101 protein-coding genes and 1 tRNA gene (2 of these 102 running past the window's edge) are annotated in these 115,343 nt (G+C 41.9%); 80 read left to right on the top strand and 22 right to left on the bottom strand.

Going from position 1 to position 115,343, the window contains the following annotated elements:
• From L1070_RS05225 to lpxC, 12 genes are all read left to right on the top strand, one after another.
• Positions 1 to 1,260: the 3' portion of a UDP-N-acetylmuramoyl-L-alanyl-D-glutamate--2,6-diaminopimelate ligase gene (locus L1070_RS05225; protein WP_237124732.1), read on the top strand. 213 nt of this gene lie to the left of the window's left edge; the window shows 1,260 of its 1,473 coding nt (coding positions 214–1,473); the start codon falls outside the window, past its left edge; the stop codon is at positions 1,258 to 1,260.
• Entirely contained in the window at positions 1,257 to 2,648 is a 1,392-nt protein-coding gene (gene murF / locus L1070_RS05230) for a UDP-N-acetylmuramoyl-tripeptide--D-alanyl-D-alanine ligase (RefSeq protein WP_237124733.1), read from the top strand. The genes L1070_RS05225 and murF overlap by 4 nt, the downstream gene beginning before the upstream one ends.
• Complete coding sequence (gene mraY, locus L1070_RS05235) at positions 2,642 to 3,724, top strand: phospho-N-acetylmuramoyl-pentapeptide-transferase (protein WP_237124734.1); 1,083 nt, start codon at positions 2,642 to 2,644, stop codon at positions 3,722 to 3,724. Before murF ends, mraY begins: the two co-directional genes overlap by 7 nt.
• Positions 3,724 to 5,052, top strand: coding sequence for a UDP-N-acetylmuramoyl-L-alanine--D-glutamate ligase (murD, locus tag L1070_RS05240; protein WP_237124735.1), 1,329 nt, complete (start codon positions 3,724 to 3,726; stop codon positions 5,050 to 5,052). Before mraY ends, murD begins: the two co-directional genes overlap by 1 nt.
• Entirely contained in the window at positions 5,046 to 6,233 is a 1,188-nt protein-coding gene (ftsW, locus tag L1070_RS05245; protein ID WP_070983212.1) for a cell division protein FtsW, read from the top strand. The genes murD and ftsW overlap by 7 nt, the downstream gene beginning before the upstream one ends.
• The gene (gene murG / locus L1070_RS05250; RefSeq protein WP_237124736.1) at positions 6,230 to 7,294 is read left to right on the top strand and encodes an undecaprenyldiphospho-muramoylpentapeptide beta-N-acetylglucosaminyltransferase; all 1,065 of its coding nucleotides are present in this window, start codon (positions 6,230 to 6,232) and stop codon (positions 7,292 to 7,294) included. Before ftsW ends, murG begins: the two co-directional genes overlap by 4 nt.
• 52 nt (positions 7,295 to 7,346) lie before the next feature.
• The gene (gene murC, locus L1070_RS05255; RefSeq protein ID WP_237124834.1) at positions 7,347 to 8,756 is read left to right on the top strand and encodes a UDP-N-acetylmuramate--L-alanine ligase; all 1,410 of its coding nucleotides are present in this window, start codon (positions 7,347 to 7,349) and stop codon (positions 8,754 to 8,756) included.
• Positions 8,753 to 9,661, top strand: a complete 909-nt coding sequence (locus L1070_RS05260) for a D-alanine--D-alanine ligase (RefSeq protein WP_237124737.1) — start codon at positions 8,753 to 8,755, stop codon at positions 9,659 to 9,661. The genes murC and L1070_RS05260 overlap by 4 nt, the downstream gene beginning before the upstream one ends.
• A 1-nt stretch (position 9,662) precedes the next feature.
• Positions 9,663 to 10,442 carry a cell division protein FtsQ/DivIB gene (locus L1070_RS05265; protein ID WP_070983215.1) on the top strand — a complete coding sequence of 260 codons (780 nt, stop codon included), beginning with the start codon at positions 9,663 to 9,665 and terminating at the stop codon, positions 10,440 to 10,442.
• Positions 10,439 to 11,671, top strand: coding sequence for a cell division protein FtsA (ftsA, locus tag L1070_RS05270; protein ID WP_237124738.1), 1,233 nt, complete (start codon positions 10,439 to 10,441; stop codon positions 11,669 to 11,671). Before L1070_RS05265 ends, ftsA begins: the two co-directional genes overlap by 4 nt.
• 20 nt (positions 11,672 to 11,691) lie before the next feature.
• Positions 11,692 to 12,936 carry a cell division protein FtsZ gene (gene ftsZ / locus L1070_RS05275; RefSeq protein ID WP_237124739.1) on the top strand — a complete coding sequence of 415 codons (1,245 nt, stop codon included), beginning with the start codon at positions 11,692 to 11,694 and terminating at the stop codon, positions 12,934 to 12,936.
• An 85-nt stretch (positions 12,937 to 13,021) separates the two neighbouring features.
• A complete protein-coding gene (gene lpxC / locus L1070_RS05280) occupies positions 13,022 to 13,933 on the top strand; it encodes a UDP-3-O-acyl-N-acetylglucosamine deacetylase (protein ID WP_070983218.1) in 912 nt (303 codons plus the stop codon).
• A 26-nt stretch (positions 13,934 to 13,959) separates the two neighbouring features.
• Here the strand turns inward: lpxC and L1070_RS05285 are convergent, their stop codons facing one another.
• Positions 13,960 to 14,460 carry a DciA family protein gene (locus L1070_RS05285; protein ID WP_070983219.1) on the bottom strand — a complete coding sequence of 167 codons (501 nt, stop codon included), beginning with the start codon at positions 14,458 to 14,460 and terminating at the stop codon, positions 13,960 to 13,962.
• Between the two features lie 389 nt (positions 14,461 to 14,849).
• Here L1070_RS05285 and secA point away from each other — a divergent pair, with 389 nt between their 5' ends.
• The 5 genes from secA (at position 14,850) to L1070_RS05310 (ending at position 24,509) form a co-directional block, all read left to right on the top strand.
• Entirely contained in the window at positions 14,850 to 17,561 is a 2,712-nt protein-coding gene (gene secA / locus L1070_RS05290; protein WP_237124740.1) for a preprotein translocase subunit SecA, read from the top strand.
• Between the two features lie 56 nt (positions 17,562 to 17,617).
• Complete coding sequence (gene mutT / locus L1070_RS05295; RefSeq protein ID WP_070983221.1) at positions 17,618 to 18,013, top strand: 8-oxo-dGTP diphosphatase MutT; 396 nt, start codon at positions 17,618 to 17,620, stop codon at positions 18,011 to 18,013.
• A gap of 115 nt (positions 18,014 to 18,128) precedes the next feature.
• Complete coding sequence (locus L1070_RS05300) at positions 18,129 to 20,195, top strand: M13 family metallopeptidase (RefSeq protein WP_237124741.1); 2,067 nt, start codon at positions 18,129 to 18,131, stop codon at positions 20,193 to 20,195.
• A 211-nt stretch (positions 20,196 to 20,406) separates the two neighbouring features.
• Positions 20,407 to 22,986: a family 20 glycosylhydrolase gene (locus L1070_RS05305; protein ID WP_237124742.1), complete on the top strand. Its 2,580-nt coding sequence runs from the start codon at positions 20,407 to 20,409 to the stop codon at positions 22,984 to 22,986.
• A 221-nt stretch (positions 22,987 to 23,207) separates the two neighbouring features.
• Positions 23,208 to 24,509 (top strand): MFS transporter, encoded by a 1,302-nt coding sequence (locus L1070_RS05310; protein WP_237124743.1) that lies wholly within the window; start codon positions 23,208 to 23,210, stop codon positions 24,507 to 24,509.
• 188 nt (positions 24,510 to 24,697) lie between these two features.
• Here L1070_RS05310 and L1070_RS05315 read toward each other — a convergent pair.
• Positions 24,698 to 24,773: transfer RNA gene (locus L1070_RS05315), tRNA-His, on the bottom strand.
• 183 nt (positions 24,774 to 24,956) lie between these two features.
• Here L1070_RS05315 and L1070_RS05320 point away from each other — a divergent pair.
• The 16 genes from L1070_RS05320 (at position 24,957) to L1070_RS05395 (ending at position 42,036) form a co-directional block, all read left to right on the top strand.
• Positions 24,957 to 25,772, top strand: coding sequence for a mechanosensitive ion channel domain-containing protein (locus tag L1070_RS05320; RefSeq protein WP_070983225.1), 816 nt, complete (start codon positions 24,957 to 24,959; stop codon positions 25,770 to 25,772).
• Between the two features lie 21 nt (positions 25,773 to 25,793).
• Complete coding sequence (locus L1070_RS05325; protein WP_237124744.1) at positions 25,794 to 26,579, top strand: DUF481 domain-containing protein; 786 nt, start codon at positions 25,794 to 25,796, stop codon at positions 26,577 to 26,579.
• A gap of 212 nt (positions 26,580 to 26,791) precedes the next feature.
• Positions 26,792 to 29,389, top strand: a complete 2,598-nt coding sequence (locus L1070_RS05330; RefSeq protein ID WP_237124745.1) for an SLBB domain-containing protein — start codon at positions 26,792 to 26,794, stop codon at positions 29,387 to 29,389.
• Positions 29,390 to 29,659: 270 nt separating this feature from the next.
• Positions 29,660 to 31,429 (top strand): hypothetical protein, encoded by a 1,770-nt coding sequence (locus L1070_RS05335; RefSeq protein WP_237124746.1) that lies wholly within the window; start codon positions 29,660 to 29,662, stop codon positions 31,427 to 31,429.
• An 82-nt stretch (positions 31,430 to 31,511) separates the two neighbouring features.
• Entirely contained in the window at positions 31,512 to 32,219 is a 708-nt protein-coding gene (locus tag L1070_RS05340; RefSeq protein WP_237124747.1) for a thioredoxin domain-containing protein, read from the top strand.
• A 208-nt stretch (positions 32,220 to 32,427) separates the two neighbouring features.
• Complete coding sequence (gene gspG, locus L1070_RS05345; protein WP_070983230.1) at positions 32,428 to 32,832, top strand: type II secretion system major pseudopilin GspG; 405 nt, start codon at positions 32,428 to 32,430, stop codon at positions 32,830 to 32,832.
• A complete protein-coding gene (locus L1070_RS05350) occupies positions 32,813 to 34,480 on the top strand; it encodes a GspE/PulE family protein (protein ID WP_237124748.1) in 1,668 nt (555 codons plus the stop codon). The genes gspG and L1070_RS05350 overlap by 20 nt, the downstream gene beginning before the upstream one ends.
• Positions 34,477 to 35,667, top strand: coding sequence for a type II secretion system F family protein (locus L1070_RS05355; protein ID WP_237124749.1), 1,191 nt, complete (start codon positions 34,477 to 34,479; stop codon positions 35,665 to 35,667). Before L1070_RS05350 ends, L1070_RS05355 begins: the two co-directional genes overlap by 4 nt.
• Positions 35,651 to 36,154 carry a type II secretion system protein gene (locus tag L1070_RS05360; protein ID WP_237124750.1) on the top strand — a complete coding sequence of 168 codons (504 nt, stop codon included), beginning with the start codon at positions 35,651 to 35,653 and terminating at the stop codon, positions 36,152 to 36,154. The genes L1070_RS05355 and L1070_RS05360 overlap by 17 nt, the downstream gene beginning before the upstream one ends.
• Positions 36,135 to 36,560: a prepilin-type N-terminal cleavage/methylation domain-containing protein gene (locus L1070_RS05365; protein ID WP_070983234.1), complete on the top strand. Its 426-nt coding sequence runs from the start codon at positions 36,135 to 36,137 to the stop codon at positions 36,558 to 36,560. The genes L1070_RS05360 and L1070_RS05365 overlap by 20 nt, the downstream gene beginning before the upstream one ends.
• Positions 36,550 to 37,230 (top strand): prepilin-type N-terminal cleavage/methylation domain-containing protein, encoded by a 681-nt coding sequence (locus tag L1070_RS05370; RefSeq protein ID WP_237124751.1) that lies wholly within the window; start codon positions 36,550 to 36,552, stop codon positions 37,228 to 37,230. The genes L1070_RS05365 and L1070_RS05370 overlap by 11 nt, the downstream gene beginning before the upstream one ends.
• Positions 37,223 to 38,062 (top strand): type II secretion system protein GspK, encoded by an 840-nt coding sequence (locus L1070_RS20405; protein ID WP_237124752.1) that lies wholly within the window; start codon positions 37,223 to 37,225, stop codon positions 38,060 to 38,062. Before L1070_RS05370 ends, L1070_RS20405 begins: the two co-directional genes overlap by 8 nt.
• Positions 38,063 to 38,068: 6 nt before the next feature.
• Entirely contained in the window at positions 38,069 to 39,022 is a 954-nt protein-coding gene (locus L1070_RS05380; RefSeq protein WP_237124753.1) for a hypothetical protein, read from the top strand.
• Complete coding sequence (locus L1070_RS05385) at positions 39,019 to 39,561, top strand: hypothetical protein (protein WP_237124754.1); 543 nt, start codon at positions 39,019 to 39,021, stop codon at positions 39,559 to 39,561. Before L1070_RS05380 ends, L1070_RS05385 begins: the two co-directional genes overlap by 4 nt.
• A complete protein-coding gene (locus tag L1070_RS05390; protein ID WP_070983239.1) occupies positions 39,558 to 40,037 on the top strand; it encodes a hypothetical protein in 480 nt (159 codons plus the stop codon). Before L1070_RS05385 ends, L1070_RS05390 begins: the two co-directional genes overlap by 4 nt.
• 40 nt (positions 40,038 to 40,077) lie before the next feature.
• A complete protein-coding gene (locus tag L1070_RS05395) occupies positions 40,078 to 42,036 on the top strand; it encodes a secretin N-terminal domain-containing protein (protein WP_170829095.1) in 1,959 nt (652 codons plus the stop codon).
• A gap of 293 nt (positions 42,037 to 42,329) precedes the next feature.
• On the opposite strand, the gene L1070_RS05400 is transcribed toward L1070_RS05395, so the two are convergent.
• The 3 genes from L1070_RS05400 to L1070_RS05410 form a co-directional block, all read right to left on the bottom strand.
• Positions 42,330 to 43,619, bottom strand: coding sequence for a hypothetical protein (locus L1070_RS05400; RefSeq protein WP_237124755.1), 1,290 nt, complete (start codon positions 43,617 to 43,619; stop codon positions 42,330 to 42,332).
• A gap of 4 nt (positions 43,620 to 43,623) precedes the next feature.
• A complete protein-coding gene (locus tag L1070_RS05405; protein ID WP_237124756.1) occupies positions 43,624 to 44,337 on the bottom strand; it encodes a WecB/TagA/CpsF family glycosyltransferase in 714 nt (237 codons plus the stop codon).
• Positions 44,338 to 44,649: 312 nt separating this feature from the next.
• Positions 44,650 to 45,558: a Wzz/FepE/Etk N-terminal domain-containing protein gene (locus L1070_RS05410; RefSeq protein WP_237124757.1), complete on the bottom strand. Its 909-nt coding sequence runs from the start codon at positions 45,556 to 45,558 to the stop codon at positions 44,650 to 44,652.
• Positions 45,559 to 46,034: 476 nt separating this feature from the next.
• On the opposite strand from L1070_RS05410, the gene wecA reads away from it, so the two are divergent.
• The 32 genes from wecA to L1070_RS05570 all read left to right on the top strand — a co-directional run bounded on the left by wecA (position 46,035) and on the right by L1070_RS05570 (position 83,706).
• Positions 46,035 to 47,081 carry a UDP-N-acetylglucosamine--undecaprenyl-phosphate N-acetylglucosaminephosphotransferase gene (wecA, locus tag L1070_RS05415; RefSeq protein WP_070983244.1) on the top strand — a complete coding sequence of 349 codons (1,047 nt, stop codon included), beginning with the start codon at positions 46,035 to 46,037 and terminating at the stop codon, positions 47,079 to 47,081.
• A 14-nt stretch (positions 47,082 to 47,095) separates the two neighbouring features.
• On the top strand, positions 47,096 to 48,280 hold the full coding sequence (locus tag L1070_RS05420) for a nucleotide sugar dehydrogenase (RefSeq protein WP_237124758.1): 1,185 nt from the start codon (positions 47,096 to 47,098) through the stop codon (positions 48,278 to 48,280).
• A 206-nt stretch (positions 48,281 to 48,486) separates the two neighbouring features.
• Positions 48,487 to 48,963: a transcription/translation regulatory transformer protein RfaH gene (gene rfaH, locus L1070_RS05425; RefSeq protein ID WP_237124759.1), complete on the top strand. Its 477-nt coding sequence runs from the start codon at positions 48,487 to 48,489 to the stop codon at positions 48,961 to 48,963.
• A 565-nt stretch (positions 48,964 to 49,528) separates the two neighbouring features.
• Entirely contained in the window at positions 49,529 to 50,644 is a 1,116-nt protein-coding gene (locus L1070_RS05430) for a polysaccharide export protein (protein WP_237124760.1), read from the top strand.
• 12 nt (positions 50,645 to 50,656) lie between these two features.
• Positions 50,657 to 51,091, top strand: a complete 435-nt coding sequence (locus L1070_RS05435; protein ID WP_237124761.1) for a low molecular weight protein-tyrosine-phosphatase — start codon at positions 50,657 to 50,659, stop codon at positions 51,089 to 51,091.
• Positions 51,092 to 51,105: 14 nt separating this feature from the next.
• Positions 51,106 to 53,340, top strand: a complete 2,235-nt coding sequence (locus tag L1070_RS05440; RefSeq protein WP_237124762.1) for a polysaccharide biosynthesis tyrosine autokinase — start codon at positions 51,106 to 51,108, stop codon at positions 53,338 to 53,340.
• Positions 53,341 to 53,706: 366 nt separating this feature from the next.
• Positions 53,707 to 54,822 (top strand): UDP-N-acetylglucosamine 2-epimerase (non-hydrolyzing), encoded by a 1,116-nt coding sequence (wecB, locus tag L1070_RS05445; protein ID WP_343221735.1) that lies wholly within the window; start codon positions 53,707 to 53,709, stop codon positions 54,820 to 54,822.
• 45 nt (positions 54,823 to 54,867) lie between these two features.
• A complete protein-coding gene (wecC, locus tag L1070_RS05450) occupies positions 54,868 to 56,130 on the top strand; it encodes a UDP-N-acetyl-D-mannosamine dehydrogenase (protein ID WP_237124763.1) in 1,263 nt (420 codons plus the stop codon).
• Positions 56,131 to 57,321: a UDP-N-acetylglucosamine 4,6-dehydratase gene (locus L1070_RS05455; protein ID WP_237124764.1), complete on the top strand. Its 1,191-nt coding sequence runs from the start codon at positions 56,131 to 56,133 to the stop codon at positions 57,319 to 57,321.
• Positions 57,322 to 57,330: 9 nt separating this feature from the next.
• The gene (locus tag L1070_RS05460; protein ID WP_237124765.1) at positions 57,331 to 58,482 is read left to right on the top strand and encodes a LegC family aminotransferase; all 1,152 of its coding nucleotides are present in this window, start codon (positions 57,331 to 57,333) and stop codon (positions 58,480 to 58,482) included.
• Entirely contained in the window at positions 58,479 to 59,636 is a 1,158-nt protein-coding gene (gene neuC / locus L1070_RS05465) for a UDP-N-acetylglucosamine 2-epimerase (RefSeq protein ID WP_237124766.1), read from the top strand. The genes L1070_RS05460 and neuC (L1070_RS05465) overlap by 4 nt, the downstream gene beginning before the upstream one ends.
• A gap of 50 nt (positions 59,637 to 59,686) precedes the next feature.
• On the top strand, positions 59,687 to 60,535 hold the full coding sequence (locus tag L1070_RS05470; protein WP_237124767.1) for a formyltransferase family protein: 849 nt from the start codon (positions 59,687 to 59,689) through the stop codon (positions 60,533 to 60,535).
• Positions 60,532 to 61,200 (top strand): PIG-L family deacetylase, encoded by a 669-nt coding sequence (locus tag L1070_RS05475; protein ID WP_237124768.1) that lies wholly within the window; start codon positions 60,532 to 60,534, stop codon positions 61,198 to 61,200. Before L1070_RS05470 ends, L1070_RS05475 begins: the two co-directional genes overlap by 4 nt.
• Positions 61,200 to 62,270: an N-acetylneuraminate synthase gene (gene neuB / locus L1070_RS05480; RefSeq protein WP_237124769.1), complete on the top strand. Its 1,071-nt coding sequence runs from the start codon at positions 61,200 to 61,202 to the stop codon at positions 62,268 to 62,270. The genes L1070_RS05475 and neuB overlap by 1 nt, the downstream gene beginning before the upstream one ends.
• Complete coding sequence (locus L1070_RS05485; protein ID WP_237124770.1) at positions 62,263 to 62,916, top strand: acetyltransferase; 654 nt, start codon at positions 62,263 to 62,265, stop codon at positions 62,914 to 62,916. The genes neuB and L1070_RS05485 overlap by 8 nt, the downstream gene beginning before the upstream one ends.
• Positions 62,873 to 63,967 (top strand): nucleotidyltransferase family protein, encoded by a 1,095-nt coding sequence (locus tag L1070_RS05490; protein WP_237124771.1) that lies wholly within the window; start codon positions 62,873 to 62,875, stop codon positions 63,965 to 63,967. The genes L1070_RS05485 and L1070_RS05490 overlap by 44 nt, the downstream gene beginning before the upstream one ends.
• Positions 63,967 to 64,962: a Gfo/Idh/MocA family oxidoreductase gene (locus L1070_RS05495; protein WP_237124772.1), complete on the top strand. Its 996-nt coding sequence runs from the start codon at positions 63,967 to 63,969 to the stop codon at positions 64,960 to 64,962. Before L1070_RS05490 ends, L1070_RS05495 begins: the two co-directional genes overlap by 1 nt.
• Positions 64,963 to 64,974: 12 nt before the next feature.
• The gene (locus tag L1070_RS05500) at positions 64,975 to 65,673 is read left to right on the top strand and encodes an acylneuraminate cytidylyltransferase family protein (protein WP_237124773.1); all 699 of its coding nucleotides are present in this window, start codon (positions 64,975 to 64,977) and stop codon (positions 65,671 to 65,673) included.
• Positions 65,663 to 66,433, top strand: a complete 771-nt coding sequence (locus L1070_RS05505) for an oxidoreductase (protein ID WP_237124774.1) — start codon at positions 65,663 to 65,665, stop codon at positions 66,431 to 66,433. The genes L1070_RS05500 and L1070_RS05505 overlap by 11 nt, the downstream gene beginning before the upstream one ends.
• 153 nt (positions 66,434 to 66,586) lie before the next feature.
• Positions 66,587 to 67,927: a polysialyltransferase family glycosyltransferase gene (locus L1070_RS05510; RefSeq protein ID WP_237124775.1), complete on the top strand. Its 1,341-nt coding sequence runs from the start codon at positions 66,587 to 66,589 to the stop codon at positions 67,925 to 67,927.
• A gap of 97 nt (positions 67,928 to 68,024) precedes the next feature.
• The gene (locus tag L1070_RS05515) at positions 68,025 to 69,452 is read left to right on the top strand and encodes an oligosaccharide flippase family protein (protein WP_237124776.1); all 1,428 of its coding nucleotides are present in this window, start codon (positions 68,025 to 68,027) and stop codon (positions 69,450 to 69,452) included.
• Positions 69,449 to 70,453, top strand: coding sequence for an N-acetylneuraminate synthase family protein (locus L1070_RS05520; protein ID WP_237124777.1), 1,005 nt, complete (start codon positions 69,449 to 69,451; stop codon positions 70,451 to 70,453). Before L1070_RS05515 ends, L1070_RS05520 begins: the two co-directional genes overlap by 4 nt.
• On the top strand, positions 70,450 to 71,604 hold the full coding sequence (gene neuC, locus L1070_RS05525; RefSeq protein ID WP_237124778.1) for a UDP-N-acetylglucosamine 2-epimerase: 1,155 nt from the start codon (positions 70,450 to 70,452) through the stop codon (positions 71,602 to 71,604). Before L1070_RS05520 ends, neuC (L1070_RS05525) begins: the two co-directional genes overlap by 4 nt.
• Positions 71,605 to 71,606: 2 nt before the next feature.
• Complete coding sequence (locus L1070_RS05530; protein WP_237124779.1) at positions 71,607 to 72,293, top strand: acylneuraminate cytidylyltransferase family protein; 687 nt, start codon at positions 71,607 to 71,609, stop codon at positions 72,291 to 72,293.
• Positions 72,290 to 73,504 carry a hypothetical protein gene (locus L1070_RS05535; protein WP_237124780.1) on the top strand — a complete coding sequence of 405 codons (1,215 nt, stop codon included), beginning with the start codon at positions 72,290 to 72,292 and terminating at the stop codon, positions 73,502 to 73,504. The genes L1070_RS05530 and L1070_RS05535 overlap by 4 nt, the downstream gene beginning before the upstream one ends.
• A gap of 3 nt (positions 73,505 to 73,507) precedes the next feature.
• Positions 73,508 to 74,713 (top strand): O-antigen ligase family protein, encoded by a 1,206-nt coding sequence (locus tag L1070_RS05540; protein WP_237124781.1) that lies wholly within the window; start codon positions 73,508 to 73,510, stop codon positions 74,711 to 74,713.
• Positions 74,714 to 74,891: 178 nt separating this feature from the next.
• Positions 74,892 to 75,710, top strand: coding sequence for a glycosyltransferase (locus L1070_RS05545; RefSeq protein ID WP_237124782.1), 819 nt, complete (start codon positions 74,892 to 74,894; stop codon positions 75,708 to 75,710).
• A 3-nt stretch (positions 75,711 to 75,713) separates the two neighbouring features.
• Positions 75,714 to 76,532: an NAD-dependent epimerase/dehydratase family protein gene (locus L1070_RS05550; RefSeq protein WP_237124783.1), complete on the top strand. Its 819-nt coding sequence runs from the start codon at positions 75,714 to 75,716 to the stop codon at positions 76,530 to 76,532.
• A 28-nt stretch (positions 76,533 to 76,560) separates the two neighbouring features.
• On the top strand, positions 76,561 to 77,115 hold the full coding sequence (locus tag L1070_RS05555) for a sugar transferase (protein ID WP_237124784.1): 555 nt from the start codon (positions 76,561 to 76,563) through the stop codon (positions 77,113 to 77,115).
• Between the two features lie 134 nt (positions 77,116 to 77,249).
• A complete protein-coding gene (locus L1070_RS05560; protein WP_237124785.1) occupies positions 77,250 to 79,211 on the top strand; it encodes a nucleoside-diphosphate sugar epimerase/dehydratase in 1,962 nt (653 codons plus the stop codon).
• A 283-nt stretch (positions 79,212 to 79,494) separates the two neighbouring features.
• Positions 79,495 to 81,609: a YjbH domain-containing protein gene (locus L1070_RS05565; protein ID WP_237124786.1), complete on the top strand. Its 2,115-nt coding sequence runs from the start codon at positions 79,495 to 79,497 to the stop codon at positions 81,607 to 81,609.
• Positions 81,610 to 82,095: 486 nt separating this feature from the next.
• Positions 82,096 to 83,706, top strand: coding sequence for a hypothetical protein (locus L1070_RS05570; RefSeq protein WP_237124787.1), 1,611 nt, complete (start codon positions 82,096 to 82,098; stop codon positions 83,704 to 83,706).
• A gap of 261 nt (positions 83,707 to 83,967) precedes the next feature.
• On the opposite strand, the gene L1070_RS05575 is transcribed toward L1070_RS05570, so the two are convergent.
• Positions 83,968 to 84,645, bottom strand: coding sequence for a hypothetical protein (locus L1070_RS05575; protein WP_237124788.1), 678 nt, complete (start codon positions 84,643 to 84,645; stop codon positions 83,968 to 83,970).
• A gap of 390 nt (positions 84,646 to 85,035) precedes the next feature.
• Between L1070_RS05575 and dusA the strand changes: the two genes are divergently transcribed.
• The 8 genes from dusA to L1070_RS05615 all read left to right on the top strand — a co-directional run bounded on the left by dusA (position 85,036) and on the right by L1070_RS05615 (position 90,509).
• Positions 85,036 to 86,049 carry a tRNA dihydrouridine(20/20a) synthase DusA gene (gene dusA, locus L1070_RS05580; RefSeq protein ID WP_237124789.1) on the top strand — a complete coding sequence of 338 codons (1,014 nt, stop codon included), beginning with the start codon at positions 85,036 to 85,038 and terminating at the stop codon, positions 86,047 to 86,049.
• A 324-nt stretch (positions 86,050 to 86,373) separates the two neighbouring features.
• Complete coding sequence (locus L1070_RS05585; protein ID WP_237124790.1) at positions 86,374 to 86,523, top strand: hypothetical protein; 150 nt, start codon at positions 86,374 to 86,376, stop codon at positions 86,521 to 86,523.
• 417 nt (positions 86,524 to 86,940) lie between these two features.
• Positions 86,941 to 87,618 carry a PspA/IM30 family protein gene (locus L1070_RS05590; protein WP_237124791.1) on the top strand — a complete coding sequence of 226 codons (678 nt, stop codon included), beginning with the start codon at positions 86,941 to 86,943 and terminating at the stop codon, positions 87,616 to 87,618.
• A 10-nt stretch (positions 87,619 to 87,628) separates the two neighbouring features.
• Complete coding sequence (locus L1070_RS05595; protein WP_237124792.1) at positions 87,629 to 87,832, top strand: PspC domain-containing protein; 204 nt, start codon at positions 87,629 to 87,631, stop codon at positions 87,830 to 87,832.
• Between the two features lie 11 nt (positions 87,833 to 87,843).
• Complete coding sequence (locus L1070_RS05600; RefSeq protein WP_070983279.1) at positions 87,844 to 88,167, top strand: hypothetical protein; 324 nt, start codon at positions 87,844 to 87,846, stop codon at positions 88,165 to 88,167.
• Positions 88,168 to 88,251: 84 nt separating this feature from the next.
• A complete protein-coding gene (locus tag L1070_RS05605) occupies positions 88,252 to 88,749 on the top strand; it encodes a copper chaperone PCu(A)C (RefSeq protein WP_237124793.1) in 498 nt (165 codons plus the stop codon).
• Positions 88,750 to 88,757: 8 nt separating this feature from the next.
• Positions 88,758 to 89,744 carry a DUF2333 family protein gene (locus L1070_RS05610; protein ID WP_237124794.1) on the top strand — a complete coding sequence of 329 codons (987 nt, stop codon included), beginning with the start codon at positions 88,758 to 88,760 and terminating at the stop codon, positions 89,742 to 89,744.
• Between the two features lie 3 nt (positions 89,745 to 89,747).
• Positions 89,748 to 90,509 (top strand): TIGR04219 family outer membrane beta-barrel protein, encoded by a 762-nt coding sequence (locus tag L1070_RS05615; RefSeq protein ID WP_237124795.1) that lies wholly within the window; start codon positions 89,748 to 89,750, stop codon positions 90,507 to 90,509.
• Between the two features lie 114 nt (positions 90,510 to 90,623).
• Here the strand turns inward: L1070_RS05615 and L1070_RS05620 are convergent, their stop codons facing one another.
• Positions 90,624 to 91,502 carry a TIGR03899 family protein gene (locus L1070_RS05620; protein WP_237124796.1) on the bottom strand — a complete coding sequence of 293 codons (879 nt, stop codon included), beginning with the start codon at positions 91,500 to 91,502 and terminating at the stop codon, positions 90,624 to 90,626.
• Positions 91,499 to 92,083 carry a hypothetical protein gene (locus L1070_RS05625; RefSeq protein ID WP_237124797.1) on the bottom strand — a complete coding sequence of 195 codons (585 nt, stop codon included), beginning with the start codon at positions 92,081 to 92,083 and terminating at the stop codon, positions 91,499 to 91,501. The genes L1070_RS05620 and L1070_RS05625 overlap by 4 nt, the downstream gene beginning before the upstream one ends.
• 136 nt (positions 92,084 to 92,219) lie before the next feature.
• Here L1070_RS05625 and L1070_RS05630 point away from each other — a divergent pair, with 136 nt between their 5' ends.
• A complete protein-coding gene (locus tag L1070_RS05630) occupies positions 92,220 to 94,427 on the top strand; it encodes an EAL domain-containing protein (protein WP_237124798.1) in 2,208 nt (735 codons plus the stop codon).
• Positions 94,428 to 94,544: 117 nt separating this feature from the next.
• Complete coding sequence (locus L1070_RS05635) at positions 94,545 to 96,719, top strand: YgiQ family radical SAM protein (RefSeq protein ID WP_070983286.1); 2,175 nt, start codon at positions 94,545 to 94,547, stop codon at positions 96,717 to 96,719.
• Between the two features lie 13 nt (positions 96,720 to 96,732).
• Here L1070_RS05635 and dctP read toward each other — a convergent pair whose 3' ends face one another.
• Positions 96,733 to 97,860: a TRAP transporter substrate-binding protein DctP gene (dctP, locus tag L1070_RS05640; protein WP_237124799.1), complete on the bottom strand. Its 1,128-nt coding sequence runs from the start codon at positions 97,858 to 97,860 to the stop codon at positions 96,733 to 96,735.
• Between the two features lie 115 nt (positions 97,861 to 97,975).
• On the opposite strand from dctP, the gene L1070_RS20410 reads away from it, so the two are divergent.
• Positions 97,976 to 99,475 carry an ATP-binding protein gene (locus L1070_RS20410; RefSeq protein WP_237124800.1) on the top strand — a complete coding sequence of 500 codons (1,500 nt, stop codon included), beginning with the start codon at positions 97,976 to 97,978 and terminating at the stop codon, positions 99,473 to 99,475.
• A 49-nt stretch (positions 99,476 to 99,524) separates the two neighbouring features.
• On the opposite strand, the gene L1070_RS05650 is transcribed toward L1070_RS20410, so the two are convergent.
• The 7 genes from L1070_RS05650 to L1070_RS05680 all read right to left on the bottom strand — a co-directional run bounded on the left by L1070_RS05650 (position 99,525) and on the right by L1070_RS05680 (position 105,692).
• A complete protein-coding gene (locus L1070_RS05650; RefSeq protein WP_237124801.1) occupies positions 99,525 to 101,354 on the bottom strand; it encodes a DUF885 domain-containing protein in 1,830 nt (609 codons plus the stop codon).
• A gap of 80 nt (positions 101,355 to 101,434) precedes the next feature.
• A complete protein-coding gene (gene hemW / locus L1070_RS05655) occupies positions 101,435 to 102,571 on the bottom strand; it encodes a radical SAM family heme chaperone HemW (protein WP_237124802.1) in 1,137 nt (378 codons plus the stop codon).
• Positions 102,568 to 103,161 carry an XTP/dITP diphosphatase gene (locus tag L1070_RS05660; RefSeq protein WP_237124803.1) on the bottom strand — a complete coding sequence of 198 codons (594 nt, stop codon included), beginning with the start codon at positions 103,159 to 103,161 and terminating at the stop codon, positions 102,568 to 102,570. The genes hemW and L1070_RS05660 overlap by 4 nt, the downstream gene beginning before the upstream one ends.
• A gap of 6 nt (positions 103,162 to 103,167) precedes the next feature.
• Complete coding sequence (locus L1070_RS05665) at positions 103,168 to 103,605, bottom strand: DUF4426 domain-containing protein (RefSeq protein ID WP_070983292.1); 438 nt, start codon at positions 103,603 to 103,605, stop codon at positions 103,168 to 103,170.
• Positions 103,606 to 103,617: 12 nt separating this feature from the next.
• Positions 103,618 to 104,151, bottom strand: a complete 534-nt coding sequence (locus tag L1070_RS05670; RefSeq protein WP_070983293.1) for a YggT family protein — start codon at positions 104,149 to 104,151, stop codon at positions 103,618 to 103,620.
• A gap of 9 nt (positions 104,152 to 104,160) precedes the next feature.
• Complete coding sequence (proC, locus tag L1070_RS05675) at positions 104,161 to 104,982, bottom strand: pyrroline-5-carboxylate reductase (RefSeq protein WP_237124804.1); 822 nt, start codon at positions 104,980 to 104,982, stop codon at positions 104,161 to 104,163.
• 14 nt (positions 104,983 to 104,996) lie between these two features.
• Positions 104,997 to 105,692, bottom strand: a complete 696-nt coding sequence (locus tag L1070_RS05680) for a YggS family pyridoxal phosphate-dependent enzyme (protein ID WP_237124805.1) — start codon at positions 105,690 to 105,692, stop codon at positions 104,997 to 104,999.
• Between the two features lie 30 nt (positions 105,693 to 105,722).
• Here L1070_RS05680 and L1070_RS05685 point away from each other — a divergent pair, with 30 nt between their 5' ends.
• Genes L1070_RS05685 through L1070_RS05695 form a run of 3 tightly spaced genes read left to right on the top strand, consistent with a single transcriptional unit; the run spans position 105,723 to position 108,752 of the window.
• On the top strand, positions 105,723 to 106,766 hold the full coding sequence (locus L1070_RS05685) for a type IV pilus twitching motility protein PilT (RefSeq protein ID WP_070983296.1): 1,044 nt from the start codon (positions 105,723 to 105,725) through the stop codon (positions 106,764 to 106,766).
• A 5-nt stretch (positions 106,767 to 106,771) separates the two neighbouring features.
• Entirely contained in the window at positions 106,772 to 107,896 is a 1,125-nt protein-coding gene (locus L1070_RS05690; protein ID WP_070983297.1) for a PilT/PilU family type 4a pilus ATPase, read from the top strand.
• Positions 107,877 to 108,752, top strand: coding sequence for a hypothetical protein (locus L1070_RS05695; protein ID WP_070983298.1), 876 nt, complete (start codon positions 107,877 to 107,879; stop codon positions 108,750 to 108,752). The genes L1070_RS05690 and L1070_RS05695 overlap by 20 nt, the downstream gene beginning before the upstream one ends.
• A 12-nt stretch (positions 108,753 to 108,764) precedes the next feature.
• Here L1070_RS05695 and ruvX read toward each other — a convergent pair whose 3' ends face one another.
• The 6 genes from ruvX to L1070_RS05725 form a co-directional block, all read right to left on the bottom strand.
• The gene (gene ruvX / locus L1070_RS05700) at positions 108,765 to 109,211 is read right to left on the bottom strand and encodes a Holliday junction resolvase RuvX (protein WP_070983299.1); all 447 of its coding nucleotides are present in this window, start codon (positions 109,209 to 109,211) and stop codon (positions 108,765 to 108,767) included.
• Positions 109,212 to 109,219: 8 nt separating this feature from the next.
• Positions 109,220 to 109,777, bottom strand: coding sequence for a YqgE/AlgH family protein (locus L1070_RS05705; RefSeq protein WP_070983300.1), 558 nt, complete (start codon positions 109,775 to 109,777; stop codon positions 109,220 to 109,222).
• Between the two features lie 23 nt (positions 109,778 to 109,800).
• Positions 109,801 to 110,757 (bottom strand): glutathione synthase, encoded by a 957-nt coding sequence (gshB, locus tag L1070_RS05710; RefSeq protein WP_237124806.1) that lies wholly within the window; start codon positions 110,755 to 110,757, stop codon positions 109,801 to 109,803.
• 49 nt (positions 110,758 to 110,806) lie between these two features.
• The gene (gene rsmE, locus L1070_RS05715; RefSeq protein WP_237124807.1) at positions 110,807 to 111,541 is read right to left on the bottom strand and encodes a 16S rRNA (uracil(1498)-N(3))-methyltransferase; all 735 of its coding nucleotides are present in this window, start codon (positions 111,539 to 111,541) and stop codon (positions 110,807 to 110,809) included.
• A 99-nt stretch (positions 111,542 to 111,640) separates the two neighbouring features.
• Complete coding sequence (locus L1070_RS05720; RefSeq protein ID WP_237124808.1) at positions 111,641 to 112,117, bottom strand: hypothetical protein; 477 nt, start codon at positions 112,115 to 112,117, stop codon at positions 111,641 to 111,643.
• A 30-nt stretch (positions 112,118 to 112,147) separates the two neighbouring features.
• The gene (locus L1070_RS05725) at positions 112,148 to 113,041 is read right to left on the bottom strand and encodes a hypothetical protein (RefSeq protein ID WP_237124809.1); all 894 of its coding nucleotides are present in this window, start codon (positions 113,039 to 113,041) and stop codon (positions 112,148 to 112,150) included.
• 80 nt (positions 113,042 to 113,121) lie between these two features.
• On the opposite strand from L1070_RS05725, the gene glnE reads away from it, so the two are divergent.
• On the top strand, positions 113,122 to 115,343 hold the 5' portion of the coding sequence (gene glnE / locus L1070_RS05730; protein ID WP_237124810.1) for a bifunctional [glutamate--ammonia ligase]-adenylyl-L-tyrosine phosphorylase/[glutamate--ammonia-ligase] adenylyltransferase. Its footprint extends 592 nt past the window's final position; only the first 2,222 of its 2,814 coding nucleotides appear in the window; it begins with the start codon at positions 113,122 to 113,124; its stop codon lies off the right edge, out of view.

The raw sequence follows: 115,343 nt of genomic DNA on the forward strand, positions 1-115,343 counted from the left end.
GTGGATGTGGATGAAACATTACTAGTTCGCGTACCGAACTTGAACGCTCACATTGCCAAGATAGCCGCACAGTTTTATCAGTATCCCAGCACGCGAATGTGCACAGTTGGCGTAACGGGCACTAATGGTAAATCCACAACCACCACTATGATTGCCAATTTGGCGAAACAATGTGAACACCCATCCGCAATTATCGGGACTCTGGGTTATGGCCAACCTGAAAGCTTGACGCCGCTTGCAAATACCACCCCCTCCAACATAGACTTGCAACGCATCCTAGCCCAACTCGCACAGGACAATAAGTTAGTGGCAATGGAGGTATCTTCTCATGGTTTAGTACAAGGTCGATTAAACGAAACGACCTTTGATGTTGCGGTATTTACTAATCTTTCTCGTGATCATCTGGACTATCACACAGATATGGCAAGTTACGCCGAGGCCAAATTATCTTTATTCCAGCATCATCAACCAAAGTTCAGTGTACTCAATGCTGATGACGAATATGCACAGCAGTGGCTAAATAAGTATTCATTCAACAACCTAGTGGTATACGGCAAAAAGCCGCAGAGCCACGCTTTTAAAAACTTTGTATGGTTCGATGATGTGAAGTGTGATGCGCTGGGTTTTGAGGCCACAATCAGCAGCAGCTGGGGTAAAGGTAAGCTACGTGCGCCACTGTATGGTTTATTCAATATTTATAATTTAACTGCGGCTGTTGCAACGTTACTGACACAAGGCTTTGCATTAGATAAGTTACTTGCCGCTGCAGAAACGCTGCAACCTGTTGCAGGTCGTATGCAAGCGTTTCGCGTTGCTAATAAGCCAACTTGCATTGTAGATTATGCGCATACACCCGAAGCATTAGAGTTAGCGTTACAAGCTTTACAGCAGCATGTGCCGGGCAACGTGATGTGCGTGTTTGGCTGCGGCGGTGACCGAGATAAAGGCAAACGACCACTAATGGCTCAGGCGGTGGAGCGCAACGCCGACCAACTGGTGATAACCAGTGACAATCCTCGCAGCGAAGACCCTAAGCAAATTATCGATGATGTTAAGGCTGGACTCAGCAATCCACAGTATGCTGTGTGCAAAATTGATAGGGCAGAGGCCATCCGCTATGCCATTGAACACACACCAAAAGATGGTGTGGTGTTGGTTGCGGGTAAAGGGCACGAAGATTATCAAATAATTGGAGACCAACGTCTGCCATTTTGTGACAGACGTTATGTGGAAGCAGTTTTACGGGAGAAAAGTGCATGATCAAAGTAGATTTGGCTTGGCTTGCAGCGGTACTTGATACTCCCTTAAATGGGAAAAATTTGGCAATTGCCAATATCAACACAGATACCCGAACCATCAATAATAATGAAGTTTTTCTTGCGCTTAGAGGGCCGAATTTTGATGGCCACCAGTTTGTTGAGGAAGCGAAAAAAAGCGGTGCAATAGCCGCGATAGTTGATACACCAGTTGCTTGTGATATCACACAATTAGTTGTACCAGACACTCGCTTGGCACTTGGAAAGATTGGCAAAGCGGTCATTGATAAAGTAGCCCCAAAAACCATAGCGATAACGGGTAGTGTTGGCAAAACAACCGTCAAAGAGATGTGTGCGGCCATTTTAGCGCGCAAAGGTAAGGTACTGGCAACAAAAGGCAACTTCAACAATGATATTGGCGTACCACTGACGTTACTGCGTTTGTGTGAAGACGATGAGTTTGCAGTCATTGAGCTGGGCGCGAATCACATTGGCGAAATTGCTTATACAACGTCACTGACCAGTCCGGATGTTGCTGTTGTGTGCAATGTCGCACCTGCGCATATTGAAGGATTTGGCTCTATTGAGGGGGTCGGAAAGGCCAAAGGTGAGATTTTTTCTGGATTAAAAAGTGGCGGTGTTGCTGTTTTAAATTGCGACTGTGAATTTGTTGATATGTGGCAAGAGGGTTTACATGACGTAACCACTAAGCGCTTCTCCCGCAGCCAAAACTTAGATATTTGGGCCGAAGAGGTTCGCTTGAACGACACCGCTCATGCTAGCTTTCTACTATATACACATTCTGAAAAAGTCCCTGTACAGCTTGCCTTGCCGGGTGAGCATAATGTCACTAATGCCATCATTGCCGCTGCTCTAACGACCGAGCTGGGGGCGACATTAGATGATGTTGCAGCTGCGCTTGAGGGGATGTCCCCAGTTAAAGGGCGGGTGAATCTAATTAAAGCGTCTACCAAGCTTAACGTGATAGATGATACCTATAACGCTAACGTGCGTTCGGTAAAAGCAGCCATCGATCTACTCATGCAGATGCCTGGATACCGTATTTTAGCACTCGGTGATATGGGAGAGCTTGGTGAGCAGGCGCGTGAATATCATCAAGAAGTTGGTGAGTATGCTCAACAGCAAGGTATAGATGCGTTGTATTCACTGGGCGTACTAAGTCGCCACAGCAGTGACGTGTTTGACCAACCAGAAAGACACTTTTCAACGAGAGAGCATTTATTAGAGGCACTACAGCAAAAATTAAACACACAGGATGGGATATGCACTGTGTTAGTCAAAGGCTCACGAAGCTCACGTATGGAATTATTAGTCAAAGAATTAGTAGGCAGTGACCATAACTCAGGCACTGATGGGGCCTCAGCATGTTAGTTTGGTTAGCGGAATATTTAACTCAGTATTACAGTGGCTTTAATGTCTTTTCATATTTGACCCTAAGGGCGATTCTGGGAATTTTGACGGCGCTGTTCATTTCTTTATATTTTGGCCCCAAATTGATTGTGGCTTTGCAGAAAATGCAAATTGGTCAGACTGTACGCGATGATGGTCCACAATCACACTTATCGAAATCAGGCACTCCTACGATGGGAGGGCTACTGATATTGGCTGCGATTTTTACCAGCACGCTATTGTGGGGCGATCTAGATAATAAGTACGTTTGGGTAACGCTGTTTGTGGTTGGAAGTTTGGGGATTGTGGGTTTTGTCGATGATTACCGCAAAGTGATCCGAAAAGACAGCAAAGGCCTAATAGCCAGATGGAAATACTTCTGGCAGTCGGTGATTGCGATTTCAGTGGCAAGTTATATGTATTTTTCTTCCAATTCAGCGGCAGAAACGACCCTAGTCGTTCCGTTTCTCAAGGAGGTTATGCCGCAACTCGGGCTGTTTTACTTAGTGATGTGTTACTTCGTGATTGTTGGCACTTCAAACGCAGTAAATCTGACGGATGGTTTAGATGGGTTGGCAATCGTACCCACTATTTTGGTTGCGTCAGCGTTGGCGATCATCGCTTATTTAACAGGTAATGTGAATTTCTCAAATTATCTACACATTCCTCATATACCCTTAGCCAGTGAATTAGTCGTGGTCTGTACCGCTATTGTGGGTGCTGGGTTAGGTTTTTTATGGTTTAACACCTATCCGGCACAAGTGTTTATGGGCGACGTAGGCTCACTGGCGCTAGGTGGCGCATTGGGCATTATTGCTATTTTGGTTCGCCAAGAGCTAGTACTGATGATTATGGGTGGTGTGTTTGTGATGGAAGCCTTGTCGGTGATCCTACAAGTGGGTTCATACAAACTACGTGGACAACGAATATTCCGCATGGCACCGATACACCATCACTATGAATTAAAAGGATGGCCAGAGCCCCGTGTTATCGTGCGCTTCTGGATTATTTCTATCGTTCTGGTACTTGCCGGACTTGCAACATTGAAGATTAGGTAATGCAGTATTTAAACGCCATCAGAAATAAAAACATTACTGTGCTTGGGCTGGGGGTAACTGGCTTAGGTATAGTGCGTTTTCTGCTGTCACATAATATTGTGCCACGCATTGTGGATAGCCGTCCTGTGCCGCCTGGCGCACAGTGGCTTGCTGACAATGAGCCTGATTGTGAAGCGGTATTTGGTCCTCTGGCTGAAGCGGGTTTATCGAGCGCAGACATGATTATTATCAGTCCGGGGATCGCGCTGTATGAGGCCGCTGTTGCACAAGCCATTGCCGATGGCGTTGAAGTGATTGGTGATATTGAGTTGTTTGCACGCCTAAATGACAAGCCGGTGGTTGCGGTGACAGGCTCAAATGGCAAATCTACCGTTGTGACGCTGGCGTCTCAAGTATTGAATAAAGCAGGGATAAAAGTTGGACTCGGTGGCAACATTGGCACCGCTGCGTTGGATCTTTTAGACCAAGATGTTGATGTATTTGTACTAGAGTTGTCTAGTTTTCAACTTGAGACCACTCACAGCTTAAAATGCGCCAGTGCAATGATTTTGAACATTACCGAAGATCATATGGATCGCTATCCAAACTTTTCGGCATATTGTGAAGCTAAACAACGTATTTATCAGCATACAGAGCATTTGGTGTTCAACGCTAACGATGAGAACACATTTAGTAACTGTCAGCTAGGTGTCAGCGTGGCATTGGATAATGCCGATTACCAGCTTGTGACACATGATGGTGAGCGTTATTTTGCTGCTCATGGTAAAGCGCTGCTACCTGTTTCGTGCATGAAGTTGCAAGGCAACCACAACCAGTTTAATGCGTTGGCTGTCATGGCCTTACTTGCGCCATTTTCGTTGCCACTCGCTGCATTTGAACAGGCCTTTAGTGAATTTAAGGGGCTTGACCACCGCTGCCAGCTTGTGGCGGATTACAAGGGGATCAAATATTTCAATGATTCTAAAGCGACAAATGTAGGAGCAACGGTTGCTGCGTTGGAGAGCTTAGCGACCAAAGAGGGTAAGATCATCTTGATTGTCGGTGGCGACGCAAAAGACGCCGATCTTACGCCACTAGCTGGCCCTATGGGCAAATATTGCAAAGCGATATATGGTTTTGGCAAAGATGGCTCGTTGTTTTTATCTATGCATCGCAACAGCCACTTGGTCGCGACATTAGAAGATGCGGTTAAACAAGCGCAAGCCATCGCCAGCAATGGTGACTGTATTTTACTCGCACCCGCGTGTGCCAGTATCGACATGTACCCAAATTACATGGCACGAGGCGAAGAGTTTTGCCGCTTAGTCGATGAGGTGACCAGATGCTAGCACTGTCACAACTGAACCTAAACTTTCAATTTAAGCAGTCCAATGCGCTATACGACATCCCACTGTTATATGCCATGTTGTGTTTATTGGGCGTTGGATTTGTGATGGTGACGAGTGCTTCAATGCCGGTGGCTGAAAGGTTATTTAATAATCCTTACCATATCACCATCCGCCATGCGGCGTTTTTGTGTATGGGGTTTGTGTTGTTCTGGATTAGCACCAGCGCGCCTATGACGTGGTGGAAACGGTGCAATCCCTATTTGCTGCTTTTTGGTCTGGGGTTACTGGTGCTGGTGCTGTTGATAGGCCGCGAGGTAAATGGGTCGAAGCGTTGGATCCCGGTCGGGCCTGTGGGAATTCAAGCCGCTGAGTTAGCTAAATTGTTTTTCTTCAGTTATATCGCGGGCTATCTAGTGCGTAAACGAGAAGAAGTTCAGGAGAACTTGAAAGGCTTTGCTAAGCCTATTGCCGTATTTTCGGTGTATGCATTTTTGATTTTGATGCAACCAGATTTAGGTACTGTGGTGGTCATGTTTGTGACGACCGTAGGGTTATTATTTTTGGCAGGGGCAAAGTTGTGGCAGTTCTTTGCCTTGATCCTCACTGGTGTTTTATTGGTAGTGTTACTGATCATCTTTGAGCCTTATCGAATGGCCCGAGTCGTAGGTTTTTTAGAGCCTTGGGATGACCCTTTCGGTAAGGGATATCAGTTAGTTCAATCACTTATGGCGTATGGGCAAGGCGGATGGTTTGGTCAAGGTTTGGGTAATAGTGTTCAAAAATTACAATATCTGCCAGAGGCACATAATGACTTTATTTTTGCAGTCATTGCAGAAGAGCTGGGCTTTGTTGGTGTGGTGAGTATTATCCTGCTGCTGGGCACTTTAGTGTTTAGGGCTTTGTTGATAGGTCAAAAGGCACTCAAAGCAAACAAGGAATATGAAGGCTACTTTGCACTGGCGATTGGCATTTGGTTTGCCTTTCAAACCATGGTGAATATTGGTGCTAGTGCAGGGATTTTACCGACAAAAGGCTTAACCTTGCCCTTTGTTTCTTATGGCGGTTCTAGTTTATTGGTGATGATAGTGGCTGCAGGAGTATTACAGCGCGTGGATTTTGAGACCAAAATGGCTAGCAAGCAAGCAACGTCGAGAAGTGGTGCTCGTGGAGGTAAACGATGAGTAAGCGTTTGCTGGTTGCTGCAGGCGGAACTGGGGGGCATATATTCCCAGGTATCGCGGTTGCGAATGAATTAAAAGCCCAAGGCTGGGAAATTTCTTGGATTGGTACTGAAGATCGTATGGAAGCCCGAGTGGTACCCAACAATGGCTTTGAGATTGACTTTATTAAGATAAAAGGGGTACGCGGAAGTGGTATTAAACGCCTTCTAACAGCCCCTTTTATGGTGATCAAAGCTATTTTCTCGGCTAGGCAAGTAATTAAACAGCGCCGCCCAGATGTGATACTCGCAATGGGCGGATATGTGACGGGTCCCGTAGGGGTTGCTGCAAAGCTGACGGGCACACCTTTGCTGATCCATGAACAAAATGCTGTAGCAGGGCTGAGCAATAAATTGCTGTCGAAAATTGCAAACAAAGTTCTGGCGGCCTTTCCGAGTGCCTTTGGGCAGGCTCAGGTCGTGGGCAATCCAGTTCGTCATTCGGTGGCAAACTTAAGCCCTAAGACTGTATCGAAGCAAGTAAATTGTTTAGTCGTTGGCGGGTCGCTGGGTGCAAAAGCGCTCAATGACACATTGCCAAAAGCATTTGCACAACTAATGAATGATGCCTCGTTACCATTGGCTATTAGACACCAAAGTGGTAAAGGCCATAAAGCGCAATTAAACAAACACTATGCGCAGTTGAAAATTAACGCAGAAGTAGCTGAATTTATTGATGATATGGATACAGCCTATGATTGGGCAGACATCGTCATTTGTCGTGCTGGCGCATTGACTGTCAGTGAAATTGCTGCAGCAGGAAAAATGGCGTTGTTTGTGCCTTATCCTCATGCGGTTGATGACCATCAAACGGCCAATGCGGCATATTTGGTTGATCAGCAAGCAGCACTACTGTTGCCACAAAGCGAGCTAAGTGTAGAGTCGGTTTGTGCATTGTTGTTGCCGTATGTACAACAGCCAGAGCGCATTGAACAGTTGGCAATACGCGCCAAGCAATTAGCAAAACTTGATGCCACATCAGCAGTGGCAAAAGTATGTGAGCAATTAAGCTCGCGAATTTGAATTTATTAATATTGAAGAGTAACGCGTGAAAGAAACCAGTAATCGTCGAGCTATGAGAAGAATTAACACCATACACTTTATTGGTATTGGTGGAGCCGGTATGGGCGGCATAGCGGAAGTACTAGCATATGAAGGATATCGCATCACTGGATCTGATATTGCAAAGAATGCGATGACAGAGCGGTTATTGAAAGCTGGCGCAGAAGTATTTATTGGTCATCACGAAAATAACATTAAAGACGCTAATGTGGTTGTGGTTTCAAGCGCTATCGATGAACGCAATCCAGAGATAATTGCGGCAAAGGCCGCGCGTATTCCCATTGTAAGACGTGCAGAAATGCTCGCAGAGTTGATGCGTTTTCGTCATGGTATCGCCATCGCGGGTACCCATGGTAAAACAACAACAACCAGCCTCATTGCCAGTATATTCGCACAGGCAAAACTTGACCCAACATTTGTGATCGGAGGATTGCTAAACAGCGCGGGCACCAATGCAAAGTTAGGCACTGGTGATGTATTGATAGCTGAGGCAGATGAAAGTGATGCTTCGTTTTTGCATTTACAGCCAATGGTTTCTGTAATCACTAATATTGAAGCAGATCATATGGATACATACGAAGGTGACTTTGAAAAAATGAAAGACACCTATGTGGACTTTATCCATAATTTGCCGTTTTATGGCTTAGCTGTGGTGTGTATAGACTCAGAAGTTGCAGCAGATTTGATCCCACGTTTCGCGCGTCCAACTATTACTTACGGTGAGTCAGAACTTGCGGACTATCGCATGGAAAACTTTAAGCAAACGGTAAGTAGTAGCGAATTCACTGTGGTAACCAAAAAAGGTGAAGCGATTGAAGTTAAATTGAATATGCCGGGCAGACACAATGCACTCAATGCGACCGCTGCCATTGCCGTTGCAAAAGATCATGACATAGATAATGCAGCAATTTTAGCAGCACTTGAGAAATTTGAAGGTATTGGCCGACGCTTTCAGCATTACGGTGAATTTGACAATGAGCGAGGTAAAGTCATGTTGGTTGATGATTATGGTCATCATCCGTCAGAGGTGGCAGTGACGATTCAGGCTGCGCGTGCCGGATGGGCCGATAAGCGCTTAGTGATGATCTATCAACCGCACCGTTACACTCGAACCCGCGATCTGTATGAAGATTTTGTCAAAGTGCTTTCAGAAGTCGATCAGTTGATCCTACTGGATGTATATAGCGCGGGAGAAGCGCCAATTGTGGGGGCAGATAGCAAGAGTTTATGCCGTAGCTTACGTCAGCGTGGTGTTGAGCCAATCCATGTGTCAGATCACGCCGAGTTATCAACAATATTGGCTGAAACATTACAGGATAATGATCTGGTTATCACGCAAGGTGCAGGCAACATTGGTCAAATCGTAAAACAATTAGCAGCTACCAAAATGTCGGTGGCAGCACTACAGCAAGGTGATGCATGAGCACGTTTGGAAAAGTAGCAGTATTGCTGGGCGGAAGTTCAGCTGAGCGTGAGGTGTCTTTAAAATCAGGCGAAGCTGTACTCAATGCATTATTGAGTGCAGGAGTTGATGCAATTGCATTTGACCCGGCAGAACGAAACCTGTGGGAGTTAAAGAGTCTGGCAGTCGAGCGTGTGTTTATCGCGCTGCATGGCCGAGGTGGTGAAGACGGCACCATCCAAGGTGCTTTGGAATATATGGGTATTCCCTACACAGGAAGTGGTGTATTAGGCAGTGCGTTAGCGATGGATAAAGTACGTTGCAAGCATTTATTTAAGTCAGCCAAACTCAGCACCGCGCCATATGCGGTGGTTGATGCTAACGCCGGGTTTAATGCTGATGCCATCATAAAGGAATTTGGCAAAGTGATGGTTAAACCTTCTCATGAAGGATCTAGCATAGGTATGGCGCAAGCGACTAATGCGCAGGAACTAACAACGGCATTGACGAATGCCTTTGAGTTTGATGAGCAAGTGTTAGTAGAGCAATGGATTACTGGCAGAGAGTTTACCGTTGCGATGCTAGGTGATGATGCTTTACCTGTGATTGAAATGAAGACGCCACGTGGTTTTTATGACTATGAGGCAAAGTATCAGGTAAATAGTACACAATATTTTTGCCCTGCTGATATTTCACACGCGCATACTGCTCAGCTGCAGGTAATGGCGAAACATGCTTTTGAATTGGTTGGTGCAAGTGGTTGGGGCCGAGTTGATGCAATGCAAGATGAAAATGGTCACTTTTATTTACTTGAAGTGAATACTGTACCAGGCATGACGCAAAAGTCGTTGGTGCCGATGGCGGCAAAAGCACAAGGCATAACTTTTGAGCAATTAGTTGTTCGCATTTTGGAGCAAACGCTTTAAGATGCGTGCATTTTTTGAAAAAGCTAAACAAATGAATCAACGCCTTAATTGGTCGTTGTTGCTCGGAATAGGCTTTTTCATTTTAGTAATAGTGAGTGTAGTGCGAGGGACCTACTGGGTTAGTGACTGGTTGGTGGAGCATAAAGACGCGCAAATCAAGCAGTTAACTGTACTGGGCGAGCCGCACTACACAAAAGAAGCTGATATTATTGCCGCGATCAAACAGGTTGATTTAAGCAGTTATTTTGAGCTCGATGTTCAGTCTGTACATAGCAAGGTTAAAGCACTGCCTTGGATTGCACATGTTTCTGTGCGAAAGCAATGGCCTGATCAGCTGCAAGTTTATGTTGTAGAGCATACCCCTGTAGCGGTTTGGAACAGTGACTTGTTATTGAACCAAGATGGTGAAGTGTTTCAGGCACAAAGCGATTTGGTGAGTGAACAGTTGCCTCAGTTATATGGACCTGAAGGCAGTGAGCAAGAAGCATGGCAAACATTTTTGCAGTTTAAAGACATGCTGGGTGTGAATGACTTTAAATTGGTTAGTTTAGCGCTGTCAGAGCGCTTTGCTTGGCAATTGTGGCTAGACAGCGGGATCCGATTAAATTTGGGTCGTGAGAAAATAGCGAAGCGGGTACAAAGATTTATTGATGTCTATCCGAAAATGCGAGCACCTGAGGGCGCTGCGTTAGACGTGGTAGACCTGCGTTACGATATCGGGCTTGCGGTAAGTTGGAAGTATCCGCAAGAACAAGAACAACAAAGTAAGAGTGAAGCATGACTAAGTCAGCAGAAAGAAACCTAGTGATAGGGTTAGATGTAGGTACTTCAAAGGTGGTTGCGACTGTTGGCGAGATCACCGCAGACAATCAGCTTAGTATTGTGGGAGTGGGTAACCAAGTCTCCCATGGTATGGATAAAGGTGGTGTGAACGATCTAAACCTTGTTTCTGAGTCGATTCGTCGTGCAATTGATGAAGCGGAGCTAATGGCTGATTGTCGAATTAGTTCGGTTTATTTAGGGATCTCGGGTAAGCATATTCAGTGTCAAAACGAAAGCGGTGTCGTGGCAATTAATAACGCCGAAGTAAGTGATGATGATATTGCCAATGTGATCCATATAGCGCGTTCTGTGCCAATTTCCGCTGAACGCAAAATGTTACATTCATTGCCACAAGAATATAGCATTGATATGCAGGAAGGTATCAAAAACCCACTCGGCATGAGTGGGGTAAGAATGGAAGCTAAAGCACATATCATTACCTGCTCGAATGATATGGCAAAAAACTTAGAAAAGTGTGTAGAACGTTGTGGTTTGCAGGTAGATCAGTTGACGTTTAGCGCATTGGCGTCCTGTTATTCGGTGCTCACAGAAGATGAGAAAGAATTGGGCGTTGCCGTTGTGGATATTGGTGGCGGTACGATGGACATTGCCATTTATTTAAATGGCGCACTTCGTCACTCAGCGGTTATTCCAGTTGCAGGCAATCAGGTAACGGGAGATATTGCGAAAATCTTTCGTACCCCTATTTCTCATGCGGAGTCACTAAAAGTACAATATGCCTGTGCGAGTAGCCAAATGGCTAGCAACGAAGAAACGATCGAGGTTCCTAGTGTGGGGGGGCGTCCAGCTCGTTTAATGTCTAGGCACACACTATCTGAGGTGGTTGAACCTAGGTTTCGTGAGTTATTAGAGTTGGCGCTGGAAGAAATTCGCCGCTCAGGTTTTGAAGATCAAATTGCTGCTGGCCTGGTGATTACTGGAGGCAGTGGAAAAATGGCCGGTGCCCTTGAGGTTGCCGAAGATATTTGCCAAATGCCAGTGAGAATTGGTAAACCCATTGGTATCACTGGGTTAACAGATTATGTTAACGATCCTGCATACGCAACTGCGGTAGGTTTGTTACAATACGGCCGAACGCTGCAATCGATGAATGCACAAAAGTCGAAAGCAGAATCGGAAGGAAGTTGGTGGAGCCGCATTACTAAATGGTTCCAAGGTGAGTTTTAAGCTCAAGTCGGAGAGTGAAAATGTTTGATATTATGGAACAGCACAGCGAAGAAGCTGTAATTAAAGTCATTGGTGTCGGTGGCGGTGGTGGTAACGCCGTTGAGCACATGGTGAAACAAGAAATTGAAGGTGTTCGCTTTATTGCAGCGAACACTGATGCGCAAGCGTTACGCAAATCTTCAGCAGATGTAACAGTACAACTAGGTACGCAGATCACATCCGGTTTAGGTGCAGGTGCCAACCCAGAGGTAGGCCGTAAATCCGCAGAAGAAGACATAGAAACGATTAAATCAGCGCTTGAGGGTGCTGATATGGTCTTTATTGCCGCTGGTATGGGTGGAGGCACAGGCACAGGTGCTGCGCCAGTGGTGGCTCGCGTAGCAAAAGAGCTAGGTATTTTGACCGTAGCGGTGGTGACACGCCCATTTGATCTTGAAGGTAAGAAGCGTATGGCCGCGGCAGATCAAGGGATCAGCGAGTTGTCAGAAATTGTAGATTCACTTATTACAATTCCAAACAACAAATTACTGAAAGTGCTTGGTAAAGGCACTACATTATTAGACGCGTTTGCAAAAGCGAATGACGTTCTATATGGCGCTGTGCAAGGTATAGCTGAGTTGATCACGCGTTCTGGTTTGATCAATGTGGACTTTGCGGATGTGAGAACGGTCATGTCAGCAATGGGAACTGCAATGATGGGAACGGCATCTGCTTCAGGCCCTGATAGAGCACAAGAAGCGGCAGAAGCTGCGATCTCAAGCCCGTTGTTAGAAGATGTAGACTTAACAGGTGCAAAAGGCATCCTAGTGAATATTACCGCGGGTATGGATATCACTATTGAAGAGTTTGAAATTGTTGGTAATCATGTTAAAGCGTTAGCTTCTGAGAATGCAACGGTAGTTGTGGGTGCGGTTATTGACCCAGAAATGAGCGAAGAGCTTCGAGTGACGGTTGTTGCAACAGGCCTCGGCGGTGAACGTCGTCCTCAGTTTGGCATTGTAGATAGTGGTTTTAAAAAGGTTGTTGGTTCTGATACAGGTGGCGCGACCCAAGAGAGTGGTCAGTCGGCTGGTATGTTTGTACCAAGCTTTACGCAGCCACAAACAGAAACCGTACAAGAAAGTGTGCCAAGCAACAGTAGCTCAACAGCGGGTAGCAGTCAGCCTAGCACTACGGAATCAAGTAAACCGAGCAGCAAAGACGCGGATAAAGAGAAAGACAACTACTTCGATATCCCAGCGTTTTTGCGTAAGCAGTCAGATTAACATTTGGCTATAGATTAAACGATTGGCAGGTGGTCGTATCTGTGATACAATCCGCCGTCTATGTGTAATAAAAGTGGGCGAAGCTATGATTAGACAACGTACAATTGCCGAAGTTGTTAAAGCAACGGGTGTAGGGCTTCACAAAGGTGAAAAGGTCACGATCACTCTCCGACCTGCGAGTGAAAACACCGGAGTGGTGTTTCGTCGTGTGGATCTTGACCCAGTAGTTGACTTTGAAACTACGCCTGAGGCTGTGGGTGATACCCAGCTATGTACGTGTTTGACAAACAAAGATGGCATCCGTCTATCGACCACTGAGCACTTAATCGCCGCTGTTGCTGCGATGGGTATTGATAACCTGATTGTGGAGCTGGATAGCTCTGAAGTGCCAATTATGGATGGGAGTGCATTACCATTCATTTATTTATTGCAAAAGGGCGGTATTAAAGAACAAAACGTGGCTAAGCGTTTTATTCGTATCAAAGAAAAAGTGCGTGTAGAAGAGGGCGATAAGTGGGCTGAAATTACCCCTTATGATGGCTTCCACATAGACTTTGAAATTGCTTTTGACCATCCAGCTATCAATGATAGCCGTCAGCGTATTGCGCTTGATATTACAGCGCAGAGCTTCACAGAAGAAATAAGTCGAGCCAGAACCTTTGGTTTCATGAAAGATATCGAGTACATGCATGCTAATAACCTTGCGTTAGGTGGCAGCATGGATAATGCGGTAGTGCTTGATGATTATAAGGTGCTAAACCCAAATGGCTTGCGCTATGACGATGAATTTGTGAAACATAAAATATTAGACTGTGTTGGTGATATGTTCATGGCAGGTCATAATATTTTAGGTAAAATCACCTGTTATAAGTCAGGCCACGGTTTGAACAATAAGTTGCTACGTACGATTATGGCGACGGAGTCGGCATGGGAATGGGCAACATTTGATGAGCCTGTCGCAATGCCTGCACCTGGATTGGAAGTTGCCACGGCTTGAAATAAGAAAGCAAAAAAATGACGCTCTCAAGCGTCATTTTTTTTACCTTTTTTTTGGGCATGAGTGGCTAGCTTCAAAAGTTTTTCTTGGAGGCTAGGGGGAGCATTTTGTGCCAGTTCAACTAATTGCGCTGCTGTTTGCTCGCTCATTACCCTTCCTGTGTTCGGTTCTTTTGATTGGCCCTGTTTGTTGTCTCTAGGGGTTAAGCGCTGTTGAGCTTCAGGGTTAGTGACTACCTTAACTTGTGTACACTCGATCATGCCTGCTTGTCTAAACTTCGATAAAACTTCCATCTTCAGATAATTGAGTCTTGTGGCCAAAGTTGCTGAGGCAGCTTCAATAACGAGTGTGCCATCACGGTAGTTAGCAACACGGGCTTTTTTACTCAAAATAGGCCCTATTGCAGCCTCTAAAGTATGTTGAAGATGCGCCATTGTTTGTGATTTGTGGGTATAGTCACTTAGCTTATCTGACCACTTGCCCATCAATTCATTGAGTTGTTTTGGATCATAGCGGTTTTTTGCCATACCGAAAGTAGCCTATTTGCTGATACTCAGCTCAGTATAACGCTGCATCAGGCGCAACAGAAGTATTTGCGCTCTTGAATTGCATTAAATCGTACCCATATATTGGTAGGACCTCGGATACCTTCTTGAGCATTACAAGCAGCTGACTTACAACGTAGCAACTTAAGTATACGTTCCAACCGTTAATTGACAGGAAAACGCGGTTGATTTCATTTCAGTGGTTTGCACACTCGCTGAGTCTGGTATGATAGGGCATAATTTTAACTTCAGGCATTATAGCGAGGTTTAATTAACTTGCTGCCAAAGCGAACAGTGCGGCCTCATATGCCAATAAATAACAATATGGATATGGCGAAGGTCAGCCATCACAAGAGTGAAACGGTTTTAACATGATAGCTAATTTATTTACCAAGATTTTTGGTAGTCGCAACGACCGCACTATTAAAAACTTAAGAAAAACGGTCGCCCTAATCAATGCGTTAGAAGAACAGTACAGCTCCCTTTCGGATGAAGAACTAAAGGCTAAAACAGCAGAATTCAGACAGCGTTATGAGCAAGGTACAAGCTTAGACGATCTCTTGCCAGAAGCGTTTGCAACGGTTAGAGAAGCCTCTAAGCGAGTATTCAATATGCGCCACTTTGATGTACAGATGATAGGTGGTATCGTTTTGCATCAAGGCCGTATATCTGAAATGCGTACGGGTGAAGGTAAAACACTTACCGCGACCTTACCTGCATACTTAAATGGTTTAACTGGTAAGGGCGTGCATGTTATTACGGTCAATGACTACTTGGCCAAACGTGATGCCGAAACGAATCGCCCATTGTTCGAGTTTTTGGGCTTAACCGTTGGTTGTAATGTGCCTGGCATGATGCCTCAGCAGAAAAAAGAAGCGTATGCTGCAGACATTACTTATGGTACTAACAATGAGTTTGGCTTTGATTACCTACGCGACAATATGGCATTTAGCATTGCTGAACGAGTACAGCGCCCGCTTTATTATGCCGTGGTCGATGAGGTGGACTCGATTCTAATTGATGAAGCGCGTACCCCATTGATTATTTCTGGTCCTGCAGAAGACAGTTCTGAGCTATACGCGAAAATCAATACGCTAGTACCTTCTTTAGAACTACAAGAAAAAGAAGATGAAGAAGGCGTGGAAGGCGATGGTGACTTTACATTAGATGAGAAGTCAAAACAGGTTCACCTGACCGAGCGTGGCCAGCTTAAAGTTGAAGAGTTACTCATAGACAATGGCTTGATTGAAGAGGGTGACTCACTTTATTCAGCGGGCAATATTACGTTGTTGAGCCATGTATATGCGGCGTTACGTGCCCATAAACTGTATCAAAAGGACGTAGACTACGTAGTAAAAGATAACGAAGTTATCATTGTTGATGAGCATACTGGTCGTACTATGGAAGGCCGTCGTTGGTCTGAAGGTCTGCATCAGGCAGTTGAAGCTAAAGAAGGTGTTCGCATTCAAAATGAGAACCAGACACTGGCATCAATTACTTTCCAGAACTACTTTAGGATTTATGAAAAGCTCGCAGGTATGACGGGAACCGCAGACACTGAGGCATTTGAGTTCCAGTCAATCTACGGTTTAGACACGGTTGTTATTCCAACGAATAAACCGATGATCCGTGATGATCGCGCTGACTTGGTATACCTAACTCAAGAAGAAAAATTTGAAGCGATTTTGGAAGATATTCGTGATTGCCAAAAGCGTGGACAACCAGTACTAGTAGGTACTATTTCAATTGAAAGCTCTGAATACCTTTCTCATTTCTTAACGAAAGAAAAAATTGAACACAACGTACTAAACGCGAAATTCCATGCCCAAGAAGCTGATATTGTTGCTGATGCTGGTTTGCCAGGTAAAGTGACCATTGCTACTAACATGGCTGGACGTGGTACAGATATTGTTCTTGGTGGTAACTGGCAGTCAGATTTGGCCAAGCTTGAGAACCCTTCGGAAGAACAAATCGCACAGACCAAAGAAAAGTGGAAGCAAACGCATGATGCCGTTCTTGCTGCTGGCGGTTTGCATATCATCGGTACGGAGCGTCATGAATCTCGCCGCATCGATAACCAGTTACGTGGTCGTTCTGGCCGTCAAGGGGACGCGGGTTCGAGTCGTTTCTATCTGTCAATGGATGATGCATTAATGCGTATCTTTGCAGGTGAACGCATGACCAACATGATGCGAAAGCTAGGTATGCAGCGCGGCGAAGCGATTGAACACCCATGGGTAAATCGCGCGATTGAAAATGCACAGCGTAAAGTAGAGGCACGTAACTTTGATATTCGTAAACAGCTTCTGGAATATGATGATGTGGCGAACGACCAACGCCGTGTTGTATACGAGCAGCGTAATGAGCTACTAGAAGAAGGCGATATCTCAGAGACCATCACTGCTATACGCAGCGATGTGCTAAATAGCACTATCGATCAGTTTATCCCGCCACAAAGCTTAGCTGAAATGTGGGATATCCCAGGTTTAGAAGAACGCTTGAAAGCTGACTTTTTACTTGAGTTACCAATTGCTCAATGGCTGGCTGATGATGAGAAACTGTACGAAGAGAAGCTTCGTGATCGTATCATCGAAGAAGTAGAATCAGCTTACAAGCAAAAAGAACAGATGGTTGGTCCTGATGTGCTTCGTCAATTTGAAAAAGCGGTTATGCTTCAGAGCTTGGATCAACACTGGAAAGATCACTTAGCAGCGATGGATCACTTGCGTCAGGGCATCCATTTACGTGGTTATGCGCAGAAGAATCCAAAACAGGAATACAAGCGTGAGTCTTTCGAGTTGTTCTCAGAAATGTTGGAGAACTTGAAGGTCGATGTAGTGGGTATTTTGAGTAAGGTACAGGTTCGTGCAGAGGAAGATGTTGAAAAAGTGGAGCAACAGCATCGTCGTAGCGAGCAAGCACCGAGAGAATATCAGCATGCGGACGCAGAGCAAGTTGGTGGTGAAGTACCAGAAGATGCCGCAGCTGTAGCTTCGCGTACTGAACCTAAGGTTGGCCGTAACGAACCTTGCCCTTGTAACTCAGGCAAAAAATATAAACAGTGTTGCGGTAAACTTAAGTAATAGATAAAAAAGTAACGAAAAAGCGACCTTGAGTCGCTTTTTTTTCGGGAGCGATAATGCAAAAGAAGATAGTAAATGTTGCTGTTGGTGTGATCATGAAAAATCGACACGTGTTCGTCAGTAAACGTGCTGAACACCAACACCAAGGCGGCTTATGGGAGTTTCCTGGTGGAAAGGTAGAAGCACAAGAAAGTATTTTTCACGCCCTCAAAAGAGAACTCGCAGAAGAAGTGAATATTACCGTCAATAGTTCACAAGCATTAATGCGTATTGAGCACGACTATGGAGACAAGCACGTTTGCCTAGATATACATTTGGTGGAAGACTTTAGTGGTGAAGCTAAGGGGCTAGAAGGACAGTTATGTCAATGGGTTGCGATTGAGAACCTACATGAATTGTCTTTTCCTGAAGCAAATCGAGAAATTGTCTCCAAATTACAGTCGGACTTTTAAGTGAGCATGTACACGATTTGTTACCATTGAATATAGGTTTATTCGTCCATTGAAATTGTTTTCTGGACGTTAAGCAGTTTAAGATAATGTGGTACAACTTATGGAAATATCATAAATGAATAAAATTACATTAACGGCGGCGAGCGTCGCAATGACACTTGGTTTGTTGGGGTGCAGTGAACCTGCAAGTAACACTCAGGCTGCAGCTCAGCAGCAATCCCAGCAAGTTGCTAAAGTGTCGGGAATAGACCTAAACAATATTGACCGCACCGTAAGAGCACAAGATGACTTCTATTATCACGTGAACGGAAAATGGCTTGAAAAAACACAAATTCCTGCAGATAAATCAAACTATGGCTCATTTTCACAGCTTTATGATGAGTCTCAAAAAGCCCTAAAAGAAATACTGGAAAGTGCCAAGTCAAATGCTCAGGCTGCACCAGGCAGCGATGAACACAAGTTAGGTGCATTTTATGCGAGCTATATAGACGAAACCGCACGTGAAGAGCTAGGCCTATCGCCCATAAAAACTTACCTTAGTGAGATCAATGCGGTTAAAGACAAAGCCGAATTACCCGCTTTAATGGCAAAGGTGCTGAGCCAAGGTGGAAACACCCCATTTGGTTGGTATGTTAATAATGATGCGAAGAACTCAACTGAGTACGCACTGTATGTGTACCAGTCTGGTTTGGGTTTACCAGACAGAGATTACTACTTAAAAGACACCGATAAATTCAACAACATACGTGAAGAGTATCAGCAATATATTGAGCAGGTTTTTACCAGACTTGGCCATAAAGATACAAAACAGATTGCAGCAAACATTCTAGCACTAGAAAAGGCTATGGCTGATGCACAGTGGACACGTGTAGAGAGCCGTGATGCGACTAAGACTTACAATAAAATGTCGCTAGCCGAAGTGGATCAGTTGATGCCACAGTTTGAATTACCAGCATTCTTCAATACCTTTGGGCTAGAGCTTAAAGAGCTTATCGTCAGTCAGCCTTCATATTTACAAGGTTTGTCAGAAATCTATGGCGATACGTCACTTGAAACCTGGCAGCAATATCTTACCTTTCACTTTGTAAACAACCACGCCACTTTACTAAACAAAGATATGGTTGAGCTTAAGTTCAACTTCTTTGATAAAAAGCTTAGAGGCCTTGAAGAGCAAGCTCCTACTTGGAAAAAAGCAGTAGATGCAAGCAATGCAGTATTGGGTGAGTTGCTGGGTAAAACTTATGTTAAGCAGCATTTTCCACCACAAGCGAAAGCTAAAATGGAAGCGCTGGTTGCGAATTTGATCATAGGGTTTGAACAGGCTATTGATGATCTTGAATGGATGAGCGCAGAGACTAAAATTGCAGCCAAAGAAAAATTAAGCAAGTTCACACCTAAGATTGGCTATCCTGATAAGTGGAAAGATTACTCGGCACTGCAAATCAACCGTGATGACCTGCTTGGTAACCACGTACGCTATACTCAATGGTCATACCAAGAGATGGTGAATAAAATGGGCAAGCCAGTGGATCGCTCAGAGTGGCTCATGACACCGCAGACAGTAAATGCTTATTATAACCCGGTAAACAATGAAATTGTTTTCCCTGCTGCTATTTTACAGCCACCATTCTTTAACCTTGCTGCAGATGACGCCGTTAACTACGGTGCGATAGGTGCCGTCATTGGTCATGAGCTAGGTCATGGCTTTGACGATCAAGGTGCAAAATATGATGGTGATGGCAACTTGCGCAACTGGTGGAGCGAATCAGATCTTGCACAGTTTGAAGCGCGAAGCAAAAACCTAGTAGAGCAATTCGATCAATTTAAGCCATTTGAAGATGCAAACGTCAACGGTCAGTTTACCTTAGGTGAAAACATAGGTGACTTAGGGGGCTTAACAGTTGCTTATAAAGCCTATCAAATCTCTCTAGGTGATAAAAAAGCGCCAGTTATTGACGGTTATACTGGAGAGCAGAGATTTTTCATGGGCTGGTCACAGATCTGGCGTAGAAAATACCGCGAGGAAGAATTGCGTAACCGTTTGGTTACGGATCCACACTCACCTAGCCATTATCGTGTAATTGGCGTATTACCGAATATGCCGGAGTTTTATGAGGCATTTGATGTCAAACAAGGCGATCAGATGTATTTGGCGCCTGAGCAACGTGTGAAAATTTGGTAAGCACCTGCTTTAGCTAGTAAAGAAGCCCGCGATTGCGGGCTTCTTTACTTATAAATCTTGGTTGTTTCAAAACTATGAAAAAATAATGATAGCGCTGTCATTTTAGTTTTTATATGATGAAGGAGAAATGAATCAGCTAATAATTAATCAACTCGCTTATAGAAGAATAGAAACGAAGCGAAGAGACTACCGCTTTATAAAGGAGCATACGATGAGTTTTAAGCAAACGATAATGGCTAGCCTGTTAGCCTCCGTCCCCTTACTTGCCAATGCAACACTGTCGGATAGTGAATTGCAACGCTTTACCCAAGGTACTGCGCTAACATTTGCGGTAGAAGACAACTTCCACAACGGGGCATCGAGCTTTATAGGCTCCATGACGTTGACAAACAATTCAGGTGTGGCGCTACCTAAAGGCGAGGGTGATTGGCAGATTTATATTCATTCGGTACGTAAGATCCATACTAAACAAGCATCAGGGTTTAAAGTTGAGCATATCAATGGTGATTTACATCGTTTCGTACCAACGCCAGAGTTCCCAGGGCTTGCGGGTGGTGAGCAATTAACTATCAAGTTTGAAGCAAATGTTTGGATTGCCGCGTACAGTGACTTTATGCCGCGTGCATTTATGGTTGTTAAAGAACAGACTCCTGCTATTTTTGCTAATACTGATACCGAAGACTTACAACAATTTATTGCACCCATTGAGAGAGAAAACCAACTAAGGCGTTACAACGAACCTGTAGATCGTACTCAGCTAGCGACGGCGCAACTGCGCTATGAACGTAATCAAAACACTGTCAAAGTGTCAGAAGAAGAAGCGCGCAAAAGAATTATTCCCAAACCCAACAAGGTGGATTTCAATCGTGGCAAAGCCGTTCTCGATAGCAATTGGCAAATTCGCTTTGCTGGTCGGTTGAAATCTGAACTTGCGGTTTTTCAGCAGGACTTAGCACAATACGGGTTAACGTTGGACGCACAGCCAGATCACATTGCCGTTCCAAAACAGCCAACAATTATTTTAAAAGTTGATAGCTCTATTGCTGATGGTAAAGCCCAAAGCTATCGTCTTGAAATTGATGATGAGCGAATTGAAATTGTGGGTGTGGACAACGCAGGCGTATTTTATGGTATGCAAAGTTTGCTGGCTTTATTTCCCGCTGATGCGCGTGAGAGTGTAACGTTACAGAATGTAGAGATTGAAGACAGTCCAAGGTTAAGCTGGCGTGGCATGCATTACGATAATGCACGTAACTTTCATGGCAAAGAAGCGATGTTTAAGTTAGTTGAGCAAATGGCGCGCTATAAAATGAATGTTTTGCATTGGCATTTCTCTGATGATGAAGGGTGGCGACTCGATATCCCAGGTTTACCTGAGCTGGCACAGATTGGAGGACATCGCTGTTTTGATTTGACTGAGCAAAGCTGTTTATTGACTCAACTGGGAACTGGGCCGTTTAAATCGGGCTCTGGCAATGGCTACTTAACAAGAGAAGACTTTGTTGAGTTACTCAAGTTTGCTAAGGCTAGGCACATTAATATAGTGCCGGAAATAGAGAGCCCTGGACATGCGAGAGCATCCATCAAAGCAATGGAAGCAAGATATAATAAGTTGATAAAGCAGGGTAAAAAGGCGGAGGCTAGCGCTTACTTACTTAGTGAGCCTGGAGATGAATCTCAATATATTACGGTACAAAGCTATACTGATAATTCTATAAATGTTTGTCTTGATTCTAGTTATGCATTTATGGAAAAAGTGACCTATGAACTACAAAGTATGTATCGTGACGCAGGTACACGATTAACTAACTTACATTTTGGTGGCGATGAAGTTGGGGCAGGGTCATGGGAGAAGTCTAAAGCCTGTCAAAATTTATTTGCGCAACCCAATAATGGTGTGTCAGGTGTTGCGGATTTAAAACCATACTTTACTCAACGTGTGGCAGAAATGCTCAATAAGCGCGGGATCGCACCGGGTGCTTGGGAAGATGGCTTGATGTATGACCGCGTGAACCCTTTCAACCGCTCAGCTTTTCCAAACAAAACATTTACGGCTAATGTATGGGATAACATTTGGGAGTGGGGTGTGGCAGACAGAGCATACCGTTTAGCCAATGAAGGCTATCAAGTTATTTTGTCCCATGGCACACATCTGTATTTTGACCACCCCTATGAAGCACATCCACAAGAACGAGGTTATTACTGGGCAACACGCTATATTGATACCAAAAAAACCTTTAGCTATATGCCAGATGATGTATATGGCAATGCTGACTTTACACGTACTAGAGAGCCAATTGTAAATCTAGAAGCGCTGGTTGGTCGAGAGTTACCTCCACTTGAAAAACCTGAGAATATTGTAGGAATGCAGGGGCAAGTATGGAGTGAAACAATACGTACTGAAGAGCAAGTATTAGCAATGATCTTTCCACGTATTCTAGCTGTTGCAGAGCGGGCGTGGCATAAGTCTAAGTGGGAAAGCGCTGGCTTAAATTCCAAGGAGTTTGATAAAGATTGGCAGTTGTTTGCTGCTGCCTTGTCAGTTAAAGAATTAGCAAAGCTACAGCACGATCAAGTCAACGCAAATCTACCAGTACCTGGCGCGAAGCTGGAAAATGGTAATTTGTTTGCCAATAGCGCATTTCCTTATTTAACAATCGAATATAGTTTGGACGCAGGCCAAAGTTGGCAAGCGTATAGTGCACCGGTCGCTGTGAGTGACCCTTCAGTTGTACGTTTGCGAACACGCGTTGGGAAAAATAATGTAAGTCGTGTCACGGGGCTAAATTGATTTAGCCCCATTCAGGCGCAAAGTAACTAAAATTTTAATGTTTCAGTTTTAGTTACAATTGTGTTTAAAATCTAACTAGTCAAAAGTAAAATTTTAACGTAAAGTTAAATGTCAGCGCTGTCATTTTTTGCTGCCATGCAAAGATAATGCATCTAGCTTTTGCTTTATGGCAATGCATGACAGTCAAAATAATGATATTAATTAGCAACAAGAAGAGAATTATGGAAGCAATCGTGGAAATTGAAGATAAAGAAAAGCAGAGTATTTGGCTCCCGATGATACTTGCAGGTTCAATGTTTTTCATTCTGGGGTGTATCACTTGGCTCAATGGCGCGATTACTCCGTTTTTACAACAGATGCTTGAACTAACACCGTTACAAGCCTCTTTTATTATTTCGTCTTTTTATATTGCGGTGACGGTCGCAGGCATCCCTTCAGCGATGTTAATCAAGCGCGTAGGCTATAAAAATGGCATGGCAATAGGGTGTGTCATTATGGCGGCTTCAGCCTTGATGTATATACCCGCAGCTAAAATGCAAATGATAGAAATTTTCTTATTTGCTCAGCTGATGATTGGTGTTGGGCAAACCGTTTTACAAACCGCAGTAAATCCGTATGTCGTTAAAATGGGCTCGGAGAAGTCTGCTGCAGTTCGAGTATGTATCATGGGGTTGTTAAATAAGTCGGCTGGTGTGATTGTGCCTATCGTCTTTGCTGCTGTGGTGGTAAGTGGCTTAGTTGAAGGGGCTGCGAAGCTGACTCAAGAGCAAAAAGATATCATGGCAAATAGTCTAATCACGCCTTACATGGCTATTGCGGGTTTAATTTTCCTGTTTGCTTTATTTGCGAAATTTGCACCTTTGCCCGATTTGGTATTTAGTGAAGAAAGCAAAACCAGTAAAGGGGAGCTAAAAGAAACACTTGCTCACCCGCATTTGGTTTTAGGTGTAATCGGCATTGCCTTGTATGTGGCTGTGGAGGTTATTGCAGCGGACACCATCGGCTCTTATGCTTTACAGTTGGGTATTGCTGACTATTCTGTAATGACTTCTTATACAATGACCTGTATGCTTGTTGGATATGCAATTGGTATCGCTTTGATCCCTAAATTTATGTCTCAACAAAATGCGTTGATGATGTCGGGAATTGCAGGTATTGTAACTGTATTAGCCGTTGTATTTGGTAGTAACGATTCTTTTGCGATAGCGAACTTGTTACTGGTACCATTTGGTGGACCTGAGTTGCCAGATCCGTTATTGTGTATTGCATTACTTGGTTTTGCTAATGCTATGGTTTGGCCCGCTATTTGGCCATTGGCATTAGAAGGATTAGGGCGATTAACTGGTACAGCGTCTGGCCTGTTAATTATGGGCATCGCAGGTGGCGCCTTAGGGCCGTTACTCATTGGTCTGGGTAACGTTGCAGGTTTAGGTGCACAAGGTGCGTATAGCTTAATGATCCCAAGTTACCTATTTATCCTCTTCTATGCTGTGAAAGGTCACAAAATGAGAAGTTGGAAGTAAAGTATTTCTATCTATACGTAGAAATAATCCCGTGTGTAATGCCACCGAAAGGTGGCATTTTTTTGCTTAAAATTTGATCATGAACGAACATCAATGGAAAAATTAAATAACTGAGAGTTTCACGGGTAGTTAATTCAAGGATAGAAAAACAATGTTTATTCAGTATCGAATTGATACAAAGAGAAAAGTGGGGCGACTGATGGGACTTGAACCCACGACAACCGGAATCACAATCCAGGGCTCTACCAACTGAGCTACAGCCGCCACAAAAGAATTGAACACCTCGTTTGGTGTGGCGCGCATAATACATAAATATCTGGCACTTGCAAAGAGAAAAATGTAATTTTTTAGAAAAAAATACAAATAAAAAAATCCTTACATACAGACAATATTCATATAATCTATGTATGATCCGCACAAAATCAAAACTCATGCCTAGGAGGCCTTATGGATGTAGCTATTAAGTGGCTAAATGAAAACTCAGATATGTTACTTCATTTCTCGATACAGGCCGTTATAGCCTTAATCATTTTATTTGTAGGTTTGAAGGTCGCAAAAATGTGTGACTCTTTAACTGTCAAAGCTTTTGAAAAGAGAAAAATAGACAAAGCGGTTGGTGGTTTTGTCGCGAATATTGTTTTTGCCGTCGTTTTTGCTGCAACAGTCCTGATGGCATTATCACAAGTTGGTGTTGAAACCACGTCCTTCATCGCTATTTTAGGTGCAGCAGGTCTTGCGATAGGTTTAGCGCTACAAGGTTCCCTTTCAAATTTCGCATCGGGCGTGTTAATTATTATTTTGCGACCGTTCAAAGCAGGTGATTACATCGAGGCAGGTGGCAAAGCGGGTAGTGTTCAAAAGATAGAAATTTTCTCTACAGAGTTGAAGACTCCAGATAATAAAGTCATCATCATGCCAAACTCTGCCATCATGTCGGGTGCAATCGTTAACTTTTCAAGAGAAAAAACACGTCGTATTGATTTAGTAATAGGCGTTGGTTACGATGCAGATCTACGACAAGCAAAGCAAGTGTTAAAATCAGTATTGGATAAAGAAGAGCGTATTTTAAAAGACCCAGCTTACACGGTTGCGGTATTGGAGCTGGCTGATTCTAGCGTGAACTTTGTGGTACGCCCTTGGGTAAAAACCCCTGACTATTGGCCGACTTACTTTGAGTTGGTCGAGAATATTAAGATAGCTTTAGACGAAGCGAATATCACGATTCCATTCCCACAAATGGATGTACATCTTCATAAAGACTAATTTTCGAAAGGTTATAACGAAATGAAATTAAAAGTTTTATCTCTGTGTGTAATTGCAGCCACAGTAAATAATGCTTATGCAAACGACACAGATGTAAAAAAGACTTGGGATGTTACCAGCGAGGTGGGTGCCATAATAACCAGTGGTAATACTAAAACGACCACTCTAAAGGGCGCTCTAAAAGCAAAGCACAACTTAGAAAACTGGCATAATGAGTATAAAGTCAGTGGCATCTATAAAGAAGATGAGATAGAAAACGACCAAGGTGAGCGCGTTACAGAGCGTACCAATGAAAAGTATTCTCTATCAACACAAGGTAACTACAAGCTTCAAGAAGATCATAGCCACTTGTTTATCTATGGCTCTTACGTATCGGATTATTTTGGTGCATATCGAAATGAAACGGTGGTGTCAGTGGGTTATGGTCAAAGACTATTTAGTACTGATGACATGTATTTAAACGCAGAAGTTGGTCCTGGTATAAAGCGCTTTGAGCATCATCAAGATAGTACAGAGTTGGACGACAATGGTAACCCGCTGGCTGGTGAATCTGAAAGTGAGCTGATTGGCGTTGGTAAACTAGACTTTAACTGGCAGATTTCAGAGAACGCACGTTTTACTCAGCTGGTAGCCATTGAATATGGTGAAAGTAACACTAAGACGACCGCAGAGTCTGCATTGATGACCAAAATTAATGGTTCTTTACAGATGAAAGTTGCCTACAACGTCATTCATAACTCTGATGTTGCTCCAGAGAAAGACAACACAGACACAGAGACTTCATTGACCTTGGTTTATAGCTTCTAACGTTCTTAGTAGGACTTCATCGTTTGTTGAAGTCCTACTATTAATCCTCTTCGGGTGTAATTCATCACTTTCTAGTCTTTGATTCAATGTCGTGCATTTTTTAATGTTTTTAATTAGTGTAGAATTGCCGCTAATTTTGATTTATTTTCTGGAAAATAACTTATATGGGACTTCGACTCATTGGATTTTTGGTCTTTTGCTCAGTGTTTTTTATGAGCAAATCCATCGCTGTACAACTTTCTCCAAAGCAACTAGCTTACATTAAAAGCCTTTCTGCCAGTGAAAAAAAAGAATTGGCTAAACAGTATGGGGTCAGTGTGGATGATTTAAATTCCAATCGCTTACCAAAGAAGAAAAAGAATCCTTTAGAAGAGTTGGAAGAGGATACTTTGGGTGACCCAAATCAAGAGCGACTGCCAGAGCAAGAAAAAGAAGAGGAAGAAGAACTCAAGTTATTTGGCTACGACTTGTTTGAAAAGAAAAATGTCGAGCAAGGAATGAACTTGCCGGCGCAAGCTGCGCCGGGTGATTATCCAATGAATATTGGTGATTATTTGATAGTTAGTTTCTATGGCAAACTAGACATCACGCATGAAGTTCAAGTAAATGGTGAGGGACAGTTACTGATCCCAGGTTTATCACCAGTAAATGTGTTGGGATTAACGTTAAACGAAGTGAAGTCCCTGATCCTATCCAAAGTGAAGCAAGAGGTCATTGGTGGTGAAGCGATTGTCACCACAGGTGAATTACAACCAATTAGAGTCACGATTGCTGGTGAAGTTAAAAAACCAGGTATCTATACGCTACCTGCATTGACGAACATTACGCAAGCACTTAACTACGCAGACGGCATTACAGAATTAGGCTCCCTAAGAAACATACAGCAAAAACGTAAAGGGGAGCAGGTATCTAACCTTGACTTATACGACCTGCTATTAACAGGCGATAACTCGGCTGACACAATCTTACGCAATGGCGACGTGGTGTTTGTGCCATCAATTGAGAAGCGTGTTACCGTTGACGGTGCTATCAATAGGCCCGCAATCTATGAGCTGAAAAGTGGTGAACATTTACAGGACCTGCTAAAAATCGGCGGAGGGGTTGCTGCGGGTGGTTCAAAGCAAAACATTACAGTACTTAGATATACTCAACAGAACAGAAAAACAGTGCTGTCGGTTGATTTAAGCCGCAATGGTGATGCGCAGTTACATGATGGCGATGAGATAAAAATCCCGACCATCTCAAGTGAGCTGGAAAAGGCGGTCACACTGATCGGTGCAGTAACGCATCCAGGGCCTAGGCAGTGGCGTGTAGGTCTTAAATTGTCTGATATTTTAGCATCTTTGAAAAGTGACTTGTTGCCGATTTCCGATAAAAACTACGCTCTAATAATAAGGGAAGAAAAGGAAGACTCTGACAAATTTGTGCTTCAGTTTTCACCAAAGAGTATCGTAGCAGGAACGTCTGATCTTGAGTTGCTTTCTGGGGACCAAGTCGTCTTTTTTAGCCGCTTTGAGAGTGCAATAGAAGAAGTTAATGAACTAAAGCGTTTTGCATATGTTGCCGACGAAGTACTTGAAATGGAGAAGAATAGGCTTCTCGAGGAGTATAAGCGTGAACAGTTCTTTGAATCTATCGGTAGAGAGAGTTTGCTTTCATCGACAAGTACAGAAAAGTCTCAACCGTTAACGACAAGAGAAATTTTGCAAGGTAAGTCTCAGGAAGTTTCTGAAAATAATTATTCCTTGTATAGTAGACAGCGATTACTGCGCCCCATTATCCGAGAGCTAAACAGACAAGGCTCACCAGACGGAGCTGCGCCTGTTGTGAGTGTAAATGGCGAGGTGCGCTACCCAGGGCTATACCCTTTGCCTGCTAACGCCAATATTCCTGGCTTACTTGAGGCAGCAGGGGGGCTTAAAGAGTCGGCTTACCCTGAAAAAATCGAAGTTTCGCGTCTGGCGTATGAAGATGGCGTTGAGGGAATTCGTCATATTGAATTGAATCTTAAGAAATTGACTGGTAACTTTAAAGTTAACAGCAAAGACGTTATTTCTGTATTTTCAAAGCCGAAGTGGCAAGATTCTTCAAAGATAAACATTGTTGGAGAAGTAAGGTTTCCTGGCAGCTATACCCTTTCTGCTGGAGAGACACTTAACGATGTAATTGAACGAGCCGGCGGATTGACAGACTACGCTTTTGAGGGCGGAGCGGTTTTTACTAGAGAATATCTACGCGAACAAGAGCAAGAGTTGTTAAAAGATTTGTCTAAAACGTTACGCGCGGACTTGGCATCTTCAAGTTTCCAAAAGTCTGTTAGTAGCGCGAATCTTTCTTATGAAGATATGGATAACTTAATTAACGATATTTCGCAGCAAGAAGCACTTGGGCGAATGGTTATTGACTTGCCTAAGGTAATAGATAACGAGCAAGTTATATTATTAAGAAATGGTGATACACTATTTATCCCTAAAAAAGTGGATACAGTATCAGTGGTTGGGGAAGTTAACGTATCTACTTCAATGCAATACGACCCAACGATGACACTTGAAGACTATTTGAATAGTAGCGGTGGATTAAAACAAAAAGCGGATGCTGATAGTATTTACATTATAAAAGCCAATGGTATGGTTGAAAAAACATCTGGAAGCTCTTGGTTTGCGGTTTCTGCCGAAAACCAGATCAAACCGGGTGATACAATTGTGGTACCATTGGATTACGAACATGTTGATAATCTAACCCTATGGAGCAAGGCAACGCAGATCCTTTATCAGATGGGTGTAGCGGTTGCAGCGTTGAATGCATTGTAGTGTTTAATAAATGTACAAAAGACATTCGAACAGGATAGAATTTTAAATTATTCTGATAAATTATTAACTTTGTAGAAATTTTAATTTATGATGGGACTTGAATTAAATAGTAGTTCTTATCATAATGTGGGAGCCTAGATTTGATGCTACATGTTATTGCAGTGTCGGTCGGGCCCTTTAAATTATTTAACGTTTTGCTTACTCTGGTATTCAGAGTGTGTAAATTTTAACTGAAAACATAAAGTGTCCACCGGATACATGGAGATAAAAATGAAGCGTTTTAATAAAGTCGCTTTAATTCCTGCTGCAGTTGCCGCTGTATTAGCAGGTAATGCATATGCAGGTACTGAAGCTTGTTTCGAAGTTTACAAAAGCAGTGCTCTTGTAAACCATGATACTATCTACGCTGGTGCAGCGTGTGTTGCTGAAGCAAGCCGTACAGGTGCTGCAGCTGACAACCTACAAGCAACTGACGAAGTAGCTATCGCATACGAATTGACTGGCGATCTGGCTGTTGATTTTAATGACATCGATGGTGATGCTGCTCAACCTGGAACTGAGACTGACGATGACCAACACATCGTTTACATCCCAACGACTGATATCCCAGGTGGTACTAAAATCACTATCGCTTTAACAGGTGCTACTTTCAACGGTAACTCTAACCAGATCCACCTTCTTAAAGACGATGGCACTGGTATTGAAGCAGTTGCATCTTCGGATGGTACAGTTGACACAGCTTCAACTATCACGTTCCTAACCAAAGCTGGTATCACAATCGGTGCTGGTACACGTCTAGTATTCTCTCGCTCTTCTACAGCTGCTACTGAAATCGGTATCAAGATTGCTAACACTACTTGTACTGACACAGACCAAGCTTCTCAATCTGTAACTATCGCTGCAACTTCAGCGGTAACGGATGGTGGTACTGGTTATAACATCCAAGGTGCAGTTTCTAACGCACAGAAAGTTGCTGATATCTCTCCACAGTTCTACCCGCTATACGCTGGTACTACTGCTGAAGTTCAAGTTAACGCTGAGAGCTCAAACTCTGAAGGCACTGCAATCGTAGCGCGTACTCAGTTTGTATACAATGCAGATGCAACTAACCGTTTAGTAGCGACTAGCTCACAAGCTATCTACAAAACTGGTTACTACAACCGTGCATCACTTCTTGATCAAGCAATCACTTTAGATGCTGATGATCACGTTGAAACTGCATTTGTATCGTCTTCTGAGCCAGGTGCAAACGTTAAAATGCGTCTATACAACGGCCGTACAGCTGCAACTGGCGTATTAGACACAGCTGTAGAAGTTCAAACAGGTACAACTCCTGGTGCATTCGGTTTGACTCAAGGTGCTGCTACTGTATACAACACAGAAGCGGTAACTCTGTTCACTGAATCAGATGGTGCTGGTGACGTTGAAACTAACCCAATGACTGCTGCTCCTCTATTAGGTGCTGCTTACAACGAAATGTTCTATGTTGTTGAAAATAACCCAACTGACGGCATCATGAACTTCAACTACGACGTGACTACTCACTACACGCTTGACTTCGGTACAGCTGGTGAGCTTGATCACTGTGCAGATAACAAAGTTACTCACGAAGTAGGTGTTAACGGTGCGGTTCTTAAAGTTCCTTACGTAGTTAACAGCGAAGGTAACTTCGTACGTATCACTAACGAGCACGATGAGTCTGCAGAAGTAACTGTTGACGTATTCAGTGAATCAGCTGATGGTAACGACGGTCAGCGTAAAGTAACAGCTGTAGAGCTTGGTTCAGTTCCTGCTAAGTCTTCAGTAGTTTACTTCGTACCTACACTTATCTCAGAAGCTGTTAGCCAGAAGCAATATGAAGGTGCTGACGGTGGTTACGGTGACCTAGGTTCAAACGCTTCTTTCAGCCCGAACCGTCACTCAGTAACATTCACTGTTACTGCGCCTAAGAACTCAGTACACGGCGTTTCTGTACAGAAAGTTGTTGGCCGTTCTGACCGCGTAATGCCAGTTCTTGACCAAAACGACTGGTCACAGTAATTATTACTTAATTACTAACTTTTAAGTTTGAAAACCCTCGCTTTGCGAGGGTTTTTTTATCTCTTTAAATTGAGGACCTTTAATGAAAAACTGGATACTGCCAATTGCTTTATCATCGGTGTTGGCTGGGTGTAACACAACTCAGCAGGCAGAATTGGATGAATTAAGAGCTGAGGTTGAACAACTTAAGAGTGTTCAGCAACAGGTCGCAGTGAGGGTGGGTTTGGCAGAGTTAGTTAAACCTGAAACCCTTCCTCTATCACAAGAGGGCAAATGGATAGGTGATAAGTCAAATGACGTTGTCGTGATCGAATATACAGATCTTCACTGTCCATTTTGCAAAAAATTTCAGCAAGAAATTTGGCCTGAATTCAAAAAGCAATATGTGGATACAGGTGAAGCAGCTGTATTAGCTAGAGAATTACCTTTGAGCAAGTTACACCCAAAAGCAGGTTATGCAGCGGTATTTTTGCGTTGTACAAATCAACAAGGGCAGTATGAGCAAGTCAAAGATAAGTTGTTTGAGATCGGTAATTCAATCACTCAAGAAACGACTGCTGAAGTTGCGCAGGAGTTTAACTTAGATGAGCAAAAACTCACAACTTGCTTAGCAGATACATCAGTTCATGAAGCCGTTGGCCGCTCAATTTCAGATGCTCAGCTATTGGGGATTGGTGGTACGCCTTCGTTTGTGGTTGGCAGACAAAAAGATGGAATGCTAGTTGACTATCAAGTTATAGTGGGCGGTAGTTTGGAGAAATTAGGTGCTGCGATTAAGGCACTTAAGTAACACGCCAATAGTTCAAAATAATACCGTTGTATGTTAGATTGCAACGGTATTAATACTGCACTTGGAATACATTCAGCTTGGCAGTATTATCGCTTACTAATTTTTGTACCTAGGATATAAGTTTTATCTGAACTTACGCTAGTCTTTGTAGTCCTAGGCGGACAGTAAATTTCAATTTTAACAATATCGCATTATTATGAGCTTTCACATGAAGAAGTTAAGAACTAATAAGGGCTTTACGCTTGTAGAGTTATTAATTGTAATGGTAATACTTGGCCTACTGGCTTCAGTTGTGGCGCCTCGTATGTTTAGTAAGGTCAGCACAGCTAGAGAAGGGACAGCCAAAGCGCAAATGCAAGTATTATCCACCGCTTTGGACTCGTACCGATTAGACATAGGCTACTATCCAAAAGAGCTGAATGAATTACTACAAAGCAACCACCAAATGTGGGACGGTCCGTATTTTCCTAAACAAATTCCGAACGACCCGTGGGGTAACCCGTATAGCTACAAAGCCATTAGTGAAGATGGCACAGAGAAATTTGAGCTAAAGAGCTTGGGGAGAGATGGTAAACCTGGCGGTGAAGGTGAAGATGCAGACGTGGAACTCTAAAGTTCATGCATATATTGCACAAAAGCAAATATTAAACCATGACAGATTGCAGCAACTAGCTGATTTTGAAAAAGACGAGCAATCCAACTTAGAACTGATTTTGTTAAATTCAGGTTGGATTGATGAGGACCAGCTGCGAGATATGTATTGCCAGCTTTTAAACTGCGGTACGTGGGAGCAAGGGCTAGATACATCTAAAGAGTTTATTGAGCACTTAAAATCAACCAATGTTGAGTTGTTGTTAGCCCATAACATGGTGCCTGTGTTTATTGATAGTACACAAATTGATATCGCTTTCTCAAACCCTCATGGTAAAGAAGCGCTCGATTACTTGCGTTTTATTCCACAAAACAAAAGATTCTTTGCAGTTTCTGCCAAAGAACTGGAATTACTAGGCGAACAATGTAGAGCGCTACTTAGCGATGTACCAGATGTGCCCATTTCCACGGATAATCTCAGTGCGCTTAAAGAGCTTGCGCTTGGTGCTCCGACGGTTAACTTGGTTAATAGCCTTATTAATAAAGGGGTTAAGCTGGGAGCATCCGACTTACATATTGAGCCTGTCAATGGCAAATATCGCGCTAGATATCGAATAGACGGTATATTAAAAGAGGCGGACCCAATACCTCATAACTTACAGTTGGCCGTTATTTCAAGAATTAAAATTTTGTCGGGAATGGACATCGCTGAGAAAAGGCGACCTCAAGATGGCAAAATCGAGATGAAAGCCGGTACTACGGACTTGGATATTCGATGCTCAACACTGCCTCTTGGAATGGGCGAAAGTGTTGTTATGCGTTTTCTCATTAAAAACGCAGTTAAGTTTGACTTGAAAAGGCTTGGTTATTCTGAAGACTTAGTAGAAAAAATAAATCAGGATTTAAAAAGAACATCAGGTGTTATTCTGATGACAGGGCCCACGGGCTCGGGTAAAACGACTTCTCTTTACTCTTTTTTAAACCAAATAAATCGTCCGGATATTAAAATCGTTACGTTAGAAGACCCGATTGAGTATCAGCTACCAGGTATAAACCAAGTACAAGTGAACGCTGAAATTGGCTATGACTTCTCAGCGGGTTTGCGCAGCATTGTTCGTCAAGACCCTGATGTTATCATGGTGGGTGAAATAAGAGACAATGAAACGGCCAAAATCGCTTTGCAATCAGCGTTAACTGGGCACCTAGTGTTTAGCACGGTGCATACCAATGATGCACCATCGGCATATACACGTTTAATGGACTTGGGCATACAAGAGTATCTGCTAAATGCGGGCTTAGTCTCAATCATGGCTCAGCGATTAGCTCGAACTTTGTGTGAACATTGCAAGCAGCCGCTTAGCGAACTTGAAACGCAGGATTTATACGATAAGTACGCGTTATCTGAGTTGACCGCAGGTGAAATTGCGCCGCTCTATCAAACTGTAGGCTGTGAGAAGTGTGAGAATACTGGCTATTCTGGTCGAGTGGCATTTTTAGAGTACCTGCCATGTGATGGGGACGTTAAAAAGCTCGCAAAAGATGAGCGCCTGCTAGATAACCTATATGAACTGATGCGTGAGAAAAAGCTACGCTCTCTCAAACAGGATGGCTTTTTGAAGGCGGTAACTGGGCAAACAACCATTGAAGAAGTCTTGAGGGTAGCTGGGTGAGTCAGGTATTTAAATACAAGGCTTGTAATGCCAGTGGTGAAGTTGAACGGGGTGAGATCACTGCTGAAAATGAGGCAGCAGCGCATAGCGCACTGACGTCAAGAAACTTGTTAATTCTAGAGCTTAAGCAAGATAGCGCGCGAGCCATACGTAAAAGAGTATCCTTAAATGAACTTGAGCAGTCAACGAGTCAGTTATCAACTTTGTTGCATAATGGTCTGCGTGTTGATAAAGCCCTGGAAGTTTTAGCGCAATCAAACAGAAACTCAGCTCTAGGACAAGTTTGGTCTTTGGTATTGAATGAGATTAAGCAAGGGGCTGTGCTTAGCGATGCCTTGGCGAGCCGGCCTGATATCTTTTCTACTTTGTATATCGAAATGGTACGAATCGGTGAAGCAACGGGCAATCTACCACAAGTTTTTGCGAGGCTTAGTCAAAACCTTGAGTTTCAGAGCGCGCTGCGCAGTAAGGTGATTCAAGCCTCAACATACCCGCTGTTTATTTTGGTCGTATGCCTTACTGCTATTTGGGCTATTTTTAACTTTGTTATTCCTAGTATGTCATCCATGTTTGACAATGGTGCTGCGGTACCACAGTACACACAGTTGTTGTTGGATATGTCGAGCTGGGTGCAAAACTATCAAGTGCACTTATTGGTCAGCATATTGTTAGCTGGGGTTGGGCTATATAGTGCGCTGCAAAAAGCTTCGTTAAGGAGTGCTTTATTTGCTAGCGTTATAAAATTTCCCATCGTAAAGCAAATAGTCAATCACTCAGATCGCATTAAATTCTCGACAGCACTGCAGTTGACGCTGGAAAGTGGAGTGAGCTTGTCAGACAGCTTGGAGCTGGCTATGCAGACCGTTGCAAACCCCAATTTACAGACAAAATTAGGTAAAGTCGCAACCGTTGTCAGTAGTGGCGGAGTGCTTAGCCATGAACTTAAACACTTGGGGCTGTATGATGAGGTTGCAGTTTCACTTGTTACGGTAGGTGAGGAAAGTGGTAGTCTTGCAAGCTCTTTTAACGAGATTGCTAAACGTTCGCGGAACAGTTTTGAAAGTTGGCTGACAAAATTTACAGCACTGTTAGAACCTTTACTCATTCTCATAATGGGTGGTGTTGTTGGGTCGGTTGTTATTATCATGCTACTTAGTATAGTGTCTATGAATGATGTCTCCTTCTAAGTATTCTGGCTTTACACTCGTAGAGCTTTTAATTGTGATAGTGTTAATCGGTTTAACCAGCTCTGTAGTACTACCTAATATGTGGAAGCAGTTTGAGCAAGTAAAACGTTACTCCGAAAAGCAGCAGCTGACGTCTTTGCTGCATTATGCCAAACAATACGCGGTGTATTCAGGCAAGAGGCTGGAGATTAAAGTCGCTGAAAACTCAATCGAAGTGCGAGAAGTCAAAATCTCGGCTCAGCAAAACATACCTCAAAACACAGAGATTGCACCTAAGGCTTTCGATGAGTTTATAAATACACCAAAGCAAGACAGCGAAAATGAGCAAGATGTGGAAGGTGTCAAACCCTTAAAGCTTATCTCATTTGCTTATATCGGTTTTGAGAAAGAGGCAACTGTTGAAGTATCATCAAAAACTTACTTTCTTGATAAGAGTATCACCTTTGTCCATATGAATAGCCAGCAACGTGAAACCATTCAGTTTTAATAATCAAAAGGGCATGACCCTGATAGAGGTATTGATCGCATCAGTGATCTTGTTTATCTCTATTAGTGCTATTAGCTATGTATCCAAAGCAATGCTGCTTAATGAAATGCGTCTATCCAGAGCAACTGAACGTGCTTTTGTTTTTGAGTATATTCAAGATGAGGTAAGTTATCGCTTCGAATACGAGCGACAGCGCGAGGGGGAATATCAATTTGCGGGCTCTACCTATTTTTGGCAGGTAGAGGTGTTATCGGAAAAACCTGTGATGACAGAACTCGCTGCGGATGGAGAAAGCTCAGTTGCCAACGGCACGATGGTTCTATATGCAACTTCTGTCTTTTCTCAGTTGTCACCAAGCCCTAAGAAAATAGCAGAGTTTAAGAGTGTGTATTGGCGTGAACAATGATAAAGCAAAGGGTTTCACCCTAGTTGAAGTTTTGATCGCAATGACGATTTTTTCTATGGTCATAGCTCTAGCAGTAATGAGTTATCGCTTTTCATTGCAGCAGCTTACCAAAGAGCAGACGAATCATAATGTTGAACAACTCTCTAAAGTAAAACTCGTAAACCGTGCGATTCGCGCAGCGACTCCTTACGGTTACCGCAAGGAACTGAGAGAGAACGTGCCTTTTTTTGTAGGTACTCGTAACAGCTTTAGCTTTGTCAATCGTTCACCCATACTTATCTCTTCACCTGTAAGCATTGCGACTTTGTATCTAAGTGGGAAAGAAATACGCTACTGTGAGGCTCCTTTTGGCTCCGTTTCATTAGAGCGCTATCGTTTTAACCGTGACGACTGTGAGCAACACCTGACCTTTATGAGCGTTAGCAAAGCTAACTTTGAATATTATGCTTGGAAAGATTGGCTGGAACTGAGCAATTATTATTCCCCCTACTTTAATATTGCAACAAAACCTAAGCCGCGTTGGAGCGCAAACTTTGATGCATCAGAGCGTCGTATTATGCCAATTTTTGTCAGGCTAAATGTAAGCCAAGAAACCAAAGAGCAAGAGGAACAGCTTATATACAAGTTGATGCGTGTACCTCCTTCATTGTTTGGAGTTTCCAGTGAGTAACTATCCATCAAAAAATCAAGGCGCAGCACTGTTGCTGGTATTAATGATTGCCGCGGTGATGGCGAGTATCATGATCTATATGTCTGAAAAAGGCGCTAATTCAGCTCGAATGGCTAACCTGATCAAACAACATAGTCAAGCTAAGCTAAGAGTAGATAGCGCACAAGCAGAATTAATCAACGAACTGATGACCTCATCACTTGGTATTCTTGGGCCAAATGGTAGTTACAATGGTATTAAGCCTGAAAACCCATCGGTAACAAATTTTGTCGGTGAGCCAATTAACCGAGATATGCTAACCGTTACAGTCCAAGACGTGAGTGGTTTAGTGTCAATATCTCCTATGAACGAAAAAGCGTTTGAAAGACTACTCAGACACTATGGGGCATCATCGGGCGATGTGATCCGGATTAAAGACCGAGTTGATGATTGGCAAGATGCAGACGGCTTACGCCGAATTGAGGGAGCCGAAAAAGGGGACTATCTGCAAACTTACTTGCCGGCCAATACTGATATACAGATGATCGAGGAACTCAGATACATCCTTGAAAACGACAGCCTATATGAACAGATTCAGCCTTTCTTAATGGTTGGTAGCTACCCTGATATTGTTCGACAATTTACACCTAAATCTTTATACTCTGCGTTTGGTTTTGAGGGTAAGGTATCGGAACAAAGTAATGTTGAAGGCGTCGAAAGCCAGCTATCCAGTGGTAAACTTTTAATTCAAATTTCTCACAACGAAGCAGTAATGTACTCAAAGCGGTTCATCTTTGAAAGAGGGATTGGTTTTCGACCATATTTTATAAGTAATGAGCAAATAGTGGACTAGTTCATAATGTTGGCTAATCGAAATATAAACGACGCATCTGAGTACGTGGTGCATAAAAGGTTCTTTTTGAATCGTCACAAAGAGCTCGTAGAAGTGCAAAAAAATGCGCCAAAAATAAAGCTCGCTGAAGCGTGTGTTATTGATCGAGATTTATTCTGGGCGACCACAAGGCACTACCCAAAGTCATCTCTCAAAGAGGTCTTCAATATTGTTAAAGCACAAAGCAAAGAATTGCCACCTTTCGAGGGGATGTTTTTATGGCGCGCTAGAAACTTGGGGGCTGCACAATTCAGCATCGATTATTTCGTTATCCCAAAAGAGAACTTTGAACTGATCCCTGACTCATGTCAGTTTGTGTTACCCCTTTATAACGATACCGATGAGCAAACACAGTGGCCACTGACATTGTCTTATGCTAGTGATGACTCTCATGATCTCAAAAAGGCCCCGATTCCTTGGCTAGATTTGATTGGGTTAAGAATCACCAGAGAGAAAACTAAGTCACAGCAACGCTTGTCAACAACTCGATTGATGTATGGCTTGCTGGCAACAGGTGTATTTACCGTTGCTACTCTATCTGGTTATATTTATTGGACCCAAATGAATTTACAGTCGGCGAAGACGCAGAACCAAGTGCTGGTTAATGAGTCTTTGGAGATGCGCCAAAAGTATAATCGTGAGGTTACATCTGTTACTCAGTTGCAGACATTTTTGCAGCAGAACCCGAATGTTCTAGCTCGGCTCGCACGTCTTAATTTGAACTCGCAAGGTGTCATTTTTGACAGAGTGACAGTGAACCCTAAAGGAGTTGAGCTTCGAGGCGTGACAGATCAATCAGCTACGGATTTGCTAAAACAAATTGTTGCGTCAGATGTAATAAAAGAAGCGAAATTCTCAGGTCCGGTAGTGAAACAGAAAACGGGCGGAGAAGGCTTTACAATTGAAGTGGAGTGGCTGTGAACTCAAGAGAAGAAATACTAAAAAAGTGGGGGGGCGCAGCGATTGCTCTGCTTGTGTCGCTGGAGTTTGTTGTGTTCCCTTGGCTGGATTGGGTTGAACACTCAAAAAACGAAATTCTCAACGCTCGTACATTTGCAGCAAAACAAAATAATGTCGCTAGCCAGTATGCAGATATAGAAAGCAAATTGGCTGAATTGAAAGAGCAAACTGCACTTTATGCTCAGTTACCAACACTGGAGAAAAATCAGGATCCAGCCTTGCTTTGGCTTGAAGTGGTTGATGCAGCTATTGCGAGAGTGGAAGCCACGGTTAAAAATAAAGCGCCACAACGTGCTGTTGTGGTCAATGACGATTACTCTGCGTTTACGGGCAGAATAAGTGCTTCGGGTGAATATAATAAAATTCTTAATCTACTGGATGAGTTGGAGAATATTTCACAAGGGAATCGTGTAAGGCAAGTATCTCTTAATCAGCATCGTGCGAAGCGCGGAGAAGTGACAGCCAATATTGAATTTGTGAGGGTGTACAGAACAAAATGAAAAACCTTCTAATTTTATTTGGTGTGGTGATCGCCGCACTGTGCTGGATGGCACACGTAGTGATTTCATCCTACCCAGATGTTAATGACAAAGAAGTGGCACTGGCGGATATTTCTATTAAGCAGGATATGCCGCTTGATATAACCGCATTATCTAAGAATTTAGGTGTTGAGTTTATTGCTCTGGATGCAAAAGAAGTTGATTTTCCTCAATTCTTAGAAGCAAAGTTCTCATTAAATGCGATATACACGTCGGGTGATCTTGCGGTAGCAAGAGTGAAAGTGAGCCAAAGTAACAGCAATGAAATACTGAATCTTCGAGCGGGTGACACCTTGTATCAATACCAAGTAGTAAAGATTGACGTGAACAGCATAACACTGTCGACAAATGATAAAAATACAGAAGCTGTTCAGTTGAAAATGTTCAAGCCTCTAACAGTGTCAATCAAGACACCTGAGACTAATGGAGAAGTTTAGAATGATTTTAAAGCCTTCGAAGAAAGCTTGCTTGGCGCTTATGTCAATAATATTGGTTTCAGGCTGTGCCAGTAAAACAGGTCTACGAGATAAAGATTTACAGATAGAAAAATCATTGCTGAGTAAAAAGCAGTCTCAGGCGAGTACGCCTGTTGAAAAGCAAGAGCAGGTAAGTGCGGTCAGAGATTTTCGCGAGGTGCAAGTTGAAGATTGGGGGGGCATTACCCGTCTGAAGGAAGAGGCGAAAATAGCTCCTAAATTAGAAGGGCCTGCGATCACATTTTCTGCGGATGAAATGCCAGTAAAAGAGTTTGCCAATAAAGTATTTCAAGAGTTATTGGGTATCAATTACGTTATGTCTCCGCAGCTGTCTGCCTCAAAGGATACCATTACTTTAAACCTCTCTTCAGAGATTGCACGTCCAGAGTTCTATCGCGTAGCGATGAAAGCGTTGGAAGAAAGCGGTGTAACAAGTTACAGAAAAGACGAGATCCTCTACTTGTCGAAGTCATCTGGAGCAGCTCAAAAGAATTCAATCGCTGTAGGAATAGGTAATAAGGCAGAAGACGTGCCCGATGTCGCTGGTTCAATTACCCATATTGTGCCTTATATCTATAGTAGCAGCAGAAACGTCTCAAGTATTTTAAGCAAGCTTTCTACCGCGAAAGTAACAATTAACTCGATGCAAAAGCTAATTGTGCTTGAGGGTGAGAGAGCCGAAATCGCTCGTGCAATTAAAATTATCAATATGTTGGATGTACCAAGAGCATTTGGCAGAGAGATCCGTTTATTTGAATTTGCGCATATTTCGCCAGTAGAAGGCATAGAGCAAATCGACAAGTTATTACAAGAAGATGGTTTAGAAATCTCAAAGCAGGGTGATGTTTCTTTTGTTCCTTTGCCACGCATCAATTCGTTTGTAGCTTATGCAACTAACCAAGAAACTATTGAAAGAATAGGTTTTTGGGCAAGAAAAATCGATGTGCCTTTAGCGGGAGATGAAAGACAGTACTTTATCTACAAACCTAAATATGCAAAAGCAGATGATATGCGAGAAGCACTCTCAGTGTTGCTGCAAGGGCGCTCTCAAGGTGGTAGTAGTTCAGATGGTGCCGAGAAAAAGTCAACAAGTGCTAAAAGCTCAAATGTGCAGTTTAGTTTAGACAAGCAACAAAATGCATTGATTTTCTATACAGATAAAGATGAATATCGCTTAATTGAGTCATTGTTGAAGAAAATGGATGTACTACCAGGTCAGGTGATCTTAGATGTAACTATTTTAGAAATCACTCTGACGGATGAAATGTCTTCGGGCATCAAGTGGCTGTACAACCAAACAGGTGCAACGGGCAGTGATTCATTAACCCTAGATGCAGCTACAGGTGCGTTATTTGGCCAAGTTATTTCAGGTGATTGGAAAGCAGAATTTAACTGGAATGACGCAATTGGAGATGCGCGAGTATTATCACGACCGTATTTCATTGTTAGAGATGGGGAATCGGCGACGTTAAGCTCTGGCGATCAGATCCCTATCATCACACAGACGGTTGAGAACATTGGAAACAACAACTCGGTGTCAAACTCAATACAGTATCGTTCTACTGGTGTAAACGTATCGATCACACCGATTATCAACTCACAAGGTGTTGTAACACTCTCAGTGTCAATGTCAGTGAGTGATGGTAAACCAAATAAATTGGGCGTCTCGTCTCCAACCATTACCAACCGCTCAATTACGACTGAGGTGCTCTCTGGTGATGGGCAAACGGTTGCCTTGGGTGGCCTTATCCAAGAGAAGAAGAGTGACTTCGTCCAAGGGGTTCCTGGGTTAAGTGAACTGCCAGTATTGGGGAATTTATTTAAAGCCAAAGAAGACTCGATGCAAAGAACAGAGTTGATGATGCTAATCACAACAAAAGTGGTCAAAAATGAATCTGAGGTGGATGAATTTGGCGAAGCGATTTCTGAGCTATACAGCGCGCCTATCATAATTAAATAGTAACAGTAGTTGTACTAGCTCAGACTTGATCTGACAGTTACCCGTTTTTCAATCGGTGACTGTCAGTTTAGATTTGAGCTAAATTCTTCTCAGCTGTTAACACCACGCGATTCTGTCGTAATCGCTAATTCTGCTTATGGAAGCGAAGTAAAACCTTGTCAGTGCTGTATCGACCTCCACGAGTAAAGGTTTTACGGACATTGTTGTCGATAGTACCGACTTGAAGTGTACGGTAACGGACAATGACACACACGCAAACATCACGCAAGTAAAGGTCGGACGTGGCTACGCGTTTAGGCAGTACACGTTTCACCCTTCGTTTTAGATGGTAATACACTCGCTAATTTAGACCTATTTAGGTATTCAAGGTACGCCATCAATGCGACAACAAAGGCAGACCATATTGCTGAACGGTAGGCGTCCATAGGGGTGCCTGTAAAGCCATAAAGTATCGAAGATGCTATAGCAATATGACATGCAATACTTAGCTGTAAATGCTTAAAGCCTAAAGTCTCTACATTTCTTCTTGATGCAAAGCATATTCGTAGTGAATAAAAGTAGAAAGTTAGGAACAAAAGTGTAATGGCAATTAACCCAAATAGACCGTATCGGAATAAATAATCCAGAAATGTATTTTCTATAATTAGACCCTTTAAAGCATTAGGGGAGCCAGAGTACCAATATGTTAGCCCTTCCTCTACTGCGACAATTATTTGGTTTTTCCTTGTTGATGTAGAACCATCCATTTCTCCGTTGCTTATCAGTTCTAGAAAGCGGCTGATGTATTCCAAGTTTAAATCTAACTTTATGAACGCAAGTACTGCTATAGATATAAAAAATAATTTAAGAGTTAGAAGTTTTTTAGCAATGCCCAAATTTAATATGACTGAAATTAAAGTGAAGTAAATCGCAATTAATGCCGTTGCTAAATAGCCCGTTTTAGATTGAGATAGAAAAATCGCTAAAAATATCAATACAATGAGTATTACTGAGGTCTTCTTTTGCTCCCCTATGAGAAATTCAAGAATATAGTATGCAAGGTAAAAAGTTAATACGTAGCAAGTGATATAAACCCAGTCGAAACTGCCTGAGGCTCTGAACCCATATCCAGAATAAACTCTTTTAAAGCTGATGACTTTTAGAAAAGCTACATCGCCCAGTATAATTTGCAGTGCAATTAAGAGCAGTTGTAGAAGCAGCATCACGAAAAGCACATTACTGATCTTTTTAAGATCTGTAATCTTGAAATGGGCTTGAAGTAGTGAGAAAAATGAGAACGTATAAAAGAATAGCAACAGTGGCTTGATTAGTACTGCAAAATGAAACTCAGAGAACTTCTCCCAATTAGATGGAAAAGTTATAAGCATAGCGAGCAGGGGTAAAAGGTAAACATAAGAGATTGCAGGCACTAGCGGACGGGTTCTAGTGACGAGTATTCCTATAGCCAACACTGCAAACATAACGATGAAATAAAACTTTTGCATTACAGATGGAGTTATTGACGGAATGAAATACGTCGGCCAGTAGAATAGTAGAAATATACAAGCATAAGTAACAAACTGAGAAAAGCTAGTGCGCTGCATTGGCTTATCTCTTTGTGATCATGTTGTAAAGGTAGCAAACTACAAATTTAGGATATTGGCGAATTACTCTATCTCGTACATGCTTATGCATTACGACTCTTTGTAACCAACGCAATCCCAACTTTTTAATCATAGGATGATAGTAATCAGGTTTAATAGATGTCTGAGTTAAGAAGCCACCACAAGTAATAAACAGCATTGGCCGTGCAAGTGCCTTTTTGCCGTTTGCGCAAAAAGCCTCTTGATAAGGTGTTCCCATACCAACCAAAACAACGTCAATATCGTGCGCTTCAAGCTCATTATATACAGCGCTAGCGTCTTTAATATAACCATTGCGATGGTAGCAAATATTGATATTTGGATATTGCTGTCTTAATACCTCGACCGCTTTACAGTTCTCAGGCTCTGTCGCTCCAATCACAGCGAGATTCAGTTTGCTGTCACTTACATACTGTAGAAATGATCCGGCTATTGAACTGTAGTCGAAGCTGGCACGCGTTATTTTTGGCAAAAATAGGTTATGTAGCTTGCATAGCAATGCGCCATCAGAGAAAAAGTAATCAATACCATCGACAAGATCGTCGCGTTGCTGAAGTTCGTAATAAGAAAATGGGTTTACAAATGAAATTGCAACTGGTTTAGCGAAATTCAAAGCTTGCGTTCGGATATTTTCAAATTGCTCACCGGAGTGGATTTTCTTATTGAGTGATTTTTTCATAGTGACTTAAATAGCCTGCTGTCTGTCTGTAGTAAACTCATCAATGAAATGGCCATTGGTATTTTCTATTGCAACGTTTCTAGTGTGGCATGTGCCTTGGCTGATGGATTATGAAACACCCTGTTCTTACTACTTTGTAGCTACTCATGGTATTCAACTGTGCCATCAGAAAAACCATCGTTGACAATTATGAGCTCCCAATTATACGCTCCCAATTATCATAGCACTGAGGCCCTACACTCCTAACCGCACGTTTCGGGCTTTTTAAGCGATTGTGTGTGGGCATAAAGACAGTGGCTAGTGACAGTTGCTTCATTTATTTCTCGCGATGTAAAACCGAACTAGATAAATCATTGAAACAAACAAGCCACCAAGAAAGGTACAGATAATCACGATAAAAGCTCTTTTAGGGCCACTCTTTTCATCAGGAAAACTTGGTGGATCGATAGTTGTTAGAATGTATTCATCCTCGATTTCGGTCAGCATCTTTTGCTTCGTTTGCTCCTCTATCAAGCGATAAAAAACAACCTGCATATCAGAAACGTTAGTTTGTTCTAACTTATTATTTAAGTATTCGATACTTTTCTTTGCCTGATCAATATCGTAACGCTGCATAGTAGCGTTTAGCTCGACCACTAGCTGCTTGAGTATATCCTGAGCAATATAAGGGGAGTGATGTTCATACGATATGCTATATAGGCCGCTTTTTTCTTTATCAATTGTAAGCGAGTCTGTCAGCTTGATATATGCTTCCCAAAGTTGTTTGCTTTCTGTTAGGTTTATGAATTTATTGCTTTTATCGTCATATATTTCACTGTCTAGGTGTAGAGTGTTTGTTTCTGGTTCCCAATAATCGGATGCCAACAAAGGTACTCGCAAATCATTATCATCGATAAACTTGTATAGAAAGCTTTTACTCACCAGCTTGGCCAGTGCTACTTCCGTTTTAAATCCATTGTCATTTGTAGCTGAGATACCAGCAAGCGCAGCAAGACCACCCAGTTGCCCTCCCATGTCGCCGGAGTTACTTTTAAGGCTTTGAGTAGATGCCAGGATTGCTGTTGAACGATAAGTACTCGGTAAGCTTAACGCAAGTACAACACCCATAATAGCGCAGGCAAAGCTGATGCCTAATATTACTAATTTTGCTGACCACATGAACCGAACTAACTCGCCAAATTCTGGCGGCTCTTTACGCATGCTTAAAGTTGAGTTAGTCATTTAGGTAGACATCCCATAAATACAAAAGAAGCAGGATTATACAGAATTAAAAAAGATCAATAAACCTGATAATTGAAAGCAATACGATATGAAATGTTAACATAAGGTGATGGTATGTTTTTGCTTGTATATAAATAACAACGACAGTTTGTTTCTGTCGTATAGAGCTGGTTGGATTCTGAACGACTACAGCAATAACATGTTGCTCATTCTCGATGCTTTTTCAATAGTTATTTTTGGCTTAACAAATAATAACAACTAAACTGTTTTTTTTTACCTCATTTCCCAGTAAAACATGTGGTGGATTGAGGTTTTCATAGTGCACTCATAACTCTCATCAGATATAATGCAGAACTTTGAGTGAGACTTCGAGCATTGCTTTTGTATGTATATGCCTCGAGTGTAGTGGTTTTATTCGGTGGTTTAAATATTTTAACTTTAAGTGGAAGAATACATATGAAGTTGGGGAGTCTTTAATGGAGCTCATGTTAGCCTTGTTTTTCTCGTTTGCTATGACTTTAGCAACGATTGGCTTAGTGCGACCAGTGGCTATTCGATTCAACTTAGTCGATAAACCAAACGAAAGAAAAAAGCATGAAGGGAACATTCCTCTGATTGGTGGTATTGCTGTGTTCAGTAGTGTGCTGATCACTGCAAGTCTATTCTTCCCATTTAGTACAGAACTTGCCAGCTACTTATTTGCTTCTGGCCTGATGGTGATATTAGGCGTTATGGATGATAAACACGATCTAAGTGTTAGATTCAGAGTGTTTTTCCAGGTAGTAGTAGCATCGCTAATGATTTTCTCAGTGGATAGTTACATTCAAGACTTAGGTAACATCCTCTTTTTTGGCGACATCAATCTAGCTTGGTTTGGTGTGATATTCACCTATGTTGCAGTCATTGGTATGATCAATGCGTTTAATATGGTTGATGGCATTGATGGTTTGTTGGGTTCTATGGCAATCATCACGCTCACAGCTATTTCTATTCTCCTGTTCAATAGCGGTCAAACGAGCTTGATCTCAATCTTATTGGTTGTCTCGCTTGTTCCTTATCTGATTTTTAACTTAGGTGTATTTGGCACACAATTTAAAAAGATATTTATGGGTGATGCTGGTAGTATGTTTATTGGTTTCACTGTTGTGTGGCTACTTGTTACTAATACGCAAGGTGAAGTGAGTGCGTTCCGCCCTGTCACTGCTTTATGGGTAGTTGCTGTACCGTTGATGGATATGGCTGCAATTATTATTCGCCGCGTAAGAAAGGGTAAATCACCATTTAGTCCAGATAGAGACCATTTGCATCACATTTTTCTAAGAGCTGGCTTTACATCCAGACAAGCACTGTTTGTGATCTCTCTTATTGGTATTCTGTTTGCGGTTGTAGGCATTTTAGGTGAGCTTCTCGCTGTATCTGAATCCATCATGTTTTTCACCTTTTTAGGTATATTTTTCCTCTATAATTACGCCATTTTACACGTTTGGCGATTATTGAAGTGGTATAGAAAGCGTAAAGCTTGAAGATTCTACAACGCATGCAAAATGGAACACCTTTAAACATTACGGTTGTTGGCACCGGTTATGTAGGTTTATCTAATGCAATCTTATTCGCCCAGAATAACAAAGTCATTGCGTTAGATATCGTAAAAGAAAAGGTCGATATGCTAAACAGCGGCCTTTCTCCGATAGAAGATAAAGATGTTTCAGACTTCCTAGCACGAAGAGATCTTCATTTAACAGCGACAACGGATAAAAAGCTGGCATATGAAAGCGCTGAAATTATCGTTATCGCAACGCCTACTGACTATGACCCAGAGACTAACTACTTTGATACATCGTCTGTTGAGGCAGTAATTAAAGATGTGATGGAATTTGCACCTTCTGCGTCTGTGTTCATTAAATCAACTGTTCCTGTAGGTTATACAAAGAGTATCAGAGAAAAGTTTGGCATAGAGAACCTGACTTTTTCTCCCGAGTTTTTGCGTGAAGGAAAGGCACTTTATGACAATTTATATCCTTCTAGGGTGATTGTTGGTGGAGAGTGTGAACGAGCTAAGCAGTTTGCTGAGTTGTTGGTGCAAGGCGCTAAAAAAGAAGATATTCCAGTTTTATTTACGGATTCAACTGAAGCTGAAGCGATCAAACTGTTCTCGAATACCTATTTGGCCATGCGTGTTGCTTACTTCAATGAGTTAGACAGCTATGCAGAGACACATGGTTTATGCAGCCGCCAAATTATTGAAGGAGTAGGCTTAGACCCTCGCATAGGTAACCATTACAATAACCCTTCATTCGGCTATGGTGGTTACTGTTTACCTAAAGATACTAAGCAGCTTTTGGCCAATTATAAAGATGTGCCAAATAACATGATTGCGGCCATTGTAGAGGCAAACACTACACGCAAAGATTTCATTGCAAACTCAATTCTTGCTAAAAACCCTGAAGTGGTTGGAATATATAGGCTAGTCATGAAGTCTGGCTCGGATAATTTTAGGGCTTCTGCGATACAAGGGATAATGAAACGAATTAAAGCTAAGGGCGTAGCTGTTATTGTGTATGAACCTAGCTTTGCTGGGGGGCACTTCTATCATTCAGAAGTAGTTAAATCATTAGATGTGCTGAAAGAGCGCAGTGATATTATTATTTCAAATAGAATGGTGGATGAGCTGATGGACGTACAAGATAAAGTCTACACCAGAGATATCTTTAGGTGTGATTAACAATAGAAGCAGTTGCTGTTTAGTAATTTAGTTACTAGGTTTGTTGACTTAAATGGGATGGTTGGACCGCTCACCACTGGAGGTGGTTGGCCCAAATGCTTGTAAAGTAAAGTGTCAATTGACCTTTAAGCCTATGGACACTCAATATGATTCACGTATAATTGGCACCATTATTTGGAACCGTATACTTAACAATGGATTGTTGCATGGAACGCTGGTATTTACTCTATTGCAAGCCTAAACAAGAAGCTAGGGCTCAGGCAAATCTGTCCAATCAAGGGATAGAGTGTTGTTACCCCAAATACACAAAACGGAAAACTGCTAATTCTCCATTAATTGAGCAGCCGTTGTTTCCTCGTTATCTTTTTGTAAAGCTTGATCCATATTCTGTTCATTTTTCTGCGGTAAAATACACGCGCGGTATTTCAGACTTCGTCCGTTATGGAACTAAACTTCAAGTCGTTCCAGATGGGCTGGTTGAGCAATTTAAGCAGCATAATACACCTGAACTCGACTGTGAAATAACACAAGGTGATATTGTTCAAATTTCAGAAGGTTACTACAAAGATTTGCTTGCCATTTACCATCAGCCTGAAGGTGATATTCGCAGTGTGTTATTGATTAAACTACTCAACCAGCACGCGCAAGTTGTTGTGGATAATGGCTCTTTCAAGAAGATATAATCTGTATATCGGGTTGCAAACTGCTGAGTAAGTTCATGAATATTTCAAATATAATGGTAGCTGGGGGTAGCTTTATATTCGCTGATCCAGGTTTTATATGGATTTTTTGGTTAGTAAGCAATCACTAGGGTGTTGTTTTTTTACACCAGTTTTGTATTTTTGTGTGCATAAAAAGCGGTAATCAATATAGATATTAAAAAATAGATGTTGCATCGATTGCAACATAGGTTGAGAAGTAAGATCAACCACTTATCAGCAATTAGGAGCTGTGACCTAAGGGCGGAAGCGTGCCTGAAAACAGTATAACTGAATCTGAGCCATAAATTCATCTACTATCGTTAGGCTGAATTTTTTAAATTTTAAATATAGTAAGTTGAAAACGGCCTACGTATGCGTCTTTTTAGTTGTACTTGAACTCATGAATACCGACTTTTTAGAGAGCAGGCTAAATAGTGTGCTTACTTGCGATTAACACTAGTGCGTGGTTTAATTAGCCATCAAAAAAAGGTGTTGCTGATATTTTGTTCGGTAACAATAATTAAGAATACATTATTGGGAAGATACAATGGCGCAAAGCTGTAAAACGATCATTGCCTCTACATTACTACTAGCAATGAGTGGATGTACATTAGTACCTGGCGGTCATTTTGAAGGAATTGGGTCTGGCGAACAAACTGCGAACCTTGAGCGCGATCTAGAAAAGGTAAATATTCACATCATTGATTCTCAGCTTGTTCAAGAGCATAAGATAAAAAGAACCAATCAAATTGATCGTTCATCACTTGCAGGTATTGATGTTTCAAATTATGAGTATCGTTTGGGTGTTGGTGACGTTATTACCATTGGTGTGTGGGATCACCCTGAACTTACTATTCCTGCTGCAGTACAAAGAACCGCAGAATTTGACGGTTTTAGAGTGCAAGCAGATGGTACGATTAACTTTGCTTATGCGCCAAAAGTTCCAGCAGCAGGCCGCACAGTAAATGAGCTTCGCAACGACCTTGCTAAAAGGCTGAGTCGTGTTATTGAAGAGCCACAGATAGACGTGAAAGTTGTAGGTTTCAAGAGCCAGAAAGCCTACGTTACTGGTGAGGTGACCAAACCCGGTGTCTATCCAATCACAGAAACGCCAGTAACGTTAATTGACGCAATTAATCATGCTGGTGGTTTAACTGAGAGTGCAGATTGGGAAACAGTAACATTTACGCATGGCAGCAAAACAGAAGTAATCCAGCTTGATGACTTTTACTCTGAGGGGGATATCTCCCAAAACCGTTTGCTACAAGATGGTGACATTGTGCACATAAGCCGTAATGACAAGCGTAATGTCTATGTTTTAGGTGACGTTATTAAAGCTGGTAAAGTAGACGTCAACCGTTATGGGTTGAGTTTAGCTGAGGCGTTAACTGATGTGGGTGGCTTCAATGAGCGTACAGCCGATGCAAATGGGGTGTTTGTACTGCGTAAGCGCGATTTACAAAAAGATGGTGTACTTGCAGACGTATATCAGTTACATGCCAATAATGTGGCATCATTAGTGTTGGCTGAGCAGTTTGAATTGGAACCACAAGACATCGTTTATGTAACCAGTGCACCGCTTGCACGTTGGAATAAAGTGATTAGTTTGCTATTGCCTTCACTATCAACAGTGGATGCAATTCAAGATATAGAAAATCAGTAATTGTGAGAGCTCATGTTTGATAGCGTTTTAATGGTCTGCGCTGGCAATATTTGTCGCAGTCCTACAGCAGAATACCTGCTGAAAAGTAAATTGGCAGGTAAAAATGTAAAAGTATCATCGGCCGGTTTAACTGCTTTAGAGGGAAAATCAGCCGACGCGATTGCGCAAGAGCTGGCTAAAGAACAAGGAGTCGACATGAGCGAGCATCAAGGTCGTCAGTTAGGCGCTACCTTGGTCTCACAAAACAGTCTTATTTTAGTAATGGAACACAGACATCTAGAGGACCTGTGTAACCGTTACCCTCAAGCTCGTGGCAAAACGTTTTTGCTTGGCAAATGGATTGGAGACAAAGAAATTCCAGACCCATATCGCCAATCCAGAGAGGCGTTTGCACACGTTTATGAGCTTATCGAAAGCGCCTGCGGCGCTTGGCAAAAGTATTTATAAGGAAAAGTGGGTATATGAATGCTCAGCCAAATTTAATCTCTCCGCAAAAGTCTCAGCGTGAGGAAACTCAAGAAATTGACTTGATGGCGCTTTTCGGAGCATTACTTGATGCTAAATGGTTTATCGCTGGTGTTACGGCCTTATTTATGTTGCTTGGTGTTGCATATGCCATTTTTAGTACACCAATCTATCAAGCTACCGCTATGGTACAAGTCGAGGAAAAAGGCGGCTCAGTCCCTGGTTTCGACGATATGTCAGGTATGTTTGAAAGCACCTCTGCGGCGGTAACGGAAATCGAACTATTGAAATCAAGAAGTGTGATTGGTGAAGCCGTTGATACATTAAATCTTGATACCGTTGTTGAGCCTAAACTTTTTCCTCTCTTTGGGGGAAGAAGTTATCGCAAATTTGTAGCACAAGCAGAAGGAGAAGTTGCAGAGGCAAGCTTTGGTGCTGATTCATATGCTTGGGGTGGCGAGAAAGTTGAGATCCACCGCTTCAAAGTACCGAAAAGTGCAATTGGTAACGCGTTTGTTCTACAAGCAAGGGAAGGTGATTCATTTGCCTTACTGACCAGTAGTGGTGAAGAGATTCTTAATGGGAAAGTTGGAGCAGACGCAAAACAAGGGGCTTTTGAGCTTACTATAAAAACGCTCATCGCTCGCCCTAATACTGAGTTTTCGATTGTTAAACGCAATCGCCTACAAACCATTTTGGACCTACAAAGCACAATATCCGCGTCTGAAAAGGGCAAAGACTCGGGTATCATCAACTTATCGCTTCAAGATAAAAGCCCTGATTACGCAGAAAAAGTTCTAGATAAAGTCGCCGGTATTTATGTACGCCGTAATGTAGAGCGCAATAGTGCGGAAGCGCAACAATCTCTGGAATTTTTAGAGGTTCAGCTACCGGAAGTTAAACGCAGTCTAGAGCGTGCGGAAAAAGCTTTTAATGATTATCAGATACGTCAAGAATCAATTGATATTAGCTTAGAGACACAGGGTGTTTTAGAGCAAATAGTTGCATTAGAAACTAAGCTGCAAGAGCTTGAATTAAAACGACTTGAACTAGGGCGTAAATTTAAACGAGAACACCCATCATATCGTGGCGTCGTTGAGCAGATTGACACGGTTAAACGTCAGCGTAATGAGTTAGCTGGTGAAGTACAAGGGCTACCTGAAACACAACGAGAGCTATTACGTTTAAAGCGTGATGTAGAAGTTAATAATGAGATTTACACGTTACTTCTCGCCAAAACCCAGGAGCTTGACATTGTTCGAGCTGGTACGGTTGGTAATGTACGTATTGTTGATTATGCAGAAGTAAACACGACTCAGCCAGTAAAACCTAAGAAGGCATTAGTTGTGATAATGGCCACCATGTTTGGCGGGATGCTGGCAATTGCAATCGTTCTAATTCAAAAAGCATTACATAAGGGAATTGAAGATCCTAGTGACATTGAAGGATTAGGGTTACCTGTGTATGCAAGTGTGCCATTTTCAGAATATCAAATGAAGCTCACAGGCTTTGCCAAAGCCAGAAAGGGCAAAATAGGGAAGGCTAAATCAATATTGGCGATGGATAACCCAGCAGACTTATCTATCGAAGCATTGAGAAGTCTACGTACTAGTTTGCACTTCGCAATGCTAGAAGCAAAAAATAATGTTATTGCTATTTCTGGTCCAAGTCCTGGCGTAGGTAAATCCTTTATTACTGTTAACCTTGCTACTGTACTGGCTCAGAGCGACAAGCGCATTCTGGTGATAGATGCGGATATGCGAAAAGGTTATTTACAAACTCAATTCGCTATGAAATGGGACGATGGTTTAAGTGATTACTTATCCGGTAGGCTAAACCTCGCGCAAGTCATTAAGCCAAGTCAAGTCGATGGTCTTCATGTAATAACGCGAGGTCAAATTCCACCTAATCCGTCTGAGTTATTAATGCATGAAAACTTTAGCAAGCTAATAGCTGAAGTGAGTAAAATGTATGACTTAGTCATAGTGGATACACCACCAATTTTAGCTGTAACCGACCCTGCAATCGTTGGCGCTCATGCTGGTACAACTTTACTTGTTACACGCTTTGGTCAAAACCATGTCAAAGAGCTAGAAATCACGCGTAATCGATTTGAGCAAAATGGAATTGATGTTAAAGGCGTTGTATTTAACGGAGTGGTACGAAAGTCTTCGAATGCTTACGGTTACTATGGTTATTACAACTATGAGTATAAGTCGGATAAAGCATAAAGAACTAGAACTGTACTAGTACGATATCCTGATGATGAGAATAAAGTCACTAGCGTGCGGCAAGGCGGTTAAGTGACTTTTCTTCTGGCCCTTTTAAGTTTTCTTATAAGTGGCATAGAAGGGGTGAATTTAATTACTGTGTGGGAAGCGCAGTGGCTGTGGGAGAAAGGTGTAGCGTCATGTCCATGTTCTTCGCAGTGGCTTCATGGTGAGGTGTCTTCAAATTAAGGGGATTTTTGCTTCAAAAGGCAGATATAAGTCTAAATTAGAAGAACCTAGCAGTAGCAATTCGTTACTTACTTCTCTTTGTAACAACCAATTGATAATTTCCAAAAAATCAGCATAAGAAACAAAAAGGGACAACCTGTGAAAGTACTTACAGTATTTGGAACAAGACCTGAAGCGATTAAAATGGCGCCTTTGGTCCATGCTCTAGAACAAGATACGCGCTTTGAAACCAAGGTGTGTGTTACTGCACAGCACAGAGAGATGCTGGATCAGGTATTAGAGTTATTTAAAATTACCCCTGATTACGACTTAAATTTGATGAAAGCAGGCCAAACTTTACCTGAGGTGACAAGCCGAATTCTATTGGAGTTTACCCCGGTACTTAAAGAGTTTAAGCCTGACGTTGTATTGGTCCATGGAGACACGGCGACAACATTTGCTGCGAGTCTAGCTGCTTATTATGAACAAATCTCGGTAGGTCACGTAGAAGCGGGCCTTCGCACGGGAAATATATACTCGCCATGGCCTGAGGAAGCAAACCGAAAATTAACTGGCGCGCTGGCCAAATATCACTTTGCACCAACAGAGACATCAAAACAAAATTTGTTAACAGAGAACTATGCCTGTGAGCATATTTCTGTGACGGGAAATACCGTAATTGATGCTTTGTTGATGGTAAAGCAACAAATAGAGGCTGACAGTGATCTTAGTAAAACGTTAGCAGCCCAGTTTCCGATGTTGGACGAAAGCAAAAAACTAATTCTGGTTACAGGCCATCGTCGAGAAAGTTTTGGGGGGGGCTTTGAACGTATTTGTGAAGCGCTTGCTCAAACTGCAAGTACTCATCCTGACTGTCAAATTCTTTATCCTGTCCATTTAAATCCCAATGTCCAAGAGCCTGTAACGCGTATTTTGGGAGAGGTGAATAATGTTCATCTTATTGAGCCTCAGCAGTATCTTCCTTTTGTTTATTTGATGAATAGAGCATATATTATTTTAACCGACTCAGGTGGTATTCAAGAAGAAGCACCTAGCTTAGGTAAACCCGTACTCGTTATGCGAGATACAACAGAACGTCCTGAAGCGGTGGAAGCTGGGACGGTAAAGTTAGTGGGGACCGATGTTGAAGTAATCACCTCGTCGTTAAACGAACTATTGGTCAATGAAGCAAGTTACGCTCAAATGAGTCGAGCTCATAATCCGTATGGTGACGGCAATGCATGTCAAAGAATCTGCGACATTTTAGCAAATTAAGCGATATAGAAGCGGTTTTAAATTATAAAGTTTCAAAGGGAAAGTATGTCATTTAACACAATTTCAGTCGTTGGTTTGGGCTATATTGGCTTACCAACGGCAGCGATGTTTGCCTCTCGTAAGAAGAAAGTAATCGGTGTAGACGTAAGTCAACATGCCATTAATACTATCAATAAGGGTGAAATTCACATAGTCGAACCCGACCTTGATATGCTCGTGCATGCGGCGGTAAAAGAAGGTTTTTTAAAGGCTACATTCACACCAGAACCAGCAGACGCATTTTTAATAGCAGTGCCAACTCCGTTCAAAAATAATGACTCGAAAATCCCAGAGCCAGACTTAACGTATATTCAAAAGGCGAGTGAAGCAATCGCACCTGTGCTTAAAAAAGGCGATTTGGTGGTCCTTGAGTCGACCTCTCCTGTCGGAGCTACAGAGCAAATGGCCGAGTGGCTTGCCACAGCTCGCCCTGACTTAACTTTCCCACAAAAAGCTGGAGAACATGCGGATATTAATATTGCACACTGCCCTGAGCGCGTATTGCCTGGACATGTAGTGCGTGAGTTAGTAGAAAACGACAGAGTGATTGGTGGTATGACACCAAAGTGCTCCAATCAGGCTGTTGAGTTGTACAAAACCTTTGTTAAGGGTGAGTGTGTGATTACTAACACTCGAACTGCTGAAATGGCGAAACTAACAGAGAACTCTTGCAGAGATGTGCAAATAGCTTTTGCAAATGAACTATCAGTCATATGTGATAAGTTAGATATAAATGTGTGGGAGCTTATTGCTCTAGCAAACCGTCACCCTCGGATTAACATTTTGCAACCGGGCCCTGGCGTAGGTGGTCACTGTATTGCAGTGGACCCTTGGTTTATAGTGAGTAAAACTCCCAACGAAGCTAATCTGATCCATACTGCTCGCAAAGTTAATGATGCTAAACCTAGCTGGGTAATTGAAAAAGTAAAATTAGCTATTTCCGATTACCTACAAGATAACCCTGACAAAACAGCTAAGGACGTGACCATTGCTTGTTACGGGTTAGCTTTTAAACCAGATATTGACGATTTACGCGAGAGTCCTGCATTAAACATTACCAAATGCATATCTGAGTTCCACCAAGGAGCTGTTCTCGCTGTAGAACCAAATATCGCCAATCTAACAGGTACTTTAGAAAATGTAGAATTAGCGGACTTGAAAGTAGCGCAAGAAAATTCAAACATCCATGTGGTTTTAGTCGACCATAAAGAGTTTAAAGCGTCTCAAATTCACTCAGAATATTTAATCGATACAAAAGGGATTTGGTAAATGAGTAACATCCTTCCTTTAATTGGTCGCAATGAAGAACTGTTTTTTCAGGATATAAGCAAAAACGAGGCTGAATTAGCTCGTATCGTGTCACAATCAAGATTTCTTGTGCTTGGGGGAGCGGGCTCTATTGGCCAAGCTGTAACCAAAGAAATTTTTAAGCGTAATCCATCTAAGCTGCATGTTGTAGACATCAGCGAAAATAATATGGTTGAGCTTGTTCGAGATATCCGAAGTTCATTTGGTTACATCAATGGTGATTTTCAGACGTTTGCACTTGATATTGGTTCAATCGAATATGATGCGTTTATCAAAGCTGATGGCCAATATGACTATGTATTGAACTTGTCAGCACTTAAGCATGTTCGAAGCGAAAAGGACCCTTTTACATTGATGCGTATGATTGATGTAAATGTTTTCAATACAGATAAAACTATCCAGCAGTCGATTGATGCAGGCGTAAAAAAATATTTTTGTGTTTCAACAGACAAAGCAGCTAACCCTGTCAATATGATGGGGGCATCGAAGCGGATTATGGAAATGTTTCTAATGCGCCGTAGTGAGCAAATTAATATTTCGACTGCTCGCTTCGCAAATGTGGCTTTTTCAGATGGCTCACTGTTACATGGGTTTAATCAACGGTTGCAAAAGAAACAGCCCATTGTTGCACCAAGCGACATCAAACGCTACTTTGTGACCCCTCAAGAGTCAGGCGAACTTTGCCTAATGTCATGCATCTTCGGTGAGAATAGAGATATTTATTTTCCAAAATTAAGCGAGTCATTGCACCTGATTACTTTTGCTGACATTGCTGTGAGGTATCTGAAACAGAGAGATTATGAGCCTCACTTGTGTGCCAGTGAAGACGAAGCACGTGAAATGGTAAGGACTTTAGCTGAACACGGAAAGTGGCCTTGCTTGTTCACTGAAAGTGATACCACTGGCGAAAAAGACTTTGAAGAATTCTTCACTGACAAAGAAGTGCTGGACATGGCGCGTTTTGAGAATTTAGGAGTAATCAAAAATGAGCCACTCTACAAAGAAGAACTGTTGACTTTATTTGAAGAGCAAATTGCACAAATGAAGGCCGATCGCGTCTGGAATAAAGAGCAAATTGTTGAACTTTTCTTCAAGATGATTCCTGACTTTGGCCACAAAGAGACTGGTAAATACCTAGACGGTAAAATGTAGGTGAAATATATGGATTGTAACAGCTTTGTTGACTTTGTACGGGATACATACTCAACCAACGAATTTATTCCACTTCATGCACCTACTTTTAGCGGTAATGAAAATAAGTATGTAAAGGAAACAATTGATAGCACCTTTGTTTCTAGTGTTGGCAAGTTTGTTGATGACTTTGAGCGCAAGATAGAGGCTTTTACTGGTGCGGCGAAAGCTGTTGCTACTGTAAATGGTACTGCTGCATTACACACTGCGTTATATATGGCAGGGGTAGAACGAGGTGACTTGGTTATTACCCAAGCACTAACGTTTGTTGCAACTTGTAATGCTCTTTACCATATGGGCGCAGAACCAATATTTGTTGATGTGTCTCATATAAGTTTGAGTCTGTGCCCTATTGCTGTTGAAAACTATTTAGCTGAGAACGCAGAAGTAACAGAAAGTGGCTGTCATCATAAGTTAACGGGCCAGCGCATTAAAGCTATTGTTCCAATGCATACTTTTGGGCACCCTGCTGAATTAGATGAGCTTATACTTGTATGCAGAAAATGGGGGATTACGTTAGTCGAAGATGCTGCAGAGAGTTTAGGCTCTTACTACAAAGGCAGGCATACAGGAACTTTTGGCGATTTTAGTGCAGTAAGCTTCAATGGAAACAAAATTATCACAACAGGTGGTGGTGGAATGGTGCTGTGTGCAAACGAGGAAGGTGGGCAGCGAACTAAGTACATAACGACTACCGCAAAGGTTCCTCACTCTTACGAGTTTTTCCATGATGAGCCGGGATTTAATTATCGCATGCCAAATATCAACGCGGCCTTGGGGTGTGCGCAAATGGAAGTTCTTGATACGTTTTTGGAGCAAAAACGCAAGCTTGCTTGTCACTATAAGGAATTTTTTGCAGGTAGCGATGTAAAGTTTGTTACTGAGCCTGAGTACGCTAAGTCGAACTATTGGTTAAATGCAATTGTTTGCTCTGATGTAGAGAAGCGCAATGAGATACTCAAGCATGCAAACAAGGCTGGTGTGATGACTAGGCCTGTTTGGCAATTGATGCATCGTTTACCTATGTTTGAGAATGCTCTGAGAGGTGATTTGACGAATTCAGAGTATTTAGAGGCGCACCTTATTAATATTCCAAGTACACCTGTAGTGAGAAGTATATGAGAAAAATAGCTGTATTTACCGGCACTCGAGCTGAATATGGGCTTCTATATTGGATTATTAAAGGGCTTCATGAGTCTGAACGGGCAGAGCTTCAGCTAATTGTTGGAGGGATGCACCTATCTCCAGAGTTTGGCAAGACAATAAATCAAATAGAAAATGATGGTTTTGACGTATCAGAAAGACTTGAATTTTTATTATCTTCTGACAGCCCTGTGGGCATTTCTAAATCAATGGGGCTAGCACTTATAAGTGCTTCAGAAGCATTTGAAAGAAATCAGCCAGACTTGTTAGTAGTGCTTGGTGACCGGTTCGAGTCAATGGCTATTACTCAGGCAGCCATGGTCGCACAGATCCCGGTCGCACATATACATGGTGGTGAAACTACCGAGGGGCTAATTGATGAAGCCGTTAGGCACTCGCTTACCAAAATGTCGCATCTTCATTTTACAGCCACAGAAACATATAGAAAGCGGGTCATCCAACTAGGAGAGGATCCAAGCAAGGTATTTAACTACGGCGCCCCTGGAATCGATAGCATAAAGTCGCTTGAGTTGTTGGATAGAGAAGCATTATCGCGGGCAATTAATTTTGATGTCTCCTCTAGTTCTTATATTGTCGTCACATATCACCCTGTAACTCTTGATAAAAGTGGAGCTTCACAAGGCTTGGAAAATTTGCTTAGTGCGCTTGAAGAATACAACGATTATAAGTTAATTATTTCATACCCCAACGCAGATACACATGGCCGAGCTCTGATCTCTTTATTGAATGAGTTCAAAGAAAAGCATTCTACAAGAGTATTGTTGGTGCAATCTTTAGGGCAGCTGCGTTATTTAAGCTTGTTGAAACATTGCGATTTAGTTATAGGCAATTCTTCAAGTGGTTTAATTGAGGCTCCTACGTTCAATGTTCCGACAATAAATATTGGCGACAGACAAAAAGGGCGTATATCGGGAGATACAGTTTTGCATTGTACTGATGATAAGAATGCAATTCTCTACAGTTTGGAAGTAGCAACTTCTAAGAAGTTTAAAAAGCAATGTGCTACAGCTATTAACCCATATGGTGATGGTGATAGTTCAAACAAAATTCTTTCGCAACTACTTAGTTTTCCTTTAGAAAATTTAGTTTATAAAACATTCTACGATTTATAATTAGAGGCACAATGCGAGTTGGTTTTATTGGATGTGTTCACTCAAGCAGAATGGCACTAGAGACACTACTAAGTATTGAAGGTGTTGAAGTATGTGCCGTCGTGACTAAAAAAAACTCAGCGGTGAATGCTGATTTTTGCGACTTGTCTCCTGTTTGCGGTGACAGAAATATACCCTTTCATTATGAAGATTCAAAAAATAAGGCTGCATCTAAAGCATTTTTAAGCGACTTCGATTTGGATATTATTTATTGTGTTGGTTGGAGTTATTTGCTTGATGAAGAGTTATTAGCAATGCCCAAACAAGGCATTATTGGGTTCCACCCTGCAAAGCTACCGCAAAATAGAGGTCGTCATCCAATCATATGGGCATTGGCTTTAGGACTGAGCGAGACTGCATCGACATTTTTTAAAATGGATAGTGGGGCTGATTCTGGTCCGATTATTAGTCAGGAGCCGATAAAGATTGATATGGATGAAAATGCACAGTCTTTATACAATAAAATTCTGCACACGGCACAACAACAAATCATAGACTTTACAAAGAGTCTTTTGGAAGGCTCTGCCGTATTTGCTGAACAAGACCAGCAAAATGCAACATATTGGCGGAAGCGCTCACGCAAAGATGGACTAATTGATTTTAGAATGTCGGCTGAGTCGATCCATAATCTGGTACGTGCTCTTGCACCTCCTTATCCATGCGCTGAGCTTTTATGCAAAGAAAATCTAGTGCAAGTACGCCGTTCAGAAATACTACAACAGACTGTTCCCGCAAATATCGAACCAGGAAAAGTACTGGAGAAAAGAGGGAGTAGCATTTTGGTTAAGGCCGCTGGAACACAAGCTATTTGGCTTCATGACGTGGTTTTAGAGGATATAGATGTGGGAGATTATTTGTGAAAAGTGTTTTAGTTGTGGCTCCCCATGCAGATGATGAAACGTTGGGTTGTGGTGGCACAATATTAAAGTTAAGTGAGCAAGGTTATCAAGTTCATTGGCTCGTAGTGACAGGTATGACTAAAGAAGCAGGCTTTTCCGAAGCTCAAATTGCTAAAAGACAAGAAGAAATTCTTAAAGTGGCTCAGTGTTATAACTTTACCAAAGTACATGAGCTCATGTTACCCCCAGCAAGGCTGGAAATGTTGGCTAAGGGGGACGTTATCGGGCCTATCGCACAGGTAGTCTCAGAGGTAAAGCCCGAGGTTGTGTTTACTCCATATAGAAATGATGCACATAGTGACCATGAAATCGTTTATGATGCAGTAATGTCTTCGACCAAGTCATTTCGATACCCATTCGTAAAAAGAGTTTTAGCATATGAAACAATGTCAGAAACAGATTTTGGGCTGAAGCCAGAAGATTCAGGCTTCAGAGCTACAACTTATGTGGATATCTCTGGGTTCTTAGATAAAAAACTCGATATACTGGAAATATTTAAATCAGAAGTTGGGGAATTCCCATTCCCTAGGTCACGTTTGGCTCTTGAATCTCTTGCAAGAGTTAGGGGAGTTCAGTGCAACTCTGAAGCAGCTGAGGCGTTTATGCTAATTAAGGAGATAATATAATGACATTGATAATTGCTGAAGCTGGAGTAAATCATAATGGCAATGAAGAGCTTGCCTTTGCATTAGTTGATGCTGCCCATAAAGCCGGTGCTGATATCGTTAAGTTTCAAACGTTCAAAGCCAAAAATTTAGTGACGGAGTCTGCACAGCAGGCTGAATATCAGGTAGCAAATACTGGTATTCAAGAGTCACAGTTTAGTATGCTTAAACGGCTAGAACTAAGCTATGAGGTACACCATCAATTGGTGGAGTACTGTAATAATCTTGGTATTGAGTTTTTATCTACTGCGTTTGATTCAGAAAGTTTAAACTTCTTAGTGAATGATTTAGGCTTAAAACGTTTGAAATTACCATCAGGTGAGTTAACTAACGCTCCTTTGGTACTTGAGCATGCCCGTACAGGCTGTGATTTAATTGTGTCAACGGGGATGGCGACATTGGCAGAAATTGAAGCAGCTTTAGGAATGATTGCGTTTGGCTACGTGAATCAAGAGGACAGCCCTACAGATGAAAAAGTGCAGGCGGCATATTTTTCAGATGAAGGAAAAAAGCTTTTGAAAGAAAAAGTAATTGTACTTCATTGTACAACGGAATACCCAGCTCCTTCCGAAGATATAAACTTGAACGCAATGGATACTATTGCAAATAGCTTTAAACTTGCTGTGGGATATTCTGACCATAGTGAAGGTATTATTGTACCGATATCTGCAGTGGCAAAGGGGGCAGTGTTAATAGAAAAGCACTTTACGTTAGATAAGTCATTACCAGGGCCCGATCATAAAGCATCGTTAGACCCTGAGGAACTTGCGTCAATGGTGGATGGTATTCGTACTGTTGAGAAAGTATTAGGTGATGGCATCAAAGGGCCTAGACCAACAGAAATAAAGAATAAAGTGGTCGCTAGAAAGAGCCTTGTTGCTGCAAAAGCAATTTCAGTTGGGGAAAGTTTTACCTCTAACAACTTAACGATCAAAAGGCCTGGTCACGGCATTGAGCCGTCAAAATACTGGAGCTATCTGGGCAAAGAAAGTAGTAAAGGGTACGAGGCTGGTGATTTAATCGATGAGTAAGAGCAGTTACCTTATGTTAGGGGCTGGGGGGCATGCTGCCGTTCTTGCGGATATTCTGTGTTCACAAGGAAAAGAGTTAGTTGGTGTCGTTGCCCCAGAAGTAGTTGCAGGGCATGGCATTTTTACAGGTGTGCGCCACTTTGATAGTGACGATGCGGTATTAGATTTTAATCCTAAAGACGTATTGCTAGTCAACGGTATCGGAGCAATGCCTAGGCAGTCATTGAGGCGTTTACTCTATAATCGCTATCGAGATTTGGGGTATTCATTTGCTACTATCGTTGCTGACTCAGCCATCGTATCAGAACACGCTGTGTTAGAAGCAGGAGCTCAAGTGATGCAAAATGCGGTTATTAACATCGGCTCGAGAATAGGCGAAAATAGCATCGTCAATACCTCTGCAACAGTCGAGCATGATTGTGATATTAGTGAGCATTGTCATATAGCTCCAGGAGTAACATTAAGTGGTCAGGTTGTGTTAGAAAAGTGCGTTCATATAGCGACTGGTGCCAGTATTATTAACAACGTCACAATTGGCGCCGAAACTATCATCGGAGTAGGTGCAAACGTCACGCATTCTATTCCATCTAGGAAAGTAGTTTATGGAGCAAAAAGTTTTTGCAAAGGAGCAGATGGTGAGTATTAAAAACTGGGAGAACATCGTAATCAGCCCTAATGACTCGATCAAAACAGCACTTTCCGTCATTGATAAAGAAGCATTACGACTGGCTATCGTCGCGAAAAATGGGGTTCTAAAAGGTGTGGTAACTGATGGGGATATAAGACGAGCGATACTAAAAGGTACTGAGCTGTCATGTATTGTTGAAGAAATAATGAACCGTAACCCTATTACAGCCTGCACCTCATTAAGCAGTAATGAACTACAAAAAATGATGAAGGAAAATGAAATTCTATCGTTACCTATTGTTGACGATGAAGGCAGAGTGGTTGGACTCAAAACATTGTACGATACCTTTTTAGTTGAAAAACGCAATAACCCTGTTTTCATCATGGCAGGTGGCTTTGGGACTAGATTAAGACCTTTAACTGATAACTGTCCTAAGCCGATGCTGAAAGTTGGCGACAAACCAATATTAGAAGTCACAATACAAAGCTTTATCAAAGCAGGCTTTTCAAATTTTTATATATCAACGCATTATATGCCAGAAATCATTGAACAGTACTTTGGTGATGGCTCCTCGTTAGGTGTAAATATCACTTACGTCCATGAGAGTGAGCCTTTAGGAACTGGCGGTGCGTTGGGGCTTCTACCGAAGAACTTACCTGAAAATCTGCCCGTTGTTATGATTAATGGGGATATATTAACTAATGTTGATTATGAACGATTACTAGACTTCCATGAAACAAATGATGCTGATGCAACTATGTGCGTAAGAGAATACGACTATCAGATCCCTTACGGCGTTGTAAAAGGCAATGGAATGAAAGTGAGTGGTATTGAAGAAAAGCCAACTCAGCGTTATTTCATTAATGCTGGTATTTATGTTATTTCTCAAAAAATTGTAAGCTTAGTACCAAAAAACTACCATGTTGACATGCCAAGTTTATTGGAGATGTATTTTAATGGTGATGGGCGAGTGCTTATGTTCCCTATCCATGAGTATTGGCTTGATATTGGGCGAATGGATGATTTTCGTCGAGCACAGTCAGATATTCAAACTTTAGGTCTAGACTAATGGATAGAGTCGCAGTTATCGGGTTTGGTAATATAGCAACTCGTCACCGTAGAAATCTCAGGTCACTTTTTCCAAAAGCAGTTGTCTACGCAATGTCATCAAGCGGTCGTAAGCCAGAAGCTGTACCTGCTGATGTCGATTATATCGTTGAGTCAGTTTCACAGCTCATCGAATTAAAAGTTGAGCTTATAGTTATAGCTTCGCCCGCTCCCTTTCATAGCTCTCACGCGATACCTTTGATCCAAGCAGGTATTCCTGTACTAATTGAAAAGCCAGTTTGTACCAATGAACAAGATACGCAAGAGCTAGAGAGCGCGATAGCAAGCTTTAGCACACCAGTTGCTGTTGGGTACTGTATCAGATACTTGTCATCTGCGAAGAAAATGAAGGAATATATCCTATCAGGTATGTTTGGTAAAATTTATCATTGTTCAATAGATATGGGTCAGTATTTACCAGATTGGCGTCCGCATAAAGACTACCGAGAAACGGTATCTGCACAGAGTAAATTAGGAGGTGGCGTACTGTTAGAGCTCAGTCATGAATTGGATTATGCTCAGTGGATATTTGGCGAACTAGATTTGCAGTACGCATTGCTTAAAAATTCTGGAGAACTTGAGATTGATGTAGAGGATAGTGCTGATCTTCTTTTTCTAGCAAAACATGGTGTATGTTTGAATGTTCATTTGGATTTCTTGCAGCAAAAAGTAAGCCGTAGATGCAAAATTATCTCCCACGCGGGAGTTGTTGAGTGGGATCTAGTCGCGAATGAAATTAGAATATGTACAAATGGAAGTGAGAAGTTGCTATTTAGCGATCCCTCTTGGGAACCAAATCAAATGTACTTAGATATGCTAACTGATTTTCTATCTCTAATTAATGGAGATGATAGTCAAGCTGTTAGCGTTTCTGAAGCTTCAAAAACGGTCGCTTTAATAGAAAATGTTAAATCTAAGTTTCCAATAACAAAAATTATTAGCGCTGATGTACAGTAAAATGGAGCTTCAATGAAAAACTATGCATTTATCTTTGCTCGAGGTGGTTCGAAAGGATTACCGGGAAAAAATATTCGACCATTATTAGGTAAACCATTATTAAAATATTCTATAGATACGGCTCTTTCTGCGCCTTCTATTGATCGTGTTTTCGTCTCTACCGATGACGAAGCTATTGCAGCAGTTGCTTTGTCTGCAGGCGCCGAAGTTATTGAGAGGCCAAGTGAGCTTGCTTCTGATAGTAGCCCTGAATGGCTATCTTGGAGGCATGCCATTGACTGGGTTACGGAACGGTATGGCAGGATTGATACGCTAGTAAGTTTGCCTGCAACTAGCCCTTTGAGAGCTGTTGATGATGTTGAAAGAGCAATTGCTAAACTTAACGATACACCTGCAGACATTTGTATCTCGGTAACTCCAGCTAATCGAAGCCCATTTTTTAACATGGTAAAAAATAACCAAGAAGGGTTCGTTGAGCTTGTGAACAAGCCATCAAGGAATATCGCGAGAAGGCAAGATGCCCCTGAAGTTTTTGATATTACGACCGTCGTTTATGTCGCAAGACCTGATTTTATAAAAGAAAATACGGGTATTTTTGACGGCAATGTTACATCTGTAACAGTTCCTAGAGAAAGAGCTGTTGATATAGATGATATCTATGACTTTTTATTAGCGGAATGCATCTTGCGAGGGGAAGCAAATGTCTTATAACTTAGAACATAAATTTATATTAGTACTAGGTGGCGGTGGATTGTTGGGAGGTGCCATAATCTCTGCTGCGCTAAAGAAAGGGGCTAGTGTTATAGCCGCAGATATCGATGTTGGCAAAATGGCGGAGCGGCTAGAAAAGCAATGGAGACTTAAGGAGAGCGCCAAGTTAAGTTTAATAAGTTTAGACGTTACGAATGAAAAGCAAGTTAATGAGCTATTCGCCAGTGATATCAAGCTTGATGGAATTGTGAATGCAACATACCCACGTAATAGTGAGTATGGTAAGAACGTACTAGATGTCACTTTATCTGGGTTTAATGACAACTTATCATTACACTTGGGCAGCGCTTTTCTTGTCATGCAACAAAGTGCAATATACTTCCAGAAGCATAAATCTCCACTTTCTGTAGTAAATATTTCTTCCGTTTATGGCTTGATTGCCCCCAAATTTGAGGTTTATGCAAATACCTCAATGACCATGCCAGTCGAATATGCCGCGATAAAGTCTGCGATATTACACCTCAGCAAATATTTTGTTTCATATATAAAAGACAGTCGCTTTAGAAGCAACTGCGTGAGTCCTGGAGGGATCTTTGATAAACAGCCTGACAACTTTTTAAATGCTTATAAAGCTCAAACTTGTGGAGCTGGTATGTTGGACGTAGAGCAAATTACTGGCGGGGTTTTATTTTTAATCTCCGATGATGCTAAATATGTGACGGGGCAAAATATCGTCGTTGACGATGGCTTCAGCTTATGATGTAAGAGCTTAATTTGTTAGACACGCTTTATTAAATGACGAGTTATTAAAACAGAACTGCGGCTTTATACTGATTCAGAAATCAATTAGACCTAGAATGGACTGCCTAAGAATGATGTTGAAAACTTTTGTTTTGAATTTGGTACATGTTTTATGAATAAAAAAAATGTGTTAGTGATTCCTAGCCATGATGCATCCTTGGTTGAGTATGTGAGGCTATTTAAACGGTTGCATGGAGAGCTTAACCCCATTTTTTATATCACTTATCACAGTAAAAAATTAGTGGAATTGTTAAATACACATTGGCATGTCATTAATGATGTTTCTCATCCTTTGAATACCACTAATAAAAATAGATGGGTGGCTAATTTACTCAAGTATTTTTTTGATAATACGGCGTTAGGTTGCTATTTGCAAAGTGATCTGCTTTTGTCACGTTTAGCGAATAAAGCAAAGCATAGGGTACTTGATAATGCAGAAAAATTAACAAGCTTAATGGTTGCTGAGAATATCACTGATTTAGTGATTTCGAGTGATCGCTCTTCAGGTATAGAAGCGGCAGCATGCTATGCGGCAAAAAAGCTTGGTGTGAAAATAATCATTCCGGCTTTTGCGTATTCTGCGACTTATGAATCTAGTTACAAATTAAGAACAATGAAGATCTATCACGCTAAGTATAGCCAGGTGCCCCAAAATATTAAACGTTGTGCTATTTACGGTGACAAAGGGTTTTATCGCCCATTTGAAAGCCTAATGTTACATGAGCTTGGCATTCATCCAGAGAATCCATGGGTGTTGGGTGGAGGCGTTGCAGACAGTGTTTTATTGGATAGTAAAAGGGAAAAAAGCAGACTTGTATCATATGGTGGTGTAGACACTAAATATCAAGTTACAGGAACTGCTGCGCAAGATGAAGTACTTCATTGCTACAACAATAAAGCAAGTATAAAGAAAACGTTGCTGAACAATGCAAACTTCAGTATAGACAGACCAATTCTGATAATCTCTTTACCACAATACTTTGAACATAGGTTAATGGGAAAGGAGGAACATATTGAAATTTTTAAAGATTTGTTTGATAAATTAGCAGTTTTAAATTATTCAATTTTCGTTTCTCTTCACCCAAAATCAGATAGGGATGATTATCACTGGATTAATGAGTGCTCCCCGAACATTAAAATAATAGATTGTTCTTTGACGAACATAATAGCTATCGCGGATATCTTTATGGGTACATATACTTCAACGATGTGCTGGGCGCTTATGTGTCATGTTGAATGTGTGATAGTTGATCACCCTAACTTAAATTATCAAGATTTTTTGAGAGAGTTTGATATTCCTGTTTGTAAAAGTAATGAAGAAATAATCAAACTCTTAACTGGCCCTAAACAAAGCAGACGTTGTAACTTCGAGAGTATAGAGCAGCTGGGAGAGTTTGATGGCAAATCTTCAGTGAGAATTTTTCAAGCATTCAATAATTCAACACTTAGATAATTATAGGAAGTGTTTTCTGAATCTAGTTTTCTACTAAGACCAAAAATGCTCAATATAGAATTATATTGCTTCGCAATTAACTGACTAGGATTAGTGAATGAAAATGATAAAAAACCTATTGAGTTTTTCTGTCGTTGGTTTACTCCCGTATTTTATTAACTTTATTACTTTACCTTTATATAGTGAGTATATATCCGCAGAACAATTTGGAATTATTGGACTTATGATGTCGGGAGTGATCATAGCAACATCTTGGACAGGATTTCAGTTTTCCAGTGCCGTTTCTAGGTACTTTTTTGATTATGAAGCAGAGGAACTAAAGTCTTTTACTTCAACTGTGATTTTTTTAACACTTGGTTGCTCATCCTTTTTCTGTTTTATTTATGCTTTTTTAATTAGCCAAGGTTTCTTTTCTAGTATATTTAATGGTATTAGCACTCAAGTATTATACATTGGTGTGTTTCTCATTTTTTTGTCTATCTTAAATACGGTTTTTGAGCGTCTGTTGATCAATGAACAGAAAGGTTCCCTAATTTTAGTGAGAAGTATAGTTGCGCAAGGTTTATCTGTTTTTGTCGGTGTTGTTTTGATCTTGTATTTCGGCATGTCTTATATGGGGTTTCTGATATCAAGCGTAGTCTATTACTCCGCTATGGTGTTATTTTCATTAAGATACTGCCGGCATTACTTGGTGAATTCTTTTAATTTCAACTATGCAGATATGGCAGTAAAGTATTCATTTCCTTTGATTTTTCATTCTGTTGGTGGCGTTTTGTTTATGTATAGTACGACCTTTTTTATTGAAAGTTTTTTAACTCTTTCAATGGTTGGGTTGTTTTTTGTTGTTGATAAATTTACTCAAATTATAAAAGCTATAGTTAATTCTATTAATAATATTTTTATGCCAATTTATAATAAAAGTTCTGTGGCTAAAAATAAGGGGGGGGCTGAGTTTTTCGAAAAAGCTCTACCTGTTTGGTTTTTTTTTGTTAACTTACTAATAGTCAATTTTGCTGCTGTTGCACAGTCTTTCATGGTTGAGTTTATGGGGCGTGAGTATAAAGATTTACTTGTCGTCATTTTAATCATGTCAATGGCATATCTATTTCGAGGGTTGTATTGTTTTTGTATGGCTCCTATATTTTTCTATAAAAAAACTATGATAGTTCCCAAAGTGACGCTTGTGACTGGTGTATTATCACTCGTTGTAAACTATGTATTTGTCTCAAAATTTGGGTTTGTCGGTGCAGCCATTGCGGTCTTCGGCGTTTTTCTTATTAATTTTTTACTATCGCTTTTTGAGTCAAAAAAGGTTGAAGTGATTAACTTTCGTTTCGGATCCTTGCTATTGATGACATGCGTGATTTTATTATTCAACCTGCCAGTACTATTTGTGTTAGATGCCGGGTTTATAATTGTTCTTATGACAAGCATTGCGCAATGTTTGGCGGCAGTTTCTATAGTCTATAAATTTAATTTGTTTCATGTAAGGGAGAGCTTTGACTCTTTAAGGTTATATAAATGAATAAGGTTTTTACAATTGCAGAAGTCGGACAAGCTCACGATGGCAGTTTAGGGATATTGCACTCATATATCGATGCCGTTGCTGAAACAGGCGTAGATGCAATTAAGTTTCAAACGCATATTGCTGAAGCTGAAAGCAGTAAATTTGAAAAATTTAGGGTGAATTTTTCTTACGTTGACAAGACAAGGCAAGATTATTGGGCACGAATGTCTTTCACCAAAGAGCAGTGGAAGGGAATAAAACAGCATTGTGATGATGTTGGGCTTGAATTTGTTAGCAGCCCTTTTTCTATCAGTGCTGTAGAATTACTAGAAGAGCTTGGTGTTCAGAAGTATAAATTTGGTTCTGGTGAAATATCAAATATGCTCATGTTAGAAAAAGTTTGTAAAACGGGTAAAGACATCATTTTGTCTAGTGGTATGAGTTGTTTCAATGAGTTAGATAGAGCTGTTAGCTTTGTCCAAGAACATGGAAATAAATTGACGCTTTTGCAATGTACCACGCGGTACCCTACTCAGCCAGAGGATGTTGGTTTAAATGTTATTAGCGAGATGAAGCAACGTTACGGGGTTGACGTTGGTCTATCTGACCACTCTGGCACAATTTTTCCAGCTCTGGCTGCCGTTAGCTTAGGTGCTTCTATGCTTGAAGCACATGTGGTTTTTGACAAAAGAATGTTTGGTCCAGACTCGACTTCGTCATTGACAATTGATGAGTTTGAAATGCTCATGCATGGGGTGCGTGATATTTCTAAAATGTTGTCAAATCCAATTGATAAAAATGATGTTTCAGAAAAACAAGAACTTAAAAAAATGTTTGGCAAATCTCTGGCGGTTAGAAAAGCTTTACCTGAGGGGCATGTACTCACTATTGATGATTTGGAAACCAAAAAACCGGCAGGGTATGGAATTTCAGCGTCAGATTTTAAAACCGTGCTAGGAAAGAGATTGAATAAAAATATGAATCAATGGGCATTTTTAACGGAGGATGACGTGATATGAAAAAGATAAAGGTGTGCGTTGTAGTTGCAAGCCGCGCTAATTATGGTCGAGTCAAGTTTTTGTTAAAAGCGTTGCAAGAGCACACTGAAATTGAGTTACAAATATTAGTTGGTGCATCTTTGCTTTTAGAGCGCTTTGGCAAAGCTATTAATGTCATGAAACAAGACGGCTTTGAACCAAATAAAGCAATTTACTACACAGTGGAAGGTGAAACATTAATTACTCAAGCTAAATCAACGGGAATGGGAGTGATAGAATTAGCAACCGCATTTGATGAATTGGCACCTGATTATGTTGTAACTATCGCCGATAGGTATGAAACTATGGCGACGGCGATCTCAGCAACATACATGAATATTCCTCTAATTCACCTGCAAGGAGGTGAAGTTAGCGGGAACATTGATGACAGAGTTAGACATGCAATCACCAAATTAGCGGATTTCCATTTCGTAGCAACTGAAAAAAGTAGAGAACGAGTAATTAAAATGGGGGAGAAGGAATCTTCTGTTTTTAATTTTGGATGCCCTGCAATGGATGTTATTGCAAACTGTGATAAATCTATCTCGAATGAACATATGAAAAAATATGGCGGAGTAGGTTCAGAGGTCGACTGGAATAAGCCATATATTCTTATGATTCAACATCCCGTAACAACCAGCTACGGTGAAGGGTTTACTCAAGTAGAGAATACTCTAAATGCTTTACATCGGATCGAGCATATCCAAAAGGTTGTACTTTGGCCAAATGCAGATGCAGGAGGCGAAGATGTCGCAAAAGGGATAAGAACTTTTCGAGAAAATCATATGTCGGATAACTTTCACTTCTATAAAAATTTCTCCGCAGAAGACTTCATCCGTGTATTAAATAACGCGACATGTGCTGTTGGTAACTCATCTTCTTTTCTGCGTGAAGGAGAATTTTTGGGGGTTCCGGCTGTAGTTGTTGGGGACAGGCAAAATTTAAGAGAATGTGGCAATAATGTAATTTTCACAGGATATGATGAGGAGGCTATTTTTAATGGTTTAAATAAGCAGATAGAACATGGAAAATATCCTCAAGGGAGAGTTTTCGGTAATGGTGATGCGGGAAAAAGAATTGCAGAGATTATTCCTTCGTTAAAACCTAACTTATTAAAACCACTTACGTATTGATTATGAATATTGCAATTATACCAGCAAGGTCTGGTTCCAAAGGATTCCGAGATAAAAATATTGCGTGTCTCAATGGAAAGACTCTCATCGAATACGCTATTGCCAGTGCGATGTCTGCCAAAAATATAGAACGGGTTGTTATTTCAACAGATTCAGCATCGTACGAAAAAATTGCCGTTGATGCGGGAGCAGAAAGTTTTGGGCTTAGATCCGAATCGTTGTCTGGAGATGATTCAAAAACTGTAGATGTTGTGACCAATTTACTTTGTCATGAACAGTTTGCTAATGTCGAAAATATTGTGTTACTCCAACCTACCTCCCCACTAAGGACGGGAAAAGAAATTGATGAATGTCTGTCTATTGCTAATATGACGGGGGAGTCGGTCGTATCGGTTGCTCGGGTGGATGATCCTCACCCTTTTAAAATGAAAAAAATAGTTAATGGTGCCTTGCAGGCATTTATTGATGGAACAACATCAGAAGTTAATCGACAAAGCTTGCAAGAGGCATACGCACTTACGGGAGCTATCTACGTAACAAAAAAAGAACACCTACTTAATGAAAAATCTTTTTTCTCGAACAAAACAGTTCCTTATGTGGTTAAACGCTTTGTGAATATAGACTCGGAAGAAGATTTTGAATATCTGAAGTTTTTGGTGGAAAGAAATAAAGTGAGGTTACCTCTGTGATTCAGGTTGATTTTCTTTTTTTGGTTGAGCATGAAGACCGAGAAATGTCTTCTGTTAAACGATTGAAAAGTGAGTTGGAGATGAAAGGGTGTAGTTGCATCATATTGTCTACGGAATTTCATGCTCACTTGTTTAATCAATTTAATGCAAGAAATATTGTGTTTCCTTATGCCATTGATGACGCAACCTGGCCTATTAGGGCTTTTAAACAGCGAAAGTTTAAAAAGTGTAACTTTATCAGCCTAAATTGGGAGCAACTTTTAAGTAAGTCTAATCAAGACTTTAAAAAGCCCAAGTCGCGGTTCATCCAGGAGCATTTTTATCACTTAGCATGGGAAGATAACTTTAAAGAGTTTCTCAAGGATAGTGGTTCTAAAAGTGATAACATACGTGTGATAGGGAACCCCTTACATGAATTACTGATGGAAGATTTATATAACTCATCATTGTATGACGATAAATTACGTACTGAGTTTGGAATTGACAAAAGCTCTGAGCTGTATTTTTTTCCAATGAACTATGGCTGGGCATTTTTTAGTGATGACAAGATTAAGGCCAAAATCGCAATGGGATATGGCTCTGAGGTCGCATACGAGTATAGGGACTACGCGTTACGTTGTTTGAACGCATTTACATATTTCATAACTAAACTGTGCGCTTTATACCCTAAGAGCACATTTGTTGTTCGACCCCACCCGTCAATTTCAGTAGAGCAATATGTTGAGAAATTTAGCGCTAACGGACTAACAATCCCTGTGAATATGGTGCTGACAAAGAAATACACAATTAAAGAGTGGATTGCAATCTCTCAGGTTGTTGGCAGCTCATGGAGTACGTCCGTATGGGATGCCCAGAAAGTTGGTAAAAAAGGGTTCCTGTTTACCCCGTTTGAAAGGCCTGATTGGCTAGACACATTTTGGAATAAGTTGGTCATAAATATTAGTGAGCCTGAAGGTTTTGAAATGGTCCTCAATAGCGAGGGCGGTGATGTTTCTGACGTTGGGAAAATCATCCACTCGATCTCATCTTGGCTATATGATATCCACTCGAGTCATCTATATGAGAAAGAAATTAAATCGGATATATATTCTGAAATAATTAATTTTAGTTATAGAGCTAGAGCTAAGTTCCGAGTGTTTAGCATGAATAGGTTAAATGGAATGGGAGTAGGGAAAGGCCTACAACGAGATTATTTTTTTCCTGTAGAGTAATATATGGAAACATCACTAGAGAAAAAGCTTACTCACCTTGGCATATTAATTATCACGCTTATTTACTTTAGATCAACAATAGGTGTGGTTTTTGGGAGTGTGGTAGCAGATTTAGTAGTTGTTTCTACTATTGTACTGCTACCTGCATTTATATTTTTAATTTTTAGAAGGCAAGTTTATGGTCATAGAAAAACAGTCTTCTTTTATATAGTTTATTGTTTTCTGGCGTTTCTTATCACCCCATTGAGTTCTGAATATGGCAGCTATTTTGGTGGGTTTATTGGTCTTACCAATTTGGTTTTTCTTGTAGTCTTTTGGCTTGTTTTGCTTAGCTATAGAAATATGGAGGATAATATTCAAAAGTTTGCAAGGCTTTTCCTTATAATAGGAGGGGTAAATGCTGTTGGTGCTATTATCCAGTCAACTATTTCTCTAGATCTATTTGGCTTAGTGAGCCACGGTGTTTATACCAATGAGCAGATTTTAGCAAATGAAAACGTAAATGTTCGAGCCGTTTCATTTATATCATCTCCACAATCCTTGGCGCTTTTTTTATCTTTTTGCCTTTGCTTGAGCTTTAGTTATGACTGGAGGAGGCAAAGCTTAAAATATTTTACAAGAGGTCTTCTTTTCTTTGCTGGTGTGTTGACGGTAAGTAAAGTGTTCTTTGTTTTTATGTTCTTCTACATTTTATTTTCTTATTTGTCACCAAGAAAAATAATAAAGCTGTTTTTTAGTGTGGTTTTATTTTTTACTATCTTGCTTTTTTTTAAAGAGCATTTAGGCCGGGTGTTTGAAATGATCAATATTTTAGAGAATATAGAGTCATATTCTGCTTTCATTATATGGTCAGATTCATTTAAGTATGCAATTCAATTCCCAGAAGTCATTTTTGGACATGGGGTAGGCGTTTTTTCTCGAGGCGCTCAGAGCCTATTAAACTATCAGTTGCTCTATGGCTCAACAGAGAGCTTTTTCATTCAGGTGTTAGCTGAAATTGGTATCATAGGTTTGGCTTTTTTGCTTTCTTTAACTTTTAGTGCAGTTAAAAAATACTACGCTTACGATCGGAGGTTAATGGGGTTGTTAAGTGCATTTTTTATTGTTGGATTTTTTACCCCTGCTCTTTATGGTTACACAATTGGAACGTCTTTTTATTTTACTTTACTTTTGCCTTTAGTTTCAAAAAAATCCAATATAGAACAGTAAGAATTTAACTATCATCGAGGTTCAAATGCTGTTTTCAGTATTATAGATAAAGTAACATTTTTAATGTGAGACAGCATAATTTTACTAACGAGTTTGGACACTAACAAAAGAGCTTACAGGTATTCTTTAAAAGCAGTGGCTTCTTGGTTTTCATCTTTTATAGCATGGGGAGTGAAACATGTTTTCGGTTTTAATGAGCGTTTATAAGAATGATGAGATCGTTTTCTTTAGAGATGCTGTGGAAAGTGTAGTAAAGCAAACTATTTTACCTGAAGAATTTGTTTTAGTATGCGATGGCCCTTTGAACCAAAATTACTTTTCAGAGATCGAAGTTATTGGTAGTAAGTTGTCAAGCATGAATGTTAAATTTGTACTTGTTAAACTGGAATGTAATGTTGGGTTAGGATTAGCTTTAAGAGAGGGGATTAAACATTGCTCTCAAAAATATATTATTAGAATGGATAGTGATGACATATCAAGACCTACTAGGATAGAAAAAACTCTAAAGTTTATCACAGAAAATCCTGATGTTGATGTTTTTGGATCGAGCATAGAGGAATTTTACTCTGTACCAGGGGATTTAAAGCGCTATAGAAAAGTCCCTATATCTAAAGATGAAATAATTCGTTACGGGAAAAATAGAAACCCGATGAATCACGTTACGGTATGCATGCGCAAAGAATCAATTCTAGCTGTTGGTAATTATGAGTCTGTATTATTTCACGAAGACTATTACCTCTGGGTTAAATTAATTATGGCAAACTTAAATATGGCCAATGTGCATGATGTTTTCGTTGACGTGAGAGTTGGAAATGATCTTATCGGACGTCGAAAAGGGTTTGATTATCTAAAGCTTGAGTTTGCTTTTGCTAAAAAATGTAAGGAGGTTTTATATTTTAACTTCTTTGATTTTTGTAGATATCTTTTCCCCCGAGTTTTTTTAAGGTTATTGCCAAGAAAAATACTTAGCGTAATATATAAAAACTTGAGAAGTTAATTAATGGGAAAACAAGTAGCTGTAACTGGGAAAACGGGTTTTATAGGTAGTCACCTTCCAGAAGACTTTAGAACGGTGGATTTGAGGAAGCCAGAAAATGAATGGGATTTTTTTGGTTGCGAAACATTAATACACTTAGTGGGTGCTTCACACAGAGTGTTTACAGAAAGTGAGTATAAGTTCATAAATGTTGACTTGACTGAAAATGTTGCTAGGAATGCTATTGCTTCAGGTGTTAAAAGGATAATATATATCAGCTCAATGAATGTAACTTGGGCAGAGGCTGGTATCTTACCTAATGACATTGCTACGAAAACAAAGAAAGAAGCAGAAGATAGCTTACTGGAACTTTGTAACGCAAATAATGTAAACCTATTTATTATTCGTGCACCTCTTGTGTATGGTAAAGGGGCACCAGGTAACTTTGCATCACTTATGAGAATAGCCTCTAAGAATTTACCACTCCCTTTAGGTTCTATAAATAATAAGCGTAGCTTTGTTAGTGTCGATAATTTAATTGATTTGATTATTTTATGTGTTGAGTGTCAGGAATCGTCAGCCTCAATTTTTTATGTAAGTGATGACCAGGATGTTTCTACAACTGAATTTCTAAGTGAGTTGATCTCTTCCGCTGGTAATACACCAAGATTAATTCCATTTCCCGTATCATTGCTGCTGTTTTTTGCACGCTTGGTTGGTAAGAAATCTGAAGTAGAGAGGCTTTCTAAATCACTAACGGTTGATATTGAACATACAAAGAAAACTTTAAATTGGGTGCCACCAATAACTTTAGACGAAGGTATTCGTCGTTGCTTCAAATAACTTATATATAAAATAAATGGATTCATAAATGATACGCTTACTCGATTTTTTATTCGCCTTATTTGGTTTGTTAGTTACCTTTCCTTTTTTAGTTGTGATATATGTTATTGGTTTATTTGATACTGGCTCACCAATCTTTACTCAAGAGCGTGTAGGTAGAAATAAAAAGCCATTTATTTTAGTTAAGTTTAGAACAATGAAAGTAGATACTGCTTCCGTTGCAAGTCACCTTGCTAGCTCTTCCTCTATTACGCCATTTGGACATTTTCTTCGTAAAACAAAGTTGGACGAGCTTCCGCAACTTTGGAATGTACTAAAAGGTGAAATGAGCTTGGTAGGCCCGCGCCCAGGTCTTTACAATCAAAAAGAACTCACGTATGCAAGAGAAGCTAAAGATATATACTCGGTTAGGCCCGGCATTACAGGCCTTGCGCAGGTGAATGAAATCGATATGTCTACCCCCGAAATACTTGCGACAACAGATAGGAAAATGATTGATACTTTAACAGTTGTTAATTATTTCAAATATATATTGATGACTGTAACTGGTAGTGGCTCAGGAGATAGGGTGGGTAAGCACTAACTAATTTAATGTGCTAACATGTAAACTAGATGATCTCCACACTCTCCAAAAATGCTTTTATGTATACTACAATATGTACTATATTTTAGTCCGTCTGTGGTTTTAGTTCGAATAGGAATAAAAAAGGGAACACAATGGATAGTTGGTTTCGCACCTTACTTGGCGCTTCTCGTAGCCAAAAACGACTTCTCACGCTAGTATTAGATTCTGTTTTTATCGTGTCTGCCTTTTGGTTAGCGCTTATTGTTAGACTCGACAGCCTAGCACCATTGACTAATTTCAAAAACTGGCTTGTTCTAAGCTCGTTATTGCCTATTAGCTTAGTGATATTTATTAAGCTTGGTTTATACCGTGCAGTGCTGCGTTATGTAGGAGCAAATGCGGTAGGCGCAGTTGTACTGGGTACGGTTATAAGTACTGTAGTTCTTGTTCTTTCTTCATTTTTTACGCAAACAGCGATTCCTCGCACTATGCCATTTATTTATGCATGGCTGATGATACTTTCAGTCGGAGGTTCGCGCATTTTAGTTAGAGCGCTTATTTGGCGCTTAACCTCATTTACCAAAACGCCTGTTGTTATTTATGGCGCGGGGGATGCAGGACGCCAACTTGCGACTGCGCTTGTAACGGGACCTGACTACTATGTGACGGCCTACTTGGATGATGACAAAACCAAGCATAACGCTATTATTCAAGGGATTCCCGTTGTTGCCTTCGATGAAATTTATAATTTGATTGACAAGAAACGAGTGAGTAAGGTCCTACTGGCGTTGCCGAGTGTCCCTCGCTCTCGCCGCAAAGAAATACTCACTAAATTGGAGAAGCTGCCCCTTGAAGTCATGACAGTGCCGGGTATGGCAGATGTTATTGACGGTAAAGCGCAGCTTAATGAGATAAAAGAAGTTGAAATTGAAGACTTATTGGGCAGAGACCCAGTAGCGCCACGAGCAGAGCTGATGGCTGCAAATATCAAAGATAAAGTGATTATGGTAACCGGTGCTGGTGGTTCGATTGGTTCAGAGCTATGTCGGCAAATCATTTTAAATAGCCCCAAAAAGTTGGTGCTTTTTGAGGTGTCTGAGTTTGGGCTATATAGCATTGAAAAAGAACTGAATCAGCTTGCATTGAGTAAAAGAATATCTGTTGAAATAGTGCCTGTTATGGGGTCGGTTCAGCGTATAAATCGTATTGAAACTTGTATGAAAGCTTTTGGTGTACAAACAGTCTATCACGCTGCAGCCTATAAACATGTTCCGCTTGTGGAACAAAACGTTGTTGAAGGTGTGCGTAATAATGTATTCGGTACATATTATGCTGCAAAAGCAGCGATTAACGCAGGTGTAGAAACCTTTGTGTTGATATCTACAGACAAAGCGGTACGTCCTACCAATGTGATGGGCGCGACTAAGCGTATGGCTGAGTTGGTGCTGCAAGCCTTAGCCGAGAGTAAATTGACCGCAAAGAATACTCGTTTTTGTATGGTCCGTTTTGGTAATGTGCTTGGTTCAAGTGGTTCTGTCGTGCCTTTGTTTCGGAAGCAAATTAAAGAAGGTGGCCCGATTACCTTAACTCATAAAGATATTACGCGCTTTTTTATGACGATCCCCGAAGCTGCTCAGCTAGTTATCCAAGCTGGGGCAATGGGTAAAGGTGGAGACGTATTTGTTTTGGATATGGGGGAGTCAGTCAAGATTAAGGATTTAGCAACCAAAATGGTCCATCTATCTGGCCTAGAGGTTAAATCGGAGTCCAACCCTCATGGTGATATTGAGATACAATGTACAGGCCTAAGGCCCGGTGAAAAGCTTTATGAAGAATTACTCATTGGTGACAATGTTGAAGATACTTCTCATCCAAGAATTATGACTGCCAATGAAGCAAAACTACCTATGGCTGAGCTGGAGACGTTTATTAGTGCGATGGATACAGCCTGTCATAACTTTGATCATGAACTTATTCGTAAACTACTATTAGAGGCGCCTACAGGGTTTAACCCGACGGATGGCATTTGTGACTTGGTATGGAATGAGAAGCGTCTAGTGCTGGAAGAGTCGCGCCAAGCCGACAATAAAGTGGTTAACCTGAGAAATATTTAATACCTACAAGATACTCAGTCACAATAGCATCAATACTCTTGTTTATATCGCATATTAGGATAAGGTTGTAATGGCTAATATTGTAATTGTCCTGTGGTCTTGACACACACATGTTGTTATAGCTGTTATCTACCAAAAATTGATAGGTTTCAACTTCTTTGGAACGATATTAGCTTGGGTTTTTAGATGCTTCCATATACGATAACAAGAAGCTATGGTAGAGCTAAAGATAGGCTTCACAACATTTAATTCAAGAATTGAAAATAATAATCGGTCTGCGCACATGTCAAAAATAACTACACTTTTTGCTGGTGGGGTGGTACTTGCGAGTATACCTGCATTGGCAGATACCCAAATGAACAATTACACTGCTTTTGCAGGGTACACAGGTCTAATTAATACACCAACTGCTGAGGTGCTTACTAAGGGGAATGTTGATATTGGCTACAACAATCAGCTCGATCTATCTGGGCTAGAATATGTTGATGGCCACAACTACATTTTTTCAGCAGGCTTATTTGATGGCTTAGAAGTGAGCGGTATGATCGCTTCTAACACAATGCATGACAATTTTATTTTAATTGAAGAGCATAACCAAATTCGAGATTTATCATTTAACTTAAAATATCAAGTTCCGTTTGTGCCCAAAGATTGGTTTAATCTTGCGGTAGGGGCCAAGGACATAGGTGGTGCAGCAAATCAATATGAGACATATTATTTAGCTGGATCTAGGCAGTGGAATGATTTTAGGTTCTCTGCAGGCTTTGCCGTAAGTGACAGAGTAACAGGGCAAATGGATGGTGCTTTTGCTGGGATAGAGTGGCAGCCGCTTGATTGGTTTGCATTGCAGTTAGAGCATGATGCTGAGGCAGTAAATGCAGGAGTTCGTGTTACCGTACCAAAACAATGGCTGTATGATGTAGGTACGCTAACCCTTACCAGCAAATTTTACAGCAATACTGATTATGCACAAAAAGATACATTCTGGGGTATCAACTTCACCATGCCGTTGTTTACTCAAGCTGAGCTTAATGATCCTACCGAAGCGGCACCTGCACCTATCTTAGATAATCACTTAAAGCGTGAAGCTGCATTTAAAGCGCATTATCAAAAACAACGCGAGTTGGCACAAAAAACACTGGAAGAAGCTAAACAAGAGCTTTCTGAACGTGACAGCTTCAGTAAATCTTTGACCATACAAGCTCGGGAGCTAAAGAATGCGCTGATAGACGATGGTTTTGAAGCTATTAGTGTAGGTTTTAACCGCGATCCTCATATTGTTGTAAGCTTTGAAAACTATGTATTTAACCGCAATGATATAGATGCGATTGGCGTTGTGTTAGGGCGGATAGCAGAGCACATAGATGAGCCTGAGGCGAAATACAGTGTGCAGTTGTTAAATCGTGGCATGCCAATGTTATCTGTTACGGGGCAAGTCGATAATTATCGCGAGTTCATTAACACCAGTGCGACGCCTGATATGGACATTCGCCGCGGAGAAATGGAGCCTATAGGCAGTGTGTCTTGGGTGGGCATGCCGAAAACTAATAGTCCTTATTTTAAGCCACGTTTAACCCTAGGTCCATCGCTAGACACCAACTTGGCTACGGAGTTAGGTGTATATGATTTTTCACTAGCCATACAAGCTGCCGTTGACTTACCTATGTGGTATGGTGGTGGCCTGAGTGTGGTGGCTGAAACCGAAGTAGCTAAAACGGATGATTTTGAATCACACCGCCCATTTGGTCCATTTGCAAAGCAAAGTGGTATAACGCAGGCGACATTATATCAAACATTCGAATTACCTTATGGTATTTACAACCAAACACATGTGGGCTTTTTCAAAGAGTTTCATGATTATGTAGGTATCAAAAACGAAACGTCATGGCTCAGTGACAATGGTCGTCATCAATTAAGTGCTGACATTGCCTATTTAGAGTATGAAGACTACGAAGCTGACCGCGATTATCAAACGCTATCATATCGTTACAACTGGGTTGAACAAGATGTGAGTTTTCACGCAACAGCTGGGCGTTTTTTTTATGAAGATAGCGGTGTGAAATTAGAAACGCGCTTTTGGTTTGGCGATAGTTACGTATCCGTCTTTGCTCAAGATACTGACGTTCAAATGGTTGGTGTGGCTTTCAGTATTCCATTAACACCAAGAAAGGATATGGCTGCAACACCTTATGGCCAAGTTAAGGGGAATGAAGCCTGGCGTCATACTGTAAGTACGAGAATTGGTGAAGAGCATAACAACTTGGCGATTGGTAAGGCACTGCAACTTGATACGCCTGTGAGTATCAACAGAACGTTGCTTAATCAAGGCAGGTTGTCTAGCAGTTATATTTATGCAAACTTGGCTAGGTTGAGAGAAGCTTACCTAATGTTTCGTTAAGCAAGATGCCATTTAGGTAGTTGCGGCGATGTAATACAACTTTAATATTACTAACTAGCTGAAAAGCAATGTTTTGAGATATTTTTTAAAGGCTAATACTTGTATATTAAAGCATCTACCCGTATCCTACTGCGTAATTACAAGTAGGTGTTAGCGCTGGGATTTTTAGTGCAGCGCTGAAATGGAAAAGGGTAATATAGCTTAAGTTACGTGTTTGTCGTAATAAGGTACCTAGTGCCTATCGTTTTAGAAACATATATCAGTAATAAAAGGTTTGAAACTGGAAATAGGCCACTCATGCAAGTTAAGTGTTCAGCTGAAGTTTAACTCTAAGATTTTAAGCTGGTTTTGTCTTGTGCAGTGGTAAAATTACTGCTTAACTATAAAATTTGAAAATACGATAGAATTTTCTATAGTATATATTTGATTACAAAACTCTGTGGAGGTTGTTGTGGCCTTTGCAAAAAAATGGAACAAGGACTAATCATGCTTGCTAATAAAAAATCACTTCTTGCAGTGTCTATCGCTGCGTCATTTGCGTTAACGGGTTGTTTTAGCGACAACGACAATAACGTTGTAGTAGAACCGCCTACAGAAACTCCTACTGAAGTTGTAGTACCTGACACGCTAGTTACTGAACAACCAAGTAAAGTGTTCTCAGTAAACGTTGTAAACAGAGCAAACGCTGATGTTTTAGTGGGTGCAACTGTGTCATTCCTAGTTGATGGCGAAGCCGCAACTAATTTGACCGATGTAAACGATGAAGACCTGAGCATGGTTACAGTTGATGAAACAGGTAACTTTAATTTCTTATCAAAAGAAGGTGCTTCTGGTGAAGTTACTGCGGTGGTTAAAGCAGATGGATACATCTCAAAAAGCTTTATCGTAGACTTGTCTACTGAAGTTGAAGAAGGCGCAAATGACATCCCATTAGAATTTGGTCTTGTATCAGCTGAAACAACAGGTGTTAAAGTAGCAACTGCACAAGCAACTGTTGCAGATGGTACAACTGCCGAAGAAGTAACAGCAGAAGCTGCTGAGGGTGGTGCAGGTTCAACTGTTACCGTACCGGCAAACACAGTATTCCAAACTGCAGATGGTGAAGCCATCACAGGTACAGATGTAACAATGAGTGTTGTAGCTGCTGATTCATCAACGGACAGCGCAGGTGCTATCATTCCTGAAGGTTTAAACAGCGCTTCTACTACTGACGTAATTCAACCTCTAGGTGTTACTAGCATCACAATGAGCGATGACACAGGTGCTGCAATCAAGAAGTTCTCAAGCGCGATTAACGTGTCTGTTAACTTACCTGCTGATAGCGGCGTAACAGCGGGTCAAGAATTAGATATTTCTTCACACGATGAAGTAACTGGTGTTTGGAGCCAAGAAACTGTTAAGGCAACAGTTGGTGCAGCCAATACTGATGGTACTTTCCCAGCGTCATTTGAAACTGACCACTTAACATTCTTCTCACTGGGTAAAAAAGTAGAATTGTGTTCAGAAGGTGTAACTGTGAATATCACAGGTGACATCCCTGCGCGTGGTTTAGCAATCTCTCTAACTTCATCAGACGGTTCTGTCGGTAGCTATACTCGTAAAGCAGTTAAGAATGTAGTTCCAGCTGCTACTGCAGCGCGTTACGGTATCGCTAAGGATGCGACTGCAAAAGTACGTTTATATGACTATGCAGGCAACGACTGGTATGTAACTGAAAACGGTGAAGAGAGCATCTGTGGTGACGTTAACATCACTCTTAATGCTCCAGCTGTAGAGACGTTTGATAAAAGTGTTACATTGAACGGCTTCTGTGCTGATGATAATACTAAAACAGCAAACCTTTCGGGTTCAGTTGTAACTTATGCAAAAGACGGTAAAGCGGCTTCATTAGCTCAAGCAGAAGGTAACTCATCATTTAAGCTTTCAGGCTTAGAAGCTGGTGCTACTTATAAAGTACGTGCAACGATCCGTGGTGCAAAAGTTAGTGATGGTGGCCAATCACAAGCATTTACTTTTGAAAATGTTCAAAGTGACAGCACATTAGCTGGCGATGTACAGCTTCAGTGTAACCGCGTTCCAGTAACTGGTACTAACTAATTTTGATTAGTTCATAGAGGTTTAGAAACGCCACCTACGGGTGGCGTTTTTTTATGCGAAAAATGTGTGGTTCCGTAACTTTAATCAGTGACAAATTCTGATTGTAACCTCAGCACCTTTAGTAATAAACCTCAGCTGCACGTAAGCGTATAGCCATGCTGCATACTATTAAACAGCCCTGAACAATAGGGAGCGCGCCATTCTAATGGAGTTTTAAACGTAAGATAGTTGAAGTGTCGATAAGCTATTGTTATTTAAGTATTAGCTGTGTCTATCAAGAAAACGTTGCCAGTGCACATTACTATTGATGACTCGAATTGGGGCGACTATCTTTTTCAGTGAAATAGCACTTGGTTGTTCAAGCAAGTTGTCATCTTTTAGTCCCATAAGGTAATGAAATACAGGTTTCTCTGCGCGTTGAATAGCAGCTATCCTAACTTGTTGTTCGAAGTTTAACCTAAGACTGCTAATTGCCGTTTTATGACCTTGTTGATCAACGTTTGGTAGCCCACACTTTTGTAAGTAGCCCATACGTTCGCCTTCCCCTGAGAACCAAATTCTGACTTTTTCGCTATATCTGCCTGATTTAGAAGGCAAGTCAAATAACAAGCGAGTGTGTCCATGCGATTTTACAAAGCCAATATATTGCTCTAAGCCCGCCTGCCATAAAGCGGTATGTATGGGAATAAATCTGGGCTTAAGTTTGCCATGGGTATGAAAGTTAAAACCAGTAACAGACTCTTGAGTGGTTAGATCGCTGAATGTCAAACTGCCAATTTCATCACTATAAGCGCCAGTGTAATAGGCGATAAGTGGAAGCCAGAAATGCCAATGTTTTGGCTGTTCTCTTGGTTGCTTTTCGTCACCATAGATGTAGCCATTGAACAGAGTATGTAACTCCATAGCTGAAAAAGCTCGGCGGCCTAAATGCGATTTCACGCGTAAAGTTAAACTCCAAAAGATAAGTGGTGCTAGTTTATCGTGTCTTGAAGGTAAGGCAAAGTGTTAACAAGGTTTTCTCTGAATATAGCTATAATAGCGATTGCTTTGAACCCCTTCTTTAGGCGCTAGCTTCTCTTGTGTGTTATGAATATCAAGAATCTTTTACTGAAGGTTGACTTGGCTTTGTGTATAATCTCGCCCTTAGAATTCTAGCGTAAGCGCATTTGTTGCGTATCGCCAGATGGTAAGTTACGTTTTTCGATCTTAAAGCCAGCCATGGCAAGTACCCTCTATAATATATTTTGCCCTATCATCAAGGGTGACTACAGGGTGATTAAATATCGAAGCTCGCGGTAGTTCAAGGTAATTAAAGGCGGTTCACAAAATATGTCAAACTCAGTTAAATCAGGCGATAGTCCTCTTATGGTAAGCGATTCAACGTTCAGACGATTTTCTGTCGCGCCCATGCTGGATTGGACAGACAAGCACTGTCGTACATTTCATCGCAAGTTAACACGCCATGCGGTGCTATACACTGAGATGATCACCACGGGTGCAATTTTATTTGGTAAGGGAGATTACCTGAGCTTTGGTGAGCATGAGATGCCAGTTGCCTTGCAATTAGGGGGGTCTGATCCTACCGCTTTAGCGGAATGTGCTAAGCGGGCGGCAGAGCATGGTTACAGCGAAATCAACCTCAATGTTGGCTGTCCTTCAGATAGAGTTCAAAACGGTCGCTTTGGGGCGTGCTTAATGGCGGAGCCTCAGCTCGTTGCAGATTGTGTTGCAGCCATGAAAGCACAGGTGAATATTCCGGTTACGGTAAAAACGCGAATCGGCATTGATGAGCAGGATTCTTATGAGTTTTTAACGGCCTTGATTGAAGCGACAGCCAAGGTTGGGTGTGATGATTTTATTATTCATGCTCGTAAGGCTTGGCTACAAGGCTTAAGCCCGAAAGAGAATAGAGAGATCCCACCACTTGATTACCCACGAGTTTATCAGTTGAAAAAGGACTATCCAGAATTACACATCAGTATAAATGGCGGTGTTAAAACGCTAAATGACAGTTTACATCACTTAAAGTATATAGATGGGGTGATGGTAGGGCGTGAGGCATATAGCAACCCATTTATGTTGTCACAAGTAGATGAATTTATATACGGCGAACAGGCTTTCACCCAAACTCGACATCAAGTCGTGCGCAGTATGTATGATTACTTTGAGCAGCAAATGTCGTCAGGAGCAAATTTTTGGCACATTGCTCGTCATATGTTAGGTATATTTCAGGGGCAACCTGGTGCCAGAGGCTTCCGTCGCCATTTGTCAGAAAATGGCCACAAAAAAGGCGCAGACCTTAGCGTGATGGAAACAGCGCTGAGCTTTGTTCCTGAGCAGTAAAGTTATGAACCCTATAAAACGGTGTACTCAGCACTATATCTACGCTTAGCAATTACCAAGAAAGCATTGCTGGTTAGTGAGCGAAAGAGAGCGTTGCTTCTTTCGCTCAAAAACAATTGTCTACCTAGACTTACTTCGGATAGGTTAAATGGTATAGTGAGTTTGTTGTATAGCCAACTTATTACCGTTAGTTTCATATCTCCTTACTATTAAACACTCTTTTTTCTATAAGCTCTACCCTGTCAACTGCCATTTATTACAGATTATATAACTCCTTATTTTTGATAATGTCTAAAAGCTTTAAATGCAAATAAGGAGTTTTATATGAAAACCAAAATAAAGTTAAACAAAAAGAAATTAGTTAATTTGTCTGATAAAAAACATGATCTTCCAAACAAGCTAACCCCTGACGTGGCTGGTGGAATGGGAGCGTGTACTAACTGTGCGAGCGGTTGCCACGAAGTGCAAAAGTAATTTGGCTATATGCTAGATTATAATGTTCGTACCAGGGCATATATTAATAGCATGATTTGATATGTGACCCTTTTAAAAAGCGTAAAACGTTAGGTTTAACGCTTTTTTATTATTTTCTTTTTGGCTTGTCATAACTATTTTACTGGGCGTGTAATAACTCCCAATTAAAACCAATGAGAAAAATAATTATATAGTTCCTTCACTTTGCCACATATGCAAAGAACCGCAATTACTGTGCCTGTGACAAGGGATGGTGTAAACCACTACTTTTTAGTCTATTCAGCTAAATTTCACTTCTGGCTATCGTTTTACTTCAACCCACACTTTGTATAATCCTTTGTTATTTAAAGGCTTTGTAACTCTGGCACAAAGATTGGAACGTCAGGTTAACCTAACGCCAATGCAAAGGAGCAGAATATGGCTTTAATTAACCGAATTGAAGATCTAATAAAATCAGAAGTAAATGCATTTTTAGATAAAGCTGAAGATCCCAGCAAATTAGCAGCGCAATTGTTGATTGAGCTGAATGATGCTTTAAGCGAATGCCGCTCGACAGCCGCAACAATTATTTGCGAACAGAAGGCGCTTAGCAGGCGCACCAGTGAACATGATAAGCAAATAGAAGCATGGCAACAAAAAGCAGAGCATGCTTTAAGCAAAGACAGAGAAGACCTTGCTAAGGCAGCGTTAAGCGAAAAGCAAAAGCTTATTGACAATCGAGACAAATTACAGGACCAACTAGTCTCACTTGATGAAACGTTAATTAAATTGAAAGACGACGCAGATAGGCTGGCGAGTAAAATTCAGGTATTAAAAGCTAAACAACACCAGCTTGAGCGAGCACAAAGATCGTGCAGTGCAAGGCTAAAGGTACAGCAAACTCTTCGCAGTGATGAGGTGGCGAATGTGCTCAATCGTTTTGAGCAGTTGGAAAGTAAGGTTGAGCGTATAGAAGCGCAGGTTGATAGTTATGATTTAGGAAAAGCCTCGACAGCACAGCAGTTTGCACAGTTTGAACGAGACGAAAAAGTTGATGCGGCACTCGCGCAGTTGAAACAACAGATGCAAAGCAACCCCGCGCCAGTAGGTGCTTAAGGAGTTATTTATGAAATATTATAGTGAGAGAAAAAGTTGTTTCCGCCTCCTAGGCCATAAAAAAATAACTGGGGTGTGCGCGGGAGTCGCTGAGCGATTTGATATGCCTACTTGGCTCACTCGCTTGCTTACTGTATTGCTGTTTTTAAAGTTTCCCGTGGTGACAGTACTTGCGTATGCAATAGCCAGTGTTGTGTTACCAACCAAAGCTTAAGGTAAAATGCTATGAAAACCGTATTTTTAGTACTGATCGCATTGCTAATATGTTCCACCTTATCCTGGTTGAGTTCACCACTTTCTTGGCTAAGCATTCCTGACTTCTTTATGAATCTGAGCTGGGTTGGGATAGAGCTTATTACCGTATTAATTGGAACAATCGCCTTTATAGCGGTTATTGCGTTACTGGGAATGGGGTTGATTGGCGCCTTTTTAGTAGTATTCATTGGGCTAGTTTTGGCACTGCTGTTCAACTCTATTTTGATTGCTATTCCTCTTTTATTGCTAGTTGGGTTGGGGTGGTTAGTGTTTGAACCTGTGTCAGGTCATTAGCACATAAAACATTGGGCTAGTGGCGCGTAACTGTCTATTTCATGTTATGATTTAGACAGTTATTGCTATTTTAAAGGAATGTTCATGTTTGCTAAATATCTTGCTGTATTTACCTCTATGCTGTTGAGCTTAGCGCCCTCTCAGGTCATAGCTGAACAGGGAAATTCGTCTAAGCTTGTGGTACAACACGCTAAGATCAGGCAATTTCTCCCAGCCGCGACTTCAACTGCAGCATACTTTTCGTTAATGAATCATTCACCGCAAACACGGATACTACAAAAAGCCACTATATCTGGTTTAGGAAGAGTTGAAATTCATGAGCATGTTCATAGTGATACAATGATGCGAATGCAAAAAGTACAAGAGCTGACTATATCACCTCACCAAACAATCTCTTTTCAGCCGGGAGGCTATCATTTAATGGCGTTTGAGCCGGCAGGTGAATTACGAAAAGGTGGAAAGCTGACTTTGACATTATACTTTGCTAACGGTGAACAACTTGAAAGCCCAATAAAGGTGGTGTCTTTACAAGAAGAGATGGGTAAGCAAGAAAATAGCCACTCAGAACATAAACATCATTAGGAGCAGTTATGCAGCAAAATATAGGAAAGTTTATTGGTGCACTAAGTGCCTTACTCTTACTAGGCTATTTGTTGGCGGTTTATTGGAGTGTAGAGCCTGCAAAATTTGATGTACTAGAGCGCGCGAAACAGCAAGCTCAGAGTAATAATGAAAAGTTGGTGACGGGGTATGTCACGACCAATACTTTAATAAGTGTAAGCGAAACTTTATTGCAAAAGTCAGGGGGATATTTGTCAAATGACATGTTACCACCGAGCGTTTTTATGGACAATATGCCTGCTTGGGAATATGGCGCATTGGAAATGATACGTGACTTGGCGCTATCTATGCGTAAAGATTTTAGTCGTTCTCAATCTCAGTCGACGGAACATCCTGCACTTAAATTGGCACAGCCGCAATTCAATATTAGCTCAACGGCTTGGGCATGGCCTAGTGCTGAGGGCGAGTATCAAGCTGGAATTGATTATCTTAAAGAATACCGCTCAAAAATCGCAAGCCCTGCACAGAGGGATAGCCAATTCTATGCGCGCGCAGATAATCTACGGGGTTGGTTGAAGGAAGCAGAAAAGCGATTAGGAAGTTTAAGTCAGCGTTTAAGTGCCAGTGTTGGCCAAGATAGAGTTAATACTGATTTAGCGGGGGACAGTGCGGCGAATCAAGCAACATATACACCTAGCCATAGAGAAATAAAAACATCTTGGTGGAAGATTGACGATGTATTCTACGAATCTCGGGGCGCAAGTTGGGCACTGCTACATTTTTTAAAAGCCGTAGAGCATGACTTTGCAGACGTGCTAGCAAAAAAGAATGCGACGGTCAGCCTACAACAGATTATTCGAGAACTCGAAGCGACTCAAGAAACCGTTTGGAGTCCTATGATTTTAAATGGTAGCGGATTTGGCTTGGTTGCTAATCATTCGTTAGTAATGGCAAACTATATTTCAAGAGCTAATGCAGCTCTTATCGAACTCAGTGAACTCTTAGCGCAAGGATAAAAAATGAAAAAGTACTGTATTGCGGCCGCGTTGTCGATGGCCTGTTTGGCACCCGTTGCTCAAGCTGACACCTTACTTGGATTGTATTTAGGAGCCGAAGGATGGCAGGCCGATAACTCGGGGAACTTCGCCGAAAGCGGCAATGCTCAGTCATTCAATTTCGATGATGAAACTTTCACAAGTTACTATGCTGCGCTTGAGCACCCAGTGCCATTTGTGCCTAATATCAAGTTACGCTATACCGAACTTGAACTAAATGGTTCCACTACCTTGTCTGAAACGTTTGAATTTGGCGGAAAAGACTTTACCGTTGGCACCACTGCGAATACTTTCACCGATCTAAGCCATGTAGACTATACCCTTTACTATGAAATATTTGACAATGATTTAGTGTCATTTGACTTTGGTGTAAACCTTAAACAATTTGATGGCACAATTCAGGTTGCGGGTACAGTTGAAGGGAATACCACTACAGAAACTCGCGACTTTTCAGGCGTGGTACCGCTTGGTTACCTGCGTGCTGAACTTGGCTTACCAATGACCGGCTTTAGCGTGTTTGCAGAAGGCAGCATGCTGGCTGTTGACGATAGCAAAATTCAAGACTATCAAGTGGGTGTTGCATGGCAAGTAATTGGCAATTTGGCTGTTGATGTAGCTGTGCGTGCTGGTTATCGCTCGATGGTACTTGAATTAGATGATGTTGATGACATCTCTACAGATATCGATGCCTCAGGACCATTTGCTGGTATCGAAGTACATTTCTAATTCTCAGTATGATTTAGCTAACCTCGGCTGTGCAAACTCGCGTATACGCAGTTGAGGTTAGTTAGCTGACAGAGCACTCACAAGAGAGCTCTGTTACTTACCTGAAATATCTTATCAGCTCCAGTGACATTCAAACTCCTCGGCGAGCGCTTGTTCCAACTGATGTTTATACTTTTTGTTGATAGGTGAACTAACCAATTTTTTCAACTCATCTCCAGTTTGCGTCAACTTGTAGTAGCTCAGAACGAGTTCATTGCTTTTCGGGATTAACGTGAGCTTTTTGCTGTGAAAAGAAAACTGCATTGGCTGACCTTGTTTTAAGCTGGCAGACTCAATCTCTTTTCGATACAGCAAGTTAATATCCATTAAAGTGAGTATATTGGGGAAGCTAAGACCTGCATTGGCGAGGTTAATGGACTCCTTGTTGCCCTTTCTTAGTAAGTCGAAAAATGAAGGCTTTTTATAATATCCTAACAAAATTAAGTAGCTGTCTTCTTTTTCTAGGTAGCCGCAAAGTGCTGCACATTTTTGTAAGGCCGAGGCTTCTCTTTGTGTCATCTGCTTTAGTGTTTGCAAGCTTTTGATAGAAAAAGTACCAGGTGAGACGGTTTCTCCCACTAAAATTTTTGCCCACAACTTTTGCATATTTTGATTGGCGATATCTTCAGCCAGTACAATGTAGTGCTCTAACCAGTCTGGGTCTGGTCGTCCCTGACTGGTTACATCTGGACATACGCTCAATGCCATCGCCGTAATTTGCTCAATGTTCTGCTGACGCTGAATTTTGTTGAGTTGTTGGCGCTTCAATGCCCGTTTAAGAAGGCTTTCATCACTGCGTACTGAATAGCTTATGGGCATGGTACCTTGTGCGCTGTAACTGTTATCTGAGGCACTTCGTGTACCAAAGTCACGACTTTTAACCATCGTAAATCCGAGTTTATCTTCGATTAATGAGGCTAAACTCGCTTTAGCTTGGGCGTTTTTTACACTCATGTAGAGGCTCGCAATTTAAGTTCTGTTTGTAGGTTATTGAACGCTGAAATCATCAACTGGTGTATGTAATATTCCATATACAGTGCCATATAACCGCCAAAAATGGTGGAGTGAATGACGCCCGTTACGTGCCAGTGTACGGTGATCGAATCATTACGTGGCGTTAGAGTGAGTTGTCCGGCAGCGGTATGTTCGTTATTAATCAATAGTGAAAAGTCTATGCCGTGAGCATCTTTCTTGGTAATGGTTATTTCAGCCTTGCCAAACTGATGTTGCACGGTTGCATGGGCGCCAACACCGGTACTAGGAATGGAAATGAGAATATCTTTAGTACCTTTCACTCGATTTAAGCGCATAAGTTGCGACCAAGCTTGTAAGTCAAATAGAGATGAAAGCTGCTGAGCCTCTACTGTGAGAAAGGTCTTTTGTTGCTTTAAATGATACTTATGAGGCAAAAGCAAACCAGCCAGCACAAATAGTAAGCAAGCGAGTAACAATACCTTAGTCAAAGTGATGAGAATTCTGATAGCTATCTCCAACAACATTGGTTGCGAACATCCAACACGCAAGTAGTTGAACATCGTCTATAATATTTCATGTACGTATGAAATTTATACCTGATAGTAAAAATGTACCACAATTCGTATGATGGTAAATGGGTTAGTAAACTTAAGCTTGAAACACAATAAAGCAAAGTAGTGAATTGAAGGATAAAAAATGGCGTCTGAGCAAGATGATTTTTTGTTTCTAGATCATGATGATGACACACAAGAAGTTGAGGTCAGTGGAGCCGCGTGGGATATCCTTGTTGTAGATGATGATCCTGAAATTCATTCTGTTACAACATTGGCCTTGTCAGGCGTAGAGTTTTGGGGTCGAACGTTGCGTTTTCACCATGCATACAGTGGTAAAGAGGCCATAGAAAAGTTAATCCATAACCCAGAAATATGTGTGATGTTGCTAGATGTGGTGATGGAAACTGACGATGCCGGCTTGACTGTCGTAAAGCGTGTGCGAGATGAGCTAAAAAATGAAAATGTGCGCATTATTTTACGTACAGGCCAACCAGGTCACGCCCCTGAAGAGCAAGTGATCCGCGACTACGATATCAACGATTACAAGATGAAGACGGAGCTAACACGCAGTAAGTTGGTAACGTCCATGATGACAGCAGTGCGTTCATATCGTCAAATTTGTGAGCTCGAAGCGCAAGGTTTAGCGTTGGCATCGATTCTTGACGCCATTAAAGGGATTCTTGGTCATAACGACATTCGAACCTTTAGCCTTGCAGTAGTGACACAATTAGCAAAAATTTTAGGCAGTGAACCCTATGGTATTGTCAGCGGGCAATTGGGGAATGACAAACGGATTGTTGTGTTAGGTGGCACTAGTCAGTTTCAAGAGTTTTTTGGCCAAGGGCTTGAGCAGTTAGACAATGGCCGTGTGATCATGCAGGTACAGAATTGTTTTGACAGCGGTGAGCATCAGCAAACTGAGCATGATATTACCGTACTACTACAGGGCAAAAATCGCAGCGCGGCGATTTATTTGGAGCTAGACATTCAGCCGACAGACTCTCAATTGCAGTCTATGGAGATTTTTTTAGCTAACGTCAGTATTGGATTAGACAACATAAAATTGTTTAATGAATTACGTGATGTGGCTTATAAAGACCCGCTAACAAAGTTACCAAATCGCGCTTGTTTTACTGATAAAATCGCACAGTACTACAAGGATCAAGACAGTAACTTAATACTTATCCTGATCGATATTGCTCAGTTTTCAGATATCAACAATGGTTTAGGCCAAGAAGTGGGTAATCAATTGTTGCTTGCCGTAATGCATCGCCTTGACCAAGAATTCCCTCAGGTTGAGCTGCTGGCGCGCATTGGGGCTGATGTGTTTGCAATGTTGCTGCCTAAAATAGGTTTTGATGAGCGCATGTTCATGGACAGCTTGTTGACTCCTTATCAAGTGAATGAACACGTTTTATCTATTCATTTTAGAGTGGGAATATGTGACCAAGACGACTTTGCTTGTAATGGCTTGGAGACACTAAAATTAGCTTACATAGCGCTGAATCAAGCGAAACAAGGAAATCAGTCAGTTGGTTGGTATACATCAGATCTTGAAGAAAAAATGGCTTGGAAGTTAGGACTTATTCGCCAACTAAGACAAGATTTTGAACAACGCAAGTTAGAGGTATGGTATCAACCTCAGTTATGTTTCAAAACACTAGAAGTGACGGGCTGTGAAGCGTTATTACGCTGGCCATCGGGCAATGGCCGATATATCTCTCCTGGAATTTTTGTGCCTTTGGCTGAAAATGCGGGGCTGATTGTCGATATTGGTCAATGGGTGCTAGAGCAGGCGTGTGAGCAACAAAAAAAACTGGCGGCTATGGGCAAACCTATCAGCGTTGCGGTGAATGTGTCGGTGCCTCAGTTTAAAGTTCCCAACTATGCGCAAAGTGTAAAAGAAACTCTGTTGGAATATGATATAGAGCCACGTTTTATCGAACTAGAAGTCACAGAAAGTGTGGTCATGGACGAAGTTGGCGCGGTGGTAGAGACACTGACTGAATTACAAGAGCTTGGAGTAGAAGTGGCTATTGACGATTTTGGCACGGGGTTTTCATCACTGAGTTACTTGCAAAAATTGCCATTTTCTCGACTAAAGATCGACAGAGCATTTATCAAAGACATTCCTGATAATGATAGCGGAGCGATTGCTGAACTCGTGATATCTTTAGGCCGGCATCTTGGTCGTAAAACAATTGCAGAAGGCGTTGAGACTCAAGCACAAAGCGACTTATTAAAAAAAATGGGCTGTGATGAAGTACAAGGGTTTATGTACGCTAAGCCCATGCCAAGTCATGAGTTTATGGCGTTTTTAAAAAGCTATAAACCTAGGGCGAGTGACTAAATATTGCAAACAAGCAAGGATGTGCGCTTTACCTTAGTTTATTGCTGATAATCTATAGTTTGTGGTTGTAGGCATTTAGGCTATAATTCGCCTCTTTTTATCCTCTAGGCAGTCACTATGAGCGCACTCAAAGCTGAACGTCCGTTGTTTTCTTATCCCAAATATTGGGCTGAATGTTACGGCACGGCTCCTTTTTTACCCACCACACGTGAAGAAATGGATCAATTAGGCTGGGATAGCTGCGATATTGTATTAGTGACAGGGGACGCCTACGTTGATCACCCTAGCTTTGGCATGGCGGTCATTGGACGGGTGCTTGAAGCACAAGGTTTTAGAGTAGGGATCATCGCGCAGCCAGATTGGTCGAGTAAAGATGCTTTTATGAGCCTAGGCAAGCCCAACCTGTTTTTTGGTGTAACTGCGGGCAACATGGATTCCATGATAAACCGTTATACCGCCGAAAAACGCATGCGACACGATGATGCTTATACCCCAGGAAATGTAGGCGGAAAGCGTCCTGACCGTGCTGTTGTGGTGTACAGCCAAAGGTGTCGAGAAGCCTATAAAGACGTACCGCTAGTCATAGGTGGGATTGAAGCAAGCTTAAGGCGCATCGCTCATTATGATTACTGGCAAGAAAAAGTACGCCGCAGCATTATCTTCGATGCAAAGGCCGACATCTTGATCTATGGGAACGCTGAGCGTCCACTGGTGGAAGTGGCTCACCGTATTGCCAAAGGTGACAAAGTAGAAGATATTCAAGATGTGCGTGGCACGGCTGTTATTCGTAAAACTCCTTTACCGCAGTGGCGAGGTAGTGATTCAACCGCGATAGACAAGATAGGAAAAATTGATCCCATTCCCAACCCCTATGGTGCTGATGATGTGGGTTGTAGTAAATCAGAATTCACCAAAGCGGGCATTGATTTGTCGGCGGAAGCTGCCAAGCCTATCACCGTTCAACCACCTCGTTTGAAGCCTTGGGAAAAGGTCTACGTAAAGTTGCCAGCTTTTGAGCAAGTAAGTGTTAATAAACCTTTGTACGCGCATGCTTCTCGAATTTTGCATCAAGAAACCAATCCAGGGTGTGCCCGAGCGTTGTTTCAACGTCATGGAGATCGCTCCGTATGGGTCAATCCTCCAGCCTTTCCCCTTGAAACACAAGAAATGGATATCGTATTTGGCTTGCCGTATCAGCGCGTTCCACATCCAAGTTACGGAGATGCGAAAATCCCTGCCTATGAGATGATAAAAACCTCCGTAAATATCATGCGTGGTTGTTTTGGTGGTTGTAGTTTCTGCTCGATTACAGAACATGAAGGCAGAATAATTCAAAGTCGATCTGAGCAGTCAATCATTGATGAAATCGAACAGATCAGAGACAAAGTGCCTGGTTTCACTGGGGTTATCTCAGACTTAGGTGGCCCGACAGCAAACATGTATAAGTTGCGCTGTAAGAGCAAAAAAGCAGAAAGTACGTGTCGTCGTTTGTCTTGCGTATATCCAGATATTTGTAAGCATATGGACACAGACCACACACCAACTATTGAGCTATATCGCAAGGCCCGTGATGTAAAGGGTATTAAGAAAATCCTGATAGCATCGGGGGTACGATATGATTTAGCAATTGAAGACCCGCGCTATGTGAAAGAGCTCGTGACACATCATGTTGGTGGCTATTTAAAGATTGCTCCAGAGCATACCGAAGAAGGGCCATTGTCTAAAATGATGAAACCGGGTATGGGCACCTATGATAAGTTTAAGGAACTCTTTGATAAATATTCAAAAGAAGCTGGTAAGAAGCAATACTTGATCCCATATTTTATTTCTGCGCACCCAGGTACAACGGACGAAGACATGGTGAACATGGCTCTGTGGTTAAAAGCACATGACTTTAAACTAGACCAAGTTCAGAACTTTTATCCTTCACCTATGGCAAACGCGACGACTATTTACCATACGCAAATGAACTCGCTACGAAACATCAAGAACAATACTGAGCAAGTATCTGTGCCCAAAGGCGCAAGGCAAAGGCGCTTGCATAAGGCTATTTTGCGTTATCATGACTCATCAGGCTGGCCTATGATCCGTGAAGCTTTACGTAACATGGGTAAGGCAAATTTAATTGGTAAGGGTCCGAATTGCCTTGTACCTGAGGAAGGGCGCACTGAGCGTAGTAAAAATACGCGTGGCCGAGCAGCTCTGACCAGACACACAGGGTTTAGCCAGTTTAAAAAGGCCAATACCAAACCTAAGGTTGGTGGAAATAGACGCAACGCGAAGCAAAAGTGACCCATAATAGGCCTTATGCTTGGGCGGCTTCAAAAAACCGCATAAACCCTTTTTCACTACCTAGTAACTGGCGTTTGAACGGCAGCCATTGCGGTTGCTCTGGGCCTGCAAGCGCATGCCATTGAGCAATCTCTTCTTGATTGGGTACATAGATATCGGTGCCTAATTTCTTTAGGCTACGCTCACAGTAGCGCGCAATGTTTGGCTGTTGTGCTAAGTGTTCTGTAAAGGTTTTACTGGCAGCGTCATGCAATGCGTGTTTGAGCTTTAACGGCAGAGCATTAAACCATGGTTGGTTGACGACAAATAGCCAGCCGTCTTGCACACTATTAATTGACGAAATGACGCCTAAATGTTTTCTCAGATTGTTAGGCCCATTAAATAGTCCAACAATAGACGGATCCAAAGCTTCTATACGGCCACCTTCAGCTAACGTGGCAACCTTTTTCCATGGAACTTGCACAGCTCGGGTGCCACATAAATCATAAAACTGGTTGAGCACTTTGCTAGCCGGTATGCGAAACACGATGTCCAACATATCTTGTGGAGTTTTTATAACCTCGCCATACCGCTTGGTGGATGTGACTGTACGCGCGCCGGGCAAGTAATGCATTAATATAGTGAGCTTACCTTGCTGATGTATCTTTTTAAGTACATGATTTTGCCATGTATTTGATGAAATTAGATTGAGGTACTGTTGCTGTTCTGCACACCAAAAAGGAATATTGAGTATATCTAATGCGGGTAAAATAGGTGTCAGATTGGAAACCGAGATTAACGCCGCTTGAATTGCTCCACGCGCTGTGTGCACTGCTAATTCAGTGCCTACGCCAAGTATTCCGTTGTCAAAGGTATTGAAATATATCTTTCCATCACTGAAGTGCTCGACGTTATTTTTCAATTGCTGGTGCATATGCGGAGATGAGCGCCACTTATGAGTGTCATAGGGTGAGGCGAACATCATGTTAAAGTTGGCGCGACGACACTTTTCAAGCTCTTCAAGAGCATTCTGCTGACACAGTTCACTTGCCAATAAACTATAAGGCATTGTGCAACCTGCGACGATACAGGCCGCTTTTTGCGCAAATGCACGACGATGGTGATCTATTTGGCTGCTACTACGCTTTTTGCCTAATGCCATAAAATTCAATGATACCTACAGCTTGTTAGTTAAGCTTAGCAGAATGAGGCGTTGATTGGTGATAAACCTAATATTTACTAAGCTTATGTAAAACGTTTAAATTGAGAGTAAATTAGTGCAACTTGTCCGTGAAAAGCTCATCTATCGAACTGTGCTCGCCATTGGTATCGTGTTCAGTATTACTGTAATTAGTTTACTGGGCACTGCTGTGTTTCAGATGGCAAATGTAGCACATCACCAGAACTTGCTGCGTAATGCATACAGTCAGCTACAAAATACTTATGCACAAGTATTAATAGACCCTACACAGCTCACACCATATAACAATGCGATCACGCAACTGAAGCAAGAAATTGATGGGTTTGCGTCACAGCCAACTCGCGAGCTGGCTAACAGTTTGACTACGCAGATAAATATTCAGCAGCAGAGTGTTTCAGAAGTAGCAAAAACGATGCAAAGTGGTTCGCTTAGCTTTAATGATCTGTCTAAACAGCAACTAATCGACGGGAGTCGTCAGTTGGATGAGCTTTTTTCAATATATGTGAGCAAGTTATCTGAGCAACATAGCCAAAATGTATGGCTGGATAGTTGGTTATTGCTGTTATTAAGTCTGGTGACGTTACTATGGGGGGCTGGCTTGTATTTTCTTTACAGAAAACTTCATCATGGCATTTTGCTCACGCAGCAGGTGTTAAATGATGCCAAGTACCATCAGGCATACACGCTGCCTGCTCACCATCGAGGCCACATAGCTGCTGAGGCGCCATTGGGTGAACTGTTAAAGATGGTGGACGTGTTAGCAACTCGGCTAGAACAAGTTCATGCACAGTTTGTTGAAGAGGCACAGGCAGCGACGTTAGGGAGCATGGTACAAGGTTTCTCACAATCATTACAGACCTCGCTACAACATGCAGCGACACATCACCGCCGACTTACCACACTGAGCAACAAACTCTCTGGTGGGGAGCTGAGTGAGGAGCAAGTGGCTCAATTGTTAGCGAAGCTAAAGCAGATCCTGACACAGCTCGATACAGAGCTGGCAAACACTTATGCCGTGTTAGATGATTTTAACAACATAGCTAATTATCACCAATTTGACGTAGAGGCTGAATTTAATCTTAAACAACTGATAGTGGCGATATTTGAGCGTCATGAAACTGAATTAACAGCGAGTCATTGCTATGTAAGCTTTGAGATCCCAGAGTCCTTGTTGTTGAGAAGTTATCCAGCAGTATTTGAGCAAATTTATCATCATTGCATCAGCAATTGCGTAAAGCATGCCAAGCAAGAGGGGAAACCTTTAAACATAGTGGTGTCAGCGATGGTTGTGAATGATTTTGTGCATTTATACTTTAAAGATGATGGGGCTGGAATTGACGCCGAGTTGCTATCAATTTTTGCAGGTACTGACATGAAAGCGAGTCGTCACTTTGGAAAACTAGGGCTAGGGCTGAGTGTGATTTACCACCTGGTGACAGAGAAGCTCAAAGGGGAGTTTAAAATTCAAAGCCCTGCTCATGGTGGAGCGTGTGTTCATATCGTTTTATCAGGCACACAACATAGGATGGCTCAAACCGTGAAAAAGGGCAGGCGGAATGAACAGGCTTTGGAGTAGTAGAATAAAAAAGGCTGCATAAGCAGCCTTCTAAAGTATACAAGGAGCATTAAGCCTTTTTGCTTGCAACCCATTCAGCCACAAAACGCTCAAGTACGTTAAGTGGTACAGGACCATTTTTTAGTACTACGTCATGGAACTGGCGAATATCAAACTTGTCACCAAGCTCTTTTCTGGCGTTTTCTCTAAGCTCAAGAATTTTTAGCATGCCGATCTTATACGCGGTTGCTTGTGATGGCATGACGATGTGACGCTCTACCATTTTGACACCATCCGACTTAGCGTTAGGCGTATTGTTTACATAGTAATCAATACCTTCTTGGCGAGTCCACTTCATCGCGTGGATACCAGTATCAACAACTAGGCGACATGCACGCCAAAGTTCCATAGCCAAACGACCAAAATCAGAGTACGGATCTTCATATAACCCCATCTCTTTTGGTACTAGCTCAGAGTATAACCCCCAGCCTTCAATGTAAGCCGTGTAACCACCAAACTTACGGAATTTAGGTACACCTTCAAGTTCTTGTGCAATGGCAATTTGCATATGGTGTCCTGGGATCCCTTCATGGTATGCCAAAGCTTCCATTTGGTATGTTGGCATTGCTTCCATATCATAAAGGTTTGCATAGTAGATGCCTGGACGAGAGCCATCTGGTGCAGGTTGTTGATAGAACGCTTTGCCAGCGGCTTTTTCACGGAATGCTTCAACGCGCTTAACAATCATGTCAGCCTTTGGCTTGACGATAAACAGTTCATCAAGGCGTGACTTCATGTTGTCAATCAAATCTTTAGCTTGAGTCAGATACAACTCTTTACCTTCATCAGTATTAGGTAGATAGAATTGTTTGTCGGTTTTCATGAACTCCATGAATGCCTTTAGGTCGCCTTTAAAACCAACTTTGTCTTTGATTTCACGCATTTCATCGTGAATACGAGCGACTTCAGCTAGGCCGATTTCATGAATTTCTTTAGCGGTTAAGTCAGTCGTTGTGGTACGTGCCAGCTTAGTATTGTAGAAGGTTTCACCATCTGGGAACTTCCATGCGCCATCACGCTCATCGGCACGTTTTTCAAGCTGCTCTAAGTAGTTGATTAGTTTACGATATGAAGGTTTTACAGCCTCGTTTAGGGCGTTTGTTGCTTGCGCGATTAGCTCGGCTTTTTCTGCCTTGTCAATCTCTAGCTTGTTCACTTTACGCTTAAAGTCAGCGAGTAAAGTTGAATCTTCCCCTGCTTCAAACGGAGCGCCTTTAATTATGTTTTTGCTAGATTCAATGACGTGTGGAAATACAAACTTAGGCGCTATGATCCCTTTTTTAGCTCTAAGCTCTAAGCTTTCTAACAATTGGTCAAATACTTTCGTAACGCCGTTTAGACGTGAAATGTAAGCGAGTGCATCTTTTTTATCAGTGATCTGGTGCTGATTGATCAAAAATGCAGGCACAGTAGAATGCGTACCATACATTTGATTCACTGGGTATGTGTGATAGCGCCATTTAAAGTCTGCGATTTCATTTGCTAGGTTTTGCTGCATTAAATCGTAACTTACTTGCGTAGACGCATCCAGCTTGTTGCGGTCAATGCTTTTTAGCGTTGCTAAATCCTTTTTTGCAAGCTCTAGATCTTCAAGTTTACGCGCGTCGCTTTCATCGTCCCATTTATCGTAATCTTGTTTGATACCCATGTAGGTTTGATATACAGGGCTGCGCATGACGCTGCGCATAAATACTTCTTCAAAAAAAGCATTTGCTTTTTCAACTTCGCTTTGAGCAACTTGTTGAACTTGTTGTTGAGGCGCTGGCTGGTCAGCAGTTTGCTGGCAGCCACCTAATAGCGCTACGCTGATAGCGGCAGCAATAACAGTAAGTTTACGCATTGTTTTACCTTTCTTGTTATTCATGAGCACATCTGCTCAGTCTTAAATTCTTTATTTCAGATAAGAGGATTTTCTCTGCTCTAAACAAACGATTGTAGCAGGTCGTTTAGGTATCTGTGGCCCTTATTTGTAACTAACCATGAATGGGCCTGATTTAGTAACAAACCATTTGACTCGGCATTGGCAATATTGTCTTCAACAGCCTCTAAAGATAGTCCAGTAAAATCAATGAAGTCTTGTTTAGAGCACGGTTGCTGCAAACGGAAGCAATTCATAAAAAACTCAAAGGGTCTATCCTGCTCTTCGACTTGCCAACTTTGGTAAAGGTAAGGTTTGCTCAAATCCATGTAACCACGAGGATGTTTTACTTTAACGGTACGTAAGATCTCCTGATTATCTGGTAGAGTAATTTTGCCATGGGCGCCGCACCCGATCCCTAGATAATCGCCAAATTGCCAATAATTGAGGTTGTGTTTACATTGAAAACCCGACTTGGCATACCCTGATATTTCATATTGCTGATATCCGGCATTAGCCAACAATGCTTGACCTTGTTCTTGAATATCCCAAAGGATCTCGTCTTGCGGCAATGTAGGTGGTTTAGACGCAAACTGGGTGTTAGGCTCAATGGTCAGTTGATACCAAGATATGTGTGGTGGTTCTAGCTCTATAACGCGTTGTAAATCGCTCAGTGCATCGCTTAAGGTCTGGTTTGGTAAACCATGCATTAAGTCCATATTAAATGAACCTAACCCCGCTTTGCGGGCTTCGTGTGCGGCATTAATTGCCTCTTGCTCACCGTGAATGCGACCCAGCGCATTCAGTTTGTCCGCTTGTAAGCTCTGCACGCCAATTGAAATACGATTTATGCCAGCATCAACATAGTGTGCAAAGCGGTCCGTTTCAACTGTGCCTGGGTTGGCCTCCAGAGTAATTTCAATATCTTCTTCAAAAGGAATGAGCGCGCGTACTTGTGTCAACAAATGGGTATAAGCATTTGCTGAGAGCAAACTTGGGGTGCCTCCGCCAATGAAAATACTGTGTAGCTTGCGCCCTTGCACAAGGTGTAAGTCGGCTTTCAGGTCATTTAACAAATGTTGTACATATTCTTGTTCAGGGATTTTCCCCTTTAAACTGTGACTATTAAAATCACAGTAAGGGCATTTTTGTACACACCAAGGAACATGGATATATAAACTAAGAGGAGGTAATTTCACACATTGGCCTGCAATTGACTCAACAACATAGCCAGTGCCTGGCCTCGATGGCTCAGGGCATTCTTTTGTTCTTTGCTCAGTTCGGCACTGGTGCAGCTTTTCTCAGGAACAAAGAATACAGGGTCATAGCCGAACCCTTCTCGACCTTGTTGTTGCATGGTTATTTGTCCTTTCCAGCTGGCTTGGCAAATAATAGGTGTTGGGTCGCTTGCATGACGCATATAAACTAACACACACCAAAAACGGGCACTACGCTGTGGATTATCTCCAAGCTCTAGTAATAGTTTGTCTATATTGTCTTGATCGCTGGCGTTAGCGCCTGCGAAGCGTGCCGAGTAAACCCCTGGTGCACCATTAAGCGCATCAACCTCTAACCCAGAGTCATCAGCTATGCTGGGCATTCCAGTGACTTCAGCTGCATGACGCGCTTTGATAATGGCATTTTCCACAAAGGTAGTGCCTGTTTCTGCCACGTCCGGTACATTGAACTGGCTTTGCGGTAATACTTCAATTTTGAGCTCGCTGAGCATGCTCGCGAGCTCTTTTACTTTACCTTGGTTACCTGTTGCCAAGACTACTTGTTGGGGCATTTGGGTTTAATCCACATAAAATTTTTGTTGAAAGTTCAATACTTGCTGAGTATTGCCTTGTGAAATAGTTACCTTGAAGCGGTAGGTTTCTTCGTTGCTAAAATCAATTTGCGCTAAGTAATATACCGAATCTCCGTCAACCACCTCTTTAAACTCTAAGTTTTGTTTATTACCAAGTAGGTTTCTAGCTTCACCTGTTAAGCGCACTTTTTGCGCTGGTTTTTCGGCGCTATTGCTCAGCACAGAGATATTCACGGTCGCTTTGTAATTACTACGTTCAAGGCCATATGCTTTGGCAATATTGGGCTGAATAAAAGTCGAAGGAAATGCAATATAGTGCACTTGCCATGGACCAAGTGTTTTAAATTGCCCTCCTTGTTCTGAGCCTGCTTGTGCGAAAGCACATACAAACAGCAACAAGGCGAGTGATAAATATTTATTCATGATGTATTGCTCCTAAGTGAGTAAGTCCATCACCAGCAGTTGTAAAAACTGCATGCCGATGAGCAACACTAAAATCGATAAGTCTAGTCCTCCCAGTGGAGGGATAACCTTACGAATAGGTCTGAGCATAGGCTCAGTTAACTGATCAAAAACCGCAGCAATAGGGTTATAGCCTTGCACGACCCAGCTCATAATGGCTCTAATAATTAAGATCCAAAATACCAAAGAAAATGCTTCTTTTAGTACAGTGATGGCACCATTGATCAGCGCCCCGAGAGGGTTCCAACCACCGTAAAAAAGCACCATCAATATAGAAACTTTAGCAAAGCCTACCATGAACGCCAGCAACAAAGACGCTAAGTCTAACCCGCCAACGCCGGGAATAATCTTACGCAGTGGGTTGACCGCAAAAGAAGTCACTTTTACCACAGTTTGGCTTAGTGGATTATAAAAATCTGCACGCACCAACTGTAGCCAAAATCGCAACAATACGACCATCAAGAACAGATCAAAAATGATCCCGATTAAAAATTGCATGGCGTTCATAGAATAACCTTATATTTCCTGTTCCATTTCTTCAGCGCGGGCAATACAAGCATCCATTGCGCCGGCCACCGTTGAGAGTAAGTTCTGAGATTTTAAATGTTCCACTGCGGCATGTGTGGTGCCACCTTTGGAAGTCACATTGGCACGTAGTTGTGCAATACTGATATCGGGTTGTGATACCGCCATTTCTGCAGCCCCTAGTGCTGTTTGTTGTACTAACTGACGGGCCTGTTCATCACTAAAGCCCAGCGCTTTTGCTTTTTGTTCAATAGCTTCCATAAACAAAAAGAAGTACGCAGGCGATGAACCTGTAACCGCAATGATGTCATTAATTTGAGATTCTTGTTCTACCCACGTGGCGATGCCTGTCGCTGAAAAGACCTGTTCAACGTAGTTACGCTCTTCTGAATCGAGACCATCACCATATAAACCGCACACACCGCGGCCCAATAAACAGGGAGTATTTGGCATACAGCGTACCATTTTTACTGGGTGCGCCAGCATTTCTCTCAGTCTATTTACCGTGATCCCTGCGGCAACAGAAATAAATAGCTTATTGCTAAAATCAATCCCAGAATCTTGGAAGCTTTGACAAAGTTCAGCCATCATTTGTGGTTTCACAGACAGCACAATCACGTCTGCATCATTGAGCGCTTGATTATTGTCAGAGGTAGTTTGTACGTTAAAATCGGCTGCGACTTTGGCTAGTTTGTCTTGATTGCGATTGGTGGCAATAATGCTGTTTGGGGCAAAACCGTTTTTGATCATACCGCCGATAATGGCGTAGCTCATATTTCCAGTGCCGATAAATGCAATTGTTTTGTTAGACATAGCGTGTACTTACCTTATTTTCTTGAGCCAAAAATATCAGTGCCAATACGTACCATGGTGGCACCTGCTACAACCGCAGGCCCTAAATCACCACTCATACCCATCGACAAAGTATCTAGCTGAGGATATTGGTCCTTTAGTCTATCAAAGCAAGCTCTCATTTGCTGGAAATATTGTAATTGTTTATTTTTATCATCGGTTTGCTCAGTGATGGTCATCAATCCTCTGAGCTTGAGCTGGCGGCAGCTGTGGATAAATTCAGCCAGTTGTTCAAGCTCGTCTAAGCGGCAGCCCGATTTATTTTCATCTGCACTGATATTTACTTGAATAAGGACATTTAACGGCATGAGATTATTGGGACGCTGCTCGTTAAGACGTCTGGCAATTTTTTCACGATCAACACTTTGCACCCAGCTAAAATGTTCCGCGACTAAACGGGATTTGTTGGATTGAATAGGGCCAATAAAATGCCATTCAATGTCTTTTTTCTCTTTTAAATGAGTAATCTTATCAACCGCCTCTTGTACATAGGACTCGCCAAACTGACGCTGTCCGTGTATATAAGCTTGTTCAATAAGTTCCACCGGTTTGGTCTTAGAAACTGCTAAAATAGTAACTGGGTGGTCAACAAGATGATCAGCTGTGCGTTGTTGGGCGGCTTTTTCTACGCGAGCGTAGGCGGACTTAAGGCGTTCTGCTATTGTAACCATATTATTTTTCAGCTCGTAGTGGAGTCATACATGGATATTACTGAGTTATTGGCTTTTAGTGTGCAACACAAAGCCTCGGATTTACATTTATCATCAGGCGTATCGCCAATGATACGCGTTGATGGCGACGTGCGACGCGTCAATATTCCCGCGCTCGAAGCCAAAGATGTAAATAATCTAGTGTACGATATTATGAATGATAACCAGCGCAGAGACTATGAGCAAAATCTAGAGATAGATTTTTCTTTCGAAGTGCCAAATTTAGCTCGCTTTCGTGTCAATGCATTTAACACCAATCGTGGCCCCGCTGCGGTGTTTCGTACCATTCCATCTCAAGTTATGAGTTTGGATGACTTGGGGGCGCCTGATATTTTCCGTAAGATAGCGGAATATAGAAAAGGTTTGGTACTTGTAACAGGCCCTACCGGCTCGGGTAAATCAACCACACTCGCCGCTTTGGTCGATCATATCAATGCGACACAGCATTACCATATATTAACCATTGAAGATCCCATCGAGTTTGTTCATAAAAATCAGAAGAGCTTAATAAACCAACGTGAAGTACACCGTGATACACACAGCTTTAATGCCGCACTACGTAGCGCTTTGCGTGAAGACCCTGACGTTATTTTGGTGGGGGAATTACGGGATTTAGAAACGATCCGTTTGGCCATGACTGCCGCAGAAACTGGGCACCTCGTATTTGGTACCCTGCACACGACCTCTGCGCCAAAAACGATAGACCGAATTATTGATGTTTTTCCTGGCGAAGAAAAAGACATGATCCGCTCAATGCTCTCTGAGTCATTACAGGCGGTGATCTCACAAACCTTGGTAAGAAAAGTTGGTGGGGGGAGAATTGCCGCCCATGAAATTATGCTAGGCGTGCCCGCTATTCGTAATCTGATCAGAGAAGATAAAATACCCCAGATGTATTCAACCATCCAAACCGGTGCTATTCACGGTATGCAAACAATGGAGCAGTGTCTAGGTAACTTAGTAAATCGTGGTTTGATTTCACAGCAGGATGCCTATGGCAGGTCGCAAGATAAACACGGCAGCAGTGGTTATTGAGGAGTATGTCGATGACATTAAATAACTATTTACAGATGATGGTCGATAAGCAAGCATCTGACTTGTTTGTATCGGCTGGGTTGGTGATCAGTGCAAAGATTGACGGTGAGCTAAGGCCGCTGAGTGACGAGCGACTTGATGCCACCAACTCACTCGCGCTGGTGGAATCCATAATGAGTGACAAGCAAAAGCAAGAGTTTCATGAGCACAAAGAGTGTAACTTTGCGATTGTTACGGACGCGGGGCGATTTCGAGTATCGGCGTTTTGGCAGCGAGATTGTGCCGGCATGGTAATACGTAGGATCATCACAGAGATCCCCGATGTGGCCGAGCTTGGTCTACCATCGGTACTAACTGATGTGATCATGTCAAAAAGAGGCTTAGTGTTGTTTGTTGGTGGCACGGGCACAGGTAAATCAACTTCACTTGCTGCGCTGTTAGGCTATCGTAACCGCAATCAAAGAGGGCATATCCTTACAATAGAAGACCCGATTGAATTTGTTCATGAACATAAGAAAAGCATTATCACGCAGCGTGAGGTTGGGTTAGATACTGAAAGCTTTGAATCAGCTCTGAAAAGCTCTTTGCGACAAGCACCTGATGTCATTTTAATCGGTGAGATCCGCTCGCAAGAAACCATGGAGTATGCACTGAGCTTTGCAGAAACAGGGCATTTATGTGTGGCGACGCTTCATGCAAATAATGCTAACCAAGCTATCGACCGCATTATGCATTTAGTGCCAAAAGAAAAGCACGATAAGTTAAAGTATGACTTGTCGCTTAACCTGCGTGCTATTGTGGCTCAGCAGTTAGTCCCCGCGGCGAAAGGTGATGGACGAGTTGCCGCAATTGAAGTACTGCTTAATACACCGTTGGTGGCTGAGTTAATTAAAAAGGGTGATGTGGGGTCTATCAAAGAAGCCATGGCAAAGTCGAAAGACTTGGGGATGCAAACATTCGATCAAGCCTTGTTTGAATTATACAAACAACAGCGTATTAATTACGCCGATGCACTGCATCACGCTGATTCGCCTAATGATCTACGATTGATGATCAAGCTGCAAAATAATGAACAGCAGGGGGCGGGTTTCTTACAAGGGGTGACGGTTGATGGGCTGGACAAAACTTAAGTTCCACCACGTATTATGGCTGCTACTTTGGGTGCTACAAATTCCTAGCTACGCACAAAGCGATAGTGTACAGATGTACATTCGCGATGATGTATTTGCAGACTATCAACGTTTTTTAAAAGACCGTTCGCCACTGGATGTTGAAGACTTTAGTGGTGGCTACATACGGCGAGATGTTGTGGATATGGTCCTGATTCAGAAAGCTTTGCTGTTAGGCGGGTTTGATAAGAAATTCACCTACCAAACTGGGAATGTCAATTTTCGTAACACTAAGCTATTAGAGCAGGGCAAGTTGCTGTTGAGTTTTGATAGTTATTGGCTGGCTGATGCCGAACCTTTAGCGCAACATATCTATATTAGTGAAGCGGTGATCCGACATGGGCAGTACTACGCGGGTATTTTCTATGCCCCAGATAATCGTGAAGTTACAAATTTAAGTAGCTGGGATGATCTCCAAGCGCTATCGGCGGTTAGCACGCCTCGTTGGCGCACTGACTGGTCGACGTTGCAACAATTGCCGCTTAAAAAACACGTTATTGAGCATGAGTGGGTAGCACAGGCAAGAATGGTAAGTATGCAATGGGTGGACTTTATGTTGATGCCACTGATGCCAAGTAAAAATAATGAGTACAGACTGGAAGGAATACACTTAGTTGCACACCCTAAATGGGTTGTATTACTTGATGGTAGCCGCCATTTTGTGGTGTCGAAACTTCATCCTGATGGGAGGCGTGCCTTCGCTGCACTGCAAAAAGGGCTTAAGGAATTAAGAGCAAAGGGCATTATTAAAAAAGCCTATGCTCAGGCCGGGTTTACTCCAGATTGGTCTAAAATGCAGGAACTTAAAGCACAATAATAAGAATGTGGCTTATTGCCACAAACTTTCAAAATAGCTTTCTAAAATAATGACCGCTGACATACTATCAACATTGCCTTTGCCTAGGTTTCTATAACCACCTTGTTCAAACAGTCTCGCTTTAGCATCGGCGGTCGTCAGGCGTTCATCCTGAGTTTCTACGGGTAAACGGTAATTATTGTGTAATCGATTCGCAAACTTTTTAGCTGCAAACGTCACTTGTTGATTGGTGCCATCCATATTCAGTGGCAGCCCCACAACTAATAAATCAGGTTGCCATTGCTGGACATGCGCCTCTATTTCTGACCAGTTGGGAATGCCATCTCTGGCCTTTACAGCACCTAAACTGGTCGCGGTGCCGGTGATCTCTTGACCCACAGCAATGCCAATGCTTTTTGTGCCAAAGTCAAACCCCATAATCGTGCGCTCGCCTGGGCGAGCTTTTTCTTTTTTTGTCATATTTACTTCTATGCGTGTCCAGCTTGAGAGCTGAGCTGTGCTGCATCTATCCCCAGCATCTGCACAGCTTTTTCCCAGCGGAGCTCTGGAGGGGTGTTGAATATAATGGCGGGATCCGCCTCAATCACGAGCCATGAGTTTTCTAGTAGCTCTTTTTCTAATTGACCACGTTCCCAGCCAGCGTACCCCAATGTGATTAAAAATGCTTCTGGGCAGCTGTTTGAGGTCAATGATGCCAACACATCTTTTGATGTGGTGATCATGATATCAGAGCTGAGCTCTTGGCTTGATGAGTAGCCTAATTTCGGGGTATGAAGTACAAACCCCCTATCAGTGTGAACGGGGCCGCCAGCAAAGACATTTTGTGCCGCCGCAGGCCGAGTTTTGTCATTGTCGATTTCAATTTTGTCTAGTAATTCACCAACAGTGACATCAATAGGGTGGTTAACAACTAAGCCCATTGCTCCATTTTCGTTGTGCTCACAGATGTAAGTTACTGTATGCTTAAAAAATGGGTCTTGTAAGCTGGGCATTGCGATTAAAAAATGGTTTTCTAATGATTGCATATGTGTCGCCCCGTTATGGAATTTTATTTAGTATGGGCGAGTTTTACTTCTATCGCATCATAAAACTTGTCCATAATTGAAATATCGTACGCTGCCTCAATTTCTCTAACACAGGTCGGTGCCGTGACGTTAATTTCGGTAAGCTTGTTACCAATAATATCCAAGCCTACAAACAGCAACCCTTTGGCTTTTAAGGTTGGTGCAACAGCCTGAGCTACTTTCAAATCGTCTTCACTAATAGGGCGTGCTTCACCGCGGCCACCAGCGGCAAGATTACCGCGTGTTTCACCGCCTTGAGGGATGCGAGCAAGGCAGTAAGGGATCACCTCACCATCAACAACTAAAACGCGCTTATCACCTTGTTTAATTTCAGGGATATATTGTTGAGCCATGGCAAAACGTTGGCCATGTTCAGTCAGTGTTTCACAGATCACACCAATGTTTGGGTCATCATGCTTCACCCTGAAGATAGACGCACCGCCCATACCATCTAATGGTTTAAGTATAATGTCTTGATGCTTAGACAAAAACTCTCGTATTTGCTGTTGAGAGCGTGTCACTAAGGTATCTGGTGTATGCTCACTAAACCAAGCGGTAAACAACTTCTCATTGGCATCGCGCAAACTTTGCGGCTTGTTCACCACTAAACAGCCGGCCTGTTCCGCTCGCTCTAAAATGTACGTTGCATAAATATATTCAGTATCGAAAGGTGGGTCTTTACGCATTAAAATGACGTCTAAATCGGCCAAATCTATGGTTTGCTTTTCTTCTAGTTCATACCAGTGCGCGGTATCATCGAACACCTTTGCTTTAGCCACTGTTGCTTTTGCATGACCTTGATACATAAATAAGTCACCAAGTTCCATGTAATAAAGCTCATAACCACGTGCCTGCGCCGCCATCATCATGGCAAAGCCGGTGTCTTTTTTGATGTTAAATCCACTAATTGGATCGGAAATAATTCCTAGTTTAATTGCCATGCATCACCTTCATACTGTTTTACCTTACTATGGGGCCAAATAATCAAAATTAAAGAGCAAGATCACCAAACTGTAATTGCAATGCACTCAGTACTGTTAATGCCGCGGTTTCTGTGCGCAGCACCCGTGGGCCGAGTCGAACATCTATAAACCCTTGAGCGTTGGTTGCTTTGATCTCCTCATCGGTAAAGCCGCCTTCTGGACCGACGATAAAACGCACGCCATGAGTTGGCGTAGGCAGCGTTTTGATACTATGATGCGCTCTTGGGTGTAATGTCAGCTTTAGCTCACTAGAGTGTTGTGCTAACCAAGTATTAATATCGACAGGCGGATGAACAACCGTCACGGTATTTCGTCCTGATTGCTCAGCTGCGGCAATCGCTATTTTTTGCCATTGTGCGTGTTTTTTAGCTAAGCGATCACCTGATAGCTTTACGCCACAGCGGTTAGTAAATAAGGGGGTGATCTCCGTGATGCCTAGCTCCACCGATTTTTGAATGGTGAAGTCCATTTTATCACCTCTAGAAATGCCTTGCCCGAGGTGAATTTTGAGCGGTGATTCGCAATCGTGGTCATTAAACTCAATAACTTGAGCTGTCACGACTTTTTTCCCCACCTCCATCAGTTCACATAGATATTCACCGCCTTGGCCGTTGAATAATGAAACTTTATCGCCGCTTTGCATACGCAGAACACGTGAAAGGTGCCCTGCTGCATCGTCATCGAGTGTCACTTGTGTGTTTAATTTTAGTTCTGAAGGTTGATAAATATGGGGAATGCGCATAATAGACCCAAGTAAAATAGCAATGCGGTAATAGTAAAGTTTTGCGCTTTAAGCGTCTAGCTTCAGTTAAGGTTTGTGAATACTTTAAAGTTGGCGTGGTTAGTCTGTTTCAAGTTTACACAAAGAGGCTTCAATATCTTCGCCAACATTTGATAACGCGCCATGGCAGGATAAATGGTTTATGTTGGCTTTGTCAGTGAGCTTTTGGTACATAAAGCTGCCATCTTCTTGTTGATCTAATAAGTAACGAATAGGATGTAGTGAGTTAAAAATAAACTGCTGCTCTTTGCTTGCAAGATGATAATCCAAGCTGGAAATGAGTACTCCACAAATATTGTGATGTTCATTAAGATAGCTGGCTAACTCTGAAACGCTTATTTCGTTCGCAAAATCACAATAGCTATAATCTTTGATAAGTTCATCAAACATCATTTTTAAAAGATGTCGAGTGTTATCGCCAGCGGCGATTAATTGGCTTTTTTGGTTGCTGGTATGTTTGCGCAAATACTCAGCGTAATCCAGGCTGAACTCGCTATTGCTGTCAACTAACAGAAAATTATCAGGTTTGATAGACATGGCCCCACCTAGTGTAGCCATGTCCAGCGGCTACACGGAAAAAGTACTAATTAGTAGATAGCCTATTGATGCGAAAACCGCAAATTCGATACAGGCGATTCCGATATTATCCTGATGGTCGACTTCCAATCCTATGTCAACTTTAGGTAACGACACATACAGGAGTATGTAACTGCATATATATAGTAATGCCCACATCAGCCCGCAATGTAGCACCACGGAGAAAAGGTTCTCTACTATCATGGCACCGTGATAGGGAGCACTATGTAAACCTGCGTAAATAGCTAAAGACAAACCAATGGTTTTGCCTGCATAGCGAATACCGATAGAGGTATTTGCGAGGTTGAAGTTTTGTTGCAATGACGCGCCTTGATTAACCTTGGCAAAACGGCTTTCTCGCAACTTGCTATCTAGCGCAAATAACCCTTGCAATAGTAAAAAACTCAGGCTGACTACCAATAGGTCACTGATACCTTTTGGATGTACCCAATGGTATAAACCTAGTACCAAAATGCCATTGGCTATCAACATGCCTGAGTCGACAAGCGCTGCGCATATATTCTGTTTGAGAATGGCTTGCTCTTCATTGAATTGATACAAAATCCATTTGCGATGGATGTATTGCCCAAATGCCACAAACGCCAGTATCAACAACAATACCACTGAGGATTGGATGGGTTGTGCCAGCGCCGTTGCAAATTTAATGTCATCAAAAAAATACGCGACACTAAAGGCTATCACAGAAATTTGGCAAGCATAACTGATACCCAACGCGAAATTATCTCGTTTGGCGAGTTCCTCTTGCAGCTCTTGCTTGGCTCGATACTGCACCAACAAACGTAAAACGACCACAACCAAACATATAACGATAAAACTCGAAAAAATCGCAAAAAAGTTGATGTTCTGCAACGACAAATAAGTCATATTCGCTCTACTGATAAATTTTAGATATTGTTACTATAACTACTCCCAACTCATTGAGCCATATAGCTATGGAGATTTTTATGCATGATGTCACCTTACCCCCTACGTTGGCTCAATTAGCACAACAGCGCTGGCAACAGTTATACGATACCAATCCTATTGAAACCGACTTAGCGCGTTTACTCGCAATGAGTGATTTTGCTTTTAAAGTGTTACAACAAGACCCAACGCTTGGTGATTGGTTACTTGATGAGCTGCAAATGCAATCACGTGATGTGCCAAATCCATTACCTGAAGATTTATCATCCCTCGATGAACAAAGTTGTTTTCGGTTATTGAGAAAGTATCGTCAACGATACTGGTTAAAGGTTATGTGGCTGGATTTAGTCAAAGGCAATGATATCGCTGACAGCATTCACTATGTGTCCCAGTTATCAGAGGGGCTGATTGATGCGGCAAACCAATGGGCATTTGCACAGACAGTCAAGCAATGTGGTACACCGCTAGACTCCAAAGGCAACGCGTTGCCTATGTTGGTGTTAGGAATGGGGAAGCTTGGTGGGGGCGAGTTAAACTTTTCATCGGATATAGATCTTATTTTTTGCTATCCCCACAATGTTAACACCCAAGGTGGCCGTAAAAGCATTGAAGCGCAGGTTTTTTACACGAAGGTGGCACAAAAGCTCATTGCGGCTTTAAATCAAGTGACGGTGGACGGCCAGGTGTTCAGAGTCGATATGCGCTTAAGGCCTTTTGGTGATAGTGGCCCTTTGGTGATGAGTTTGTCGGCAATGGAAGATTATTATCAGGATCAGGGGCGTGAATGGGAGCGTTATGCCATGCTCAAAGCGCGTTTGTTGGGCAAAGCAAACGCGTACTGGCCGGTGTTTTACCAAATGATGCGCCCCTTTGTGTATCGTCGCTATATAGATTTTTCGGTTATCGAGTCGCTTAGAAAGATGAAGCACATGATAGCGCAAGAAGTTCGCCGCAAAGGACTGATAAACAATATTAAGCTTGGTGCAGGCGGGATCCGTGAGGTTGAATTTATCGTGCAAGCCCTACAGATGATCCGTGGTGGCCGTGATACCAGTTTACAAACCTCTTCACTGTTAGCGGCGCTTAGTCAGCTGGATGCGCTTGAAGTGATCCCCCATGAAGCGGTGTGCTCGCTAAGAGAGAGCTATTTATACTTACGCAAAATAGAGCAATATTTACAGGCCTTTGATGATCAACAAACCCAGACTTTACCTGAAAACGAAGTATGCCAGACACGGCTACAGGTGTTGATGCAGAAACCGGATTATCAGCGGTGTCTTGAGTGCATTCAAAGCACCATGACTAAGATCCGTGATGAATTTGCTCAGGTGATTGGTGATGAGCCTTTTGAGCAAACAGCGTTTGATGAAGCCTTTACTTATGTTTGGTTAGAAGGGGATACGCAGCAGTTAGCTGGCAAACTCAATACAGCGCAAATTGAGCCTTGGCACAACGCGTTACAAAGTTTCAAAGAAGCATTGACCAAGCGACAAATGGGTGCTCGAGGTGCTGATATTCTCGATAAATTGATCCCCTGTCTATTGTACCAAGCGGCTGAGCAAGAACTGGTAGCCGAAGAACTAACAAGTGTGCTCAATATCATAGCCATGATTGCCTCGCGAACAGCCTATTTGGAGCTGCTATATGAGAATCAGGGGGCACTGAAGCAACTGGTATATTTGTGTTCCCATAGCTTATGGATAGCTGAGCACATTGCCAAATATCCGATCTTACTGGATGAACTACTTGACCCTGCTGCACTTTACAAACCACTGCCTTTGAATGCCTACAAGCTTGAAATTCGACAATACTTTTTACGCATCGAGCAGCACGATCTTGAGCAACAAATGGAAGCTTTACGACAGTTCAAACAGGCCCATCAGTTACGTATCGCCGCAGCTGATGCCACAGATGTGCTCAGTATTATGAAAGTGAGTGACCATTTAACAGCTTTGGCTGAGGCTATCATTGAGCAAGCGGTTAATCTTGCCTGGCAACAAATGATTGCGCGTTATGGACAGCCTGAGGGGTGTGATGAGCAAACTAAAGGGTTCGCTGTCATTGCGTATGGAAAGGCAGGAGGCTGGGAGTTGGGATACGACTCTGACTTGGACTTAGTATTTGTACATAACAGCGATGGAGACAGCTATACACAGGGAGAAAAGTGTATTCCAGCAAGGCAGTTTTATTTGAAGCTGGCACAACGACTCATGCATTTATTTAATACCAGAACGGCATCGGGGATTTTGTATGAACTAGATAC

The sequence above is a fragment of the Pseudoalteromonas sp. MMG022 genome (assembly GCF_021654245.1).
GTDB classification, from domain to species: domain Bacteria; phylum Pseudomonadota; class Gammaproteobacteria; order Enterobacterales; family Alteromonadaceae; genus Pseudoalteromonas; species Pseudoalteromonas amylolytica.

What these genes read in the sequence shown, in the direction of transcription:
- murF (WP_237124733.1), top strand. Translation starts at nt 1,257, where the DNA reads ATGATCAAAGTAGATTTGGCTTGGCTTGCAGCGGTACTTGATACTCCC.
- mraY (WP_237124734.1), top strand. Translation starts at nt 2,642, where the DNA reads ATGTTAGTTTGGTTAGCGGAATATTTAACTCAGTATTACAGTGGCTTT.
- murD (WP_237124735.1), top strand. Translation starts at nt 3,724, where the DNA reads ATGCAGTATTTAAACGCCATCAGAAATAAAAACATTACTGTGCTTGGG.
- ftsW (WP_070983212.1), top strand. Translation starts at nt 5,046, where the DNA reads ATGCTAGCACTGTCACAACTGAACCTAAACTTTCAATTTAAGCAGTCC.
- murG (WP_237124736.1), top strand. Translation starts at nt 6,230, where the DNA reads ATGAGTAAGCGTTTGCTGGTTGCTGCAGGCGGAACTGGGGGGCATATA.
- murC (WP_237124834.1), top strand. Translation starts at nt 7,347, where the DNA reads ATGAGAAGAATTAACACCATACACTTTATTGGTATTGGTGGAGCCGGT.
- L1070_RS05260 (WP_237124737.1), top strand. Translation starts at nt 8,753, where the DNA reads ATGAGCACGTTTGGAAAAGTAGCAGTATTGCTGGGCGGAAGTTCAGCT.
- L1070_RS05265 (WP_070983215.1), top strand. Translation starts at nt 9,663, where the DNA reads ATGCGTGCATTTTTTGAAAAAGCTAAACAAATGAATCAACGCCTTAAT.
- ftsA (WP_237124738.1), top strand. Translation starts at nt 10,439, where the DNA reads ATGACTAAGTCAGCAGAAAGAAACCTAGTGATAGGGTTAGATGTAGGT.
- ftsZ (WP_237124739.1), top strand. Translation starts at nt 11,692, where the DNA reads ATGTTTGATATTATGGAACAGCACAGCGAAGAAGCTGTAATTAAAGTC.
- lpxC (WP_070983218.1), top strand. Translation starts at nt 13,022, where the DNA reads ATGATTAGACAACGTACAATTGCCGAAGTTGTTAAAGCAACGGGTGTA.
- L1070_RS05285 (WP_070983219.1), bottom strand. Translation starts at nt 14,460, where the DNA reads ATGGCAAAAAACCGCTATGATCCAAAACAACTCAATGAATTGATGGGC.
- secA (WP_237124740.1), top strand. Translation starts at nt 14,850, where the DNA reads ATGATAGCTAATTTATTTACCAAGATTTTTGGTAGTCGCAACGACCGC.
- mutT (WP_070983221.1), top strand. Translation starts at nt 17,618, where the DNA reads ATGCAAAAGAAGATAGTAAATGTTGCTGTTGGTGTGATCATGAAAAAT.
- L1070_RS05300 (WP_237124741.1), top strand. Translation starts at nt 18,129, where the DNA reads ATGAATAAAATTACATTAACGGCGGCGAGCGTCGCAATGACACTTGGT.
- L1070_RS05305 (WP_237124742.1), top strand. Translation starts at nt 20,407, where the DNA reads ATGAGTTTTAAGCAAACGATAATGGCTAGCCTGTTAGCCTCCGTCCCC.
- L1070_RS05310 (WP_237124743.1), top strand. Translation starts at nt 23,208, where the DNA reads ATGGAAGCAATCGTGGAAATTGAAGATAAAGAAAAGCAGAGTATTTGG.
- L1070_RS05320 (WP_070983225.1), top strand. Translation starts at nt 24,957, where the DNA reads ATGGATGTAGCTATTAAGTGGCTAAATGAAAACTCAGATATGTTACTT.
- L1070_RS05325 (WP_237124744.1), top strand. Translation starts at nt 25,794, where the DNA reads ATGAAATTAAAAGTTTTATCTCTGTGTGTAATTGCAGCCACAGTAAAT.
- L1070_RS05330 (WP_237124745.1), top strand. Translation starts at nt 26,792, where the DNA reads ATGAGCAAATCCATCGCTGTACAACTTTCTCCAAAGCAACTAGCTTAC.
- L1070_RS05335 (WP_237124746.1), top strand. Translation starts at nt 29,660, where the DNA reads ATGAAGCGTTTTAATAAAGTCGCTTTAATTCCTGCTGCAGTTGCCGCT.
- L1070_RS05340 (WP_237124747.1), top strand. Translation starts at nt 31,512, where the DNA reads ATGAAAAACTGGATACTGCCAATTGCTTTATCATCGGTGTTGGCTGGG.
- gspG (WP_070983230.1), top strand. Translation starts at nt 32,428, where the DNA reads ATGAAGAAGTTAAGAACTAATAAGGGCTTTACGCTTGTAGAGTTATTA.
- L1070_RS05350 (WP_237124748.1), top strand. Translation starts at nt 32,813, where the DNA reads ATGCAGACGTGGAACTCTAAAGTTCATGCATATATTGCACAAAAGCAA.
- L1070_RS05360 (WP_237124750.1), top strand. Translation starts at nt 35,651, where the DNA reads ATGATGTCTCCTTCTAAGTATTCTGGCTTTACACTCGTAGAGCTTTTA.
- L1070_RS05380 (WP_237124753.1), top strand. Translation starts at nt 38,069, where the DNA reads ATGTTGGCTAATCGAAATATAAACGACGCATCTGAGTACGTGGTGCAT.
- L1070_RS05390 (WP_070983239.1), top strand. Translation starts at nt 39,558, where the DNA reads ATGAAAAACCTTCTAATTTTATTTGGTGTGGTGATCGCCGCACTGTGC.
- L1070_RS05395 (WP_170829095.1), top strand. Translation starts at nt 40,078, where the DNA reads ATGTCAATAATATTGGTTTCAGGCTGTGCCAGTAAAACAGGTCTACGA.
- L1070_RS05400 (WP_237124755.1), bottom strand. Translation starts at nt 43,619, where the DNA reads ATGCAGCGCACTAGCTTTTCTCAGTTTGTTACTTATGCTTGTATATTT.
- L1070_RS05405 (WP_237124756.1), bottom strand. Translation starts at nt 44,337, where the DNA reads ATGAAAAAATCACTCAATAAGAAAATCCACTCCGGTGAGCAATTTGAA.
- L1070_RS05410 (WP_237124757.1), bottom strand. Translation starts at nt 45,558, where the DNA reads ATGACTAACTCAACTTTAAGCATGCGTAAAGAGCCGCCAGAATTTGGC.
- wecA (WP_070983244.1), top strand. Translation starts at nt 46,035, where the DNA reads ATGGAGCTCATGTTAGCCTTGTTTTTCTCGTTTGCTATGACTTTAGCA.
- L1070_RS05420 (WP_237124758.1), top strand. Translation starts at nt 47,096, where the DNA reads ATGCAAAATGGAACACCTTTAAACATTACGGTTGTTGGCACCGGTTAT.
- rfaH (WP_237124759.1), top strand. Translation starts at nt 48,487, where the DNA reads ATGGAACGCTGGTATTTACTCTATTGCAAGCCTAAACAAGAAGCTAGG.
- L1070_RS05430 (WP_237124760.1), top strand. Translation starts at nt 49,529, where the DNA reads ATGGCGCAAAGCTGTAAAACGATCATTGCCTCTACATTACTACTAGCA.
- L1070_RS05435 (WP_237124761.1), top strand. Translation starts at nt 50,657, where the DNA reads ATGTTTGATAGCGTTTTAATGGTCTGCGCTGGCAATATTTGTCGCAGT.
- L1070_RS05440 (WP_237124762.1), top strand. Translation starts at nt 51,106, where the DNA reads ATGAATGCTCAGCCAAATTTAATCTCTCCGCAAAAGTCTCAGCGTGAG.
- wecC (WP_237124763.1), top strand. Translation starts at nt 54,868, where the DNA reads ATGTCATTTAACACAATTTCAGTCGTTGGTTTGGGCTATATTGGCTTA.
- L1070_RS05455 (WP_237124764.1), top strand. Translation starts at nt 56,131, where the DNA reads ATGAGTAACATCCTTCCTTTAATTGGTCGCAATGAAGAACTGTTTTTT.
- L1070_RS05460 (WP_237124765.1), top strand. Translation starts at nt 57,331, where the DNA reads ATGGATTGTAACAGCTTTGTTGACTTTGTACGGGATACATACTCAACC.
- neuC (WP_237124766.1), top strand. Translation starts at nt 58,479, where the DNA reads ATGAGAAAAATAGCTGTATTTACCGGCACTCGAGCTGAATATGGGCTT.
- L1070_RS05470 (WP_237124767.1), top strand. Translation starts at nt 59,687, where the DNA reads ATGGCACTAGAGACACTACTAAGTATTGAAGGTGTTGAAGTATGTGCC.
- neuB (WP_237124769.1), top strand. Translation starts at nt 61,200, where the DNA reads ATGACATTGATAATTGCTGAAGCTGGAGTAAATCATAATGGCAATGAA.
- L1070_RS05485 (WP_237124770.1), top strand. Translation starts at nt 62,263, where the DNA reads ATGAGTAAGAGCAGTTACCTTATGTTAGGGGCTGGGGGGCATGCTGCC.
- L1070_RS05490 (WP_237124771.1), top strand. Translation starts at nt 62,873, where the DNA reads ATGGAGCAAAAAGTTTTTGCAAAGGAGCAGATGGTGAGTATTAAAAAC.
- L1070_RS05495 (WP_237124772.1), top strand. Translation starts at nt 63,967, where the DNA reads ATGGATAGAGTCGCAGTTATCGGGTTTGGTAATATAGCAACTCGTCAC.
- L1070_RS05500 (WP_237124773.1), top strand. Translation starts at nt 64,975, where the DNA reads ATGAAAAACTATGCATTTATCTTTGCTCGAGGTGGTTCGAAAGGATTA.
- L1070_RS05505 (WP_237124774.1), top strand. Translation starts at nt 65,663, where the DNA reads ATGTCTTATAACTTAGAACATAAATTTATATTAGTACTAGGTGGCGGT.
- L1070_RS05510 (WP_237124775.1), top strand. Translation starts at nt 66,587, where the DNA reads ATGAATAAAAAAAATGTGTTAGTGATTCCTAGCCATGATGCATCCTTG.
- L1070_RS05515 (WP_237124776.1), top strand. Translation starts at nt 68,025, where the DNA reads ATGAAAATGATAAAAAACCTATTGAGTTTTTCTGTCGTTGGTTTACTC.
- L1070_RS05520 (WP_237124777.1), top strand. Translation starts at nt 69,449, where the DNA reads ATGAATAAGGTTTTTACAATTGCAGAAGTCGGACAAGCTCACGATGGC.
- neuC (WP_237124778.1), top strand. Translation starts at nt 70,450, where the DNA reads ATGAAAAAGATAAAGGTGTGCGTTGTAGTTGCAAGCCGCGCTAATTAT.
- L1070_RS05530 (WP_237124779.1), top strand. Translation starts at nt 71,607, where the DNA reads ATGAATATTGCAATTATACCAGCAAGGTCTGGTTCCAAAGGATTCCGA.
- L1070_RS05540 (WP_237124781.1), top strand. Translation starts at nt 73,508, where the DNA reads ATGGAAACATCACTAGAGAAAAAGCTTACTCACCTTGGCATATTAATT.
- L1070_RS05545 (WP_237124782.1), top strand. Translation starts at nt 74,892, where the DNA reads ATGTTTTCGGTTTTAATGAGCGTTTATAAGAATGATGAGATCGTTTTC.
- L1070_RS05550 (WP_237124783.1), top strand. Translation starts at nt 75,714, where the DNA reads ATGGGAAAACAAGTAGCTGTAACTGGGAAAACGGGTTTTATAGGTAGT.
- L1070_RS05555 (WP_237124784.1), top strand. Translation starts at nt 76,561, where the DNA reads ATGATACGCTTACTCGATTTTTTATTCGCCTTATTTGGTTTGTTAGTT.
- L1070_RS05560 (WP_237124785.1), top strand. Translation starts at nt 77,250, where the DNA reads ATGGATAGTTGGTTTCGCACCTTACTTGGCGCTTCTCGTAGCCAAAAA.
- L1070_RS05565 (WP_237124786.1), top strand. Translation starts at nt 79,495, where the DNA reads ATGTCAAAAATAACTACACTTTTTGCTGGTGGGGTGGTACTTGCGAGT.
- L1070_RS05570 (WP_237124787.1), top strand. Translation starts at nt 82,096, where the DNA reads ATGCTTGCTAATAAAAAATCACTTCTTGCAGTGTCTATCGCTGCGTCA.
- dusA (WP_237124789.1), top strand. Translation starts at nt 85,036, where the DNA reads ATGTCAAACTCAGTTAAATCAGGCGATAGTCCTCTTATGGTAAGCGAT.
- L1070_RS05585 (WP_237124790.1), top strand. Translation starts at nt 86,374, where the DNA reads ATGAAAACCAAAATAAAGTTAAACAAAAAGAAATTAGTTAATTTGTCT.
- L1070_RS05590 (WP_237124791.1), top strand. Translation starts at nt 86,941, where the DNA reads ATGGCTTTAATTAACCGAATTGAAGATCTAATAAAATCAGAAGTAAAT.
- L1070_RS05595 (WP_237124792.1), top strand. Translation starts at nt 87,629, where the DNA reads ATGAAATATTATAGTGAGAGAAAAAGTTGTTTCCGCCTCCTAGGCCAT.
- L1070_RS05600 (WP_070983279.1), top strand. Translation starts at nt 87,844, where the DNA reads ATGAAAACCGTATTTTTAGTACTGATCGCATTGCTAATATGTTCCACC.
- L1070_RS05605 (WP_237124793.1), top strand. Translation starts at nt 88,252, where the DNA reads ATGTTTGCTAAATATCTTGCTGTATTTACCTCTATGCTGTTGAGCTTA.
- L1070_RS05610 (WP_237124794.1), top strand. Translation starts at nt 88,758, where the DNA reads ATGCAGCAAAATATAGGAAAGTTTATTGGTGCACTAAGTGCCTTACTC.
- L1070_RS05615 (WP_237124795.1), top strand. Translation starts at nt 89,748, where the DNA reads ATGAAAAAGTACTGTATTGCGGCCGCGTTGTCGATGGCCTGTTTGGCA.
- L1070_RS05620 (WP_237124796.1), bottom strand. Translation starts at nt 91,502, where the DNA reads ATGAGTGTAAAAAACGCCCAAGCTAAAGCGAGTTTAGCCTCATTAATC.
- L1070_RS05625 (WP_237124797.1), bottom strand. Translation starts at nt 92,083, where the DNA reads ATGTTCAACTACTTGCGTGTTGGATGTTCGCAACCAATGTTGTTGGAG.
- L1070_RS05630 (WP_237124798.1), top strand. Translation starts at nt 92,220, where the DNA reads ATGGCGTCTGAGCAAGATGATTTTTTGTTTCTAGATCATGATGATGAC.
- L1070_RS05635 (WP_070983286.1), top strand. Translation starts at nt 94,545, where the DNA reads ATGAGCGCACTCAAAGCTGAACGTCCGTTGTTTTCTTATCCCAAATAT.
- dctP (WP_237124799.1), bottom strand. Translation starts at nt 97,860, where the DNA reads ATGGCATTAGGCAAAAAGCGTAGTAGCAGCCAAATAGATCACCATCGT.
- L1070_RS05650 (WP_237124801.1), bottom strand. Translation starts at nt 101,354, where the DNA reads ATGCGTAAACTTACTGTTATTGCTGCCGCTATCAGCGTAGCGCTATTA.
- L1070_RS05660 (WP_237124803.1), bottom strand. Translation starts at nt 103,161, where the DNA reads ATGCCCCAACAAGTAGTCTTGGCAACAGGTAACCAAGGTAAAGTAAAA.
- L1070_RS05665 (WP_070983292.1), bottom strand. Translation starts at nt 103,605, where the DNA reads ATGAATAAATATTTATCACTCGCCTTGTTGCTGTTTGTATGTGCTTTC.
- L1070_RS05670 (WP_070983293.1), bottom strand. Translation starts at nt 104,151, where the DNA reads ATGAACGCCATGCAATTTTTAATCGGGATCATTTTTGATCTGTTCTTG.
- proC (WP_237124804.1), bottom strand. Translation starts at nt 104,982, where the DNA reads ATGTCTAACAAAACAATTGCATTTATCGGCACTGGAAATATGAGCTAC.
- L1070_RS05680 (WP_237124805.1), bottom strand. Translation starts at nt 105,692, where the DNA reads ATGGTTACAATAGCAGAACGCCTTAAGTCCGCCTACGCTCGCGTAGAA.
- L1070_RS05685 (WP_070983296.1), top strand. Translation starts at nt 105,723, where the DNA reads ATGGATATTACTGAGTTATTGGCTTTTAGTGTGCAACACAAAGCCTCG.
- L1070_RS05690 (WP_070983297.1), top strand. Translation starts at nt 106,772, where the DNA reads ATGTCGATGACATTAAATAACTATTTACAGATGATGGTCGATAAGCAA.
- L1070_RS05695 (WP_070983298.1), top strand. Translation starts at nt 107,877, where the DNA reads ATGGGCTGGACAAAACTTAAGTTCCACCACGTATTATGGCTGCTACTT.
- ruvX (WP_070983299.1), bottom strand. Translation starts at nt 109,211, where the DNA reads ATGACAAAAAAAGAAAAAGCTCGCCCAGGCGAGCGCACGATTATGGGG.
- L1070_RS05705 (WP_070983300.1), bottom strand. Translation starts at nt 109,777, where the DNA reads ATGCAATCATTAGAAAACCATTTTTTAATCGCAATGCCCAGCTTACAA.
- gshB (WP_237124806.1), bottom strand. Translation starts at nt 110,757, where the DNA reads ATGGCAATTAAACTAGGAATTATTTCCGATCCAATTAGTGGATTTAAC.
- rsmE (WP_237124807.1), bottom strand. Translation starts at nt 111,541, where the DNA reads ATGCGCATTCCCCATATTTATCAACCTTCAGAACTAAAATTAAACACA.
- L1070_RS05720 (WP_237124808.1), bottom strand. Translation starts at nt 112,117, where the DNA reads ATGTCTATCAAACCTGATAATTTTCTGTTAGTTGACAGCAATAGCGAG.
- L1070_RS05725 (WP_237124809.1), bottom strand. Translation starts at nt 113,041, where the DNA reads ATGACTTATTTGTCGTTGCAGAACATCAACTTTTTTGCGATTTTTTCG.